The organism is Amycolatopsis sp. TNS106 (assembly GCF_019330265.1).
In the GTDB taxonomy this organism is placed as follows: domain Bacteria; phylum Actinomycetota; class Actinomycetes; order Mycobacteriales; family Pseudonocardiaceae; genus Amycolatopsis; species Amycolatopsis lurida.
In genome coordinates this window covers 7,127,854-7,241,011 of sequence record NZ_CP024972.1, presented here as the reverse complement: position 1 = coordinate 7,241,011, position 113,158 = coordinate 7,127,854, and the positions used below count along the sequence as shown (strand labels likewise).

107 protein-coding genes, 1 pseudogene and 2 riboswitches (2 of these 110 running past the window's edge) are annotated in these 113,158 nt (G+C 69.4%); of the genes and pseudogenes, 46 read left to right on the top strand and 62 right to left on the bottom strand.

Annotated features, from left to right (window positions below):
- Positions 1-1,505 carry the 5' portion of an AMP-binding protein gene (locus CVV72_RS33390; protein WP_219147922.1) on the bottom strand. 154 nt of this gene lie to the left of the window's left edge, so only the first 1,505 of its 1,659 coding nucleotides appear in the window; it begins with the start codon at positions 1,503-1,505; its stop codon lies beyond the left edge, outside the window.
- A 213-nt stretch (positions 1,506-1,718) separates the two neighbouring features.
- Between CVV72_RS33390 and CVV72_RS33385 the strand changes: the two genes are divergently transcribed.
- From CVV72_RS33385 to CVV72_RS33365, 5 genes are all read left to right on the top strand, one after another.
- Positions 1,719-3,179, top strand: coding sequence for a DUF4331 domain-containing protein (locus tag CVV72_RS33385; RefSeq protein ID WP_219147920.1), 1,461 nt, complete (start codon positions 1,719-1,721; stop codon positions 3,177-3,179).
- Positions 3,180-3,246: 67 nt separating this feature from the next.
- The gene (locus CVV72_RS33380; RefSeq protein WP_219147918.1) at positions 3,247-4,599 is read left to right on the top strand and encodes a lipopolysaccharide assembly protein LapB; all 1,353 of its coding nucleotides are present in this window, start codon (positions 3,247-3,249) and stop codon (positions 4,597-4,599) included.
- Entirely contained in the window at positions 4,596-4,970 is a 375-nt protein-coding gene (locus CVV72_RS33375) for a hypothetical protein (RefSeq protein ID WP_255632346.1), read from the top strand. Before CVV72_RS33380 ends, CVV72_RS33375 begins: the two co-directional genes overlap by 4 nt.
- A gap of 67 nt (positions 4,971-5,037) precedes the next feature.
- A complete protein-coding gene (locus CVV72_RS33370) occupies positions 5,038-5,817 on the top strand; it encodes a PhzF family phenazine biosynthesis protein (protein WP_219147917.1) in 780 nt (259 codons plus the stop codon).
- Entirely contained in the window at positions 5,817-6,191 is a 375-nt protein-coding gene (locus CVV72_RS33365) for a YccF domain-containing protein (RefSeq protein ID WP_101610884.1), read from the top strand. Before CVV72_RS33370 ends, CVV72_RS33365 begins: the two co-directional genes overlap by 1 nt.
- 3 nt (positions 6,192-6,194) lie before the next feature.
- On the opposite strand, the gene CVV72_RS33360 is transcribed toward CVV72_RS33365, so the two are convergent.
- The 7 genes from CVV72_RS33360 to CVV72_RS33330 are packed head-to-tail and all read right to left on the bottom strand — an operon-like array spanning position 6,195 to position 11,369.
- Entirely contained in the window at positions 6,195-7,010 is an 816-nt protein-coding gene (locus tag CVV72_RS33360) for a metallophosphoesterase (RefSeq protein ID WP_219147915.1), read from the bottom strand.
- Between the two features lie 37 nt (positions 7,011-7,047).
- Positions 7,048-7,842: an HAD-IIA family hydrolase gene (locus CVV72_RS33355; protein WP_034308369.1), complete on the bottom strand. Its 795-nt coding sequence runs from the start codon at positions 7,840-7,842 to the stop codon at positions 7,048-7,050.
- Between the two features lie 9 nt (positions 7,843-7,851).
- The gene (locus tag CVV72_RS33350; RefSeq protein WP_219147913.1) at positions 7,852-8,916 is read right to left on the bottom strand and encodes a sulfate/molybdate ABC transporter ATP-binding protein; all 1,065 of its coding nucleotides are present in this window, start codon (positions 8,914-8,916) and stop codon (positions 7,852-7,854) included.
- Positions 8,913-9,680: an ABC transporter permease gene (locus CVV72_RS33345; protein WP_034308689.1), complete on the bottom strand. Its 768-nt coding sequence runs from the start codon at positions 9,678-9,680 to the stop codon at positions 8,913-8,915. The genes CVV72_RS33350 and CVV72_RS33345 overlap by 4 nt, the downstream gene beginning before the upstream one ends.
- Before the next feature lie 37 nt (positions 9,681-9,717).
- Positions 9,718-10,470, bottom strand: coding sequence for a molybdate ABC transporter substrate-binding protein (gene modA, locus CVV72_RS33340; RefSeq protein ID WP_219147911.1), 753 nt, complete (start codon positions 10,468-10,470; stop codon positions 9,718-9,720).
- On the bottom strand, positions 10,467-10,871 hold the full coding sequence (locus CVV72_RS33335) for a molybdopterin-binding protein (protein WP_192743799.1): 405 nt from the start codon (positions 10,869-10,871) through the stop codon (positions 10,467-10,469). The genes modA and CVV72_RS33335 overlap by 4 nt, the downstream gene beginning before the upstream one ends.
- 33 nt (positions 10,872-10,904) lie before the next feature.
- Entirely contained in the window at positions 10,905-11,369 is a 465-nt protein-coding gene (locus CVV72_RS33330) for a MarR family transcriptional regulator (RefSeq protein ID WP_219147909.1), read from the bottom strand.
- A 78-nt stretch (positions 11,370-11,447) separates the two neighbouring features.
- Between CVV72_RS33330 and moaA the strand changes: the two genes are divergently transcribed.
- From moaA to CVV72_RS33310, 4 genes are all read left to right on the top strand, one after another.
- On the top strand, positions 11,448-12,512 hold the full coding sequence (moaA, locus tag CVV72_RS33325; RefSeq protein ID WP_219147907.1) for a GTP 3',8-cyclase MoaA: 1,065 nt from the start codon (positions 11,448-11,450) through the stop codon (positions 12,510-12,512).
- 1 nt (position 12,513) lies between these two features.
- Positions 12,514-12,768, top strand: coding sequence for a MoaD/ThiS family protein (locus tag CVV72_RS33320; protein ID WP_219147905.1), 255 nt, complete (start codon positions 12,514-12,516; stop codon positions 12,766-12,768).
- A gap of 194 nt (positions 12,769-12,962) precedes the next feature.
- Positions 12,963-13,814, top strand: coding sequence for a phosphatidylinositol-specific phospholipase C/glycerophosphodiester phosphodiesterase family protein (locus CVV72_RS33315; protein WP_219147903.1), 852 nt, complete (start codon positions 12,963-12,965; stop codon positions 13,812-13,814).
- A 457-nt stretch (positions 13,815-14,271) separates the two neighbouring features.
- Positions 14,272-14,913 carry a transglycosylase family protein gene (locus CVV72_RS33310; protein WP_219147901.1) on the top strand — a complete coding sequence of 214 codons (642 nt, stop codon included), beginning with the start codon at positions 14,272-14,274 and terminating at the stop codon, positions 14,911-14,913.
- 209 nt (positions 14,914-15,122) lie between these two features.
- Here the strand turns inward: CVV72_RS33310 and CVV72_RS41885 are convergent.
- The 5 genes and pseudogenes from CVV72_RS41885 to CVV72_RS33280 form a co-directional block, all read right to left on the bottom strand.
- Positions 15,123-16,039, bottom strand: a pseudogene (locus tag CVV72_RS41885) (molybdenum cofactor biosynthesis protein MoaE).
- Entirely contained in the window at positions 16,036-16,506 is a 471-nt protein-coding gene (moaC, locus tag CVV72_RS33295) for a cyclic pyranopterin monophosphate synthase MoaC (protein WP_219147897.1), read from the bottom strand. The pseudogene CVV72_RS41885 and the gene moaC overlap by 4 nt, the downstream one beginning before the upstream one ends.
- Before the next feature lie 17 nt (positions 16,507-16,523).
- The gene (locus tag CVV72_RS33290; protein ID WP_219147895.1) at positions 16,524-18,071 is read right to left on the bottom strand and encodes an alpha/beta hydrolase; all 1,548 of its coding nucleotides are present in this window, start codon (positions 18,069-18,071) and stop codon (positions 16,524-16,526) included.
- Positions 18,072-18,231: 160 nt separating this feature from the next.
- A complete protein-coding gene (locus CVV72_RS33285; protein WP_219147893.1) occupies positions 18,232-19,629 on the bottom strand; it encodes an NAD-dependent malic enzyme in 1,398 nt (465 codons plus the stop codon).
- A 101-nt stretch (positions 19,630-19,730) separates the two neighbouring features.
- The gene (locus CVV72_RS33280) at positions 19,731-19,913 is read right to left on the bottom strand and encodes a hypothetical protein (RefSeq protein WP_007033389.1); all 183 of its coding nucleotides are present in this window, start codon (positions 19,911-19,913) and stop codon (positions 19,731-19,733) included.
- Positions 19,914-20,006: 93 nt separating this feature from the next.
- Between CVV72_RS33280 and CVV72_RS33275 the strand changes: the two genes are divergently transcribed.
- A complete protein-coding gene (locus CVV72_RS33275) occupies positions 20,007-22,250 on the top strand; it encodes a helicase-associated domain-containing protein (RefSeq protein WP_219147891.1) in 2,244 nt (747 codons plus the stop codon).
- 165 nt (positions 22,251-22,415) lie between these two features.
- Here the strand turns inward: CVV72_RS33275 and CVV72_RS33270 are convergent, their stop codons facing one another.
- The 6 genes from CVV72_RS33270 to CVV72_RS33245 all read right to left on the bottom strand — a co-directional run bounded on the left by CVV72_RS33270 (position 22,416) and on the right by CVV72_RS33245 (position 28,817).
- A complete protein-coding gene (locus CVV72_RS33270; RefSeq protein WP_219147889.1) occupies positions 22,416-22,982 on the bottom strand; it encodes a DUF742 domain-containing protein in 567 nt (188 codons plus the stop codon).
- A gap of 3 nt (positions 22,983-22,985) precedes the next feature.
- Positions 22,986-23,405 carry a roadblock/LC7 domain-containing protein gene (locus CVV72_RS33265; protein WP_005156190.1) on the bottom strand — a complete coding sequence of 140 codons (420 nt, stop codon included), beginning with the start codon at positions 23,403-23,405 and terminating at the stop codon, positions 22,986-22,988.
- Between the two features lie 428 nt (positions 23,406-23,833).
- A complete protein-coding gene (locus CVV72_RS33260; RefSeq protein WP_007033392.1) occupies positions 23,834-24,442 on the bottom strand; it encodes an ATP/GTP-binding protein in 609 nt (202 codons plus the stop codon).
- On the bottom strand, positions 24,423-25,205 hold the full coding sequence (locus CVV72_RS33255; protein ID WP_034308333.1) for a DUF742 domain-containing protein: 783 nt from the start codon (positions 25,203-25,205) through the stop codon (positions 24,423-24,425). The genes CVV72_RS33260 and CVV72_RS33255 overlap by 20 nt, the downstream gene beginning before the upstream one ends.
- A 25-nt stretch (positions 25,206-25,230) precedes the next feature.
- On the bottom strand, positions 25,231-25,689 hold the full coding sequence (locus CVV72_RS33250) for a roadblock/LC7 domain-containing protein (protein WP_085939650.1): 459 nt from the start codon (positions 25,687-25,689) through the stop codon (positions 25,231-25,233).
- Between the two features lie 20 nt (positions 25,690-25,709).
- Positions 25,710-28,817: a nitrate- and nitrite sensing domain-containing protein gene (locus CVV72_RS33245; RefSeq protein WP_219154289.1), complete on the bottom strand. Its 3,108-nt coding sequence runs from the start codon at positions 28,815-28,817 to the stop codon at positions 25,710-25,712.
- A 737-nt stretch (positions 28,818-29,554) separates the two neighbouring features.
- Here CVV72_RS33245 and CVV72_RS33240 point away from each other — a divergent pair.
- From CVV72_RS33240 to CVV72_RS33220, 5 genes are all read left to right on the top strand, one after another.
- A complete protein-coding gene (locus CVV72_RS33240; protein WP_219154287.1) occupies positions 29,555-30,511 on the top strand; it encodes an ABC transporter substrate-binding protein in 957 nt (318 codons plus the stop codon).
- 248 nt (positions 30,512-30,759) lie between these two features.
- Entirely contained in the window at positions 30,760-31,764 is a 1,005-nt protein-coding gene (locus CVV72_RS33235) for an ABC transporter substrate-binding protein (protein ID WP_370641836.1), read from the top strand.
- An 8-nt stretch (positions 31,765-31,772) separates the two neighbouring features.
- Positions 31,773-32,543, top strand: coding sequence for an ABC transporter permease (locus CVV72_RS33230; protein ID WP_034308326.1), 771 nt, complete (start codon positions 31,773-31,775; stop codon positions 32,541-32,543).
- The gene (locus tag CVV72_RS33225) at positions 32,540-33,373 is read left to right on the top strand and encodes an ABC transporter permease (protein ID WP_219147887.1); all 834 of its coding nucleotides are present in this window, start codon (positions 32,540-32,542) and stop codon (positions 33,371-33,373) included. Before CVV72_RS33230 ends, CVV72_RS33225 begins: the two co-directional genes overlap by 4 nt.
- A 19-nt stretch (positions 33,374-33,392) precedes the next feature.
- The gene (locus tag CVV72_RS33220; RefSeq protein ID WP_219147885.1) at positions 33,393-34,256 is read left to right on the top strand and encodes an ABC transporter ATP-binding protein; all 864 of its coding nucleotides are present in this window, start codon (positions 33,393-33,395) and stop codon (positions 34,254-34,256) included.
- 80 nt (positions 34,257-34,336) lie between these two features.
- Here the strand turns inward: CVV72_RS33220 and mdlC are convergent, their stop codons facing one another.
- The 3 genes from mdlC to CVV72_RS33205 all read right to left on the bottom strand — a co-directional run bounded on the left by mdlC (position 34,337) and on the right by CVV72_RS33205 (position 39,620).
- Positions 34,337-35,920, bottom strand: coding sequence for a benzoylformate decarboxylase (gene mdlC, locus CVV72_RS33215; RefSeq protein WP_219147883.1), 1,584 nt, complete (start codon positions 35,918-35,920; stop codon positions 34,337-34,339).
- A gap of 327 nt (positions 35,921-36,247) precedes the next feature.
- Entirely contained in the window at positions 36,248-36,934 is a 687-nt protein-coding gene (locus CVV72_RS33210; RefSeq protein WP_219147881.1) for a copper homeostasis protein CutC, read from the bottom strand.
- 16 nt (positions 36,935-36,950) lie between these two features.
- Positions 36,951-39,620 (bottom strand): nitrate- and nitrite sensing domain-containing protein, encoded by a 2,670-nt coding sequence (locus CVV72_RS33205; RefSeq protein WP_219147879.1) that lies wholly within the window; start codon positions 39,618-39,620, stop codon positions 36,951-36,953.
- Between the two features lie 191 nt (positions 39,621-39,811).
- On the opposite strand from CVV72_RS33205, the gene CVV72_RS33200 reads away from it, so the two are divergent.
- Positions 39,812-40,771 carry an ABC transporter substrate-binding protein gene (locus tag CVV72_RS33200; RefSeq protein WP_219147877.1) on the top strand — a complete coding sequence of 320 codons (960 nt, stop codon included), beginning with the start codon at positions 39,812-39,814 and terminating at the stop codon, positions 40,769-40,771.
- On the opposite strand, the gene CVV72_RS33195 is transcribed toward CVV72_RS33200, so the two are convergent.
- Positions 40,768-41,400 carry a hypothetical protein gene (locus tag CVV72_RS33195; RefSeq protein WP_219147875.1) on the bottom strand — a complete coding sequence of 211 codons (633 nt, stop codon included), beginning with the start codon at positions 41,398-41,400 and terminating at the stop codon, positions 40,768-40,770. The genes CVV72_RS33200 and CVV72_RS33195 overlap by 4 nt on opposite strands.
- Positions 41,401-41,485: 85 nt before the next feature.
- Between CVV72_RS33195 and CVV72_RS33190 the strand changes: the two genes are divergently transcribed.
- From CVV72_RS33190 to CVV72_RS33180, 3 genes are all read left to right on the top strand, one after another.
- Positions 41,486-43,132 carry a DNA repair helicase XPB gene (locus CVV72_RS33190; RefSeq protein WP_219147873.1) on the top strand — a complete coding sequence of 549 codons (1,647 nt, stop codon included), beginning with the start codon at positions 41,486-41,488 and terminating at the stop codon, positions 43,130-43,132.
- A gap of 220 nt (positions 43,133-43,352) precedes the next feature.
- On the top strand, positions 43,353-44,108 hold the full coding sequence (locus CVV72_RS33185) for a DUF4253 domain-containing protein (protein WP_219147871.1): 756 nt from the start codon (positions 43,353-43,355) through the stop codon (positions 44,106-44,108).
- A 52-nt stretch (positions 44,109-44,160) separates the two neighbouring features.
- The gene (locus CVV72_RS33180; protein WP_219147870.1) at positions 44,161-44,976 is read left to right on the top strand and encodes a DUF72 domain-containing protein; all 816 of its coding nucleotides are present in this window, start codon (positions 44,161-44,163) and stop codon (positions 44,974-44,976) included.
- 115 nt (positions 44,977-45,091) lie between these two features.
- Here the strand turns inward: CVV72_RS33180 and CVV72_RS33175 are convergent, their stop codons facing one another.
- The gene (locus tag CVV72_RS33175; RefSeq protein WP_219147867.1) at positions 45,092-47,914 is read right to left on the bottom strand and encodes a BTAD domain-containing putative transcriptional regulator; all 2,823 of its coding nucleotides are present in this window, start codon (positions 47,912-47,914) and stop codon (positions 45,092-45,094) included.
- Between the two features lie 57 nt (positions 47,915-47,971).
- Between CVV72_RS33175 and CVV72_RS33170 the strand changes: the two genes are divergently transcribed.
- Positions 47,972-48,916 (top strand): o-succinylbenzoate synthase, encoded by a 945-nt coding sequence (locus CVV72_RS33170; RefSeq protein WP_219147865.1) that lies wholly within the window; start codon positions 47,972-47,974, stop codon positions 48,914-48,916.
- A gap of 59 nt (positions 48,917-48,975) precedes the next feature.
- On the opposite strand, the gene CVV72_RS33165 is transcribed toward CVV72_RS33170, so the two are convergent.
- From CVV72_RS33165 to CVV72_RS33155, 3 genes are all read right to left on the bottom strand, one after another.
- On the bottom strand, positions 48,976-49,884 hold the full coding sequence (locus tag CVV72_RS33165; protein ID WP_255632345.1) for a M23 family metallopeptidase: 909 nt from the start codon (positions 49,882-49,884) through the stop codon (positions 48,976-48,978).
- A gap of 156 nt (positions 49,885-50,040) precedes the next feature.
- Positions 50,041-50,622 carry a septal ring lytic transglycosylase RlpA family protein gene (locus CVV72_RS33160; RefSeq protein WP_219147863.1) on the bottom strand — a complete coding sequence of 194 codons (582 nt, stop codon included), beginning with the start codon at positions 50,620-50,622 and terminating at the stop codon, positions 50,041-50,043.
- A gap of 77 nt (positions 50,623-50,699) precedes the next feature.
- A complete protein-coding gene (locus CVV72_RS33155; RefSeq protein WP_219147861.1) occupies positions 50,700-51,494 on the bottom strand; it encodes a transporter substrate-binding domain-containing protein in 795 nt (264 codons plus the stop codon).
- A gap of 96 nt (positions 51,495-51,590) precedes the next feature.
- On the opposite strand from CVV72_RS33155, the gene CVV72_RS33150 reads away from it, so the two are divergent.
- The gene (locus CVV72_RS33150; protein WP_007033414.1) at positions 51,591-51,815 is read left to right on the top strand and encodes a PspC domain-containing protein; all 225 of its coding nucleotides are present in this window, start codon (positions 51,591-51,593) and stop codon (positions 51,813-51,815) included.
- Positions 51,816-52,108: 293 nt separating this feature from the next.
- Here CVV72_RS33150 and groL read toward each other — a convergent pair whose 3' ends face one another.
- From groL to CVV72_RS33125, 5 genes are all read right to left on the bottom strand, one after another.
- Positions 52,109-53,737, bottom strand: a complete 1,629-nt coding sequence (gene groL, locus CVV72_RS33145) for a chaperonin GroEL (protein WP_005164277.1) — start codon at positions 53,735-53,737, stop codon at positions 52,109-52,111.
- 248 nt (positions 53,738-53,985) lie between these two features.
- Positions 53,986-55,425, bottom strand: coding sequence for a serine/threonine-protein kinase (locus CVV72_RS33140; RefSeq protein WP_219147859.1), 1,440 nt, complete (start codon positions 55,423-55,425; stop codon positions 53,986-53,988).
- A gap of 56 nt (positions 55,426-55,481) precedes the next feature.
- The gene (locus CVV72_RS33135; protein ID WP_005164266.1) at positions 55,482-55,688 is read right to left on the bottom strand and encodes a cold-shock protein; all 207 of its coding nucleotides are present in this window, start codon (positions 55,686-55,688) and stop codon (positions 55,482-55,484) included.
- A 114-nt stretch (positions 55,689-55,802) separates the two neighbouring features.
- The gene (locus CVV72_RS33130) at positions 55,803-56,426 is read right to left on the bottom strand and encodes an AIM24 family protein (RefSeq protein ID WP_219147857.1); all 624 of its coding nucleotides are present in this window, start codon (positions 56,424-56,426) and stop codon (positions 55,803-55,805) included.
- A 4-nt stretch (positions 56,427-56,430) separates the two neighbouring features.
- Positions 56,431-57,108, bottom strand: a complete 678-nt coding sequence (locus CVV72_RS33125) for a TIGR00266 family protein (RefSeq protein ID WP_034308282.1) — start codon at positions 57,106-57,108, stop codon at positions 56,431-56,433.
- A 73-nt stretch (positions 57,109-57,181) separates the two neighbouring features.
- Between CVV72_RS33125 and glp the strand changes: the two genes are divergently transcribed.
- Positions 57,182-58,375, top strand: coding sequence for a gephyrin-like molybdotransferase Glp (gene glp, locus CVV72_RS33120; RefSeq protein WP_219147855.1), 1,194 nt, complete (start codon positions 57,182-57,184; stop codon positions 58,373-58,375).
- 80 nt (positions 58,376-58,455) lie between these two features.
- Here glp and CVV72_RS33115 read toward each other — a convergent pair whose 3' ends face one another.
- A complete protein-coding gene (locus tag CVV72_RS33115; RefSeq protein ID WP_219147853.1) occupies positions 58,456-59,703 on the bottom strand; it encodes an MFS transporter in 1,248 nt (415 codons plus the stop codon).
- Positions 59,700-60,263 (bottom strand): helix-turn-helix transcriptional regulator, encoded by a 564-nt coding sequence (locus CVV72_RS33110; RefSeq protein ID WP_219147850.1) that lies wholly within the window; start codon positions 60,261-60,263, stop codon positions 59,700-59,702. Before CVV72_RS33110 ends, CVV72_RS33115 begins: the two co-directional genes overlap by 4 nt.
- Before the next feature lie 129 nt (positions 60,264-60,392).
- Between CVV72_RS33110 and CVV72_RS33105 the strand changes: the two genes are divergently transcribed.
- From CVV72_RS33105 to CVV72_RS33090, 4 genes are all read left to right on the top strand, one after another.
- Positions 60,393-60,674: a GlsB/YeaQ/YmgE family stress response membrane protein gene (locus CVV72_RS33105; protein WP_038507811.1), complete on the top strand. Its 282-nt coding sequence runs from the start codon at positions 60,393-60,395 to the stop codon at positions 60,672-60,674.
- Between the two features lie 477 nt (positions 60,675-61,151).
- A complete protein-coding gene (locus CVV72_RS33100; RefSeq protein WP_219147848.1) occupies positions 61,152-61,880 on the top strand; it encodes a phosphatidylserine decarboxylase in 729 nt (242 codons plus the stop codon).
- 3 nt (positions 61,881-61,883) lie between these two features.
- Positions 61,884-62,855 carry a CDP-diacylglycerol--serine O-phosphatidyltransferase gene (gene pssA, locus CVV72_RS33095; RefSeq protein WP_219147846.1) on the top strand — a complete coding sequence of 324 codons (972 nt, stop codon included), beginning with the start codon at positions 61,884-61,886 and terminating at the stop codon, positions 62,853-62,855.
- 331 nt (positions 62,856-63,186) lie between these two features.
- Positions 63,187-65,466: an AAA family ATPase gene (locus tag CVV72_RS33090; RefSeq protein ID WP_219147844.1), complete on the top strand. Its 2,280-nt coding sequence runs from the start codon at positions 63,187-63,189 to the stop codon at positions 65,464-65,466.
- A 54-nt stretch (positions 65,467-65,520) separates the two neighbouring features.
- Here the strand turns inward: CVV72_RS33090 and CVV72_RS33085 are convergent, their stop codons facing one another.
- Together CVV72_RS33085 and CVV72_RS33080 are read right to left on the bottom strand one after the other, a co-directional pair.
- Positions 65,521-66,165, bottom strand: coding sequence for a LytR C-terminal domain-containing protein (locus CVV72_RS33085; protein ID WP_219147842.1), 645 nt, complete (start codon positions 66,163-66,165; stop codon positions 65,521-65,523).
- Complete coding sequence (locus CVV72_RS33080; protein ID WP_005160574.1) at positions 66,162-66,473, bottom strand: DUF3263 domain-containing protein; 312 nt, start codon at positions 66,471-66,473, stop codon at positions 66,162-66,164. Before CVV72_RS33080 ends, CVV72_RS33085 begins: the two co-directional genes overlap by 4 nt.
- Before the next feature lie 158 nt (positions 66,474-66,631).
- Between CVV72_RS33080 and CVV72_RS33075 the strand changes: the two genes are divergently transcribed.
- Positions 66,632-67,198, top strand: a complete 567-nt coding sequence (locus CVV72_RS33075) for a peptide deformylase (RefSeq protein ID WP_219147840.1) — start codon at positions 66,632-66,634, stop codon at positions 67,196-67,198.
- A 56-nt stretch (positions 67,199-67,254) separates the two neighbouring features.
- Here the strand turns inward: CVV72_RS33075 and CVV72_RS33070 are convergent, their stop codons facing one another.
- On the bottom strand, positions 67,255-69,423 hold the full coding sequence (locus CVV72_RS33070) for a glycoside hydrolase family 15 protein (RefSeq protein ID WP_219154281.1): 2,169 nt from the start codon (positions 69,421-69,423) through the stop codon (positions 67,255-67,257).
- A 157-nt stretch (positions 69,424-69,580) separates the two neighbouring features.
- On the opposite strand from CVV72_RS33070, the gene CVV72_RS33065 reads away from it, so the two are divergent.
- From CVV72_RS33065 to thiD (CVV72_RS33055), 3 genes are all read left to right on the top strand, one after another.
- The gene (locus CVV72_RS33065) at positions 69,581-70,174 is read left to right on the top strand and encodes a LysE family translocator (RefSeq protein WP_219147838.1); all 594 of its coding nucleotides are present in this window, start codon (positions 69,581-69,583) and stop codon (positions 70,172-70,174) included.
- 36 nt (positions 70,175-70,210) lie between these two features.
- Positions 70,211-70,341, top strand: a riboswitch (TPP riboswitch).
- On the top strand, positions 70,335-71,978 hold the full coding sequence (gene thiC, locus CVV72_RS33060) for a phosphomethylpyrimidine synthase ThiC (RefSeq protein WP_219147836.1): 1,644 nt from the start codon (positions 70,335-70,337) through the stop codon (positions 71,976-71,978). (Overlaps the previous riboswitch by 7 nt.)
- Before the next feature lie 34 nt (positions 71,979-72,012).
- Entirely contained in the window at positions 72,013-72,828 is an 816-nt protein-coding gene (gene thiD / locus CVV72_RS33055) for a bifunctional hydroxymethylpyrimidine kinase/phosphomethylpyrimidine kinase (protein ID WP_219147834.1), read from the top strand.
- 137 nt (positions 72,829-72,965) lie between these two features.
- On the opposite strand, the gene CVV72_RS33050 is transcribed toward thiD (CVV72_RS33055), so the two are convergent.
- Both CVV72_RS33050 and CVV72_RS33045 read right to left on the bottom strand, forming a co-directional pair.
- Entirely contained in the window at positions 72,966-74,483 is a 1,518-nt protein-coding gene (locus tag CVV72_RS33050) for an alkaline phosphatase family protein (RefSeq protein WP_219147833.1), read from the bottom strand.
- A gap of 95 nt (positions 74,484-74,578) precedes the next feature.
- Positions 74,579-74,977 (bottom strand): helix-turn-helix domain-containing protein, encoded by a 399-nt coding sequence (locus CVV72_RS33045; RefSeq protein WP_016337623.1) that lies wholly within the window; start codon positions 74,975-74,977, stop codon positions 74,579-74,581.
- A gap of 88 nt (positions 74,978-75,065) precedes the next feature.
- Between CVV72_RS33045 and CVV72_RS33040 the strand changes: the two genes are divergently transcribed.
- The 3 genes from CVV72_RS33040 to CVV72_RS33030 are packed head-to-tail and all read left to right on the top strand — an operon-like array spanning position 75,066 to position 77,667.
- Positions 75,066-75,989 carry an NADP-dependent oxidoreductase gene (locus CVV72_RS33040; RefSeq protein WP_219147831.1) on the top strand — a complete coding sequence of 308 codons (924 nt, stop codon included), beginning with the start codon at positions 75,066-75,068 and terminating at the stop codon, positions 75,987-75,989.
- A 23-nt stretch (positions 75,990-76,012) separates the two neighbouring features.
- Positions 76,013-76,843: a bifunctional hydroxymethylpyrimidine kinase/phosphomethylpyrimidine kinase gene (gene thiD, locus CVV72_RS33035; protein ID WP_034308254.1), complete on the top strand. Its 831-nt coding sequence runs from the start codon at positions 76,013-76,015 to the stop codon at positions 76,841-76,843.
- A 26-nt stretch (positions 76,844-76,869) separates the two neighbouring features.
- Positions 76,870-77,667, top strand: a complete 798-nt coding sequence (locus tag CVV72_RS33030) for an ion transporter (RefSeq protein WP_219147829.1) — start codon at positions 76,870-76,872, stop codon at positions 77,665-77,667.
- Here the strand turns inward: CVV72_RS33030 and CVV72_RS33025 are convergent.
- From CVV72_RS33025 to thiO, 4 genes are all read right to left on the bottom strand, one after another.
- Positions 77,645-78,079, bottom strand: a complete 435-nt coding sequence (locus CVV72_RS33025; RefSeq protein ID WP_219147827.1) for a MarR family winged helix-turn-helix transcriptional regulator — start codon at positions 78,077-78,079, stop codon at positions 77,645-77,647. The two genes, CVV72_RS33030 and CVV72_RS33025, sit on opposite strands and share 23 nt — an antisense overlap.
- Positions 78,080-78,189: 110 nt before the next feature.
- A complete protein-coding gene (locus CVV72_RS33020) occupies positions 78,190-78,948 on the bottom strand; it encodes a thiazole synthase (protein ID WP_219147825.1) in 759 nt (252 codons plus the stop codon).
- Between the two features lies 1 nt (position 78,949).
- Positions 78,950-79,150: a sulfur carrier protein ThiS gene (thiS, locus tag CVV72_RS33015; protein ID WP_007033436.1), complete on the bottom strand. Its 201-nt coding sequence runs from the start codon at positions 79,148-79,150 to the stop codon at positions 78,950-78,952.
- Complete coding sequence (thiO, locus tag CVV72_RS33010; protein ID WP_219147824.1) at positions 79,150-80,220, bottom strand: glycine oxidase ThiO; 1,071 nt, start codon at positions 80,218-80,220, stop codon at positions 79,150-79,152. Before thiO ends, thiS begins: the two co-directional genes overlap by 1 nt.
- Positions 80,214-80,321, bottom strand: a riboswitch (TPP riboswitch). Its footprint overlaps the gene before it by 7 nt.
- 30 nt (positions 80,322-80,351) lie before the next feature.
- Between thiO and thiE the strand changes: the two genes are divergently transcribed.
- Positions 80,352-81,017: a thiamine phosphate synthase gene (gene thiE / locus CVV72_RS33005; protein WP_219147823.1), complete on the top strand. Its 666-nt coding sequence runs from the start codon at positions 80,352-80,354 to the stop codon at positions 81,015-81,017.
- Between the two features lie 83 nt (positions 81,018-81,100).
- Here thiE and CVV72_RS33000 read toward each other — a convergent pair whose 3' ends face one another.
- Positions 81,101-81,814: a hypothetical protein gene (locus CVV72_RS33000; protein ID WP_219147822.1), complete on the bottom strand. Its 714-nt coding sequence runs from the start codon at positions 81,812-81,814 to the stop codon at positions 81,101-81,103.
- Between the two features lie 148 nt (positions 81,815-81,962).
- On the opposite strand from CVV72_RS33000, the gene CVV72_RS32995 reads away from it, so the two are divergent.
- Complete coding sequence (locus tag CVV72_RS32995) at positions 81,963-82,901, top strand: threonine/serine dehydratase (protein WP_219147821.1); 939 nt, start codon at positions 81,963-81,965, stop codon at positions 82,899-82,901.
- 79 nt (positions 82,902-82,980) lie between these two features.
- On the opposite strand, the gene CVV72_RS32990 is transcribed toward CVV72_RS32995, so the two are convergent.
- Complete coding sequence (locus tag CVV72_RS32990; protein WP_219147820.1) at positions 82,981-84,492, bottom strand: MFS transporter; 1,512 nt, start codon at positions 84,490-84,492, stop codon at positions 82,981-82,983.
- Positions 84,493-84,583: 91 nt separating this feature from the next.
- Entirely contained in the window at positions 84,584-85,339 is a 756-nt protein-coding gene (locus CVV72_RS32985) for a GntR family transcriptional regulator (protein ID WP_005160527.1), read from the bottom strand.
- A 140-nt stretch (positions 85,340-85,479) separates the two neighbouring features.
- Between CVV72_RS32985 and CVV72_RS32980 the strand changes: the two genes are divergently transcribed.
- Together CVV72_RS32980 and CVV72_RS32975 are read left to right on the top strand one after the other, a co-directional pair.
- A complete protein-coding gene (locus CVV72_RS32980) occupies positions 85,480-86,523 on the top strand; it encodes an SIS domain-containing protein (protein WP_219147819.1) in 1,044 nt (347 codons plus the stop codon).
- The gene (locus CVV72_RS32975) at positions 86,520-87,494 is read left to right on the top strand and encodes an N-acetylglucosamine kinase (RefSeq protein WP_219147817.1); all 975 of its coding nucleotides are present in this window, start codon (positions 86,520-86,522) and stop codon (positions 87,492-87,494) included. Before CVV72_RS32980 ends, CVV72_RS32975 begins: the two co-directional genes overlap by 4 nt.
- 84 nt (positions 87,495-87,578) lie before the next feature.
- Here CVV72_RS32975 and CVV72_RS32970 read toward each other — a convergent pair whose 3' ends face one another.
- Positions 87,579-88,262: a DUF3159 domain-containing protein gene (locus tag CVV72_RS32970; protein WP_219147815.1), complete on the bottom strand. Its 684-nt coding sequence runs from the start codon at positions 88,260-88,262 to the stop codon at positions 87,579-87,581.
- Between the two features lie 273 nt (positions 88,263-88,535).
- Here CVV72_RS32970 and CVV72_RS32965 point away from each other — a divergent pair, with 273 nt between their 5' ends.
- The 6 genes from CVV72_RS32965 (at position 88,536) to CVV72_RS32940 (ending at position 93,060) form a co-directional block, all read left to right on the top strand.
- Positions 88,536-89,375 carry an SGNH/GDSL hydrolase family protein gene (locus CVV72_RS32965; protein WP_219147814.1) on the top strand — a complete coding sequence of 280 codons (840 nt, stop codon included), beginning with the start codon at positions 88,536-88,538 and terminating at the stop codon, positions 89,373-89,375.
- Between the two features lie 271 nt (positions 89,376-89,646).
- Positions 89,647-90,363, top strand: a complete 717-nt coding sequence (locus CVV72_RS32960; RefSeq protein ID WP_255632342.1) for a cell envelope biogenesis protein OmpA — start codon at positions 89,647-89,649, stop codon at positions 90,361-90,363.
- A 7-nt stretch (positions 90,364-90,370) separates the two neighbouring features.
- On the top strand, positions 90,371-90,799 hold the full coding sequence (locus CVV72_RS32955; RefSeq protein WP_219147813.1) for a hypothetical protein: 429 nt from the start codon (positions 90,371-90,373) through the stop codon (positions 90,797-90,799).
- 91 nt (positions 90,800-90,890) lie between these two features.
- The gene (locus CVV72_RS32950) at positions 90,891-91,367 is read left to right on the top strand and encodes a hypothetical protein (RefSeq protein ID WP_037335500.1); all 477 of its coding nucleotides are present in this window, start codon (positions 90,891-90,893) and stop codon (positions 91,365-91,367) included.
- Positions 91,364-92,248, top strand: coding sequence for a hypothetical protein (locus tag CVV72_RS32945; protein ID WP_034308221.1), 885 nt, complete (start codon positions 91,364-91,366; stop codon positions 92,246-92,248). The genes CVV72_RS32950 and CVV72_RS32945 overlap by 4 nt, the downstream gene beginning before the upstream one ends.
- Before the next feature lie 161 nt (positions 92,249-92,409).
- Positions 92,410-93,060 (top strand): DUF4190 domain-containing protein, encoded by a 651-nt coding sequence (locus tag CVV72_RS32940; protein ID WP_219147812.1) that lies wholly within the window; start codon positions 92,410-92,412, stop codon positions 93,058-93,060.
- A gap of 220 nt (positions 93,061-93,280) precedes the next feature.
- Here CVV72_RS32940 and CVV72_RS32935 read toward each other — a convergent pair whose 3' ends face one another.
- The 8 genes from CVV72_RS32935 to CVV72_RS32900 all read right to left on the bottom strand — a co-directional run bounded on the left by CVV72_RS32935 (position 93,281) and on the right by CVV72_RS32900 (position 105,106).
- A complete protein-coding gene (locus tag CVV72_RS32935; protein WP_219147811.1) occupies positions 93,281-96,070 on the bottom strand; it encodes a BTAD domain-containing putative transcriptional regulator in 2,790 nt (929 codons plus the stop codon).
- A 553-nt stretch (positions 96,071-96,623) separates the two neighbouring features.
- Positions 96,624-97,523, bottom strand: coding sequence for an ectoine hydroxylase (gene thpD, locus CVV72_RS32930; protein ID WP_219147810.1), 900 nt, complete (start codon positions 97,521-97,523; stop codon positions 96,624-96,626).
- A gap of 24 nt (positions 97,524-97,547) precedes the next feature.
- Positions 97,548-97,937, bottom strand: a complete 390-nt coding sequence (locus CVV72_RS32925) for an ectoine synthase (protein ID WP_007033454.1) — start codon at positions 97,935-97,937, stop codon at positions 97,548-97,550.
- Between the two features lie 31 nt (positions 97,938-97,968).
- Positions 97,969-99,219 (bottom strand): diaminobutyrate--2-oxoglutarate transaminase, encoded by a 1,251-nt coding sequence (gene ectB, locus CVV72_RS32920; protein ID WP_219147809.1) that lies wholly within the window; start codon positions 99,217-99,219, stop codon positions 97,969-97,971.
- Between the two features lie 38 nt (positions 99,220-99,257).
- Complete coding sequence (ectA, locus tag CVV72_RS32915; protein WP_219147807.1) at positions 99,258-99,749, bottom strand: diaminobutyrate acetyltransferase; 492 nt, start codon at positions 99,747-99,749, stop codon at positions 99,258-99,260.
- 223 nt (positions 99,750-99,972) lie between these two features.
- Positions 99,973-102,945 carry a patatin-like protein gene (locus CVV72_RS32910; protein ID WP_219147805.1) on the bottom strand — a complete coding sequence of 991 codons (2,973 nt, stop codon included), beginning with the start codon at positions 102,943-102,945 and terminating at the stop codon, positions 99,973-99,975.
- Between the two features lie 126 nt (positions 102,946-103,071).
- Complete coding sequence (locus CVV72_RS32905; RefSeq protein ID WP_219147803.1) at positions 103,072-104,316, bottom strand: DUF445 domain-containing protein; 1,245 nt, start codon at positions 104,314-104,316, stop codon at positions 103,072-103,074.
- 7 nt (positions 104,317-104,323) lie between these two features.
- The gene (locus CVV72_RS32900) at positions 104,324-105,106 is read right to left on the bottom strand and encodes an Abi-alpha family protein (protein WP_219147801.1); all 783 of its coding nucleotides are present in this window, start codon (positions 105,104-105,106) and stop codon (positions 104,324-104,326) included.
- A gap of 80 nt (positions 105,107-105,186) precedes the next feature.
- Here CVV72_RS32900 and CVV72_RS32895 point away from each other — a divergent pair, with 80 nt between their 5' ends.
- Positions 105,187-106,038: a maleylpyruvate isomerase family mycothiol-dependent enzyme gene (locus CVV72_RS32895; protein ID WP_219154277.1), complete on the top strand. Its 852-nt coding sequence runs from the start codon at positions 105,187-105,189 to the stop codon at positions 106,036-106,038.
- Here the strand turns inward: CVV72_RS32895 and CVV72_RS32890 are convergent.
- On the bottom strand, positions 106,019-106,417 hold the full coding sequence (locus tag CVV72_RS32890; protein WP_219147799.1) for a pyridoxamine 5'-phosphate oxidase family protein: 399 nt from the start codon (positions 106,415-106,417) through the stop codon (positions 106,019-106,021). The two genes, CVV72_RS32895 and CVV72_RS32890, sit on opposite strands and share 20 nt — an antisense overlap.
- 174 nt (positions 106,418-106,591) lie before the next feature.
- Here CVV72_RS32890 and CVV72_RS32885 point away from each other — a divergent pair, with 174 nt between their 5' ends.
- Positions 106,592-107,521: an AraC family transcriptional regulator gene (locus tag CVV72_RS32885; protein WP_219147797.1), complete on the top strand. Its 930-nt coding sequence runs from the start codon at positions 106,592-106,594 to the stop codon at positions 107,519-107,521.
- On the opposite strand, the gene CVV72_RS32880 is transcribed toward CVV72_RS32885, so the two are convergent.
- From CVV72_RS32880 to CVV72_RS32865, 4 genes are read right to left on the bottom strand one after another with little or no spacing between them, the layout of a single operon-like run.
- The gene (locus CVV72_RS32880) at positions 107,509-107,865 is read right to left on the bottom strand and encodes a lipopolysaccharide assembly LapA domain-containing protein (RefSeq protein WP_219147795.1); all 357 of its coding nucleotides are present in this window, start codon (positions 107,863-107,865) and stop codon (positions 107,509-107,511) included. The two genes, CVV72_RS32885 and CVV72_RS32880, sit on opposite strands and share 13 nt — an antisense overlap.
- Positions 107,866-107,903: 38 nt before the next feature.
- On the bottom strand, positions 107,904-109,052 hold the full coding sequence (locus CVV72_RS32875) for a dipeptidase (protein WP_219147793.1): 1,149 nt from the start codon (positions 109,050-109,052) through the stop codon (positions 107,904-107,906).
- Between the two features lie 9 nt (positions 109,053-109,061).
- Positions 109,062-109,694 (bottom strand): alpha/beta hydrolase, encoded by a 633-nt coding sequence (locus tag CVV72_RS32870; RefSeq protein WP_219147792.1) that lies wholly within the window; start codon positions 109,692-109,694, stop codon positions 109,062-109,064.
- The gene (locus CVV72_RS32865) at positions 109,691-110,650 is read right to left on the bottom strand and encodes a ring-cleaving dioxygenase (RefSeq protein ID WP_219147791.1); all 960 of its coding nucleotides are present in this window, start codon (positions 110,648-110,650) and stop codon (positions 109,691-109,693) included. The genes CVV72_RS32870 and CVV72_RS32865 overlap by 4 nt, the downstream gene beginning before the upstream one ends.
- Before the next feature lie 98 nt (positions 110,651-110,748).
- On the opposite strand from CVV72_RS32865, the gene CVV72_RS32860 reads away from it, so the two are divergent.
- On the top strand, positions 110,749-111,210 hold the full coding sequence (locus CVV72_RS32860; protein WP_219147789.1) for a MarR family winged helix-turn-helix transcriptional regulator: 462 nt from the start codon (positions 110,749-110,751) through the stop codon (positions 111,208-111,210).
- 112 nt (positions 111,211-111,322) lie between these two features.
- On the opposite strand, the gene CVV72_RS32855 is transcribed toward CVV72_RS32860, so the two are convergent.
- Together CVV72_RS32855 and boxB are read right to left on the bottom strand one after the other, a co-directional pair.
- Positions 111,323-112,930, bottom strand: a complete 1,608-nt coding sequence (locus CVV72_RS32855; RefSeq protein WP_219147788.1) for a benzoate-CoA ligase family protein — start codon at positions 112,928-112,930, stop codon at positions 111,323-111,325.
- A 19-nt stretch (positions 112,931-112,949) separates the two neighbouring features.
- A protein-coding gene (gene boxB, locus CVV72_RS32850; RefSeq protein ID WP_219147787.1) for a benzoyl-CoA 2,3-epoxidase subunit BoxB crosses the window boundary here: on the bottom strand, positions 112,950-113,158 show its 3' portion. 1,213 nt of this gene lie beyond the right edge of the window; only the last 209 of its 1,422 coding nucleotides appear in the window; its start codon lies beyond the right edge, outside the window; the stop codon is at positions 112,950-112,952.

Genomic DNA, 113,158 nt, shown 5'->3' with positions numbered 1-113,158 from the left:
TCGCAGAACTCCCGCACGGCTTCGGCCGTCAGCGGCTCCGCGCCCTCGCGCATGCGGACCCACGCCATCAGTTCCTCGCCGTACTTCTCGTCGGGGACGCCGATGACCTGAGCGTCGAGGATGTCCGGATGGGTGTAGAGGAACTCCTCGATCTCGCGCGGGTACAGGTTTTCACCGCCGCGGATGACCATGTCCTTGATCCGGCCGGTGATGTTGACGTACCCGTCGGCGTCCATGATCGCGAGGTCGCCGGTGTGCATCCACCGCGCCGCGTCGATCGCCTCGGCCGTCTTGTCGGCCTGCTCCCAGTAACCGAGCATCACCGAGTACCCGCGGGTGCAGAGTTCGCCGGGGTCGCCGCGCGGCACGGTCAGCCCGGTCTCCGGATCGACGACCTTGACCTCCAGATGCGGCCCGACCCGCCCCACCGTCGACACCCGTCGCTCGACCGAATCGTCCGCGCGGGTCTGCGTGGACACCGGCGACGTCTCGGTCATGCCGTAGCAGATCGACACCTCCGCCATGCCCATCCGGTCGATGACCTGCTTCATCACCTCGACCGGGCACGGCGAGCCTGCCATGATCCCGGTGCGCAGCGAAGACAGGTCGTGGGAGGCGAAGTCCGGGTCGGCCAGTTCGGCGATGAACATCGTCGGCACGCCGTACAGCGACGTGCATTTCTCGGCGGCGACGGCTTCGAGCGTGGCCTTCGGCTCGAACGCGGGCGCCGGGATGACCATGCACGCGCCGTGGGAGGTCGCCGCGAGATTGCCCATCACCATGCCGAAGCAGTGGTAGAAGGGCACGGGGATGCAGATCTTGTCGGCTTCGGTGTAGTTGCAGAGTTCGCCGACGAAGTAGCCGTTGTTGAGGATGTTGTGGTGGCTCAGCGTGGCGCCCTTGGGGAAACCCGTGGTGCCGGACGTGTACTGGATGTTGATCGGGTCGTCCGCGGACAGCTCGCCCTGGCGCTCGGCGAGCCGCGCCGGATCCGCGCCGCGTCCGTTCTCCAGCAGCGACGTCCACTCCGCGCTTTCGAGCAGCACGACATGGTCCAGCGCCGGGCATTTCGGTCCCGCTTCGGCGATCATGCCCGCGTAGTCCGAGGTCTTGAACGACGCCGCGGCCACGATGAGCTTGATCCCGGCCTGGTTCAGCACGTACTCGAGTTCGTGCGAGCGGTACGCCGGGTTGATGTTGACCAGGATCGCGCCGATCTTCGCGGTGGCGTACTGGACGCAGGTCCACTCCCACCGGTTCGGCGACCAGATGCCGACGCGGTCGCCCTTGGCGATCCCGAGGCCGAGCAGGCCCAGCGCGAGCGCGTCCACCTCGGCGGCGAGTTCGGTGTAGGTCCAGCGTTTCCCGGCGGCGCGGTCGACGAGCGCGTCCCGGTCGCCGAAGGCGGCGACGGCGCGGTCGAAGTTGTCCCCGATGGTGTCCCCCAGCAGCGGGGTGTCCGAGATTCCCGATGCGTAACTCGGCAAGGCGGGGGCGTCGGGCATGGAGACTCCTGCGTTCGGCGGCATCGACGCGTCGAGTCTAGGAACGCGGCGTGACAGCGGCCACCTGCAAGTGGAGAGGTCCCTCCGCCCGGCTCGGCGCAACACTTCCACAACATTCCCACTGACGCCGGCGCGCACCATCGGGCTCCGACGTCCGGCTGAGGACAGCGTGCCTGTCCCTTTCCGCGACGCGTTTCGAGAAAGGGAATGGAAATGGCTGCACCCCATCCTGCTCGCCGTCGTGCCGTTTCGCGGCGAAGAGCGGCCGCCTCGGCCGTCACGGTCGTGGCCACGGTTCTGGCGAGTGCCCTCGCCGGGCTTTCGGCCGGTCCGGCGTTCGCGTCGAGCCACCGGGAAGCCCCGCTGATCTCGGGCGACCCACCGGTGGACAACACCGACGTGTACGCGTTCGTCAGTCCGGACAGACCGGACACCGTGACCCTGATCGCGAACTGGTATCCGTTCGAGGAGCCGAACGGTGGACCGAACTTCTACCCGTGGGCGACGGACGCCCACTACGACATCAACATCGACAACAACGGTGACGCGAAGGCGGACCTGACCTACCGGTGGAACTTCCGCACCGACGACCGGCGAGGGAACAACACCTTCCTCTACAACGACGATCCGGTCACTTCGCTGGACGACGAGGACCTGTTGTTCCGGCAGTCCTACACGCTGTCGGTGATCGACAGGGGTACCGGACGGGTCACGAACCTGGTCACCAACGGGAAGGTCGCGCCGTCGAACGTCGGCCCGGCCTCGATGCCGAACTATCGCGCCCTCCGGGACCAGGCGATCACCGCGGTCCCCGGCGGGAAGACGTTCGCCGGGCAGGCGGACGACCCGTTCTTCCTCGACCTGCGGATCTTCGATCTGCTCTACGGCAAGGACCTGTCCGAGGTCGGGCAGGACACGGTGGCAGGCTTCAACGTGAACACCGTGGCGCTCCAGGTGCCCAAGAGCACGCTCACGCTCGGCGGCAACCCCGCCCGCAACCCCGTGATCGGGGTCTGGAGCGACACCGAACGCGGTTCGATCACGTTGCGCACCCCCGGTGCGGAGCGCTCGCTGGGCGCCGACGTCCAGATCTCGCGTCTGGGCAACCCGCTGGTGAACGAGGTCGTCGTGCCCGCCGGGTTGAAGGACCGGTTCAACTCGCTCCTGCCGGAGCAGGACCGGACGGTGCCCGCGCTGGTGAACAAGGTGAGCAATCCGGAGGTACCGGACCTCGTCCAGCGGTTCTACGGCATCCCCGCGCCCGCCAAGCCGCGCGACGATCTGACGGAGATCTATCTGACCGGGATCACCAGGAAGTCCGGTGACCGGATCGATCTGACGCTCAACTCGCAGCTCGACAACGCCGACGTCGACCCGGCGCGGTTCGCGCCGTCTGAGCAGCTTCGGCTGAACACGGCGATCCCGGTCACCGCGCGGCCCAACCGGCTCGGCGTGCTCGGCGGTGACCTCCAAGGGTTCCCGAACGGCCGGAGGCTGGCCGACGACGCGCTCGACATCAGCGTCCAGGCGCTGGAAGGCGCCGCGATCAGCGGCATCGTCAAGGCGCTCGCCGCGGGAGACCGGGTGGACCGGAACGACGTTCCCTTCGAGGCGGCGTTCCCGTACGTCGCCCTGCCCAACAACAAGGCGGTGAACTCGTCGTCCGGCGGCTGATCCCCCTCCCCCCGGTGGCCGCCGCGACGGCGGCGGCCACCACACCCACTTCCGAAAGGCGGACCCGATGTCCCGCGAGATCTCCGAACGCACGACGACTCCCCAGAGTCCCCGATTCGGGAAACGCTCTCGCCGGGCCGTTCTCCCGATCGTTTTCGGCGCGAGCCTGCTCATCCTCGGTATCGCCGCGCTCGTCCCGTCCGATCCGCCCCCGGCCGTCACGGAAAGAGCGCGGGGTGGGGCGAGCACCCTCGACCGCGCGATCCGGACAGCGGAAGCCAAGCTGGCGAGGGGCACGCGGGATCCGCAAACCTTGGCCGAACTCGGCGCCGCCTATGTCGAGCTGGCGCGGGCCGAGGCGGACCCGGCGCTCTTCCCGAAAGCCGAGGAGGCGTTGCGGAAGTCCTTGGCGCAGCGACCCGACGGCAACGGGATCGCGTTGGCGGGCATGGGAGCGCTCGCCAACGCGCGGCACGACTTCGCCGCCGCTCGCGACTGGGGTGAGAAAGCGAAGGCCGTGCTTCCGGACAACGCCGAGGTCCACGGCGTGCTCAACGACGCCTACACCCAGCTCGGGGACACCACCGCGGCCACCGCCGCGTTGCAGCGGATGCTCGACCTCAAACCGGGCGTCCCCTCGTTCACCCGCGCCGCCTACGAGTTCGAAATCCACGGCCACGTCGACGACGCGCGGCGCGCGCTCGAGCGTGCGCTCGCGGACGCCATCGATCCGGGGGACGTCGCGTTCTGCCGCGGCCTCCTCGGCGAACTCGCCTTCGACAACGGAGACTTCGACACCGCGGAGCGCCATTTCGAGACGGGCCTGCGTGCGGCGCCGGAGGACACCTCCCTGCGGCAAGGAAGGGCCAAGATCGCGACGGCTCGCGGCCGGATCGGCCAGGCCATCGCGGACTATCAGGATCTCGTGACCCGCCAGCCGAACGTCGGAAACCTGCGCGAGTACGCCCTGCTGCTGACGTCGGCGGGCATGCCGGACTCCGCCGAACGCCACTATCGGCTCTTCGAGGAAGAGCGTCGCCTCGAAGAGTCCTCCGGCTCGAACGTCGACCTCGAAGCGTCGCTGGTCGCCGCCGACCGCGGCGACGCCGGGCAAGCGCTCAAGTACGCGCAGGCGGAATGGGGACGCCGGCAACCTGTGTTCGTCGCGGACGCCCTCGCCTGGGCGCTGCACCTCAACGGGCGGGACGCCGAGGCCCTGACCTACGCCGACCGCGCGGCGAGCACCGGCTGGCGCAGCGCTTCGTTCTCCTACCACCGCGGCATGATCCTCGCGCGGCTCGGCCGGACCGCCGAGGCCGCCGAGGCACTCGCCGAAGCCCTGCGCATCAACCCGCACTTCTCCGTGGCCGACGCGCGGACGGCAAGGGACATGCTGGCGAAACTGGGCGGTGCCCGATGACCGGGCACGCGACCACCGAACGGGCTCCGCGCCGATTCCGCGGAACGGTCCTGGGCGCACTGCTCCTCTACGCCGTCGTCACGGCGTGTTCCGGTGCGGCTCCCGATCCCGACCCCCGGTTCGACGACGAAACCACCGGCGGCGTCGCGACCGAGCTGACCTGCATGAAGCACCAGCCGCGGGCACCCGGCCCCCGCTACACCGACGAAAAGCTCCGGCGCACCGACGAGACACTCGCCCTGCTCCGCTACTACACCGCCAACGGGGCCAAGCCCTACTGCGACGGCAGCGGCCCCACCGACATCGACCGGCAGTGGGTCGACCTCTACGTCGGGCTGGGCGCGGACGCGGGAAATGTCGAGCGCCGGTGACCGCGGCCACGCCACCTCAGGGGAAACCCGGAGGCCGGGTCCGGCCATGGCCGATATCGTCGAGACCATGCGCCTCTACATCGTCGACGCCTTCACCTCCGAGGCCTTCGCCGGTAACTCCGCCGGCGTCGTGCTGCTGGACTCGCCGGGTGACGCGGGCTGGATGCAGTCCGTCGCCGCCGAGCTGAAGCACGCCGAGACGGCCTTCGTCGAGGTCGACAGTGTCGACAGTGTCGACAGTGAAGGCCCCAAGTCGCTTCGCTGGTTCACGCCGGAGACCGAAGTCGACCTGTGCGGGCACGCGACGCTGGCGACCACGCACGTCCTCGGCGGCGAGCAGACCTTCACGACGAAAAGCGGCGAGTTGCGCTGCCGCGCCGAAGACGGCTGGGTGTCGATGGACTTCCCGTCGGATCCGCCCCGCGAATCGGACGACGATCTGTCGTCGATCCTGCCGGGCGTCTCCTTCGAGTACGTCGGGCGCAGCAAGCACAACCTGTTCGCGGTCGTGGACGACGCGTCCGTGGTGCGCTCGCTCGCCCCGGACCTCGCCGCGCTGCGCGCGCACTGGAACGGACGGCTGATGGTCACCGCACCGGGTGACGTGGACGGGATCGACTTCGTCACCCGGTTCTTCGCGCCGGGCGTCGGTATCGACGAGGACCCGGTCACCGGCTCGGCGCACTGTGTCCTCGCGCCGTACTGGGCCGCCCGCCTCGGCCGGGACAAGCTCGTCGGCGAACAGGCTTCGGCCCGCGGCGGCATCGTCCGGATGAACCTCGAAGGCGACCGAGTCCTGCTGTCAGGGCAAGCGGTCACCGTGGCCAGCGGGGAGTTGCACGTCTGATGCGCCTGATCCTGAACGTCATCTGGCTCGTGCTGTGCGGCCTGTGGATGGCGCTCGGCTACGTCGTCGCCGGCGTCATCTGCTGCATCCTGATCGTCACCATCCCGTTCGGGCTGGCGTCGTTCCGGATCGCGGCCTACGCGCTCTGGCCGTTCGGCCGCACCGTGGTGGACCGGCGCGACGCCGGGGCGGCGTCGACGATCGGCAACGTCATCTGGTTCCTCTTCGCCGGGCTGTGGCTCGCGATCGGGCACGTGCTGACCGGCGTCGCGCTGTGCATCACGATCATCGGGATCCCGCTGGGCGTGGCGAACTTCAAGATGATCCCGGTCTCGCTGATGCCGCTGGGCAAGGAGATCGTGGAGCTTCCCTGACGATCAGTCTTCGGGTTCCCAAGGCAGCGACACGATGAGGCAGGGACCGCCGACGAACAACCCGCCGTCGATCCCCAGCGCCTTCCCGCCCGCGTAGAGGTACGGTCCCTCGATCTGCGCGGGATGGATTCCGAGCTGATCGGCGATGACGCTGTGCCCGTGCACGATCCGCACGCCACCGAGCCGGTCCATGACCTGCTGCGCGACGTCCGCGCCGTCCGGGCCGCGGAAGGCGTAGCGCGTGGTCATCCGCCGCCAGACGTCCCACCAGGCCTGGATGTCGCTGCCTTCGAGGATTTCGCGGCCGCGCGCGTTGATACCGTCGATGTCCTCGCCCCAGTCGAGGTATTCGAGCGTGTCCGAATGCATCAGCAGGTGGTCCGCGGCCAGCGTCAGCATCGGGCGGGAAGTCAGCCATTCGATATGCTGGGGAGTGAGCCGGTCCTGGTCTTCGAGCAGCCCGCCGTTGATCTCCCAGCTGCGGGCGAAGCTGCGCGGACCGAAGTCGGACGGCACCTCGGTGTCGCCGAAGTGGTACATCCCGAGCAGCAGGATCTCGTGGTTGCCCAGCAGCGTCCCGCAGTGCCCGCCCGCCTTCGCGGCCTGCCGCTCCAGCCGCATCACCAGGTCGATGACGCCGACGCCGTCCGGCCCGCGGTCGACGAAGTCCCCCAGGAACCAGAGGGTCGCTTCCCCGCCGGACCAGTCGTCGTCGGAGTCGATCAGCCCCTTCTCCCGGAGCGCTTCGGCCAGCTCGTCCCGGTGTCCGTGCACGTCACCGACCACATAGGTCGGGGACGCGGGCTGATCGTCGTGCATCGTCTGACGATAAGCCCTCCGCATGCGACCGTGCCGCTCAGCCTTCACCGAACGGGTCGCCGGTGCGCCCGACCAGATCGGCGATGGAGTCGATGATCTTGGTCGGCCGGTACGGGTAGTGCTCGGCACTCTCCCGCGTGGAGATGCCGGTGAGCACCAGGATCGTCTGCAATCCGGCCTCGATTCCCGAGTGGACGTCGGTGTCCATCCGGTCGCCGATCATCAGCGTCGACTCCGAATGCGCGCCGAGCCGCCGCAGCGCGGAGCGCATCATCAGCGGGTTCGGCTTGCCGACGTAGTACGGCGAGCGGCCGGTCGCCTTCTCGATCAGCGCCGCGACCGAACCGGTGGCGGGCATCGAGCCCTCCATGCTCGGGCCGGTGGCGTCGGGGTTGGTGGCGATGAACTTGGCGCCGCCCTCGATGAGCCTGATCGCGCGGGTTATCGCGCTGAAGCTGTACGTCCGGGTCTCGCCGAGGACCACGTAGTCCGGGTCGCGTTCGGTCAGCACGTAGCCGACCTCGTGCAGGGCCGTGGTGAGCCCGGCTTCGCCGATCACGAACGCCGAGCCGTTCGGCCGCTGCGACGCGAGGAACTTCGCGGTCGCCAGCGCGGAGGTCCAGATGGCCTCCTCGGGGATGTCGAGTCCGGTCCGCTCGAGCCTCGCCCGCAGGTCGCGCGGGGTGTAGATCGAGTTGTTGGTCAGCACCAGGAAGCCGATGTCGTTGGCGCGCAGTTCCTTGAGGAACTCGTCCGCGCCGGGTACGAGGTGCTCCTCCTGGACCAGCACGCCATCCATGTCGCTGAGGTATGTCCAACGGCGCTCGTTCATGCCCCCACCCTAATGATCCGAGACGGCGTGGACAGCCACGGACGCCGCCTTGACCGAAAGATCGACCGGTGTCCCGGGTTCGAGCGCCAGTTCGGCGACCGCGGCCGGGGTGAGGTCGGCGGCGAGACCCGCCGCCCAGCCGTCGCCGCGGGCCCGGACGCGGATCACCGGTCCGTGGGGTTCGAGCGCGTCGACGATTCCCTCGACGGTGTTGCGCGGGCTGCCCCGGTGCGCACCGTCCCGCGGGTACACCGCGACGGCACTGGGTGCGAAGACGGCGACGGCCGCCTCACCCAGGACGACGTCCTCGGCCGGGATTCCGGCCAGCTGCCCGCCTGACGTCCGCAAACCGCCCTCGGCGGCGATGCCGGGCACCAGGTTCAGCCCGGCGATCCGCGCGGTGAACGCCGTGCGCGGCGCGGAGAGGACCTTGCGCGTCTCGCCGCGTTCGACGATCCGGCCGCCGTCGAGAACGGCGACGTGGTCGGCCAGCGCCAGCGCGTCGAGCGGGTCGTGGGTGACGAGCACGGTCGGCGGTCCGGAACGCAGGACCCGCCGGAGCAGTCCCCGGATGGCGGGCGCCGCGTCGACGTCCAGAGCGGCGAAGGGCTCGTCGAGCAGCAAGAGTCCCGGCTCGGCCGCCAGCGCCCGCGCGATCGCGACGCGCTGCGCCTGCCCGCCGGAGAGCTGGGCGGGCCGCCGTCCGGCCAGTTCGAGCGCGTCCACTTCGGTCAGCCACTCCCGCGCACGCTTCTTCGCCTCGGCGCGGCCGGCACCGGTCGAACGCGGAGCGAAGGCGACGTTGTCCACTGCGGACAGATGCGGGAAGAGCAGCGCGTCCTGGGAGAGCAGGCCGATGCCGCGCGCGTGCGGCGGCAGGCCGGCCAGGTCACGGCCGTCGAGGGTGATCCGCGCCCGGCCGGGCGCGAGCAGCCCGGCGAGACAGCCGAGGACACTGGACTTACCCGACCCGTTCGGGCCGAGCAGCGCGAGCACACCACCGTCGGGGACTTCGAAGCCGACGTCCAAGGTGAACTCGCCGCGCCGGAGGGCAAGCTCGGCCGAAAGGGTCACGACCGGACTCCTTCGAGCGCGCGCGGCCGGGCGAGCGCGATCACCGCGACGGCGACCAGGATGAGCAGCAACGCGAGCGCCACCGCGCTGTCGACGTCGACCTCGGCCTGGGTGTAGACCTCCAGCGGCAAGGTCCGGGTCACCCCTTCCAGGCTGCCCGCGAAGGTGATCGTCGCGCCGAACTCGCCCAGCGCCCGCGCGAAGCTCAGCACGATGCCCGAACCGAGCGCTGGCAGCAGCAGCGGCAGCGTGACCCGGCGGAACACCGTCCACGGTTTGGCCCCCAGGGTCGAAGCGACCCGTTCGTACCGGTCGCCGGCGCCGCGGAGGGCTCCTTCGAGGCTGACCACCAGGAACGGCATCGCGACGAACGTCTGCGCGATGACGACCGCTGCCGTGGTGAACGGCACCTGCTCACCGGTCAAAGTGGTCACCAGGATTCCGAGGAAACCCTTGCGGCCCAACAGGTACAGCAGTGCCAGGCCGCCGACCACCGGTGGCAGCACGAGCGGCAGCAGCACCACCGCGCGCAGCACGCGGACCCCGCGGGCCCCCGAGCGCGCGAGCACCACGGCGAGCGGGACACCGAGCAGCACACAGGCCACAGTGGACAACCCGGCCGTGATCAGCGAAAGCTTGAGCGCGTTCAGCGAAGACGTCGAGGTGATGAGGCTCGGAAAGCGGGTCAGATCCGAACGCACCAGAAGGCCGACGACCGGCAGTACCACCAGCGCCAGGGCGCAGATCGCCGGCGGCCACAGCACCCACGGTACCCCCGCGTTCCGTCCTCCGAACGCGGGGTCAGGGCGAGCCAAAACCGACCTTCGCGAGTTCGGTCTTGCCCTCGGCGCCGAGGACGAAGTCCCTGAACAGCCCGGCGAGCTGAGCCTGTGGAGCGTCCTTCACCACCGCGATCGGGTAGTCGTTGATCGCGCCCGCCGCCTCGGGGAAGTCCACCTTGTCCACCTTCGCGGCCGCCGATGTCGCATCGGTGACGTAGACGAGTCCCGCGTCGGCGTCGCCCGTCTGCACCTTCGCGAGCACCGACTTGACGTCCTGCTCCTCGCTCGCCGGCTTGAGCGCGACCCCGGACGTCTGCTGGACCTTCTTCGCCGCCGACCCGCACGGCACCTGCGGCGCGCAGACGACGACGGTCAGCCCGTCCTTCGCGAGATCGGCCAGCCCCTTGATGCCCTTGGGGTTGCCCTTGCCGACCGCGATGGCGAGCCGGTTGGTGGCGAACACCGACGGTTGCCCGTCGATCAGCTCGGCCTTGGCGGCCTTGTCCATATTGGCCTTGTCGGCGGAAGCGAAGACGTCCGCCTTCGCGCCTTGGGTCAGCTTCTGGACCAGCGCCGAGGAGCCCTCGAAGCTGAACTTCACGGACACCCCGGAGTTCTGCGCCTCGAACCGCTTGCCCAGCGCTCCGAACGACTCGGTCAGCGACGCGGCCGCGAACACGGTGAGCGTCTTGGCCTCCGCGGCCGGCTCCCCGGACCCACAGGCCGTCGCGGCCAGCACCAGCGCGGCCAGGACGGGCGCGAGCTTCCTCATCGGCTTCCTTCCGGGGTCTCGATCACGACGGTGGTCGCCTTGACGACGGCGACCGCGAGCACCCCCGGCCGCAGTCCGAGTTCGCGGACGGCCTCGGCGCTCATCAGGGAGACCACGCGATGCGGGCCGCACTGCAGCTCGACCTGTGCCATCACCTTGTCCGTGATCACCTCGGTGACGAGCCCGACGAACCGGTTCCGCGCGGAGCGGCCGACGCTCGACGGGTCCTCCGGCTGTTCGGCCTGAGCCTTGGCGAACGCGGCGAGCTCGGCGCCGTCGACGACCTTGCGGCCCGCCGAGTCGTCGAACGCGGTCAGCTGGCCGGCGCGCACCCAGCGGCGGACGGTGTCGTCGCTGACGCCGAGCAGACGAGCGGCCTCGGATAACCGGAATTGCGGCATGGTCGGAAGGTTACTTCCGCAGATGCGGAAAAGCTATGCGTCGCCGGTGAGTTCGTCGCGGAGGCCGTCGAGCACCGCGCTCTGGAATCGCTCCAGCACTTTCCGTTCTTCTGGCGAGAATTGTTCGAGCACCGTCTTCATGGTCGTGTACGCGGATTCGAAGAGCGGCGCGTGCCGCTCCATGGCGCCGGGGACGACCTCGATCAGGACCTTCCGGCGGTCGGCGGTGTCGCGGACGCGGCGGGCGAGGCCGGTCTTTTCGAGCCTGTCCATGACGCCGGTCACAGCGCCCGTCGACAGCCCGGTCAGTTCGGCGATCCTGCCCGCTGTCAACGGTCCCGGCGCCTGGCCCGCCAGTTCGAGCACCTTGTGGTCGGTGGCCGACAGGCCCATCCGCTCGGCGATCCTGGCGTGCCGGAGAACGGTCAGCGTGCTGCTCTCCCTGCCGAGATGGGCGAACCTGGCCAATTCCTCCGCCGAGAGCGGATATTTCGCCATCCGGAAATCCTTCAGATCGGGTGCGTGCGGAATTCTAGACAGTCGGTTTTCGCCCGCTTCGGGGTTAGTCTGGTGTCAATGACAGCAGTCGATCTCGGGTTTCCCCGTGTCCCCGGCACACGAGGGCGTTCCAGCGTGCCCAGGCCGGACAACCCCGCCCTGATCGACACCTTCGGCCGCGTGGCGACCGATCTGCGGGTGTCGCTCACCGACAAGTGCAATCTGCGCTGCACCTACTGCATGCCCGCCGAAGGGCTCGAATGGATGCCGAGCGCGGACGTGCTGACCGACGACGAGCTCGTGCTCCTGCTGCGGATCGCCGTCGAGCGGCTCGGGATCACCGACATCCGGCTCACCGGCGGCGAACCGCTGCTGCGCCAGGGCCTGGAGAAGATCGTCGAGCGGGTCGCGGCGCTCGAACCGCGGCCGCGGCTTTCCATGACCACCAACGGGATCGGGCTCGCGAAGCGCGCGAAGTCGCTGGCCGACGCGGGGCTGGACCGGATCAACGTCTCGCTGGACACCGTGGACCGCGCGCTGTTCGAGACGATCACGCGCCGCGACCGGCTTTCGCACGTGCTCGTCGGTATGGCCGCGGCGCGTGAGGCCGGGCTGGACCCGGTCAAGGTCAACGCGGTGCTGATGCGCGGGTTGAACGAGGACCAGGCCGTGCCGCTGCTGAAGTTCTGCCTCGCGGAGGGCTACCACCTGCGCTTCATCGAGCAGATGCCGCTGGACGCGCAGCACGGCTGGAACCGCGCCGACATGATCACCGCCGAGGAGATCCTCGGCATGCTCGGCGAGGAGTTCACGCTGTCGCCGTTCCCCGCCGCACGGGGCGGGGCCCCCGCCGAACGCTGGCTGGTCGACGGCGGACCGGGTGACGTCGGCGTGATCGCGTCGGTGACCCGCCCCTTCTGCGGCGCCTGCGAGCGCACCCGGCTGACCGCGGACGGCGCGGTGCGTTCATGCCTCTTCAGCAACGACGAGACCGACCTCCGCGCCCTCGTGCGCGCGGGCGCGCGCGAAGAAGAGGTGGCGGACGCCTGGCGGGCGACCATGTGGGGCAAGCTCGCCGGGCACGAGATCAACGAGGCCGGGTTCGCGCAGCCGATCCGGCCGATGAGCGCGATCGGCGGCTGACATGGTGACCATCGTGGTGCGGTACTTCGCCTCGGCCCGCGCGGCCGCCGGGCTCGACGAGGAGAAGGTGACGCTGCCGGACGGCGCCCGTGTCGCCGACGCCGTCGCCCGTCTGCGGGAACTCCACCCGGAGAAGCTGGCGAAGCTGCTCGACGCGGTCTCCTACCTGCTGGACGGCGTCGCGGTGCGGGATCTCACGCGGCCGCTGACCGAGGGCGCCGAACTGGACGTCCTGCCCCCGTTCGCCGGCGGCTGACCCGCTGTCGCCCGCCAGAGCGTGTCGCGAAAGCCACTTTCGGGACACCTGACGTCTCGAAAGTGGCTTTCGCGACACACTGGCGGCCCGCCGACCGCCGCTGACCTGCGCGAACGGCGAAAGTGGTAGCAAAGGTCCCTTGCTCGCCGTCTCGAGTTCACCGTCCGGTCGCCGAAGCAGCCGAGGATGCGCCAGTGATCACTCCCCGCCGTATTCTCGCCGCACTGCTCGCTGCGGTCGCCGCCACGAGCCTCGCGACCGCTCCGGCGTCCGCCCACGAACGCGGCGTCCGGCCGCTGCCGCAGGCGCACAGCCACAACGACTACGAGCACACCCGGCCGCTGCACGACGCGCTCGAACAGGGCTTCACCAGTGTCGAGGCCGACATCTTCCTGGTCGACGGGCAGCTCCTGGTCGCCCACGACTTCGCGGACACCCGCCCGGACCGCACCCTGGAGTCGCTCTACCTGGAGCCGCTGCGCAAGCGCGTCCTGGCCAATCACGGGGTCGGCGTGTACCGGCAGCGCGCGGAGTTCCAGCTGCTGATCGACGTCAAGGGAGACGCGAACAGCACCTACGCGGCACTCGAGAAGCGCCTGTACGACCCGCGCTACTCCTTCCTCTTCTCTCTGTACGCGTTCGGTCACGTGAAGAAGCGGGCCGTCACCGCGGTGATCTCCGGCGGGCGCCCCAAGGAGGTGATGCTCGGGCAGAAGTTCCGGCTCGCCTTCTACGACGGCCGGATCAGGGACGAGAACGACCTCGGCATCGGGTCCGACCCGCGGGTCACGCCGCTCGTCTCGGACTCCTGGAGCGGCCTGTTCACCTGGACCGGCGAGGGTCCCTTCCCCGCCGGCGAGCGGGCGAAACTCCACGATCTGGTCAAGCGGGCCCACGCGGCGGGCCAGCGGGTGCGCTTCTGGGCCACGCCGGACGCCGCCGGCCCCGGCCGCGACGCGTTGTGGAAAGAGCTGGTCGCCGCCGGGGTCGACCACCTGAATACGGATGACCTGCCAGGACTGGCGAACTTCTTGAGGGCTCGCTAAAGTGCGCGGCCCATTCGCGCGCGAAGGCGCACGAATGGGCCAGTCATCCCTTAATCCACGTGATGCAAGCCTCACGATCCGTGAATTATCTCGGTCAGGAAACGGCCAGATAACGGCGCCCTGAACTGCACAAACAGCCGAATCGTTATGAGTTGCGTGCTGTTACTGTGATGTAGGTCACAGCTCGAATAATTTCCGATCAGGCCGTTCGTTACGTACCGTCGCTTTTCGGTTGGCCCCGACCGACCACGCAACACCGGGAACCCGTAGCGCCGAGCCCTGTCCAACGGATTCCCGGACCCAACCCCGAGCGAAAGCATTTCCGGACAGGGACGAGGGGACCGAGCCGACGCGTCGTGCGTCAGGCGAAGTCAGCCGGCCTGAGACGGCCGGCCAGGACCCACGGGTCTTTTCCCTCAGCACAGGCTCGTAGGCGCAGGGAGCGAGATTTACTCACATGTCTTACCGAGGCAAGCACCGCAAGATGTCCGCCGCCACCCGTCACATCGCCCGCGTCGCCATTGCGGGTGTCGCGGTCGGCGCTCCCCTCGCCATCGCCGCGACCCCCGCGTCGGCGACCAACTGGGACGCCATCGCGCAGTGCGAGAGCAGCGGCAACTGGAGCACCAACACCGGTAACGGCTACTACGGTGGTCTGCAGTTCTCGCAGAGCACCTGGCGTGCCTACGGTGGCACCGGCAGCGCGCACAACGCGTCGCGTGAGCAGCAGATCGCCGTCGCCGAGCGCGTCCTCCAGGGCCAGGGCATCGGCGCGTGGCCGCACTGTGGCAAAAAGGGCGGCTCCGCCAGCCCCGCCAAGGCGAAGTCGACCGCCCCGAAGGCCACCAAGAAGGTGACCCCGAAGAAGTCGACCGCTCCGGTCACCAAGCAGCAGGCCCCGGCTCCGGCCCCGGCCGCCGCCAATGTCGCGAACTCGAACCCGGCGGGTGACTACACCGTCGTGGCCGGCGACACGCTGTCGAAGATCGCTTCCAAGTTCAACGTCCAGGGTGGCTTCCAGAAGCTGCAGGAGCTGAACAAGGAATACGTGCCGAACGCCGACTTCATCGTCGTCGGCCAGAAGCTCGCCACCAAGTGAGCTCTTGAGCACCGGTAAGTCGTGATGCCCGCGGGATTCCCCGCGCGGCCACGTCACGACTGACAAGGCCCCACCGCGCCATTCCCCCGGCGGTGGGGCTTTGTCGTGTCCGGGGTGCGGCGCGCCTCAGGCCCGCCCCGTGCAATGAAGGGGCCTTTCATCGCGAAATTTGCGATGAAAGGCCCCTTCATTGCGGCTCGATCACCTCGCTACGGCGAGTTGACCCACTCGTCGCTGCCGTCGCTGAAGTGCTGGTGTTTCCACACCGGCAGCCGCGCCTTGACCTCGTCGACCAGCTCCGAACAGGCGGCGAAGGCCTGGCCACGGTGCTCGGCCGCCACGGCGCACGCCAGCGCGACGTCACCGATGGCCAGTGCGCCCAGCCGATGGCTGACGGCGACCGCCCGCACGCCCTCCCACTTGCCCGAGAGGTCGGCGACGACCTCCGCGAGGACGTCGGCGGCGCTGGGGTGTCCCTCGTAGGCGAGCCGGTCCACCGACCGGCCGCCGTCGTGGTCCCGCACGACCCCGCCGAAGGTGACGACGGCACCCGCGGCCGCGTCGTCCACCAGGCGGGCGTGCTCTTCGACCGAAAGCGGCTCGTCGACCACCGCGATCCGTGCGACCCGAACGCTCACTGCTGTGCCTCCCGTGGGTGGTCGCCGCCCGCCAGCTGGTCGACGGCGTGGTCGAGGATCCCGTCCAGTACGCCAAGGCCGTCCTTCACCCCGCCACGCGAGCCGGGGAGGTTCACCACCAGGGTCCGGCCCGCGACGCCTGCGACGCCGCGCGAGAGCACGGCTGTGGGCACCTTGGGCAGTCCGGCGGCGCGGATCGCGTCCGCGACGCCGGGGAGCTCGTAATCGAGGACGGCGCGCGTGACGTCCGGGGTGCGGTCCGTCGGCGAGATGCCGGTGCCGCCGGTCGTCACGATCACCTGCACCCCGGCCGCGACGGCGTCCCGCAGGGCTTCGCCGACGGGTTCCCCGTCCTCGACGACCACGGGCTCCGGCACGTCCCAGCCCCGTGCGGTCAACCACTCCGTGATGACCGGGCCCGTGGTGTCCTCGTAGACGCCCTTCGCGGCACGGTTCGACGCCACGATCACCCTCGCGACCCGGTTCACGGCCGCTCCCAGGTCCCGGTCTTGCCGCCGTCCTTGCGGAGCAGGCGGACGTCGTCGAGGGTCGCCGCCGGATCGACGGCCTTGATCATGTCGTGCAGGGTCAGCCCGGCGACGGCGACGGCGGTCAGCGCCTCCATCTCGACGCCGGTCCGGTCGTTCGTCTTCGCGGTCGCGGTGATGTGCACGGCGGTCTCGTCGAGGACGAACTCGACCTTCACGCCGGACAACGCGATCTGGTGGCAGAGCGGGATCAGCTCGGGCACCTTCTTCGCGCCCATGATGCCCGCGATCCGGGCGGTCGCGAGGGCGTCGCCCTTGGGTAGCCCGTCCGTCGCCAGCAGGCCGAGCACCTCGGCCGTGGTGTGCACGGTGCCGCCCGCCAGCGCGGTGCGGGCGGTGGGCGTCTTGCCGGAAACGTCGACCATACGGGCGGCGCCCGTATGGTCGACGTGGCTGAGTTCACTCACGCCCAGCAGGCTAGTCCTCAGAACATCCGCTGCTTCGAGCGAACCTCGTCGAGGGCCTTCTCGCGTTCCTGCCGCTGTTCCGGCGTCATCGACGCGAAGAGCCCGCCCTTGTCCGCGGCGCAGGCCGTGTCGCGCGCGGGGCGCTTGCCTTCCACGAAGAACCGGTTGACGGCGTTGTTGCCGCAAGCGTTCTCGTCGCTCAGCCAGACCCCGTGCCCGCCTTCGTCCACGGTCACGATCCGAGCCCGGTCACCGAGGGCGCGGCGCATCTCCTTGGCTCCGCTCAGCGGCGTCGCCGGGTCACGCAGGTTCTGCACCATCAGGATGTTCGACGGCCCCCGGTCGCCGATCCGCACCGGCGGCTCGATCGGCTCGGACGGCCAGTACGCGCAGGCCCAGATGTTCGCCCCGGCGGCACCGAACATCGGGTACTTCACCCGGTCCTTCGCGACGTTGCGCTGGTAGGTCGCGACGTCCTCAGGCCAGTCCGCGTCGTTGCAGACCACGTGCAACTGCCCGGCCAGCAACTGCGCCGGATCGATCTGCTGGGCCTGCGCGGTCTGCTTCACGGTGCCTTCGGTGTCGAGCGCCTGCCACTGCTGTGCCAGCGCCGGGAAGGACTTGGTCGCGTAGAGCGCGCCGAAGGTGCCCATGCGGAACGCCGCGCCGTCGACACCGGGGACGGCCCCGCCGTCGAGTTTGGCGACGAGGTCGTAGAACTTCGCCGTCACCTGCTGCGGGGTGCGGCCCAGCCCGTAGCTCGCGTGCCGTGCCGCCGCCCATTTCGCGAAGTCCGGGAAGCGGTCCTCGAACCCCTCCGCCAGGCGTCGCGAGGTGACCGGATCGAGCCCGCCGGGACCGGTCACGCTGTCGATCACGACGCGATCGGTCTGCCGCGGGAACAGCGTCGAATACACGGCGCCCAGGTAGCTGCCGTACGAAACGCCGTAGTACGAGAGCTTCTCCTCGCCGAGGGCTTCCCGGACGCGGTCCATGTCGCGGGCGGTGTTGGCCGTGGTCATGTACGGCAGGTTCGCGGCGGTCTTCGAGGCCCCGCACTGCTTCGCGACGCCCTCCACGTCCTTCGCGCGCTCCGCCACCGCCGCCGCGTCACGCGCGTACGGCGGGACGTTGCTGACCTGCTGTTCGGGCTTGAGGTCGCAGGTGACCGGCGTGCTGCGCCCGATCCCGCGGGGATCGAAGCCGATGATGTCGTAGGCGTCGAGCACGCTCGACGGCATGCCCGCCGCGCGCAACCCGGCGGGCATGGTCAGCCCCGGCCCGCCGGGGCCGCCCGGGTTGGTCAGCATGATGCCGCGCCGCTTCGCCGGCTTGGTGCTGGCGAGTTTCGAAACGGCGATGTCGATGGTCTTCCCGCCCGGATCCCGGTAGTCGAGCGGAACCTTCAAGGTGGCGCACTGCACGCCGGGCGCGGCCACGTCCTCCGGACACGGCCCCCAGCGCACGGACGAAACCGCGGCGGACGCCGTGGCCGGTACGAGTACCGCCATCGTCACCGCCGCGGCCGTGAGTGTCCCGATCCTGCTCAGGACAGAGCGATTCATCCCCAACCCCCGTCATGATCGACTTCTTGGTCGGAGCCGAGCCTAGGAGCGGGGCAGCGGTGGAGTCGTCACCCTGAAGTCGGCCGCGAGGTCGGCCTCAGTGATGACGACACCCCCGAACGGAGCAAGGGACTGTGTTGATCTGTCGCGTACGCGCTGGCTACTCGCTCTGCTTGGCCGCCTTTGCGGCCCTCTTGACGGCCTCGGCGACCGCGGGGGCGACGGCGCTGTCGAACACGCTCGGCACGATGAACGAAGCGTTCAGCTTGCCGTTGTCCACGACGTCCGCGATGGCGTCGGCGGCCGCGAGGAGCATCGAGTCGTCGATGTGGTGCGCCTGCGCGTCGAGCAGCCCGCGGAAGACGCCGGGGAACGCGAGCACGTTGTTGATCTGGTTCGGGAAGTCGCTGCGGCCGGTGGCGACCACGGCGGCGTGCTTCTGCGCCTCCAGCGGGTCGATCTCCGGGTCCGGGTTGGCCAGCGCGAACACGACGGCGTCGGATTTCATGGTCGCGACCTGCTCGGCGCCGAAGAGGTTCGGCGCGGAGACCCCGATGAACACGTCGGCGCCGACGAGCGCCTCGTGCAGCGTGCCCGCCTGCTGCTCCTTGTTCGTGTGCTCGGCGATCCAGGTCAGGTTCTCGTCGAGGTTGCCGCGCGCGGAGTGCACGATGCCGTCGATGTCGGCGGCCACGATGTCGCCGGGGTTCTTGCCCAGCAGCAGGCGGATGATCGCCGAACCCGCCGCGCCGACGCCGCTGACGACGATCTTGCAGTCTTCGATGTTCTTCCCGACCACGCGCAAGGCGTTGCGCAGCGCGGCGACCACGACGATCGCGGTGCCGTGCTGGTCGTCGTGGAACACCGGGATGTCGAGCTGCTCGCGCAGGCGCTTCTCGATCTCGAAGCAGCGCGGCGCGGCGATGTCCTCGAGGTTGATGCCCGCGTAGACCGGCGCGAGCGCCTTCGCGATCATGATGATCTCTTCGGTGTCCTGGGTGTCCAGGCAGACCGGCCACGCGTCGACGTCGGCGAACTTCTTGAACAGCGCCGCCTTGCCCTCCATCACCGGCAGCGCGGCGGCCGGGCCGATGTTGCCCAGCCCCAGCACCGCGGAGCCGTCGGTGAGCACCGCGACGGTGTTGCGCTTGATGGTCAGGCGGCGCGCGTCCTCGGGGTTCGCGGCGATCGCCTGGCAGACGCGGGCGACACCCGGTGTGTACGCGCGGGAGAGGTCGTCACGGTTGCGGAGCGCGACCTTGGGGGTGACCTCGATCTTGCCGCCGAGGTGGATCAGGAACGTCCGGTCGGAGACCTTGCGCACGCGGACGCCCGGCATCGAGTCCAGGGTCTGCGTGATGTCCTGAGCGTGGTTCTCCGACAGGGCGTTGGCGCTGATGTCGACGACGATCGAGTCGGGATGCGACTCGACGACGTCGAACGCGGTCAGCACGCCGCCGACCCGGCCGACGGCGGTCGTCAGATCACCCGCCGCGGTGGATGACGCGGGGGCCTCCACCCGGACGGTGATCGAATATCCGGGACCGGGAACCGGCATGGCACTACCCCCGCTGAGGAACGCTCGAATAGGTCGATCGAAAACCTACTCCCGTGACGACCGCCACGAACCCTCGCAGGGGGTAACCGGCCAGTAGCTTTCTACCGGTTGATCTCGGTCTCGGGGTGCACGTAAGGCACGCTCTCGAGGGGGAAGGTCACGTCGCCGAACGGGGACAGTGCGCCCTGCCGGTCGGACGCGAGCTCGGTGACGGGGTGCTCCCCGTCTTCACCGGGCCACGTGGGGTCGATGCCCGCGCGCTTCTTGTTATCGCCCTTCGCCACAACGTCCTCCAGAGCATGGTCAAGCCGTTCTCAGGGGACAGTCTGCCCGAACGCGGCTGCCGGGCCACCACCCGCCCGGTATCCTGGTCCTCTATGCCCGCGCCCTCCCTGGCGGACTGGCTGCGCCAGGAGTCCGACGACGCTCTCGCGGCACTGCTGCGCACTCGTCGCGACCTGTCCACGCCGCCCCCGTCCGACACCATCGTGCTCGCCACCCGGGCAGGCACGCCGGGCTCCGTCGCGCGCGCCTGCGAGGACCTCGACACCTTCACGCTCGCCGTCCTCGACGCTCTGCTGCTGGCGGGTGCGGACACCGAGCCGGTCGCCTCGGCGGAGGTCACGCGGCTCGTGGGCAAGAAGATCGGCGAGCCGCTGGCGCTGTTGCGCAAGCGGGCCCTGGTCTGGGGTGAGGACGACGCGCTGCGCGTCCCGCCGTCGGCACGCGACGCGCTCGGCCCCTTCCCCGCCGGGCTCGGATCGTCGTTACCCTCGCTCGCCGGAACGGATATCGAGGCCGCGCTCGCGGAGGTCGGCGAGGACGAACGCGCCGTCCTGACGACCCTGGCGGCCGGTCCGCCGATCGGGCGGACCCGGGACGCGGCGGCGGACGTCCCGCTGGAGCGGGCGCAGAACCCGGTCCAGCGGCTGCTCGCGCGCGGCCTGCTGCTGCGCCGCGACGACCAGACCGTCGAGCTGCCGCGGGAGATCGGGATCGCGCTGCGCGGTGGCTCGGTGTTCGACCCGGCGTCGCTGCGCGAACCGGAACTCCCCACGCATCCGCATCAGCCGTCCACAGTGGACACAACGGCGGCGGGCGAGGCGATGGAGTTCTTGCGCCAGACCGAAAGCATGCTTCGCGCATGGTCGGAGACGCCGCCGCCGGTGCTGAAATCCGGCGGTCTCGGGGTCCGCGAACTCAAGAAGCTCGCCAAGGATCTCGACGTCGACGAGACGCGGGTGACCCTGCTCGCGGAGATCGCGGTCGGCGCCGGGCTGGTGGCCGACAGCGAAGCGACCGCGCCGGAATGGGTACCGACGACCCTCACGGATTCGTGGCTCGCGTCGCCGACCGCGCAGCGCTGGATGACCCTCGCACAGGCCTGGCTCGAACTGCCCCGGCTGCCCGGCCTCGCCGGCGGGCGGGACGTGAAGGACAAGCCGATCGCGCCGCTTTCGGAAGACCTGCGCCGTCCGCTGGCACCCACGTCGCGACGGCGGATCCTCCTGGCCTTGGCCGCGCTTCCCGAGGGCGCGGGCGTGAAGAGCACCGACGAACTGGTCGCCGCGCTCGCCTGGCGCGCGCCGAGGCGGGGCGGGCGGCTGCGGGACGAAACCGTGCGCTGGACGATGGCCGAGGGAGCGGCGCTCGGCCTGATCGGGCTCGGCGGGCTCACCACGGCGACGCGGGCGCTGCTGGCCGAGGACCGGCCGGGAGCGGTCGAGGCGATGATCGACGCGCTGCCGCGTCCGGTGGACCACGTCCTCGTCCAGGCCGACCTCACCGTGGTCGCGCCCGGGCCGCTGGAGGCCGGCCTCGCGGCCGAGATGACCGCCGTCGCCGACATCGAATCCTCCGGGCACGCGACCGTCTACCGGATCACCGAGACCTCCGTGCGGCGCGCGCTCGACACCGGGCGGACCGCGGGCGAACTGCACCAGCTGTTCTCGACGCGGTCGGCGACGCCGGTGCCCCAGTCGCTGAGCTACCTGATCGACGACGTCGCCCGGCGCCACGGGCGACTGCGCGGCGGGGCCGCCGAATCGTTCCTGCGCTGCGACGACGCGTCGCTGCTCGCCGAGGTCATGGGCAGCCCTGTCGCGACCGAGTACGGCTTGCGGATGATCGCGCCGACAGTGCTCATCAGCGCGTACCCGCTCGCCGAAGTCCTCGACGCGCTCCGCGCCGCAGGGTTCGCTCCGGCCGCCGAAGGGCCCGACGGACGCGTCATGGACATCAGGCCTTCTGGACGTCGTCTTCCCGCGAAGGCACGTTCCGCGCGTCGCGCGCCTGGCGAGCCCGCCGGGCTGACCGACGACCAGGTCGGCAAGATCGTCGCGCACGTCCGGGCCGGTGACGCCGCTTCGGCGCGCCGCCGGGGTGAGACGGTGCGCGCACCGCAGGGTGGTGGCTCCGGGGACACGTCCGCGACCCTTGCGCTGCTGTCCCAGGCGACCATCGAACGCCGTGAGGTGTGGATCGGGTTCGTCGACTCACGCGGGACGGCGAGCCAGCGGGTGGTGCGGCCGCTGCGCGTCGGCGGCGGGGTCCTCGAAGGGACCGACAACGAGCGCTACCCGCTGCACCGGATCACGTCGGCCGCCCTCGTCGAAGACTGACCGACGCCGCATTCAGTCGCCTACTTGCGGCCTTGAACGCGCGGCCGCCCGGCGAGGCTGAGTGTTCCCAATGTCGCATCAGGGACGCTCAGCGTCTCAAATGCGACATTGGGAACCCTGGCCGAGAGCCACCGGAACGCATTTAGAGGACTGAATGCGGGAGGGTCAGAGGGCGCGCAGGCCCTGAAGCACCCGCTCCATGAAAGCGCGCGAAGAGGTATCTCCGAGGATCAGCTCGGTCTGGTGGACCAGCACCAGACCGGCGTCCGCCATGTCGCCCACGATCACCTTCACCACACCCAGCGGCAGCCGCAGATGCGCGGCGATCTCCGCGATCGATCGGGTGTCCAGGCAGAGGTCGCAGATCTGGCGGTGCTCGGGTGTCCGCACGCCGCGGTACCGGCGACCGTCGTCGGTGGTCGACACCAGCGCCTCCAGCGCCAGGTCATGCGCGGTGCGGGTGCGCCCGCCGGTGCGGGTGTAGGGCCGGACCCGCGAGCCCGAAGTCGGCAGGTAGACCGAAGCGGGTGCGACGTCAGCGGGCGCGGGACGCGGCGGCGACTGACGGATCGGCGAGGGTGCCGAAGGCGGCTCGGCCGGGCGTCGCGGCATGACCGTGCTGATCGAGCTCAGCTCGAAGCGGCTCGGCGAGTCGAAGGCTTCGCGTTCGGTGCCCTGATAGAGAGAGTCCCAGCCGGACGGTTCCGGTTCGGTGAATCCGGTGATCTTCATCGGTCACCCACGTACGCCGCCCTGGAGCTGCGCGCGCAGCTCTGGCGTGATCTGCTGGCCGACCCGCTCGACGAGCAGCGTCATCTCGTAGGCCACGGTGCCGATGTCACAGGTCGGCGCGGCCAGCACGGCGAGTGACGAGCCGTCGGCGACCGACATGAGGAAGAGGTAGCCGCGTTCCATCTCGACGACGGTCTGGTTGACCCCGCCCGCGTCGAAGCAGCGCGCCGCGCCGGCGGTGAGGCTGATCAGCCCGGAGGCGACCGCGGACAGCTGTTCGGCCCGTTCCTGCGGCAGTCCGTCCGACGGCGCGAGGAGAAGCCCGTCCGCGGAGACCAGCACGGCGTGCGCGGCGCCGGGAACGCGGCGCGCGAAATCCGTGATGAGCCAGCCGAACGAGCTTTGCTGCCCGGATGCCGTCACAAGTCCCTCCTCGCTGCTCAAGACCACCTGGGCGGCGTGGTCCGGGCGTCTCGCGCCGACCTGCACCGATCGCGGTGCCGTCGAGCCGAAAGACGCCTCCACCCAGCGTATTCGTCCCGTCGATCGTGTCGAGCCCGCCACCCGGCCGTCAGCGTTAACCGAACGTAAACGTCCAGCCGCTCACCGCGTCGACCCATCGCGAACCACGCATTCGTGGGTCACCCCGTGGTGGCCGGGTGCGACCAGGTGTGAACCGGTGTCCGCGCAGGTCATCGGCGTCACGGTCGCCCGATCGGGTGGCGCCGGGGCCGGATCGCGTGAAAGGGGTCACCCCGCGGTCGATCCGGCTGGTGACGCCACTCCCCGAAGCGGGTGAAGCCTGCCGAGTTCACTCCAACGGCCGCATCCGCTCCGGGCTTTCGTCCCTTTTACCCGGCGCGCAACGCCGAATCGTGCGCGATGGCGTGCTGCACGACCGAGATCAACACCTGCTTGGCGGACTCACGTTCCCGGGCGTCACAGGCCATGATCGGCACGGACGGCGAGATCGTCAGCGCGTGCCGGACGTCCTCGATCTGGTGGTGCAGCAGCCGGTCGAAGCAGTTGATCGCCACGACGTACGGCAGCTTCCGGTTCTCGAAGAAGTCGATCGACGGGAACGCGTCGGCGAGCCGCCGCGTGTCGACCAGCACGACGGCACCGATGGCGCCGACCGCGAGGTCGTCCCACATGAACCAGAACCGGTGCTGGCCCGGCGTACCGAACACGTACAGCACCAGGTCCGAGTCCAGCGAAATCCGGCCGAAGTCCATGGCCACGGTCGTCGTCGACTTGTTCGGGGTGGCCGAATTGTCGTCGACGCCGGTACTGGCCTCGGTCATCATGGCCTCGGTGGTCAGCGGATCGATCTCCGAAACCGCTCCGACCAGCGTGGTCTTCCCCGAACCGAATCCGCCAGCGACCACGATCTTGGCCGACGAAGTCGGTCCGGTCACCTGCGGCGCATTCGCGTCGGAGTCAAATTCTCCGAAGCCCACTGAGCACCCTCTCCATGAACTCGATACTCGGCCGGTCACCCACGTTCTGGCTGGCGGTGTGCACCAGGACCAGACCGAGGCCGGCCACGTCTCCGATCAGCACCCGGACCACGCCGAGCGGCAGGCGCAACAGCGCCGCGACTTCGGCGACGGACCGGGTGTCCAGGCAAAGGTCGCAGATCGACCGGTGTTCGGGGACGCGTACCCGGTCGAGCACGCGTCCCTGTTCGCTGGTCGAGATCAGCGCCTCGATGGCAAGGTCGTACGTCGGCTTGGTCCGTCCCCGCGTGCGGAAGTACGGCCGGACCAGGCCGGAGGATTCGACGTCGGTGGTGTACTGCTCGTCGACGTACTCGTTCTGCGCCTGCTGCGGCAGTGCCGCGGCGAGCGGGTCGGCGGCGGCCGCCGCCCGGCGCTCCTCCTCCTTGTCGAAGGAGAATTTGGCGAACTCGCCGGAATCGTAGAGCGGACCGCTGCCACCACCGAACAGTTCCGCCCCGGGGCCGCCGAGGAGGCGTTCCCGGTAGTCCGAAACGCTGAAATCGGCAGGTCCCTGCCCCGCGTTCGAATCGGTCAGCCAGCGGGAGGCCTCGTCCGGGGACACGGGGTCGTTGTCCGACCCCTGTGCCCGCCGCGATCGCCATTCGCGGTCGACCCGGTCCCGGAAGGACGTCCAGTCCTCCCGGCCGTCGTCACGTTCCGACCACCCGCCGGAGAAGTCGTCACCGAGCCGGCCATCGCCCCTCAAGCGCCCGTCGTCCACGGCATTCTCCTCGGTTCCCGGTCGCTCAGCGGCGGACCGACGCGCCCTGCAGCTGCGCGCGCATCTCCGGTGTCAGCTGTTGCCCCACCCGTTCCACCAGCAGGGTCATCTCGTAGACGACCAGGCCGATGTCGCTCTCCGGCGAGCCGAGGACCGCCAGGCAGGACCCGTCGGACACCGACATCAGGAAGAGGAAGCCGTTGGCCATCTCGACCACCGTCTGGGCGACCGTGCCACCTTCGAACACCTTCGCCGCGCCGCGGGCGAGGCTCGTGAGCCCCGACGCGACGGCGGCCAGCTGATCGGCCCTGTCCTTGGGAAGTCCCTTCGACGAGGCCAGCAGCAAACCGTCCGCCGACACCACCACAGCATGCGCCGCGCCCGGGACCCGGTGCACGAAATCCGTGATCAGCCAGGCAAAGCTGCTCGTGTGTCCTTTACCCTGCGCCTGGCCGCCAGGCTGCGCCGGACCACCCGGCTGCATCGCACCCGCCCGTGTCACTGTCACTCCTTACTGCTGTCATCGGCAGGGGAACCCGCATCCCCGCCAGTCACCGGAACGCCGTTGTCATCCAGCGCGTCGATCGGACGTTCCTTCAACGCGTGCCGTCCCGACTTGTAGCCCTGCTGGAAGCTTGCCATCCGACTCCGCGCCGCCGTCGCCGAGCGGGCGATCGCACCCGTTCCCGGCATTCCGGAGGTCTTGTCGGCGAACGAGTCTTCCTTCTTCGGCTCGTTCCCGCCGATCGAGCCGGGGACGAGGTACTGGTTCGGCACCCGTTTGGGCAGGCCCGCCGGGGTGATCTCGTCGTTCCGGTCTTCGTACAGGACCTGCGCCGCCTGCCAGCCGTCGTCCGACGCGCTGCGCCAGCCATTGTCCTGGAGCACCGTCTCCGGCGGAACACTCCGCGGCGTCCGAGTGGGCAATGCCTCCCCGGAAGTGTCCTCCGCGGCCGGTTCCTCCGCTTCGGCACCACCGTTGCGGGTCTGCGTGGACGCGTCGGATTCGACCGGCTCGGTGTACGTGGTCGGGCTGTCGCCCCCGGCCTCGTCGCCTTCGCTGAACCAGCGCGAGAGCACCGACTGGTAGATCGGCAGCCGCCGGGTGGGCACGTCGTCGTCGAGCGCCGACTTTCCGGCGTCCGAGTGCTCCTCGGGCTGGCTCTGCGGCTCGACCGGGGTGTACTTCGGCTCCCGCTTCGGCAGCACCAGCGACGCGAACTGCGTCTCGGTGCCGCTGGAGGCACCGTCGCCGTTGGTGGGCGAGATGTCTTCGGCCGTCGGCCACGCCGGGGTCTCCTCGGCGGGCTTCGCGGGGCTGAGGAACGGCCCGGCCGCGTTCTTGCCCGCGACCAGGTCGTCGAGGCTGATCGGCTGGTCGAGCGGGACGAGCCCGCCCTGCTGCGCGACCGGTTGCGAAGCCGGGGGCTTCGACGGCGGCGGTGGCGTCATCTCCAGGCCGCGGTCGGAAGCCGGGATGTTCGGCAGCGAGGTCGACATCTCGGACACCGACGGCATCGAGGGCATCGACGTTTCCGAGCGGTTCGCCGGCGGCGGGGTGTTGCGCACACCGGGCCGCATCTGCGTGAGCAGTTCGGCGGGCACGACGACCCGCGCGATCACGCCGCCCTCGATGTCCTCGTTCTCCCGGAGCCGGACCTCGATGCCGTGGCGGCGCGCCAGGCGCGCGACCACGTACAGGCCCATCCGCCGGGTCACCGAGACGTCCAGGTCCGGCGGGTCGGCGAGCCGCTGGTTGACCTCGGCGAGGCGCTCCTCGGTCATGCCGACACCGTGGTCGGTGACCTGGATGGCGAGCGCCTTCTTGCGGGTGATCACCGCGCGGACGGTCACCTTCGTCTCCGGCTCGGAGAAGTAGGTGGCGTTGTCCAGCAGTTCCGCGAGCACGTGCACGAGGTCGTGGATCGTCAGGCCCTGGACGGCGACCTCGGGGACGATCCCGATCTCGATCCGGGCGTACTGCTCGATCTCCGAGACCGCGGCGCCGATGACGTCGGCGGCGGGCACCGGCTTGGGCACCGACTTCGCGAGACCGGCGCCCGAGAGCACCAGGAGGCTTTCACCGTTGCGGCGCAGCCGCGTGGCGAGGTGGTCGAGTTCGAACAGGCTGGCCAAGTGGTCCGGGTCCTGCTCGTCGGCCTCGAGCCGGTCGATGACGCCGAGCTGGCGTTCCACCAGCCGCTGCGACCGGCGGGACAGGTTCACGAAGATGCCGTTGACGTTCTCGCGCAGGAGAGCCTGCTCGGCGGCCATCTTGACGGCCTGTTCGTGGACGACGTCGAACGACCGCGCCACTTCACCGATCTCGTCACGCGAAGTGACGGGCACCGGCTCGACCGACCGCTTCGAGGCGTTGACCGGGTCCGGGTCGTCGAGGATGGCTTGCACGGTTTCCGGCAGTCGTGTGTACGCGACGTCGAGCGCCGTCTTCCGCAGCACCCGCAGCGGGCGGAGCATCAAGCGGGCGATGACGAGCATCAGGAACAGCGCCGCGAGCAGGGCCAGCAGCACGATCGCGCCGCCGATCCAGGCCGAGTTGATCGCGTCGGTGGCCAGGCCGTCGGCCTGTGCCCGCAGCTGGCCGAGGAGGTTCGTCTCGACCGCGCGCAGCTTGTCCAGCGCTACCCGGCTGTCGTTGCCGAGCGCGACGTTGTCGATCGACGGCGGCTCGTTCTGCTGGTGCAGCGAGAACGCCATCGTGGTGATCCGGCGGCGGTCGTCGACCTCGGGGCCGGAGAAGGTGTCCGAGTAGAGCTGCCGCTGCTCGGGGCTGGCGTTGGCGACGAAGGCCGCCGTCGAGGCGTCGCCGCTCGCGACCGCGGAGCGGGCCTGGTCGAACAGGTCGCCGGGGAAGCCGGAGCGGAAGGAGGCGATCAGCAGCGCCGCGTCACCGCGGGCGATGAACTCCTTGCTCTCACTGATGGCCTGCACGGTGACACCGAGCCGGAGCACGTCGCGGTTGGCCACCGCGGTGGTCACCTCGCGGCCGAGCTGGACCAGCGAGTCGAGGATGCCGGAGTAGGCGATGAGGACCGGCGTGTCGCCCAGGAGCGAGGTGTTCATCGCGCCGCGCAGCGGGCGCAAGGCGTCGAGCCGCTGCAGACCACGCGAGTAGCGGTCCCTGGTGTCCTGATCGTCCGGGTTGATCTGGTTCGCCGAGGCCCGCAGATCGTCGATGGCGCGGTCGACCTTGGCGATCTGTGCGTCGAGACCGTTCTGGCGCGACGGGTCACCCGAGGCGATCTTGGCGACGGCGAGCGCGCGTTCGCTCTGCAGCTCGTGCACCACGAGCGTGATCTTGTCGGCGAACGCGACCTGGTCGGCGGTGTCCTGGAACCTCGCCGCCTCGCTGCTGTCGTCGATCACGCGCAGCGTGCCGAGCGCGAGCGCCGTCAGCGTCGGAATGATCAGGATGGCCGCGAGCTTCGATCGCAGACGCCAGTTACGCAGGCCCAGGAACGACCCGGCCTTCCCACCAGGACCGTCTCCGGTATCCCGCGCAGGGGCCCCTCCCACCCCCGCGGTGTCTTCGTTCGGCACCGCCGCACCACCATCATCTTCATTCGGGCCGGGAAAGCCCATTTTGGACATGCCGTTCTCGAGCTGGCCGTACTGCTGCTGTCTGGGTCGGTTGTCGGAGACCACTACCCGCACGCTCCCCTCATTCGGGAGGGATGCGCACGGCGTGAGTATCCACTCATCCGAATGAGGAAGTCTTCTTCGACGTGATCTCTCAAGTGCACTTGACCGAAACCCTGCTCGGTGCCATTGGTCTGTTCGGCCTAACCCGCCAGTGCGCGGGCGCGCACCAGTGAAGCACGGACGTGTTCACCGTGTTTGACGTGTGCGACACAGAGTGCCTTGCACCTCGGGAAAGGTCCAGAGCGTTCGGCCATCCAAGGCACTCTCTTTCACTACATCAGTGGTCCACACCTCACTACCGGTGCATGAGGGTAGCGAACGGGCGCGCCAGATGTAACCCTTCGGTCAAGACCTCCGAGAAAGCCCCGGACGGGTCTTGACCCGTGGGCGCTCAGTTGTCAACAAGTCCCCGGCGCGAACACGCCCAGTTGTGTTCACTTCTGACAAACAACCTGTTCGGGTGATCGTTACCACTTGGGATCATGGGATGACCACCCATTGTGAGCACAGTGTGTGTTCTCTACAGTGGGCCCTGACTTGAGACAAAGAGTCACTTCCGAATTCCACATCAGGCCACGTCATCACGTGTCCCTCCCTTGATCAGGAGCATCCCTTTGCTTGGCTCTGCAAGCTCGAAGAAGGCCTTGAGCGTCAGCCTGGGTCGGCGTGGAGCCCTCGCCTTCGCGATGGCGGCCGTCGTTTCGGTATCGGTCAGCGGCTGCGGCCTCCTCGGCGGCGACGATTCGTCCTCCTCCGGCGGCTCGGGCAACCTCGAGAAGTCGAAGATCAAGGTCGCCGTGATGTCGACCATCGACCTGGCCCCGCTGCGTCTCGCCCAGGACGGCGGCTACTTCAAGAACGAAGGCCTCGATGTCGAAGCCATCGAAGCCGCGACCGGTCAGGTCTCGCTGACCAAGCTGATCGGCGGCGAGGTCGACATCGCGTACGCGAGCTACACGCCGTTCTTCATCGCGATGAGCAAGAACACCGCCGACATCAAGCTGGTCGCGGACGCCTCCTCCGCGGGCCCCAAGAGCACGATGCTGGTCACCCTGCCGACGTCTTCGGTGAAGAGCGTCAGCGATCTGGCAGGCAAGAAGATCGGCATCACCGCGCCGAACACCGTGTCGGACACGCTGTCCAAATCGGTCATGAAGGACCACGGCGTCGACGCCAGCAAGGTCCAGTGGGTGCCGATCCCGCTGCCGAACGTCGGAACCGCGCTCAAGAACGGTGACATCGACGCCGGCTTCCTGACCGAGCCGTTCATCACCCAGACCGCCAAGCAGGCGGGCACCGTCCCGGTCGTGGACACCGCCACCGGCGCCACCCAGGACTTCCCCACCGCGGGCTACGGCTCGCTCGGCAAGTTCGTCTCGGAGAACCCGAAGACCGTGGCCGCCTTCCAGCGCGCCATGCAGAAGGCCACCCGCGACGCGGCGGACCGCTCCAAGATCGAGCCGCTGCTGGTCAAGTACGCCAAGATCGACCAGGACACCGCCGCGCTGACCACGCTGCTGACGTTCCAGTCCACCCTGGACCCCCGCCGCATCCAGCGGGTCCCGGACCTGCTCCTGCAGATGGGCGCGATCCCGACCAAGATCGACGTCGGCCCGATGATCGCGGCGCAGAGCACGAGTTGATGACTCGCGGTTACTCCGAATTGCCCATCCACGCGGAATTCAGTCACTGAAAGTAATGATGTCCAAGCGGGTGATCAAGTGATCGGGCGAATGGCCTAAAATGATCACCCGCTCACGACACCCATTGTGAGCAGGTGGGCAAATCTCTAAGGTGACCGCGTGCCTGGCGGAATGAAGCCACGACACGGATGAAAAAACCCCAACGGTGATTCATTGTTTCCGAGGAGCTGGCTTTGTTTCGAAACGCCATGAGCAGGAACGGTGCACGGAGAGGACGGGGTGCCCTCAGCGTCGCCCTGAGCGCGCTCATGCTGGCCACGTTGGGCGCCTGCGGCGCACTCGGCGGCGAGGACACGTCGAAGGCATCGGGTGGCGAAGGCGGGCTGGAGAAGCCGAAGATCAAGGTGGCCCTGCTGCCCGTCGTCGACCTCGCGCCGCTGCGGCTGGCGCAGGAAGGCGGCTACTTCAAGGCCGAAGGTCTCGAGGTCGAAGCGGTCGACGCCCCCAGTGGTCAGCAGGCGATGACCAAGATGATCGGTGGCGAGGTCGACATCGCCTTCTCCACCTACATGCCGTTCTTCGTCGCGAAGAGCAAGGGCGCGGCCGACATCCGGCTCGTCGCCGACTCCGTTTCGGCCAGCCCCAAGAGCAACGCCGTCGTCACCGTGCCGACCTCCTCGGTCAAGACGATCAACGACCTCGCGGGCAAGAAGATCGCGATCACCGACAAGAACACCGCCTCCCACCTGCTCACCGTCTCGGTGATGAAGGACCACGGCGTGGACACCAGCAAGGTCCAGTGGGTGCCCATGCAGTTGCCGAACATCGCCGCGGCGCTTTCCTCGGGCCAGGTCGACGCGGGCTACCTGCCCGAGCCGTTCCTGACACAGGCCTCGAAGGTCGTCGGCGCGACCCCGATCGTCGACATCTCGACCGGTGCCACCCAGGACTTCCCCCTGGCGGGCTTCGGCGCGCTCGGCTCCTTCGTGGACAAGAACCCCAAGACGCTGGCCGCGTTCCAGCGTGCACTGGCCAAGGCCGTGCGCGATTCGGCCGACCGTTCCAAGATCGAACCGATGATCGTCAAGTACGCCAGGGTCGACGCCGAAACCGCTTCACTGCTCACGCTGCCGACGTTCGGGTCCACATTGGACGCCCGTCGCCTGCAGCGAGTGCCGGACCTGCTGCTGCAGACCGGTGTGATCACGGCCAAGCTCGACGCCGCTCCGATGCTCGCCCCTCAAGCTGGATAAAGGTCAAGGTGCCACGACTTCTCCGTGCCCTGGCCGGTCTGGCCGGTTTCTTCCTCGTCTGGGAAGTGATCGTCCAGGCCGGCCTGGTCCGTAAAGAGTTCCTCCCCCCGCCGTCCGTCGTCCTCGTGACGATCTTCGAACAGTTCGGCGAGACCCAGTTCATCCGGGACCTGGTCGCCACGTTCCTCGCGTGGGCGATCGCCCTGCTGATCGCGGTCGCCATCGCCGTGCCGGCCGGCCTGCTGCTGGGCAGCATCCCCGGCCTGCGCACCGCGACCGCGGTGGTCATCGAGTTCCTGCGGCCGATCCCCGCCGTCGCGCTGATCCCGCTGGTGCTGCTGCTGATCGGCGGCGGGCCCGAAGCGAAGATCACGCTGGCCGTGTACGCGTCGTTGTGGCCCATCATGTTCAACACGATCTACGCGCTCGGCGAGATCGACCCCGTGCTGCAGGAAACCGCGAAAGCGTGCGGTACCAGCAAGTTCCGGACGTTGACGTCGGTGGCGCTGCCGCACACCGCGCCGTTCGTGTTCACCGGGGTGCGGCTGTCCGCCAACATCGCGCTGATCGCGGTGGTCAGTACCGAGTTCCTCGCCGGCGCCAAACTCGGCATCGGCAACTTCATCATGCAGGCCAGCACCGGTTCCACCAGGTTCGACCTCGTGCTCGCCGGCACCGTGGTGGTCGGCGCGCTCGGCTTCCTCATCAACGGCGGGCTCGAGATGATCGGCAGGCGGGCGTTCCGCTGGAGCACGGTCGACCGGGAGGCGGTCTCGTGACGACCCTCACGCTGACCAGCCGCGTCGGCAGGCGCGTGGGCCGGGGTATCGGCATCCTGGTCCGCAACTGGCTGCTGTTCTTCGCCCTGATCGGGATCTGGGAGCTCGCGACCCGGCTCGCGGAAAGCCCGTTCTTCCCGCCACCGACCGAGATCCTGTCCGCCTCGGGGAAACTGTGGTTCACCGGCCCGGCCTCGCAGCTGTTCCTGACCGACACCGTGTTCGACAACGTCCTGCCGAGCCTCGGCCGGACGCTCGGCGGCTGGCTGCTGGCCGGCGCCCTCGGTGTCGCGCTGGGTGTCCTGTTCGGCCGGTCCAGGACCGGGATGGACTACGTCGGGCCGCTGTTCGCGTTCTTCCGCTCGGTGCCGCCGCCCGCGCTGATCCCGGTGTTCATCGTCCTTTTCGGACTCGGGCCGGGAATGCAGACCGGGTCGATCATCTTCGGCGCGATCTGGCCGGTGCTGCTCAACACCGTGGACGGCGTCCGGTCGGTGGACCAGGTGAAGATCGACACCGCCAAGTCGTTCCGGACTCCCCGGTCGTACTGGGTGCGCTCGATCGTCCTGCCCGCCGCCGGGCCGAAGATCTTCGCGGGCCTGCGGCTGAGCCTGTCCATCTCCTTGCTGCTGATGGTGATCTCGGAACTGGTCGGCTCCTACAACGGCATCGGCCGGTCCCTGATGGACGCCCAGCAGGCGTTCGACTTCCCGCTCATGTGGTCGTGGCTGGTCCTGCTCGGGCTCCTCGGCTTCGGGTTCAACGCGGCCTTCCTCGCGGTGGAGCAGAGAGTGCTTCGCTGGCAGCCCACCCGCAACGGCCGTCTCTAGTTTTCGAAGGGTCAGCAAGATGTCAACCATGCTCGAAGTCTCCGGGCTGAACCACCGGTACGGCGCGGGAGAAAAAGCGCACGTCGCGGTCAACGACCTGTCGTTCACCGTCGAAGCGGGACAGCTCGCGAGCATCGTCGGCCCGTCGGGCTGCGGCAAGTCGACGCTCCTGCGCTGCATCGCCGGGCTGATCAAGCCGACGTCCGGCCGCGTCAGCCTGCACGGCGACGACGTCTCCGGCGTGCCGGAGGATCTGGCCGTCGTGTTCCAGGATTACAGCCGTTCGCTGTTCCCCTGGCTGTCGGTCGCGAAGAACGTCGAGTTCCCCTTGCGGTGGCGCAACTTGAGCCGCTCGGAGCGGCGCACGCGGGCGCAGGAGGCGCTGGAGTCGGTCGGCCTGTCCGGGGTCGGCTCGAAGTTCCCGTGGCAGCTCTCGGGCGGTATGCAGCAGCGCGTGTCGATCGCGCGGGCGCTGGCCAGCAGGCCCGCCCTGCTGCTGATGGACGAGCCGTTCGCGTCGGTCGACGCGCAGACGCGGTTCGAGCTCGAAGACCTGACGCGGCGCGTGCAGCGCGAGAACGGGAGCACGGTCCTCGTCGTCACGCACGACATCGACGAGAGCGTCTACCTGTCGGACCGGGTGCTGGTGCTGTCGAAGTCGCCGGCGAAGATCGTCGCGGACCTGCCGGTCGGGCTGCCCGCGGAACGGGACCAGATCACCACGCGCGAGTCGGCGGAGTTCGTGACACTGCGCGGTGAGGTGGCGCGGCTGCTGCACGGCGGTGCCCCCGAAGCCGTCACCGCGGCTTCCGACGCGGCCGAGTACGAACTGGCGCAGCAGGAGGCCGCCGCCACCGATGCCGAGGCGCGCGCGAAGAGCTGAAAGTACGTGAAGGCCCCCTTCACTGCGCTAGGCGCAGTGAAGGGGGCCTTCACGTACTTCTCGGCGGGCGAGCTGCCCGGTCAGTACAGCGTGCGCGGGTTCGCGTCGATGCGGACGTGCACCAGATGCGGCCGTTCGTCCGGCAGCGCGGCCTCCAGCGTCGGCTTGAGGTCCTCGGCCTTCTCGACGACCGACGTCCGCAGCCCCAGGCTCTTCGCCAGCGCGGGGAAATCGATGCCGCCGAGGTCGACGCCCGGCACCTTCTCGCCGCCCGCCGCCTCGCCGAGGATGCGCACGGCGGCGTACTGCGAGTTGTCGAAGATCACGAACGTCACCGGCAGGTTGTGCTGCGCCGCCGTCCACAGTGCCTGGACGCAGTACATGCTCGACCCGTCGCCGAGGATCGCGACGACCTTGCGGTCCGGACGGGCCAGCGCGGCACCGACGGCGGCCGGGAGGCCGTAGCCGAGGGTGCCGCTGGCGACCGTGAGGAAACCGGTGTCGGTGGACTTGATCGGCAGGTGGTCGTGCAGTTCGTTGCGGTGGCTCGGGGTCTCTTCGACGACGATCGCGTCGGCGGGCAGGACTTCCGAGATCACGGCGTAGGCGTAGGCCGGGCTGATCGGCGTGACCGCGGCGGGCTTTTCCAGCCGGGTACGGGGTTTCGGCGCTTCCCGCGGCGCGGCGCGGTCCAGCAGCGCGCGGATCGCGAGCTTCGGCGTCGCGCGGACGCCGGTGCCTTCCGCGGCCCTGGCGAGGATCTGTTCGTCGTCGCTGACCAGGAACAGCGGCGGCAGCGCGGTTTCCGACTCGCCCCGGTACACGTGGTAGGTGAACGCCGGGGCGCCGATGACGACCACGAGATCGTGCTCGGTCAGCGCGCTCGCGAGCGCTTTCCGTTCCGGCTGCAGGAATCCGAAGAACTGCGGGTGATCCTCGGGGAACGAGCAGCGCGCGCCCATCGGCGGCGCCCAGACTCCGGCGCCCACCTTTTCGGCCAGTTCGACGACGTCCGGCACGGCGCCTTCCCCGTCGATACCGGGGCCGACCACGATCGCCGGGTGCTCGGCGGCGTCCAAGGCGGACACCAGTTCGTCCAAAGCGGACGGATCGGGCGCGAAACCGGGGATCCGCGGCCGGGAGACGATCGGCTTCGTGGTCTCGACGTCCCAGTCGTCCACGGGCACCGAGACGAACACCGGGCCCATGGGCGCCTGCGTCGCGATGTGGTACGCCCGCGCCAGCGCCGCCGGGACGTCCTCGGCCCTGGCGGGCTCGCAGCTCCACTTCACGTACGGCTTGGGGAAGTTCGCCGCCTCGACGGCGCCGAGGAACGGATCGTCCGGCAGCAGCGACCTGGTCTGCTGGCCCGCCAGGATGATCAGCGGGGCGTTGTTGCGGTACGCGGTGAAGATATGCCCGAGCGCGTGGCCGACCCCGCCGGCGGAGTGCAGGTTCACCAGCGCCGCCTGCCTGCTCGCGCGGGCGTACCCGTCGGCCATCGCGACGACGGACGCCTCGTGGAGCGCGAGCACGTAGGTGAAGTCGTCGGGCCACTCTGTGAGGAAGGCGATCTCGGTCGTTCCGGGATTGCCGAAAACGGTGGTCAGGCCCAGATCGCGCAGCAGTTCCCTGGTCGCGTCACGTACGGTGCGGGTAGCCATGGCCACACGCTATCTCGTCCACACCCGATAGTTGAAGATGCAACCTCGTATCACCGTATGTGGTCTGGACCTGACCCCGTGTTCACGGCTCCGGTACGGGAGTCCCGAGTGGAGCGAAGGCCTCCGCGACTGCCACCGGCCAGGTGAGCCGAGAGTGGCGTGCAGGTTCTCGACTGTCCATAAGGAACACCGGCCGGGATAGGAGTGGCCGGTTCGAGCGCTTTGCACGGCTTTGCGGCCGGGTCGTGCGCTGTCGGTCACTCCTCGGACCAGATCGCCATGAGCGCCGCGCCCTCCCGACCTGCTGCCCGAGCCGGCGCTGAAGGCCTACTCCTTGACCAGCGCCGCCCACTCACGAACGGCGGCGACGTCCACAGTGTCCATGCCGGACTCCCAGCCGCCCGGGCGGACCGCACCGCCGACGTGGAACGCGCCGACCCCGCCCGCTCGCAGCAGATGCACCTGCTGTGCCCGCAGACCGCCGCCGACCAGCAGCCGGGGCCCGTCCTCACGCCGGGCGAGCCGCTGCAGCACCGAAAGCCCGTGCGCGACGCCGTGCGGATGCCCGGCCGCGAGCACCGTGTCGCAGCCGAGGGCGGCCAGCTGGTCGTAGGCGCGCAACGGGTCCCGCGCGCGGTCGATGGCACGGTGGAAGGTCCACGGCAGCCCGTCGAGTTCCTTGACCAGGGTCTCGCAGGCTTCGACGTCGATTTCGCTTTCCAGGTCCAGGAAGCCGAAGACGAACTCCCGCGCGCCCGCGTCGATCAGCCGCGCGGTGTCCGCACGCAGCCCGTCGAGGTCACCGGCGGCGAAGGACATGTTGTCGCGCAGCATGACCCGCACCGGGAGATCGGTGGCTCCCAGCACGTCGCGCAGCGTCTCGACCGACGGCGTGAGCCCGTCGCTGGCCATGTCGCTGACCAGTTCGAGGCGATCGGCCCCGCCCTCCTGCGCGCGCTCCGCGTCCACCGCGGTCAGCGCGATCACTTCCAGCAGGCCGGTTTTCGGGGTCATGGACCTTCCAATTCGCTCAATCCGAGGGGTTGTCGTCACCCCTGGCGTGGCGACCGCGCCGGAATCCGCCTTGCAGGCTGGTCATCCGTTCGCGGACCGCTTCGGGGGAAAGTGAGAGTATCGGCCTCTCCCCTCGCGGCTTCTCCGGCCTGTCGTCCTGCGACCGGGCCTCGGGGACGACGGCGGGCAGCACCGGCCAGGTCTCCTCCGCCCCGTCCTCCTGTTCCAGTTCGGCGGGCGTCGGCCAGGCGGGTTCCGGTTCCTTTTCCTTCGGCTCCACCGGTTTCAGCGTCGGTTCGGTCGGTTCGTCCGGGTCCTGCGCGGGCTCCTCGGGTACGGCGTGCTTCACCGGCTCGAACGAAGGCAAGGAGGGCGGGCCGGGTTCCGCGGGCGAAGGCCCTTCGCGCGGGCCTCCGTGGTCGAACCACTGCGAAAGCACGCTCTGGTACTTGGGCATCCGCTCGGTCGGCGAATCCAACTCGAGATGGTCGACGGCGTCGTCGTCCGAAGACGGCCATTCCGGCGGGTTCTCGCGCTCGACGACGGGGGCGCGCCGCAGCGGACCGGGGTCCAGGACGGGCGCGAACCGCGACTCCTCGGCGCTCTCCTCCGGCTCGGGCAGCGGCGGGACCTCCAGCGGCGGCTCGGGTTCCGGCTCCGGGACGACGACGGTGACGGGCACGTGTTCCGGAACCGGGGCGGACCGGGGCGCTTCGACGATGAGTCCGGCGGGCACGACGACCACCGCGGTGATCCCGCCGCCGTCGGCGGACCGGAGGCGGACGTCGATCTGGTGCCGGATCGCCAGCGTCGCGACCACGAACAGGCCCATCCGCCGGGAGACCTCGACGTCGACGTCCGGCGGGTTCGCCAGCCGCGCGTTGGTCCGGTCGATCTCCGCCTGCGGCATCCCGGCGCCGTGGTCGGTGATCTCGATCTGCCATTCCCCGCGGTCGGTCTCGTGCCCCTCGACCTGCACCATCGTGCTCTGATCCGAATAGCGGGTCGCGTTCTCCAGCAACTCGGAGACCACGTGCACGAGATCGTTGACGGCCTCGCCGCGCACCGCGATCCGCGGTTCCGGGCCGAGTTCGATCCTCTGGTAGTGCTCGACCTCCGAGAGCGCGGCGCCGATGATCTCGTCGGCGACGACGGCGCCACCGTCCTCACGGACGACGTCGGTTCCGGACAGCACCAGCAGGTTCTCGCTGTTGCGGCGCATCCGGGTCGCGAGATGGTCGAGTTCGAAGAGCCCGGCGAGCGTGTCGGGATCCTGTTCGTCGGCCTCCATACGGTCCAGCACGGACAGCTGCCGTTCGACGAGATCCTGGCTTCGCTGCGACAGGTTCACGAACATCGCGTTGATGTTCTCCCGCAGCATGGCCTGTTCCCCGGCGAGCCGGACGGCCTCGCCGTGCACCGCGTCGAACGCGCGCGCCACCTGGCCGAGTTCCTCGCGGCTGAACACCGGGACCGGGGCGACGGCCAAGCGCCGCCGCAGGTTTTCCGGCTGCGGTTCGGGGTCGCTGAGCAGTCCTTCGACGGCCGCCGGCAGCTGGTGCTCGGCGACGTGGAGCGCGCTGCGACGCAGGATCCGCAGCGGCCGCAGCAGCGATCGCGCGATGATCACCGAGAGCACCCCGGCGACGACCAGCACGGCGAGCACGATGCCGCCGTCCCAGATCGCGGACGTCCTCGCCCGTGCCGCGAGGGCGTCGGTGCGTTCCTGGAGCTGGACGAGCAGCGCCTGCTGCACCTGGTGGGCGAGATTGACCGTGTAGGTGGCCGAGGTGTCCCACTGGTCAGGGTCCAGCCCGCCGAGCCCCTGGTCGTTCTCCGCGCGGATGAGCGCCGATTCGACCATGTCGTTGCCGATGTCGACGATCAGGCCGATGACCGTGTCGTCGTACATCCGCTGCTGCTCGGGGGTAGCGAAGGTGCGGTAGTCGTTGCGGGCGGCGGCGAGTTCCGCCTCCGCGCCGAGCAGCGCGCGGGTCCGGTCCCGGTTGAGGCCGCCCTGCGCGAGCGCGGCCGCCATGATCGCGCGTTTGACCGACATCTGGTCCTTGACCCGCGCGAGGGCGTTGCCCGCGAGGCGGAGCTTCCCCAGATCCGGATCGGAGACGTCGGCGGCGGTGGAATCGCTGATGTCGAGCAGGCCGGAGATCAGGTCGCTGTAGGAGCGCAGCACCGCGTCGGCGGGAAAGGCGGAGTGTTCCGCGGAAAAACGGAGGCCGGTCAGCACGCGCAGCCGGTCGCTGGTCTGCTGCAGGCTGGTCGCGGTCTTGCCGCCGAGCCTGCTCTTGCTCTCGCCGAGCGTGCGATCGAACGTGCCGATGGCCTCGTCGACACGCTTGCGCTGCTCGGTCAGTTCGGAAAGGTCGCCTTTGCGATCGCCCGCGACGAACCGGACGGTGAGATCTCGTTCGCGCTGGAGCTGGTGCACGGCCTCGGCGACGGTGCTGTCGACGCGGCCGCGGGTGGCGAACTCGGCCAGCTGCCTCGCGTCCCGCAGATCGGAGTTGACCCGGAGCCCGACGAGGGCGACCACCGCGAGGGCGGGAATCAGGAGTACCACGAAGAGTTTGGTACGCAGGTGCCAGTTCCGCAGCCGCCAGCGTCCGCCGACACGAGGATGCCGTTCCGCCGCGTCGCCCCCACGGGGACGCTTGTCGCGACGGGCCACCTGGTTTCCTTTTCCCACCACGGGACCCTTTCCCATGGCTGACATCGGGGACGAGAGCCCGAACCTACTGTAGAGTAACAAGGTTCGAGAACGATCGAAAGCCGCGCCATCGGGCGCCTCCCGCAGGCGATCGTATGGGGCCCGGACCATACGATCCAGAAGGAGGAGCACATTCTCTCGGTAGGTGAGCGGTGACGAAGATGCGCGTCTTGGCGATTCCGCTGGTAGCGGCGCTGCTGGCGACGGCCGGTTGCGGAGTGTTTTCCAGTGGTGACGCAAGCACCGACGCGCCACTCGAACGGACGGAACTGCGTATCGGCGTCGGCAGCCCCATCGACACGGCGCCATTGCGGGTCGCCGTCGCCGACGGGAAGTTCACCGCGGCCGGTCTTTCGGTGACCCTCGTCGAAGTCCCCGCCGACCAGGCGATCGGCAAACTCTCCGCGGGCGAGATCGATCTGGCGTTCGCGAGCGACGTGTCGATCTTCCGTGCTTCCGCGGCCGGGACGGCGCTCCAGTTGCAGGGCGAGGCGTACACCGCCGGCCGCAACACCATGGCGCTCGTCACACTCCCCGGCTCCGACTACACCGAGCCGACCCTCAAGAAGTCACCGAAGATCGCGGTGAACATGCTCGACGACGTCGGCGTGCTGGCGGCCCGCTCGGTACTGGGGACCGCGGGCGTCGACGTGAACCGGATCCAGTTCAAGCAGCACCCGTTCGACCGGATGCCCCAGGCGTTGCAGGCGGGCGAGGTCGATGCCGCGTGGATGGTCGAGCCGTACATCACCAGGGCCGAAAAGGAACTCGGGGCGAGCATCCTCGCCGACGGCGCCCGCGGCGCGACACTGGACTTCCCGATGTCGTCCTACGTTTCGACGGGTGCCTTCGGGCAGGGCAACGCCCGCGCGCTCGCGGTCTTCCGCAAGGTGCTCGGCGAAGCGCAGGTGCGGGCGGCCGATCCCGCCGTAGTCCGCGACGCGCTGCCGTCGTTCTCAGACATCGACCGGACCACGGCGTCGCTGATCTCGCTCGGGACGTATCCGGTGTCCCTCAACGGCATCCGGCTGCAACGCGTCGCCGACCTGATGCACAACTCCGGCCTGCTCGGCGCGCGGCTCGACGTGCAGTCGATGGTGGCGCGCCCCTAGATGTTCTCCCCGGTCGGCCTGAGGCACACGGTGCGCACGGGCGGCCCGGTGTAGCGCAGTTCGGTGTCCTCCGGCATGCAGACGGCCGCCGATCCCCGCATCACGGTCGCGCGCGCCTCCGCGCTGATGTCGCTGCAGCGGACCTTCGCGATCCGCGTCTCGTGCACGACGTCGCGCAGGCAGTCCCCGCTCTCGACGTTCAGCGCAAGGCAGAGCGTCTTGTCCGCCCTGGTGCTCGACGAACCCCCGTACAGCTCGAACTGGATGTAATCGGCGCTGCGGCAGTCCGACGAGCCCGACCGCACCTCGTCGACGCGGAAGGTCGCGCGATCCGACGAGCAACTGGCCGTCGTGTAGCTCTGTTTGCCGCCCGCCTCGTCGGTCAGGTACAGGCACTTGCCCGCCTCGACCTTGGTGAACCGGCTCGACTGCGAGAGCCCGAAAGCGGCCAGGCTCCCCAGGCCCAGCGCGGCGACGACACCCAGCACGATCGAGACCTTGGCCAGCACGCTCAGCGGCGGCGGCTTGGGGAACGGCGTCGGCGGTACCGCCTCGGGCATCGAGGGCAGCGGCGCGGGCGCGTTGAACGGGTCGTACTCGGGTGTCCCGCCGGTCGGTGTAGTCGTCAAGGTCCCCTCCAGTCACCTGCCGCATATCCTTCCACCAGCGGTGCCGCGGCGGGAGCCGGTGTGGCCGGAACGTATAAAGGACGATGTGACCGATGGCCCGCTGATCGTCCAATCCGACAAGACCGTGCTCCTCGAGGTCGACAACAGCCAGGCCGACGACGCGCGGATCGCCATCGCGCCGTTCGCCGAACTGGAACGCGCGCCCGAGCACGTCCACACCTACCGGATCACGCCACTGGCGTTGTGGAACGCCCGCGCGGCGGGCCACGACGCCGAACAGGTCGTCGACGCGCTGACGACGTACTCGCGCTTCCCCGTCCCCCAGCCGCTGCTCATCGACATCGTGGACACGATGGGCCGGTTCGGGCGGCTGCAGATCGCGAACCACCCGGCGCACGGCCTGGTGATGTCGACCATCGACCGCGCGGTGCTGGAGGAGATCCTCCGCCACAAGAAGATCAGCCCGATGCTGGGCGCCCGCATCGACGAGGACACCGTCATCGTGCACCCGTCCGAACGCGGGCGGCTCAAGCAGGCGCTGCTGAAGGTCGGCTGGCCCGCCGAGGACCTCGCCGGTTACGTCGACGGCGAGGCGCACCCGATCGACCTCGCCGAGGTCGACTGGGAGCTGCGCGACTACCAGCGCAAGGCCGCCGAGGCGTTCTGGGCGGGCGGCTCCGGCGTCGTCGTGCTGCCGTGCGGCGCGGGCAAGACGCTGGTCGGCGCCGCGGCCATGGCGCACGCGAAGGCGACCACGCTGATCCTGGTGACGAACACCGTCGCCGGACGGCAGTGGAAACGGGAGCTGGTCGCGCGGACCTCGCTCACCGAGGAGGAGATCGGCGAATACTCCGGGGAGAAGAAGGAGATCCGGCCGGTCACCATCGCGACCTACCAGGTGGTCACGCGCAAGACCAAGGGTGAATACAAGCATCTGGACCTGTTCGATTCGCGGGATTGGGGCCTGGTCGTCTACGACGAGGTCCACCTTCTGCCCGCGCCGGTGTTCCGGATGACCGCGGACCTGCAGTCGCGGCGCCGGCTCGGGCTGACCGCGACCCTGGTGCGCGAGGACGGGCGCGAGGGCGACGTGTTCTCCCTGATCGGCCCGAAGCGGTACGACGTCCCGTGGCGCGACATCGAGGCGCAGGGTTGGATCGCGCCGGCGGAATGCACCGAGGTCCGGGTGACGCTGACGGACGCCGAAAGGCTCGCGTACGCGACCGCCGAGGCCGAGGAACGGTACAAACTGGCGGCGACCGCGGACACCAAGACCAAGGTGATCAAATCGCTGGTCGACCGGCATCCCGGCGAGCCGACCCTGGTCATCGGGGCCTATCTCGACCAGCTGGAGATGATCGGCGACGAACTCGACGCGCCGGTGATCCAGGGCGCGACACGGAACAAGGAACGCGAAGAACTGTTCGACGCGTTCCGTCGCGGAGAGATCAGGACCCTGGTCGTTTCGAAGGTCGCGAACTTCTCGATCGACCTGCCGGAGGCGTCGGTCGCCATCCAGATCTCCGGGACGTTCGGCTCGCGGCAGGAAGAGGCACAGCGGCTGGGACGGCTGCTCCGGCCCAAGGGCGACGGGCGGCAGGCACATTTCTACTCGGTCGTCTCGCGGGACACCGTGGACACGGAGTACGCGGCGCACCGGCAGCGGTTCCTGGCGGAACAGGGGTACGCGTACCGGATCGTGGACGCGGACGACCTGCTGCGCCCCATGTAGGGACAGCCCTCGGTCCGGGTGTACTGGGGAAGGTGCGAAGGCCCCCTTCCCTCGGCTGAGCCGAGGGAAGGGGGCCTTCACGCGCGGCTGGTGCTTATGTGACAGCAGGGGCACCTGAGGCGCCCGTCCTTGGATCCCGCAAACGGGGTATCGAAAACTGTCGGTGCTTCGAACTAGTGTTCGGGTAGTGTTGACCGAACACCAGTTCGAGGGGAAGCCGATGACGATCGCACCGTTCCGTCCGGGTACGCCGCCCGTCCAGACCCTGCCGCCCGGCCGGTGGCACGGCCGGATCTGGGTTTCGGATCTGCCGTTGGCCAGGCCGGAGCGCTACACCGGCTGCGTCGCCGAGTTCGACCGCTCCGGTCTGTGGCCGGTGCTGATCCCGCACGACCAGCGCTTCGCCGCCAACGGCGAGGACTGGATCGACGACCGCGGCAGGCTCGCCCCCGCCGACCACCGGATCGCCTCGGTGGATCCGGCCGAGGTGCTGGCCCGCTGGTGGGACACCTCGTGCTGCGACGGCGCCTGCCTGCGCCCGTTCGGCGCGAAGTTCCCGGGGCTCGCCCGTCGTCCGGCGCGCCGGGCGGATCCGCTGGCCGAAGCGGGCAACACCGGGTCGATCCTGGCCGCGCGCGGGCCGCATCGGCTGGCGCTGGTGCAGACGGAGCGGCCCGCCGACATCCCGGCGATCCTCGGCTGGACGGGCATGATCAAGGCGACCGACCAGGTCCACGAGCTGTCCGCGGTCCTGCGCAGCTGGGAAGACCGTTTCGGCGCGACGCTCACGGTGCTGGGCTTCGACTCGATGGAGCTGTCGGTGGCCGCGCCACCGCGCACCCAGGGCCGCGCGCTCACCGTCGCCGCCGAGCACCGGGCGTTCTGCCTGTCCTCGTTCGCCGGTCAGCCGGGCAATCTCCGCGAATTCGCCTCCAGCCTGGTCCAGACCCGCCGCTGGCGGTTCTCGTGGGCGTGAGCGGGCGTTTGCGCCGGCCGGAGAGGGGGAATCAGGGCGACGCGGAAAGGCGGTGATCGACGTCGCGGAGCTGAGGATCGGCACTTCGGGCTGGCGCTACCCACCGTGGCGCGGGGACTTCTATCCCCGCGGCCTGGTGCAGCGGCGCGAGCTGGAATACCTGTCGTCCCGGATGAACTCGGCGGAGATCAACGGCTCGTTCTACTCGTTGCAGCGTCCCGAGCGATACCGGTCGTGGGCCGAAGAGACACCGGACGACTTCGTCTTCGCCGTCAAAGGCGGCCGCTTCATCACGCATATGAAGCAACTGCGGGACGTCGAGACGCCGCTGGCGAACTTCTTCGCGTCCGGGGTGCTGGCGCTCGGCCGGAAACTGGGGCCGTTCCTCTGGCAGCTGCCGCCCCGGCTGGCGTTCGACGCCGAGCGTGTCGAGGCGTTCTTCAAGCTCTTGCCGCGCACCAGCCACGCCGCCGCCAAGCTCGCGGGCAAGCACGACGACAAGCTGAAGGCCGAGCCGCACACCGATCCGAAACCGCGCCGGAAGCTGCGGCACGCCGTCGAAGTACGGCATCCGAGCTTCGCCGAGCCCGAAAGCCTCGAACTCTTCCGCGAACACGGTATCGCGCTCGTGGTCGCCGACACCGCGGGCAAGTTCCCGTTCATCGACGAGATGACGAGCGACGAATTCGCGTACGTCCGCCTGCACGGCGACGAGGAACTGTACGTCAGCGGGTACAGCGACAAGGCCTTGGAGAAATGGGCCCGGAAGATCAAGGGCTGGGACCGCGACACGTACGTCTACTTCGACAACGACGTCAAGGTGGAGGCCCCGAAGAACGCGATCGCCCTCGCGAAACTGCTGGCTTGACCCGCGCACGCTGCACAGTCAGCGCGCAGTGAGCGGTGTCCTGTTAGGTGACATGTGCGGGCACGGGCGTACTCGCGTGCTGCGACTGGGGGTCGGCACGCCGGGCGCCCGTGCCTCACTCGGCCTTGGCCGTTTCGCCGACGAGCGAGGCCAGCTTCGTCCGGACGTCCTCGGCGTCGGGATGCGCGAGCTCGGTCAGCACCCGGACCGAACGCAGCCAGCACTCCCGCGCCGACGAGGGATCACCGAACCGAAGATGGATTCCGCCGAGCTGGGCCAGCACGTCGGCCGCCTCGTAGAGCTCACCGTGGGCGAAGAACATCTCGACGGCGCGCCGCATGCAGGTGATGCCCTCCTCGCCGCGGCCGAGCCCGACCAGCGCGGTGCCCTTGGTGTGCAAGGTGAAGCGGGCTTCGTCGGGGAGCGCGTGCGCTTCCAGCGCCAAGGCTTGATCGGCGAAGTCGAGTGCCTGCTCGAAGCGGCCCGCCTTGGTGCAGATGTCGCCGAGAGCCTGCAGCGCGCTGGCCTCCATGCCGGCGCCGACGTTGCTCTCCCGGATGAGCCGCAACGCGCGCGTCCCGTATTCCCATCCGGTGTCGGGGTCCTGGCTGGCCAACGTGAGGTTGTAGAGGGCCCGCGCCTCACCTTGCCGGTCCCCGACCTGCCGTTGCAGTTCGACGACCTGCTTCAGGTAGCCGACGCAGTCGTCGTACTGGCGGGCGACGCCGCAGGCCACACCGAGTCCGCTGAGGATGGCGGCCTCGCCGGAGCGGTCTCCCAGGTCGCGGGCGGCGCGGAGCGCCACGCCGAACACCGAACGCCAGTCCTCCAGCCGCGCCCGCACGATGAAGTACGACTGCAGCAGCCACGCCAGCTGCCAGCACTCCCGGTACCGCCGCTCCCGGTACGCGACGTTCACCGCGGCGATGAGGTTCCCCGCCTCCTCGTCGAACCAGTCGAGCGCCTGCTCGTAGTGCCCGAACCTCAACCCGCCACCGTCGAACCGCTCCGGTTCCACGAGCCGGTAATGCCGTTCCGGACGCAGGAGCCTCGACGCGTTCAACGCCGAAGCGAGCGACGCGTGGAGCAGCCTGTCCAGCACGGCCGTCCGCGCTTCGGGCCCATCGATCTTCGCCGAAAGCTCGGCGGCGTAGGCCCGGATCAGGTCGTGGAACTGGTACCGGCCGGGCCTGGACCGCGCGATCAGGTGCGCGGACGCGAGTTTCGCCAGATCCTCGTGCGCTTCGGCGATGTCGACCCCGGCCACCGCCGCGGCCGCGGGCACGCTGAAGTCGACGCCGGTGGGCAGGCCGAGCAGCCGCAGCAGCCGCGCGGCCCGTTCGTCGAGCGCGCGGTACGAGTACGAGAAGACGGCCCGGATGTTCGTCTCGTCGCCGTCGGCGAGGTCGAACGAGCCCAGACGGTCCTGTTCGGCTTCCAGCAGCCGGACGAACTCGCCCAATCCGAGGTCCGGGAATTGCGCGGCCCGCACCGCGAGGATCCGGATGGCCAGTGGCAGCCCGCCGCAGTACCGGACGAAGCGTTCGGTGGCCTCGGGATCTTCGGCGACGCGATCCAGCCCGATCGTCGACGCGAGAAGGGCGATCGCGTCCTCGTCCGGCAGTTCCTCCAGCGCGACGCGCCGCGCGCCGTGGGTCGCCACGAGCGCCTGCAACTGCCAGCGGCTGGTCACCAGCACCAGGCAGCCGGGGCCGGGCAGCAACGGCCTGATCTGCTCGGTGCTCCCCGCGTTGTCGAGCAGGATCAGCATCCGGCGGCCGGCGCTGTAGGTGCGCCAGGTGGCCGCGCGCCCGTCGACGTCGGCGGGGATCCGGTCGGCGGGGACACCGACGGAGACGAGCATGGTTTCGAGCGCGGCGGCGGCTTCGACCGGTTCGCCGGGTCCGTAGCCGCGCAGGTTGAGGTACACCTGCCCGCCGGGGAAACGGTCTCCGACCTCGTGCGCGAAATGGACGGCGAGCGTCGTCTTTCCGATCCCGCCCATCCCTTCGATCGACGCGATCGACGTCGAGCGCTCGGTGTCCAGCGCCTCCGGGACGAGTCCGTGCAGCGCCTTGAGGTCGCGCTGGCGGCCGGAGAACACCCGGAGATCGGCGGGGAGCTGCCGCGGGATCAACGGCTCGGCGCCGAGCCGGTACCGCGTCAGTCCGGAGTCCAATGTGGTCTCGGCGGACTCTTCGCCGGTCAGGATGGCCTGATGCGCCCGCTGCAGCGACGCGCCGGGGTCGAGGCCGAGTTCTTCGGCCAGCACCGCGCCGATCCGGCGGTAGACGTTCAGCGCCTCGGCCTGCCTGCCGGAGCGGTAGAGCGCGATCATCAGCTGCTCGTGCAGCCGCTCCCGCAGCGGGTTCTCACGGCACAACCTCGTCAGCTCGGGAACGACGGTGGCGTGATCGCCGAGGGCGATGAGCGCGTCGGCCCACTGCTCACGCACGCGCAACCGCTCTTCCCCCAGTTGGTCGGCTTCGTCCCGAAGCAGCGCTTCGGAGTGGACGTTCTGCAATGCCGGGCCACGCCACTCGGACAGCGCGGCGGCGAACCGGTCCGCGGCCCCGCGCAGGTCACCGTCCCGCGCGGCCTCCGTCCCGGCCGTGGCGAGTGACCGGAACCGGGCGAGGTCGAGCAGCTTCTCGTCGAGTTCGAGCAGGTAGCCGCCGCGTTCCGTGCGGATCGTGACCTCGTCACCGAGCGCGCGGCGGACCCGCAGGATGTAGGTCTGCAGGGCCCCTTTGGAGCGCCGCCGGTCGTCCGGCCACAGCCAGCGGCCCAGCTCCTCGACCGGCACCACCGTGTTCGCGCGCAGCAACAGACCCGCCAGCACGATGAGCGGCCTGCTGCCGCCCAAGGGCACCGGCAGCCCGTCCGCCGTGACCTCCGTGGGCCCCAGCACGCGAAAGTCGAGTGCCACGTCGCTCATTCTGTCCGGAACCGAGACAAACGGCACGTGATTCCCACAGTGGCATGATCGGTGCCGATGGATGTCTACGCTATCCCCCTGCGCACGCGGTTCCGCGGCATCACCGTCCGTGAAGGACTGCTGATCCGCGGTGAAGCGGGCTGGGGCGAATTCTGCCCGTTCTCCGACTACTCCGACGCGGAGAGCGCGCCGTGGCTGGCGTCCGCGCTGGAGGCGAGCGAACGCGGCTGGCCGTCGCCGGTGCGGGAGAGCGTCGAGGTGAACGCGACCGTCCCGGTGGTGTCCCCGGACAAGGCGTACGAACTCGTGTCCGCGTCGGGTTGCCGCACGGCGAAGGTGAAGGTCGCCGACCCGCGGGTGAGCCTCGCCGAGGACTGCGCCCGGGTGGAGGCGGTGCGGTCCGCGCTGGGACCGCGGGGCGCGGTCCGTGTCGACGCGAACATGGCCTGGGACGTGGACACCGCGGTCAAGGCCATCGGTGAACTGGACCGCGCGGCGGGCGGGCTCGAATACGTCGAGCAGCCGTGCCCGTCGATCGAGGAGCTCGCCGACGTCCGGCGCCGGGTCGGCGTGCGGATCGCCGCGGACGAATCGATCCGCCGGGCCGAGGATCCGCTCAAGGTGGCCGTGGCGGGAGCGGCCGACATCGCCGTGCTGAAGGTCGCGCCGCTGAGCGGGGTCCGGCGAGCGCTGGAGGTCGCCGAAGCGTGCGGGCTGCCGTGCGTGGTGTCGTCCGCCGTCGAGACGAGCGTCGGTCTCGCCGCCGGGCTGGCGCTCGCGGGCGCACTGCCCACTTTGGACTTCGCCTGCGGCCTGGGCACGATGTCCTTGCTGACCGGGGACGTCTGCGGCGCCTCACTGTCCCCTGTGGACGGTCGACTGCCGGTGCCGCTCCAGGCTCCCGCTCCCGACCTGTTCGCGGCTCACGCCGCCGCCCCGGACGTCCGGGACGCCTGGGAAGCCCGCCTCACCCGCGTCCGCGCCCACCTCCGGATGCCATGAACGGTCCGTTCCTTGCGAAATTTGCAAGGAACGGACCGTTCATGGCGTTCGGGTGACGATCAGGTGCAGTGCTCGAAAGGCGATTCGTAGCTGTTGGAACCCGCCGAGCCGCCCCACCGGACGCACTTCGCGCCGGCGGCCGCGCTCACCGGGCCCGCGTAGTACTCGAAGCTGCCGGAGTCGGTCTTCCTCGACGAACCTTGGACTTCGAGGAAGGCGGAAACCGCGCTGCCCGTGCCGACCGAGGTCGACTTGATGGTGGTGACGCAGTTGTTCTTGGTCGTGCCGTTGTACAGCAGGTACGCGGTCGCGGCGCTGCCGAGCGCCTGTGAGTCGATCACCTTGTAGCCGTCGCCGCACACCTCGACGGCGTCGTACGGGTTGGGATTCCCGCTGCCGCTGCAGGTGTTCTTCGAAGTCACGTTGGCGTTGGGGTAGCCGAACTTCACGCCGTTGAAGTACGCGGGCTTGATGTTGCTCGGCCACGACGAGTCGTTGGTGCGGACCTCGTAGTGCAGGTGCGGGCTGATGTTGTTGCCCGGCTTGGAGGTGTTGCCGACCTCGCCGATCTTCTGCCCCTGCGCGACCTGCGCGTTGAGCGCGACCGAGCGGACCTTCAGGTGCGCGTAGTAGGTCGACCATCCCCCACCGTGGTCGATCTTCACCAGGTTGCCGAACCCGTTCTCCGACCCCTGGTGCGCCGAGATGACGACCTTGCCCGCCGCCGCCGCGACCACGGTGTCGCCAAGGTCCGCGTCCGCGGAGCCGCCGCGGTTGAAGTCGATCTCGTAGGCCCGGTGCGCGCTGCTGTTGTCGTTGTCGCCGTTCCACACCTGGTTGCAGGGGAACGGGAGCTGGAAGTTGGGACGCGGCCCGACGGCGGCCTCGGCCGACGTCGCGGTGATCGCCAGCCCGGCCATGCCCAGCAAGGCGGTGGCGGCCGCCGTGACCACTCGTCTGAATCTCATCGGAAGTCCTTTCTCGGCGTTTCGTGAGAAGCGTCCCGAAAGGGCGTACAAGCGAGATACAAACGACCACGAGCCCTCCTGGCCGAGGGGACCAGGAGGACTCGTGCCGCCTCCGCACCGGACCGTCCGCGTCTTCCCCGTCCCGGTGCGGGTGTCTCAGCCGACCCGCTCGATGGTGGCCCGGCGGATCAGGAACTTCCCGGGTTCGCGGACCTGCTCGAAGGCCGCGTCGTTCAGCAGCGCGCAACTGCCGGAAACGCCGGTGACCTCGACGGTCGTGGACTTGTCGTTGTCCAGGTTCGTCACCTTCAGCTGGGTGCCCACCGGGAACTCGCTGCTCGACGCCGCGGGTGCGCCGCCCTCGCCGGACAGCGTCACCGTGGAGCCCTGGCAAACGACTTCGCCTTCCCCAGCCGCCTGCTCGACGGCCTCGCCCGCCACGGCGTCGGCCTGGACGTCCTCGGTGCATCCCGCGGCTTCGCGGCGCTGCTGGATGAGGTCGACGACGGCCTGCCGGTTCGCGATCCGCGCCGCGGACTGCGCGTCCGGATCCGCCCGCTGGCCCGCGATGAAGCCGAGATTGTTCCGGAGGGCGGTGTCCAGTCCCTGGCAGCTTTCCGCGGCCTGCCCGTCCGGAGTGCTGATCGCGAACATCGCCGCGGCGATGGCGGCCACCCCGAGAACGGACGCGATGCCGATCGTCGCACGCTTGCGGTGTTTCCCGGCACTGTTCATCATCGGTGCTTCCTCCGGTCTGGTTCCTCCTCACCCACATCCAGGGATACGGCCGGGTAACGGAAATGGTTCAACCGATTTCAGCCGAGCCAGGGTTTCGCGATCCGCGCGTAGGTGCCGTCGTTCAGCGCGAGATGCAGCCACTGGTCGGCCCACTCCTTGAACACGGCGTCGCGCGGCATCAGGTACGCCTTCTCCGAAAAGGTGAACGGCTCGTCGGGGTGCACCGCGCACAGACGCGGATTCCGCTTTGCCTGCCAACGGGTTTCGGTCGCGTCGGTGATCATCAGATCGGCCCGGCCCGCGAGAATCTCGGCGAAGATGGTGTTGTTGTCCGGATGCCGCACGATGGTCGCGCGCTTGAGATTGGCGTCGGCGAACTGTTCGTTGGTACCGCCCGGGTTCACGATCGCCCGGACGCCCGGCTGGTCGATCTGCTCCAGCGTCTGGAACCGCTTTTCGTTCTCGCACAAGGTGATCGGCGTCTTGCCGTCACGGAGATAGGGAACGGTGTAGAACCCCTTCTTCGCGCGGTCCAACGTCACCGACACCCCGCCCATCGCCAGATCGCATTTCCGCCCGACGTCGTCGGCGATCGCCTTCCACGTGGTCTGGACCAGTTGGAGCCGGACACCGAGCCGCCGCGCGAGATCGCCCGCGAGGTCGATGTCGATCCCGCTCCACGCGCCCGCCGCGTCGCGATAGGTGAACGGCCGATAGTCGCCCGTCGAGCACACGCGGATCTCGCCGCGGGCCTGAACGACGTCGAGCCTGCTCTGCGCGCCATGACCTTCGGGCGCGGCGCCGGCCGTACCGATTCCCAGCACGGTCAGCACCGCGACCCCGAACGTGAGTACCTTCGCCTTGATCGTCATCAAGGCATTCTCCCCGCCCCTCAGGGTCGGATTCCAGGGTCGGGTCGGGGCCGTTCCCCGATGTGCCGGGGGTCGTCCCGGGGCGAACATGGAGCCATGACCAACAGCGTGTACACCCCCCAGGCCACCAAGAAGCTCTACCGCAGCCGCACCGACAAGATGCTCGCGGGCGTCGCCGGCGGCTGGGCCGCCTACCTCGGCGTCGACGCCGCGATCCTGCGCATCGCCCTCGTGGCGGGCGTCTTCTTCACCGCCGGCTTCGCGATCCCGCTCTACGCCGCCGCGTGGCTCCTGACTCCGGAACAGCCGGGCGAATCCTGACGGGGCGGGCGTCGCGCGCAGGGGGCGCGGCGCCCGTTGGGGCAGGGGGACAAGGGAAAGGCCCGGGCATGGGGATGCCCGGGCCTTTCCTTTCGCCGTAACTCGCGTGACTGAGGCCGTGACTCGCGTGTCCAGAGGCGTAACTCGCGTGATTGGAGCCGTATCACGCCCGGTTGGCGAGTTACGGCTTCAATCACGCGAGTTACGTCCCCAAACACGCGAGTTACGGGCAAAGGAAAAGCCCGGACGCGCGAGGCGCGTCCGGGCTTTCCGGTGGTGCTACAGGCTCGAACTCAGAAGTCCATGCCGCCCATGCCACCGGACGGGTCGGCGGGAGCGGCCGAGGCCTTCTCCGGCTTGTCCGCCACGACGGCTTCGGTGGTCAGGAACAGCGCCGCGATGGAAGCGGCGTTCTGCAGCGCGGAGCGGGTGACCTTCGTGGGGTCCGGCACGCCGGCGGCGAGCAGGTCCTCGTAGACACCGGTGGCGGCGTTGAGGCCGTGGCCCTGCGGGAGGGACTTGACCTTCTCCGCCACGACGCCGCCTTCGAGGCCGGCGTTGATCGCGATCTGCTTGAGCGGCGCCTCGACGGCGACCTTGACGATGTTGGCACCAGTGGCCTCGTCGCCCTCGAGCTTCAGACCGGCGAAGGCGGCCTCGGCGGCCTGGATGAGAGCGACGCCACCACCGGCGACGATGCCCTCCTCGACGGCGGCCTTGGCGTTGCGCACCGCGTCCTCGATGCGGTGCTTGCGCTCCTTCAGCTCGACCTCGGTGGCGGCACCGGCCTTGATGACGGCCACGCCGCCGGCCAGCTTCGCCAGCCGCTCCTGGAGCTTCTCGCGGTCGTAGTCCGAGTCCGAGTTGTCGATCTCGGCGCGGATCTGGTTGACGCGACCCTGGATCTGGTCGGCGTCGCCCGCACCCTCGACGATGGTGGTCTCGTCCTTGGTGATGACGGCCTTGCGCGCCTTGCCCAGCAGGGAAAGGTCCGCGTTCTCCAGCTTGAGGCCGACGTCCTCGGAGATGACCTGGCCACCGGTCAGGATCGCGATGTCCTGCAGGATCGCCTTGCGGCGGTCACCGAAGCCCGGGGCCTTGACGGCGACGGACTTGAAGGTGCCACGCATCTTGTTGACGATGAGGGTGGCCAGGGCCTCGCCCTCGACGTCCTCGGCGATGATCAGCAGCGGCTTGCCGGACTGGATGACCTTCTCCAGCAGCGGCAGGACGTCCTTGACGGTGGAGATCTTGGAGCCGAAGAGGAGGACGTACGGGTCCTCGAGCTCGGCTTCCTGACGCTCCGGGTCGGTCACGAAGTAACCGGAGATGTAGCCCTTGTCGAAGCGCATACCCTCGGTGAGCTCGAGCTCGAGCCCGAAGGTGTTGCTCTCCTCGACGGTGACGACGCCTTCCTTGCCGACCTTGTCCAGCGCCTCGGCGATGAGCTCACCGATGGTGCGGTCCGCGGCGGAGATCGACGCGGTGGCGGCGATCTGCTCCTTGGTCTCGATCTGGACGGCGGCCTTGTGCAGCTGCTCGGTGATGGCCTCGACGGCCGCCTCGATGCCGCGCTTCAGGCTGATGGGGTCGGCCCCGGCGGCGACGTTGCGCAGACCCTCGCGGACGAGAGCCTGGGCGAGCACGGTGGCGGTGGTGGTGCCGTCACCCGCGACGTCGTCGGTCTTCTTGGCAACTTCCTTGACGAGCTCGGCCCCGATCTTCTCCCACGGGTCCTCGAGCTCGATCTCCTTGGCGATGGAGACACCGTCGTTGGTGATCGTCGGCGCGCCCCACTTCTTTTCGAGCACGACGTTCCGGCCCCGCGGGCCGAGGGTCACCTTGACGGCTTCGGCGAGGGTGTTCAAGCCGCGCTCAAGACCGCGGCGGGCGTCCTCGTCGAACGCGATCAGTTTGGCCATTGCGGTGTGGTCCTCCGGTATTGGGCGCCGCCGCACGCCTACTACAGCGCGGCGGCAGGACTCTTCCTCGGCCAGGCTCGGTGCCCGCGACGGACGACCCACCCGATCAAGGGTGCGGCCTCACCGTCCCGACCTTCAGGCGAGCGATCGGTGACCGCTCTGCCTGGCACTCGACGGCGTCGAGTGCCAATGTCGTGTTTAGCACTCTCCAGGGGAGAGTGCAAGAACCGCAGGTCAGCGCGGTGGTATCAGGTGCTCGGCTTGATGGAGATCGACGACGGCGGCGGCTTCAGCGACGATCCGGGGGCCTGCGACTGCGAGCCGCCGGGACCGACCGGGATGTTCGGCGCGGTGGTCTGCGGGCCGTTGCCGCTGCTCGAATCACCGAAGACGAAGATGGCGGCGACGATCGCGCCCGCGACCACGAGGGCTCCGACGATGATCCAGATCCACTTGGCGCCGCCGCCCTTCTTGGGCTGCTGCTGGAAACCGCCCTGCTGCTGCGGCGGGCCGTAGCCAGGAGGTGGCCCCTGCTGGAAGCCACCCTGCTGGAAACCGCCTTGCTGCGGCGGCGGGCCGTAACCCGGAGGCGGCCCCTGCTGGAAACCGCCCTGCTGGAAGCCACCTTGCTGCGGCGGCGGGCCATAGCCGGGCGGCGGGCCTTGCGGCGGCGGACCCTGCGGTCCCGGTCCCTGCTGGCCGTAGCCGGGCTGCTGTCCTCCGTACGGGTGCACGGGGCCCCCCTCTCCCTGTGGCGGCGTGTTCTGCCGTGGCGCCTGCTGCGGCGCGGTCTGCTGGACCGGCGCCGCGGCCCCGGGCGGGCCGGGGGGCTCGTTCGAAGTCGCGAGCGGACCGAGCGCGCGCCTGGCGGCCGCGATCATCTCAACACAGTTGGGGTAGCGATCGGCGGGATTCTTCGCCATTCCCCTGCGGACGACCTCGTCGATCCCGGCGGGCAGGCCGACGATCCGCGAGATCGCCGGGGGCTCGCCGTTCAGGTGGCCCTTGATGACCGTCTGCACGTCGCCCTTGAAGGGCGGGCTGCCGGTCAAGCAGGCGTAGAGGACGCAGGTGAGCGCGTACTGGTCGGTGCGGCCGTCGAGCGGCTCGCCGCGCAGGTGCTCGGGCGCCGCATACGTGGGCGAGCCGAGGAAATCGCCGCCGCGGGTCCGGTGCCCGGTGGCGCCGCGGCGGGTCAGGCCGAAGTCGGCGACGTAGACGTGCTCGCGCGAGGTCTCCTTGCTGGTGACCAGGACGTTCGCCGGTTTGACGTCGAGGTGCACGAGACCCCGGTTGTGCAGGGTGTCGAGCGCGTCGGCGACCTGGTCGAGCATGTTCAGCGCGCGGGCGGGCGCGATCGGGCCGCCGGAGATCAGACCGGCGAGGTCGCCGCCGTCGACCATCCGCATGGCGATGTAGAGCATGCCTTCGAGCTCGCCGAAGTCGTACAAGGGCACGACGTTGGCATGGTCGATCGCGGACGTGTTCCGCGCCTCGTCGACGAAGCGTTCCCGGAACTCGGCGTCGGCCCCGAGGTGATCACCGATGACTTTCAGTGCCACCTTGCGTCCGAGCCGCACGTCCGTGGCCTTGTAGGTCACGCTCATGCCGCCCTTGCCGAGCACTCCGTCGATGCGGTAGTTGCCCAGCCGGCGACCGGTCAGGTCCCCCGACTCATCGCCTGTCACGCAGCGCAGCCTAACGCGCCAGTTCCGGAGGCCGCCGGGGGTCGGCCGAAGTCTCGTTATGAGACCTTGCGTACGTCCGCTGCCTGACTCCGCCCGTCACGGCCGGACTGGACTTCGAATTCCACGCGGTCACCCTCGTCGAGCGTCCGGAATCCGTCGGCCTGAATGGCCGAGTAGTGGACGAAGACATCGGGCCCTTCGGTGGATTCGATGAATCCGTAGCCCTTTTCCGAGTTGAACCACTTGACGGTGCCGACTGCCACGGCGCACTCCCTCAGCACAGGATCCGTCGGCCTTCTCTGCCCCGGCCGGCGGTTTCGAGTGCAGTTCACGCTACCCGAATTACCGGCGTCGGCAATGCTCAATTCGTCCCAAGGTCATCCGCGGGAAAGCCGCCTATTGCGCGCTTGCACGAGGACGCGTCCTGGTCCCGCGAAGTCCAGTGCGAGCCCTTCGCCGGTGCGGATCGACTGCGGTCCGGACTGGTCGACCGCGCGGAGACGGCACTGCACGGTGTCCGGGTAGGCCAGCAGGAAGTCCGGCCGGACGGTGACCAGTTCGCCCGCGGCGAGCTCGAAGGCGTCGACCGGGCCCTGCGCGGCCAGCACGAGCGGCCCGGTCCCGCTGTAGTGCTCCAGGAAACCGGAGTCGGACCCGAAGAGCGTTTGCAGCGGCGCCCAGCCGGGATCGTGCCGGACGGTCGCCGGCCGGGCGAGGATCGCGTCCCGGCTCACGCACCAGCCACCCGCGCCGGTGAATTCCAGCGGGTAGACGTCGCCCGCGGCCAGTGGCGCGAAGTCGATCCAACCGCCGCCTTCCGGCGCGCTGAACACCGACGGCGCGCCCTTGCCCGCCCGCGAGCCACCTCGGGAGGGAACGGTTTCGGTGATGCCGAAACTGCTGGCCAGCAGGGTGTCCCCGGCGGCCTGGACGGCCTCGCCGGGGGACAACAGCACTCGTGCGACCCCGAAGTTCGGGGTGTGTCTCGTCTGGACCCGCATGGGCTCAGCGGGAGGGGACCTGGGCGATCACCCAGGCGGACAGCGCCGACGGGTTGCGGGTCTGGGTGAGCAGCTGACCAGGACCGGCGAAGTCGAAGACGAGGCCTTCACCGCTCTTCATCGACTGGATGACGCCAGTGGCGACCTTGCGGATCTGGTACTGCAGGGTGTCGGCGAACGCGACGACGTGCCCGGTGTCGATGGTGATCACCTCGCCCTGCTGCAGGGTCACCGTCTCCAGCGCGCCGTAGCAGGCCACGACCAGCGGGCCCTGCCCCGTCGCGTGCGTCAGGAAGCCGCCCTCACCGCCGACGAGGTTCTTGAGACCGCCCCATTTGGTCTCGGTCTGCACGCCGTGCGACGACGCGAGCCACGAGCCGCGGGTGACGCACCAGCCGGTGCGGCCGTCGAGGTTGATGATCTGCATGTCGCCCGGCAGGTTCGCGGCGACGTCGACCCAGCCGCCGTTCTGCGGTGCGGTGTAGGTGGAGATGAAGAACGACTCGCCGGAGAGGAAGGCGCGGCCGAGGCCCTTCATGATGCCGCCCTGCGCCTGGGACTGGACCTGCACGCCATAGCTCGTCGCCATCATCGCGCCCGACTCGACCTGCGCCGGCTCACCCGGGGCGAGCATGAGCCTCGCCACCGCGAACGAGGGCTGGTGACGGATCTGAACCTGCATGTCTTCTTCTCCCCGGTGATGGTTGTGACGCGCAGAGTCTTGCATGCGACCCCCGACCGAGGAGGATGGTCCGGTGATCTCCGTCGACGCCCACCGTGAGACCGTCACCGGCCTGCTCGGAAACGCCCCTGTCATCCGCCTTCCGCTCGCCTCCGCCGCGGGGCTCGTCCTTGCCGAGGACGTGCGCGCGGGGGTCTCGCTGCCGCCGTTCGACAACTCGGCGATGGACGGTTACGCGGTCCGCGCCGAAGACATCGCCGAAGCGCCGGTGACCCTGCCGGTCGCCGAAGACATCCCCGCGGGCCGGGTCGACATCACCAAGCTGGAGCCGGGCACCGCGCACCGGATCATGACCGGCGCCCCGCTGCCGCCCGGCGCCGACGCCGTGGTGATGGTGGAGCACACGGACGGTGGTGTGACAGACGTCCGGATTCTCAGGACGGTCGTCCCGGGCACGCACATCCGGCGCCGGGGCGAAGACGTCGTCGAGGGCACGGTAGCGCTTTCGGCCGGAACCGTGCTCGGCCCGGCGCAGCTGGGGCTCGCGGCGGCCGTCGGGCTCGCCGAAGTGCCCGTGTTCAGGCCGCTGAAGGTGCTCGTCGTGTCCACCGGGACCGAGTTGGTCGACGCGCCGGAACCCTTGCGGCACGGGCAGATCTACGAGTCGAACAGCATCATGCTGGCGTCGGCGATCCGCGCGCTCGGCTGCGAGGCCGAGGTCGTGCGCAGCGTGGTCGACGACGTGGCCGAATTCCGCTCGGTGATCGAGCCGCGGCTGGTGGACGCGGATCTGCTGGTGACCTCGGGCGGGGTCAGCGCGGGCGCGTACGAAGTGGTGAAGGACGCCCTGAGCGGACAGGGCGTGGAGTTCCGGAAGGTCGCGATGCAGCCGGGCGGGCCGCAGGGCTGCGGGCACTGGAACGGCGTGCCGGTGGTGACCCTGCCGGGCAATCCGGTGAGCGTGCTCGTCTCCTTCGAAGCGTTCCTGCGGCCCGCGTTGCTCGCGGCGATGGGGCACGCGGGCGTCGACCGGCAGCAGGTGCGCGCCCGGCTGACCGAGGCGATGACCTCCCCCGCCGGACGGCGCCAGTTCCGGCGGGGCTTCTACACGCATTCCGAAGGCGAGGTCACCGGGGTCGTCGGTCCGCGCGGCGGGCCGGGCTCGCATCTGCTGGCGTCGTTCACGCAGGCGAACTGCCTGATCGTGCTGCCGGAGGACGTGGACTCGGTCGAGCAGGGCGACGAGGTGACCGTCCTGCTGCTCTGATGCCCTCCCGACCACGCAATTAGTCACCTACTTGCGTGGTCGCTTACCTGCGCCGGTGTCGTTGTCGCGCAAGTAGGTGACTAATTGCGTGGTTCCGTGGGGAAGTCGCGGCACCGGCCGATCGGCGTGAACAGCAGGGCGAAGACGGCGACGACCTCCAGCCCGGCCATCAGGCCCAGCGTCTGCCGGACACCGGCGGTCTCGCCGAGGATTCCGCCGAGCAGGCCGCCGAGGGCGATCGCCCCGAAGCTGAGCACGGACATGCTCGCGGTGACCCGGCCGAACATCGCCGAGGGGACGTACCGCTGCTTGAAGGTGGCGTTGAGGACGTTCGAACCGACGACCCCGGCACTGAGCGAAAACCCGGCGGCGACGAAGAAGGCGAGCCCCCAGCCGTCCCGCGCGAGCGGGCCGAGCAGCATCATCAGCGCGCCGAAGGCCTCGCAGAGCACGAAGGCGCGGGCGGTGCCGATCCGCGCGGCGAGTTTGCCGGACAGCGCGGCGCCGAAGACGCCGCCCGCGCCGGCGAGCGCGAGGACGAGGCCGGTGGCGCCCGCTCCCACGCCGAGGTCGCGGACGAGGAAGACGACCTCGATCGACTGGTAGCCCATGAGCGCGACGTTCGAGATCGCGCCGAAGACCGCCAGGACCCGCAGATACGGGTCGTGGACGACGAAAGCGAGGCCGTCGCGGATCTCGTCCCGCAGCCGCGACCGTGTCTTCGCCGGGCGTTCGGGTTCCCGGTGGCGGATGGCACGCAGGCACAGCGCGGAGATCCCGAAGCTGATGGCGTCGGCGAGCACTCCGGCGACCGCGCCGAACCCCTGCGCGAGCAGACCGGCCAGCCCGGGGCCGCCGATCTGCGCGGCGGACTCGCTGCCCTGCAGTTTTTCGTTGGCTTCCTGGAGTCGGTCCTTCTCGACCAGCGAAGGCAAGTACGCGCGGTATGCGACGTTGAAGAACACCTTCGCGACGCCGCCCGCCAAGGCGACGACGATCAGCTGGGTCATCGTGAGCAGGCCGAACCACGCGGCGACCGGGACACTCAGGAACACCAGCAGGGAAATGCCGTTGCACACCAGCATGACCGGGCGTTTCGGCCGTCTGTCGACCCAGGCGCCGGCGGGCAGGCCGATCAGCAGCCACGGCAGCCAGGCGGCCGCGGTCAGCAGCCCGACCGCGAACGTGCTCGCCTGGAGGGTGACCACCGCGACGAGCGGCAGCGCGACGACGGCGATGGAACTGCCGAGCACGCTGGTCGTCTCGCCGGTCCACAAGAGCCGGAAATCCCGGGAGCGCAGCAATCCGCCGCGTTCGCGGGTGGTCACGGGCGGGCCGGGACGGCGCGGGTGGCGATGAAGACGGGGCGGCGTTCCTGGCCGTCGTCCGGGATCTCACGGCCGCTGTAGGACTTGATCAGCTCGTGGACCTTCTGTTCGAGTTCGGCCAGTTCCGCGACCGACATCTTCGCCCAGCTGTCGGTGGCGAAGGCGGCGCGGTGCCACTCCTCCGGATAGGTCTCGCGATCGGCGAACCATTGGCGCGCCATGGAAACCTGGCGTTCGAGGGCGAGGGATTCGGCGGCGGCCGCGACCGGATCGTCGGGGAAGTCCGACGGCGACCAGGAAACCGCGTAGCCGATGCGGCGCCACCAGCGCTCGCGGCGGTCGCGGGCGAGTTCCGGCGCCTCTTCGACCAGATCGCTGGCGGCCAGCACCTTCAGGTGGTGGCTGACGTTGCCGACCGCCTGCCCGGTCCGCTCGGCGAGTACGGACGCCGTGCACGGTCCGTCCAGGCGGAGGACGTCGAGCAGGCGGCGCCGCAGCGGATGCGACATCGCGGCGAGCACCTTCGAATCGTGGACTTCACGGACTTCGCGATCGGTCATGACGCACAACGGTAGTTGCACAATGACTCTTGTACAAGTTCTCTTGCGTTTTTGTCCCGGCGCGGCGCGGGTCACAGGGGGTGACGACGCCACCAGGCGGACTCGCGCCGTCCACGTAATCTCGACGGCATGGGTTTCTTCTCGTGGATCGTGTTCGGCGCCATCGCGGGGTGGCTGGCCAATGTCGTGGTGGGCGGCCCGGACCGGCGGGGCGGCTGCCTGTTCAGCATCCTGGTCGGCGTGCTCGGTGCGGCGCTGGGCGGTTTCATCTACCGTCTCGCGACGGGCACCGAGAGGACCTTCGAGTTCGACTTCCCCAGCTTCGGCGTCGCCATTCTCGGATCGATCGTGCTGCTCGCCCTGCTGCGGCTGGTGCGCGGCTCCGGGCGGAGCGACTCCTATCGCCGATGACCGATGGAGTAACCGTTGGTAACGGTTTTCTCGCGACGGGTGATCACGTGTGTCCGGCGAACTAGAGTGGGAGTTTCGCTCAGTTCCAGTGGCCGCGTCCGGTCGCATGTGCCGTCGGGGGGCATATGCGACCGGACGCGCGTGCCTCGGCGATGACCGAGACGGCGCGGACGGGATCGATGAGCGGAGGCATCGGCGCCGCCGAAATGTCCCTCTTCCAGGCGCGGAACAGCTCGGCGAGTCGCTCGCCTGCGGGGTCCGGGCTGGCGGGCATTCACGGGTCCTCAAGGTCGGCGATCGACATCAACTACCTAGAGTTATCGCGTATTTCCACCTACCGTTACCGGGATGTGGCCCCTCCCACCCGGCCCGGGGAAACCCTTCCGGGGGAGGCCACGGCCTGCCTCCGGACAGGGCGGTAGCGTGGTGACTCTTCCTGTCCCGACCCCCCGACACGAACTGCGGTGAACCCGACCAATGAGCGGCAACCGGCCGGAAGCCACTGGCAACCCCCTCGCGCACGCCGTGAAGCTCGCCCGCGAGACCGTCCCGCCGATGCACCCGGCCGGCAGGCCGTTCGTGTTCGGTGGTCTCGCCGCGACACTGGTGCTGCGGAGGTTCTCCAAGCCCCTCGGCGTCCTCGGCGCGCTCGCGACGGCCGCCACGGCCGCGTTCTTCCGTGAGCCGAAGCGCGTCCCGCCCGCCCAGTCCGGCCTCGCGGTCGCGTCGGCGGACGGTCTGGTCTCGCTGATCGAGGAGGCCGTTCCGCCGCCCGAGCTGGGGCTGCCCGCCGAACCGCGGATGCGGGTGAGCGTGTTCCTGTCGGTGTTCGACGTGCACGTCCAGCGGATCCCGGCGTCGGGTGTGATCGAGCGGGTCGCGTACCGGCCGGGGAAGTTCCTGTCCGCGGACCTGGACAAGGCGAGCGAGGACAACGAGCGCAACTCCGTGCTCATGCGCACCGAAGACGGTCACGAGCTCGTCGTGGTGCAGATCGCCGGGCTGGTGGCCCGCCGCATCCTCTGTGAGATCCGTGAGGGTGACAAGGTCGGCGTCGGCGCGACGTACGGCATCATCCGCTTCGGCTCGCGAGTCGACCTGTACCTGCCGCCGGGCAGCAAGGTCCTCGTCTCGAAGGGCCAGCGCACGATCGGCGGCGAGACGCCGATCGCCGAGCTGCCCACGGCGCCGCACCCGGAAGGCTGATCCATGGTCCGCGTGACCACTCCCGGCGTGCGGCTGCTGCCGAACGCCATCACGGTGCTCGCCCTGTGCGCCGGTCTGTCGTCGGTGCAGTTCGCGCTGATCGGCAACTATCCGATGGCGATCGCGTCGATCGGGATCGCCGCGGTGCTCGACAGTCTCGACGGCCGGATCGCGCGGTTGCTGGACGCGACGTCGAAGATGGGGCAGGAGCTCGACTCGCTGTCCGACGGGATCTCGTTCGGTGTCGCGCCCGCGCTGGTGCTGTACGTCTGGCACGCGGAGGGCGAGCGGATCGGCTGGGTGGCGTCGCTGATCTTCGCGGTCTGCATGATCCTGCGGCTGGCGCGGTTCAACACGCTGATCGAGGACACCGAGCAGCCGCCGTACGCGGGCGAGTTCTTCGTCGGTGTGCCCGCGCCGGCCGGTGGCCTGCTGGCGATGCTGCCGCTGATCCTGGAACTGCAGTTCGGGCAGGGCTGGTGGTCGCACCAGTACGTGGTGTGGGTGTGGACGATCGCCGTCGCCGCGTTGCTGATCAGCCGGATCCCGACGCTGTCGCTGAAGACGGTGAAGGCGCCGCCCAAGGCGATCGCTCCGCTGCTGGTCGGGGTGGGCCTGCTGGCCGCCGCGATCATCCAGTTCCCGCTGGTGGCGCTGGCGATCGCGCTGGTCCTGTACCTGGCGCACATCCCGTACTCGGTGTACCGGCAACGGTGGCTGGCGAACCACCCCGAGGCGTGGATGGCGCCGCCGCGGGAACGGCGCGCGATCCGGCGGCGTTCGAGCCGCCGTCGTCTCGGCCTGCGCCCGCCGCTGCGGCGGGTGGTGGCCGGCGCCGCTCAGCGCGTCCGGCTCCAGCGGGGCGAACAACACGTCGCTCGGACGCCGCGCACCCTCAGCACCGACAAGGACCGGGACAACGGCCGGGGCCCGCGGCGCCGCTCATGGCGCCGCATCGGCCTGCGGAAACGCTGATCCACTCGACTGACCGCCCACTCCCAGCCCCCCGCCCGTCCCTGGGGGACGGCCCCGCGCCCAGCGTACCGAGGGTGTCCGACGGGCCCCGGAGGAAAGAGGGTCGGAGACCGTAGTTGTCCACAAGTGGGTGAGCTTGTGGACAACCTGCGGATCGCTGGGTGCGGAGGGTGTCGCGAAAGCCACTTTCGGGACGCTGGATGTCTCGAAAGTGGCTTTCGCGACATCCGCGCGCCACCCAGCGCGACGTCTCCCCCGGCCGTCCGGCGACCCACCGGGGAGTTCCTGTCCTTCGACCGCTGGGAGCACGCCGCGTGGATAGGGTGACGGGGTGAGCGCACCCCAGATCACGCTGACCGTCCGGCACACCCCGTCCGCACTGGACTCCCGCCGCGGCGTCGTCCGGCTGCACCCCGAAGTCCTCGACGCGCTCGGCCTGATGGCCTGGGACGCCGTCCGCGTCACCGGCGCGCGCGTCAGTTCGGCGCTGGCCGCCCCGTCGGACACGGAGGGGATCCCGGGGGTGATCCTCCTCGACGACGTCACGATGTCGAACCTCGGCGTGACCGAGGGAGCGGAGGTGGTCGTCGCGCCGGCGGAGGTGTCGGCCGCGAAGACGGTCACCGTGTCGGGTTCGAGGATGGCGAGCGTGTCGCTCTCCCCGCACACCCTGCGGCTCGCCCTGATCGGCAAGGTGCTGACCGTCGGCGACGCCGTTTCCCTGCTCCCCCAGGATCTCGCGCCCGCACCGGGCTCCGACGTCTCCGCGGTCCGCGGCCAGTTGTCCCGCGCCATCGGGATGACCTGGACGAACGAGCTGCTCACCGTCACCGCCACCGAGCCGTCGGGACCGGTCGCCGTCGGACCGTCCACTGTGGTCAGCTGGCGTGATGGCGCCCGCACCGGCGAGGCCGCGCCCGCCGCCGCCCCGGCCCGCGCCGGGACGACGCTGGTGCGAAGCACGCCCTCCACGCCACACGAGGATTTCATCGACGCCGAGATCGTCGAGGATGAGCGGATCGACGAGATGACCGAGGAATCCGTGCCGCCGTTGTCGGACCTCGCCGGGTCCGAAGTGGCCGCGCGCAAGCTCGCCGAATGGTTCGACCTGGCCTTCCACCGCCCGGAGCTGCTGGCGAAACTCGGGACGTCGGCGCATCTCGGGGTCCTGCTGTCCGGGCCGGAAGGCGTCGGGAAGGCGACCTTGGTCCGCGCCGTGGCGCAGGCCGAGAAGGTGCGCGTGGTGTCGCTCGCGGCGCCGAACATCGCCGTCCTCGAACCGAACGTCGCCGCCGCGCGCCTGCGTGAGGCGATCGAACAGGCCACCCGCGACGAAGACCCCGCTGTCCTGCTGCTCACCGACATCGACGCGCTGCTGCCCGCGTCCCAGCCGCCGCCGCTCGCGACGGTCGTCCTCGACGACCTGCGCAAAGCCTTGCGCAACAAGGGTTTCGCCGTCGTCGCCACCACCGGGCGGGCCGAGTCCACCGATCCGCGGCTGCGTGCCGCCGACCTGCTCGACCGCGAACTCGGCCTGCCGCTCCCGGACTCGAAGACCCGCACGGAACTGCTGCGCGTACTCCTGCGCGAAGCCCCGCTGGACTCCGGCGTCGACGTCGGCCCGATCGCCGAGCGCACTCCCGGCTTCGTGGCCGCGGACCTCATCGCACTCCGCCGCGACGCCGCCCTCCGCGCCGCGCTGCGGCAACGCGAAGCCGACGAACCCCGGATCTCCCAGCAGGACCTGCTCGACGCGCTGACCACCGTCCGCCCCATTTCGATGTCCACTTCGGACAATCTCGCGACCGGCGGGCTGACGCTGGACGACGTCGGGAACATGACCGACGTCAAGCAGTCGCTCACCGAGGCGGTGCTGTGGCCACTGCGCTACCCGGACTCGTTCGCCCGCCTCGGCGTCGATCCGCCGCGCGGCGTGCTCCTGTACGGGCCGCCCGGCGGCGGCAAGACGTTCCTGGTCCGCGCGCTCGCGGGCACCGGCGCGCTGAACGTCTTCGCGGTCAAGGGCGCCGAGCTGATGGACAAATGGGTAGGCGAGTCCGAACGCGCGGTGCGGGAACTCTTCCGCCGCGCCTCCGAGGCGGCGCCGTCGCTGATCTTCCTCGACGAGATCGACGCGCTCGCCCCGCGCCGCGGCCAGTCCTCGGACTCCGGCGTCTCGGACCGCGTCGTCGCGGCCCTGCTGACCGAATTGGACGGCGTCGAGCCGATGCGCGAGGTAGTCGTCCTCGGCGCGACGAACCGGCCGGAGCTGGTCGACCCGGCACTGCTGCGACCGGGACGACTGGAGCGCCGCGTCTACGTCCCGCCGCCGGACGCGCACGCGCGCGAGGCGATCCTGGCCGCCAGCGCCAAGAACACGCCGCTCGCGTCCGATGTGGACCTGGCCGCCTATGCGGCCACTTTGGACGGTTATTCGGCGGCGGACTGCGCGGCGCTGATCCGGGAGGCCGCGCTGACCGCGATGCGCGAATCACTGGAAGCGAAGGAAGTCACCGCCGAGCACCTGACGAAGGCGGCCCAGGCCGTGCGCCCGTCGCTCGACCCGGCCCAGCTCGCGGCACTGGAGGCGTACGCGCAGACCCAGGTCTGAAGTCCGTGAAAGGGCCCTCTTCCTCGCGAGGAAGAGGGCCCTTTCACGGATCGGCTAGGAGCCGTCCTTGTCGTTGGTCTTGTAGTCCTTGGTGAGAATGACGATCACGCCGGGGCCGATGTTCTCGATCTCCTTGAACCGGGGTTCGGCGCGGAAACCGAACTCCAGCGCCAGCGCCTTCGCGGCCGCTTCCTCGTCGGTGCCCGGCCGGTAGTAGGCCACGGTCTCGGGGAGCCTGCCCGGATAGCCCTTGACCTCGGAGACGTTCCAGCCGGAGGCGCGGAAATCCTTCGCGGCCTGCTCGGCGAGCCCCTGGATCGTGCTGTTGTTGTAGACGCGCACCGTCACCCACTTGTGCGACGCCTGCTGATCACCGCCGGGCTGCCCCGGACCGGGCTGGCCTGGCTGACCCGTCTGCCCCGGCTGGCTCGCCGGCGGCGCGGAACTCGCGGGCGCGCTAGACGGCGGCGCCGACGACGCGGGCGGCGTGCTGGCGGAGGGCGAACCCGGCGCCGGCGACGAAGGCTGCGTCGCGCCGTCCGAGGTCGCGGGCGTGCTGCCCGGCGGCGTCGCGGTGTCCGAATCACCGCCGCCACTGGTCAGGGTGATACCGCCGATCACGGCGGCGATCACGGCGACACCGACCAAGGCCAGTCCGGCGGCCTTCATCGGCCGGGACAGACCCGAAAACAGACTCATGAGAGATCGATCCCCAGTCGCCGGGCCGCGCGATTGCGCTGCCGGGCCGCTCGCGTCTTTCGCAGGCGCTTCACCAGCATCGGATCGGCCTGCATGGCTTCGGTCTTCTCGAGCAGCCGGTTCAGCAACTGGTAGTAGCGCGTCGACGACATAGAGAAGCGTTCGCGGATGGCCTGTTCCTTCGCGCCGGCGTACTTCCACCACTGACGTTCGAACGCGAGCATGTCGAGCTCGCGCTCGCTGAGGCCGTTCACGGTCTCCGACGGGGACGGCTGGTCGGGCTCAGCCATCGACTCCGCGGCGTCCATCCGACTCCTCGCAATCAGGTCAGTGCTCGGCGGGCGTGAAACCACAGGCTTGTCATTCCGCGGCGCCATTAGACCACGGATGCGGCGCCCGGCCTCGGCAACGACGTCGGCGCGTCATGGGTAAGGGTGTACCAGAAGGGTCCGACTAAACTGCGCGCGTGACCGTCCATCCCATCGTGATCGCCGGCGAGCCCGTGCTGCACAACCCGACTCGGGAGATCACCGAGTTCGACGACCAGCTGCGCACGCTCATCGACGACATGTTCGAGACCATGTACGCCGCCGAAGGGGTGGGCCTCGCGGCCAACCAGATCGGCCTCGACCTGCGCGTGTTCGTCTACGACTGCCCCGACGACGAGGGCACGCGCCACAAGGGCGTCGTGGTGAACCCGAAGCTCGAGACGTCGGAGATCCCGGAGACGATGCCGGATCCGGACGACGACTGGGAAGGCTGCCTGTCGGCGCCCGGCGAGTCGTATCCGACCGGCCGCGCTTCGTGGGCGAAGGTGACCGGCTTCGACGTCGACGGTAATCCGATAGAGGTCGAAGGAACCGGTTACTTCGCGCGCTGCCTGCAGCACGAGACCGATCACCTGGACGGCTTCATCTACCTCGACCGGCTGGTCGGGCGCCATGCCCGCGCGGCGAAGAAGATGCTCAAGGCGAACAAATGGGGCGTTCCGGGCAATTCGTGGCTGCCGGAGGCTCAGCCCTCGGACGACTGACCTCGTGAGTGGTAAGGACGGTTAGAACCGTCCTTACCACTCACGAGACGCGAGGGTCAGCAGCCCAGGAAGTGGCACCGCACCACCCGCGGCTGTTCGATCACCTTCCCCGCCTGCACCGACCACGCGAGCCGGAGGTACTGCGCGTGCGTCCACGCCAGCGGCGTCGCGGACGCCGTCGGAGTGCCCGCCGGGAAGCCTGGCTGCCCCGAAGGCGCGTTCTCGTCCCAGACCTGCTCCGGCATCGTGTCCCCGGAGCTGCTGACGCGCCCCAGGTCACGAAGGCGCTTCGCGGCCGTCCCCCGGTCACCGTTGGCGAGGTCGTACTCGCCGCGTTCACCCGCGAGCAGCGGCCACAGTCGCCCGAAAGTGGTCCGGCTTTCCGCCGGGAACGTGTAGTCCCACGGTGATCCGTCGGCCTTCTCGCCGTAGCCGTCTTTCGTGTACCGATGCCAGAACTGACCCGTCGGGGTGGTGAAGGCGATGTCGGCGTCGGTGACCTTGACGCTGTTCCTGATCACCGGATCGTCGGCGCGGTAGATGCCCAGCCTCACCAGTTCGAGGAACCCGGCGTCGGTCACGGCACGCTGGTCCATGGTCACGCTGGAGTTGCCGAGGTTGTACTTCGTGCCGTTGTTCGCGTTGCCGTCCTTGGTCAGTCGGACGAAGTACGGGTCCTTCGACAGCGGGCCGTTCGTGGTCACCGTCCACTGGGCGAGCTTCGCCTTGAACGCGTCGGCGGTGTCGAGGTAGCGCTTCGCGTCGGCGGCGGCGCCGTTCGCCTTGGCGATGTCGGCCGCGCAGACCAGTCCGGCGATCACCGCGGCGATCGTCGAAGGCGAGTAGCCGTCCTGTTCTTCCCAGCGTTCCTGCTGGCTGTACGGCGACGCGTGCCCGTTGTCCGCCTTGTAGGACAACAGGAATTCCGCCGCCTTGCGCACGCCCTGCCAGGTTTTCGCGTCGGTGCGGCCGAGCTGCTGGGCGAGCACGATCGGCAGCGCGGTCTCGTCGAGCTGGATGGACGTCCAGTACGGCGTGCCGTCGACGTGACTGTTCTGCGGCAGATGGCCGTCCGGCAGCTGCTGCGTCCCGAACATGTAGTCGATCGACCGGTCGGCGGCGTCGCGATCGCCGGCGGCGAGCAGGCCGGTCGCGATCTGGTAGAGGTCCCGCGGCCAGACCAGGTGATAGGTGCCCGACGGCGACCATTCCGGGTCGTTGTTCCCGAACCGCCACGGCATGCTCGGCGACGCGATGAGCGCGCCTTGGTGGATCTTGTCCTCGCTCGCCGCGAGCATGAGCACGGACGCCTGGTAGAGGTCCCGTTCCCGCTTGGTCTTGAGCGACGACGGCGCGTCCTTCAGCCGGCGGAGGTACTGCTTCCAGCCCCGGTCGTACGCGCGGGCGGCGTCGGCGAATCCGCGCCGTAGCGAGGCTTTCGCAGTGGCGAGCGCGTCGGAATCCTTCGTGCCCATTCCGAGTGAAAGCGTGAAGTCCCGCGAGCGGACACCGTCGGCGGACGTCTGCCCGGTGATCAGCACGTTGCCCTTGGCCGCGGTCCCGTAATCCTTGAGAGTGAAGGACTTCGTCAGCTGCGTGATGCCGTCGGAGGCGCCCGCGTAACCCACGGACGTACGCGAGAACGCCGGTTCCGCCACCAGCGCGGCCGCGGCCTTCGCGTCGGAAGCGACCGCGTTCACCCCGTCGGTGCGTGCGGAGTCGTCTGATCCTTCGTTCGTGAGATCGGGGTCCGCGACCGCGTACACCTGATACGGACGGCCGGTCAGCGAAACGAAGTCGACGTCGATCAGCACGCTCGCGCGCGCCGGGTCGGTGACGTAGGTCTTGCGGAGCTTCCAGCGGTGCTGGTCGTCGGTGATCGTCTGTTCGTAGGTGAGGCCATCGGTGCGGCGCACCTGCTGTGCCTTCGCCGAGGAATCGACGGTGGCGAAGCTCGCCCCGTCGGTGACGACGAGGTCGAGCGCGCGGACGCTCGGCGTCGACAGATCCGGGTAGTAGACCTCCGACATCCGGCCACCCTGGAGGGTGAACCAGACGTTGCTCGCCCGTTCGCGGGCGGTGCCGAAGCCGGTCTTGTCCGCCGGGAGCCAGCTCGGGTGGGCGCCGGGCGCTCCTGGCGCCTCACCGCCCTGTGCCGCGGCCACCGCCGGGACCAGCCCCGCGATCAGCACTCCTGCCAGTGCCGGGAGCACGAGTTTTCGCATATCCACCCCAGACTTCTGTAACGGTGCAGAACCTCCGGGATTCTGTCGTGAATCCCCGGCGCGCACATGCTCCAAACCGGTGAACCGCTAACGCTGTCGACATGTCGGCCCGGAAATCGCGTTGCTCGCGGCAGCGCTCGTCCCCGACGATCGGGGAATGCCGAACCTGTTGGCGTTCATCCCCGCCGCGTTCCTCATGGCGATGGTCCCCGGCCCGGCCACGGTGATGCTGATCAAGCAGTCGGCGAAGGGCTCACGCCGGAACGCGTTCGCCACCGTCGCGGGGATCGAGGCGGGCGTCGCGTTCTGGGGACTCGCCGCGGTGTTCGGCCTCACCGCGCTCCTCATCGCCTCCCAGGTCGCCTACGACGTCTTGCGCATCGCGGGCGCGGTCTTCCTGATCTATCTCGGCGTCAAAGCGCTCTTCTTCCGCAAGGGCGCCGACGACGTCGCCGAGCCGGCCGGGCGCGGCTTCCGTTCCGGGTTCCTGATCAACGTGAGCAACCCGAAGGCTGGCGTGTTCGCCATCTCGTTCCTCCCCCAGTTCGTCCCCGCCGACGGCGGGCCGTGGTCGCTGCTGCTGTGCGTCGCGGTATGGATCGCCGTCGACATCGTCTGGTATTCGTCGCTCGCCTTGCTGGTCACACGCCTGGGCGAGTGGCTGCGCCGCGACCGCGTCAAGCTGTGGCTGGAGCGCACGTCCGGTGGTGTTCTGGTCGGCTTCGGAGTGACCGTCGCCTTGGAGGGTTGATTGTCCGCGCCCCGGCGTGGCATGGTCGGGGCACAACCAAACAACCGCGGGAGCTCGCGCCATGGCGGGCTGAGAGGGCGGCTGGTGTCTTTCCAGGAGACCCGGCGCCGCCGACCGCATGAACCTGACCGGGTAATGCCGGCGTAGGGAGTGAACGTCGTTGACGACGCTTGAGAATGCCCAGGGCATCACGCCGACCGTGACCACCGGGCCGATCACCGGTTCCCGCAAGGTCTATCACCAGACGGAATCCGGTCTCCGGGTCCCCGCGCGGCGGATCGACCTTTCGAACGGCGAGCATTTCGACGTTTACGACACCTCCGGCCCGTACACCGACGACGACGCGCAGATCGATGTCCACAGTGGACTCCATCGGCTGCGCGCCGGCTGGGCCGACGGTCGTGAGCACAACACCCAGCTCGGCTGGGCGAAACAGGGCGTCATCACCCGCGAGATGGAGTACGTCGCGGCACGCGAGCGCTGCTCGCCGGAATTCGTGCGGGACGAGGTCGCGCGCGGCCGCGCGGTGATCCCCGCCAACCGCAAGCACCCGGAGACCGAGCCGATGATCATCGGTAAGAAGTTCCTGGTGAAGATCAACGCCAACATGGGCAACTCGGCCGTCTGGTCCTCCGTGGAGGAGGAGGTCGACAAGATGGTGTGGGCCACCCGCTGGGGCGCCGACACGATCATGGACCTCTCCACCGGCAAGCGGATCCACGAGACACGCGAATGGATCATCCGCAACTCGCCGGTGCCGGTCGGCACCGTGCCGATCTACCAGGCGCTGGAGAAGGTCAACGGGGAGCCGGAAAAGCTGTCGTGGGAGGTCTACCGCGACACGATCATCGAGCAGTGCGAGCAGGGCGTCGACTATGTCACCGTGCACGCCGGGGTGCTGCTGCGCTACATCCCGCTGACCGCGCGCCGGGTCACCGGCATCGTCTCGCGCGGCGGCTCGATCATGGCGGCGTGGTGCCTCGCGCACCACAAGGAATCGTTCCTGTACACCAATTTCGCCGAACTCTGCGAGATCCTGCGCGAGTACGACGTCACGTTCTCGCTCGGCGACGGCCTGCGTCCCGGCTCGATCGCCGACGCCAACGACCGCGCGCAGTTCGCCGAACTCGAGACGCTGGGCGAGCTCACGCACATCGCCCGCGAGCACGACGTCCAGGTGATGATCGAGGGTCCCGGCCACGTGCCGATGCACAAGATCAAGGAGAACGTCGAGCTCGAGGAGAAGCTGACCGGCGAGGCGCCGTTCTACACCCTCGGCCCGCTCGCGACCGACATCGCGCCGGCGTACGACCACATCACCTCGGCCATCGGCGCGGCGCAGATCGGCTGGTACGGCACGGCGATGCTCTGCTACGTCACGCCGAAGGAGCACCTCGGCCTGCCGAACCGCGACGACGTGAAGACCGGCGTCATCACCTACAAGATCGCCGCGCACGCCGCCGACCTCGCCAAGGGGCACCAGTACGCGCAGGAGTGGGACGACGAGCTTTCCAAGGCCCGCTTCGAATTCCGCTGGAACGACCAGTTCAACCTGTCGCTGGACCCCGACACCGCCCGCGCGTACCACGACGAGACGCTGCCCGCGGAACCGGCGAAGACGGCGCACTTCTGCTCGATGTGCGGGCCGAAGTTCTGCTCGATGCGCATCACCCAGGACGTCCGCAAGTACGCCGAGGAACACGGACTGTCCACTGTGGATGCCATTGAGGCGGGCATGGAGGAGAAGTCGAACGAGTTCGCCGAGCAGGGCAACAAGGTCTACCTGCCGGTGGTCAATCAGTGACACGCGCCGACGTACTCCCTCCCGCGGAGGCGCCGTGAACACAGCGCCCAGGACCGCCCTCACCATCGCCGGATCGGATTCCGGTGGTGGTGCGGGCATCCAGGCCGACCTGCGCACCTTCTTCGCCAACGGGGTGCACGGGATGGTCGCGCTGACCGCGGTCACCGTGCAGAACTCGCTGGGCGTGCAGGGTTTCAGCGAGATCCCGGTCGACGTCGTCACCGGGCAGATCAAGGCCGTCGCCACGGACATGGGCGTCGACGCGGCGAAGACCGGCATGCTCGCGACGGCCGAGATCATCAACGCCGTCGCGAAGACCCTCGACGAAATCCACATCGGACGCTCGTCGGACACGCCGTTCGTCGTGGACCCCGTCGCCGCTTCGATGACCGGGCACGCGTTGCTGCGCGAAGAGGCACTGGAGGCGATCCGCACCGAGCTTTTCCCGCGCGCCACGCTGATCACGCCGAACCTCGACGAGGTGCGGCTGCTGACCGGCGTGGAGGTGACCGGGCCGGCGACTCAGCGCGAGGCGGCGGAGGCGTTGCTGGAGTTCGGTTCGGAGTGGGTGCTGGTGAAGGGCGGGCACCTCGACGCCGCTCAGGACTGCGTGGACCTGTTGTCCGACGGCGAATCCTGGGTCGAGCTGAGCGGCCCGCGCTTCGACACCCGGAACACGCACGGCGGCGGGGACACGATGGCTTCGGCGATCACGTCTTCGCTGGCGAAGGGGGCCGACGTGCCGACGGCCGTCGCCGAGGGGAAGCGGTTCATCGAGCGGTGCGTGGCGGAGTCGTATCCGCTGGGGGCCGGGGTCGGTCCCGTGTCGCCGTTCTGGACGCTGCGGTAGACGCCGAGCTGTCCGTGAAGGCCTCCTTGAGGGACTCTGAGTCCCTCAAGGAGGCCTTCATGTACTGCGAGTCCTGCTGGACGAAGCGCCCCACCGGGAGGTTGCGAAAGTGGCTTTCGCAACGTCGGCCGCGGCCGTTACCGGGCGCTGAGGCGAGGAGCGTCCACCGCCCAGTACCAGTTGTTCCCCGCCGCGTAGAGCCGCCAGGTCAGCTTCACCGACCGAGCCCCGGCGGGCACCTTGACCGAAGCCGACGTCGGCACCGAAAGCACGTCGCCACCCTTGTTCGCCGTCCCGGACTCCGGCCCGTAGGCCAGCACGTTCTGCTCGGGACCACCGTCGAACGACGCCGTCAGCGCACCACGCTGCGTCCCGTCCTGCCGGTAGTGCGAAACGAACGAGACGTCCACAGTGGACTTCCCGGAGACGTCGAGCGAAGGCGACATCAGAGAAGAGTCGAAGGTGCCGCGCGAAGAGGGCGAGCCCTTGTCGTCCCACTCGTCCGGATCCGCGACCGCGAACACGCCACGCGCCCTGGCGTTCGCCTCGCGCTGCTGACCGGGGGCGGTGCGGGTCCAGAAGTCATCGGTGGTGAAGGACCAGCCCTGCCACTCCGTCACACCGGCGGGCATGCCGGACGCGTTGCGCACGCTCCAGCCGCCGGGCGCGTCGTGCGTCCAGCCGAGTACTCCCGCCGGGACACCGGTTTCGTCTTGCCTGGGCTTCAAAACGGCCGTATCGAAGACGTCCGAAGGCGCGGCGCCGAGCGCGTAGCCGTCGTAGACCGCCGGAGCCGCCACCCCGAGGTGCCGCAACACCGTCGGCGCGATGTCGACGATCTTCGACGCCACGGCGGGGGTTCCGGCCGGGACCGCACCACCGGCGGCGATCACGAAGGTCATCCGTTCCTCGGGGGTGTCGCCGCCGTGCCCGCCCGACGGCGTGTGGCCGTGGTCCGAGGAGATCATGATCAGCCAGTCTTCGTTCGCGCGGTCCGCGCGGGCGTCGACGGCGGCGAGCAGACGGCCGATCAGCGCGTCGTCGGTGCGCAGGCTGGCTTCGTACTGCGGGGAATCCGCGCCGTGGTCGTGGCCCGCGATGTCCGTCTGTCCGAAGTAGACGAACGAGGCGTCGGCCTTGTCCTGCTTGAGGTGTTTCTCCGCGTCGACGGCGACCTGCGCGTCGGTCTTCTCATAACCGGCGCTGTCGCCGTTCAGGACGAACTTGCGATCCTGGCCGGTACGCAGGATCCGGTCGCTGATCGGCGTCCAGTCGACGGCCGCGTAGGTGTCGAGCGCCGGGTTCGCGGTTTCGGCACGGGCGAGCCAGCTCGGATGCGAGGCGAGGTCGTTGCCGGTGAAGGAGTTGTCCTTCACCTTGTGCTTGTCCGGCCAGACGCCGGTGAGGATCGTGGACCAGCCGGGACCGCTCACCGTCGGCGCCATCCCGCTGCCGTACAGCGAACTGCGCGAGGCGTACCCGCGCTCCACCAGCGCGTGGACGTTCGGGGTGTCGGCGGCCATCAGCTTGTCGAACCGGGCGCCGTCCAGGCCGATGACCAGCACTTTCGGCGTTTTGGCCGCGGCGGTGGCCACACCGGACGTCAGTCCGGCGACGGCCACCAGTGCCGACAGGAGGGAAAGCGTTCTGCGCACGTAAGCCTCCAGATAACTTGTTCGAACCAATTGTCCGTCAAGTTAGTGCGCAGAACTGTCTTCCCGATGAAGTCCGCGTGCCGCCGCGGCGGACTTCAGCCGACGGGCTCCATCACCCGCGAGTCGTACTCCTTCCGCGACTCGAGGATCCCGTCGAAGTTGGCGACCGACCACTCGCTGACCGCCATGAGCAGCTTGCCCGCGGAGGCGCCGCGTTCGGTCAGCGCGTACTCGACGGTCGGCGGCGTGGTCGGGAAGACCGTGCGCGTGACCAGGCCGTCGCGTTCGAAGGCGCGCAGGTTCTGCGTCAGCATCTTCTGGCTGATCCCGCCGACGGCGCGGCGCAGTTCCCCGAACCGGTGCGGCCGCCGCGACAGCGCGCCGAGCACGAGCGCGGTCCATTTGTTGGCGAGCAGATCGAGGACGTCTCGGCACGGGCAGTTCCGCAGGTAGATGTCCCACGGGGATTCCGGCACTTCACAGGTGGTTTCCATCAGGTACCTAGTTTACCTTCAAGTGCCTTCTAGCGAAAAGAGACCGAGCGGCCGAGCATGGACAGCACCAACAACGAAGGAGCTTTCGATGCGCGTCGTGACCCAGCAGCGGCTTGGTGGCCCGGAAGTGCTGGAGGTGACCGAAACCGATCGGCCGTCCCCCGCCCCGACGGAGGTGCTCGTGCGCGTGCGCGCGGCCGGGATCAACCCGGTCGACTGGAAGACCCGGGCGTACGGCGTCTTCATGGGTGAGCCGCCGTTCGTCCTCGGCTGGGACGTCTCCGGGGTGGTGGAGGAGCTCGGCGTCGGCACCACGCGGTTCGCCGTCGGCGACGAGGTCCTCGGTTTCCCGTGGTTCCCGCGGCAGGCCGGCGGTTACGGCGAATACGTGACGGCGCCCGCCCGCCAGTTCGTGCGCAAACCCGCGAGCCTCACCCACGAGCAGGCCGCGGGGCTGCCGCTCGCCGGGCTCACCGCCTGGCAGGGCCTCGTGGACATCGCCGACGTCCAGCCTGGCCGGCGTGTGCTGATCGACGCGGCTGCGGGCGGTGTCGGGCACCTCGCCGTCCAGGTGGCGAAGGCGCGCGGCGCGTATGTCTTGGGCACGGCGAGCGCCGGGAAGCACGCCTTCCTCCGCGAACTCGGTGTGGACGAGCCGATCGACTACCGCGACGAGACGGCGATCGTGTCCGATGTGGACGTCGTGTTCGGGCTGGTCGGCGAGCAGAGCGACCTCCGCTGGCTGGACGCGGTGAAACCCGGCGGCCTGCTGATCGCGGTCCCCGGCGGGCCGGGTGAGGCAGTCACGGCGAAGGCGGAGCAGCTCGGTGTGCGGACGTCGGGGATGCTCGCCGAACCCGACGAGATCGGTCTCCTGGCACTGACCGGCCTGATCGAGAAGGGTGAACTGCGCGTCCACGTCGACCAGACCTTCCCTCTCGAAGACGTCGCGAAGGCCCACGAAATCGGCGAAGGTGGCAGGGTCACCGGGAAGCTCGTCCTGACCCTCTGAGATCGCGCGTGGAAAATGAACCTATGAGCGAGAACCCGAGCCCGCCGTCGGCGCTGACCATCGCGGGGTCCGACTCCGGCGGCGCCGCCGGCCTCCAGGCGGACCTGCGCACGTTCCTCACCTGTGGCGTGCACGGTCTGGTCGCGGTCACCGCCGTGACCGTCCAGAACACCCTCGGCGTCCACGACCGCACCGACATCCCGGCGAGCATCGTCGCCGGGCAGATCGAGGCCGTCGCGGCCGACATGGGCGTCAACGCGGCGAAGACCGGCATGCTCGCCTCGGCCGAGATCATCCACGCCGTCGCCGCGGCGTGCGACAAGGCCGAGATCGGCCGCGACAGCAAGGTGCCGTTCGTGGTCGACCCGGTCGCGGCGTCGATGCACGGGCATCCGCTGTTCGACGAGGCCGGGCTGGTGGCGCTGCGGGACGAACTCCTGCCGCGCGCGACGGTCCTCACGCCGAACCTCGACGAGGTCCGCCTGCTGACCGGGATGACCGTCACCACCCGCGAACAGATGCATCAGGCGGCCGTCGTCCTGCACCGGCTCGGGCCGAAGTACGTGCTCGTCAAGAGCGGTCACCTCGTCTCCGACCCGGAGTGCGTCGACGTGCTCTTCGACGGCTCCACGTTCGTCGAACTGCCGGGCGAGCGGTTCGCGACACAGCACACGCACGGCGCCGGGGACACGATGGCGTCGGCGCTGACGGCCGGTCTCGCGAAGGGCATGTCCGTCGTGGAGGCCGCCCGCTACGGCAAGTGGTTCGTCTCACACGCGGTCGAAAACGCCTATCCCATGGGTGCGAAGGTCGGTCCGGTTTCGGCGTTCTGGCGGCTTGCGCCGGAGCACTGAGCACCCGTCCGGTTACGATCTGCGCCGTGACGGGACGCGAAACGGTGGCCAGGGTCGTCGAAGACCGCCGCTTCCAGAACTTCATCATCACGGTGATCGTCTTCAACGCCGTCACCCTCGGCCTGGAGACCTCGACGAGAATGCTCGCGGAGTACGGGCCGCTGCTGCACACGGTCGACTACGTCGCGCTCGGGATCTTCGTCCTCGAACTGGGCGCGAAGCTGTACGCCTATCGCGGGAAGTTCTTCCGCGACCCGTGGAACATCTTCGACCTGGTCGTCGTCGGGATCGCGGTGATCCCCACGACCGGCCCGTTCGCGGTGCTGCGGGCGTTGCGGGTCCTGCGTGTACTCCGGCTGATCTCGGTCGTGCCGTCGATGCGGAAGGTCGTCACCGGCCTGCTCGCGGCGATCCCCGGCATGGCGTCGATCGCCGCGCTCCTCGCGCTGATCATCTTCGTCGCGGGGGTGATGGCGACGAAGCTGTTCGGCGCGATCTCGCCGGAGAACTTCGGGGACCTCGGCACTTCGCTGTTCACCCTGTTCCAGGTGATGACCGGCGAGGCTTGGCCGGACATCGCCAAGGAGGTCATGCGGGAAGCACCCATGGCCTGGGTGTTCTTCGTGGTCTACATCCTCGTGTCCAGCTTCGCGGTGCTGAACCTCTTCATCGCCGTAGTGGTCAGCGGGATGGAGGACGAGCTTCGCCAGGACATCCGCGAGGAAGAAGCGAAGCAGGCCGAAACCCAGGCTGTGGCGAACAAGGAGATCCTCGACGAGCTTCGCGCCCTTCGCGCCGAAGTCAGCGCTCTTCGTCGGCAATAAGCGCTTCGAGCGCCGGGAGGGCCGCCGCCAGGGCCGCCTGGTGCTCCGGGCTCAGCCGTTCGAGGCGTTTGCCCAGTTCGTTCACCCGCGTCGACCGGACACCGGAAACCAGCCTCGCGCCCTCTTCGGTGGCCTCCGCGAGCCAGGCACGCCTGTCGATCGGATCCGATTCACGGCTGACGTAGCCCGCTTCGACCAGCGAAGCGACGATCCGCGACATGGTGGCCGCGGCGACGCCTTCCTTCGCCGCGAGGTCACCCAGGCGGAGCTGGCCGTAGTGCACGAGCGTGGCGAGCGCCGAGATCGCGCCGTGGCCGGGCCCGGGTACGCCTGCCTGGCGCAATGACCGGGACAGCCTGCCCACCGCCAGGAACAACCTGCCCGAAACGTCCTGGACCGCTGTCGTGGTCACCACTGGCTCCTCTGGGTACACGGCGGCGAGTGCGCCTCCGGAAAGGTGCCGTCAACCATACGGGCTTCCGGTGCGAACTCGCCGTGAAGGCCGTGAACCGTACAAAAGGGTTACCGGGGCGGGCTCGACGCGTGCGCCCAGAACCGTTGCGGGATCCGCCCCGCACCGGCGGCCAGCCGCCCCGCGGTGACGGCGGCCCGCATCGCCGACGCCATCCGTTCGGGGTCCGCGGCCCTGGTCACGGCGGTGGAGAGCAGGACCGCGTCGCAGCCGAGCTCCATCGCCAGTGTCGCGTCGGAAGCCGTGCCGATCCCGGCGTCGAGGATCACCGGGACCCCCGCGCGCGACACGATCAGCTCGATGTTGTGCGGATTCCGGATGCCGAGACCGGTGCCGATGGGCGCGCCGAGCGGCATCACCGCCGCGCAGCCCGCCTCCTCCAGCCGCAGCGCCAGCACCGGGTCGTCGTTGGTGTACACGAGCACGGTGAAACCGTCCGCGGCGAGCTGTTCGGCCGCTTCGAGGGTCTCGAACGGGTCCGGCAGCAGGGTGCGGTCGTCGGCGTGGACCTCCAGCTTGATGAGGTCGGTTTCGAGCGCTTCGCGGGCGAGCTGCGCGGTGAGGACCGCTTCGGCGGCGGTCCGGCAACCGGCGGTGTTGGGCAGCAGGCGGATACCGAGGCGGCGAAGCAGTTCGAGGACGCCGGAGCCGCCTTCGGCGTCGGCCTTGCGCATCGCGACGGTGGTCAGTTCCGTCCCGGACGCGACCAGCGCGCGCTCCAGCACGGCGAGGTTGCCCGCGCCGCCGGTGCCGATGATCAACCGCGACGAGAGCTTGTGCTCGCCGATGACGAGTTCGTCACCGTTCATGTCAGCCTCCTTGCACAGCGGTGAGGATGTCGACGCTGGCGCCCTTGCGCACCACCGCTTCCGGCCATTCGCCGCGCCGGACGACCACGCCGTCCACCGCGACCGCGACACCCTGTGTCGCCGTGCCCAGCGCCTCCAGCACGCCCTCGACGGTGGTCCCGTCGGGGAATTCGCGCCACTGGCCGTTGACCTGGATCTCCATCACACCCGCTCCTCGCTTCGCCGCGACGGCGTGGCCGCCGCGACCTCGTCCGGCAACGGCACTCCGTCCAGCCAGGCGACCGCGGCGTCCGCGGTGACCGGGGCCATCAGGAGACCGTTGCGATGGTGACCTGTCGCGGCGAAGACACCTTCGCCCAGCTCACCGATGAAGGGCATCGTGTCGACACTCGCCGCGCGAAGCCCGGCGGCGGTCTCGACGAGTTCGTATTCGGTGAGTCCCGGGAAGACGCGCTCCGCGCCTTCGAGCAGTTCACGAACGCCCCGCACGGTGACGGTCTCGTCGAAACCGGCCTCGTACTGGGTCGCGCCGAGCACGAGCTGACCGTCGTCGCGCGGGACGAGGTAGATCGGGCGGCCTTCGACCATCGCGCGGACGGTGCGTTTCGGGGGCGGCAGGCACCCCCGTCGCGGCCGGAGGCGGAGGATCTCGCCCTTGAGCGGGCGCACGGCACCTTCGAGCGCGGGGTGCAGGCGTCCGGTCCAGGCGCCCGCGGCGAGGACGACGTCGCCCAGCCCGTTGAGGTCCGTGATGGTCTGGTGGCGGAATTCGACGCCGTGCGCGCGGCAGGCGTGTTCGAGCGCGTGCAGCAGCCTTCTGTTGTCCACGGCCAGATCCCCGGGCACCAGGAGTCCACTTCGGACGGATCCGGCGAGACCGGGCTCGGCGCGGCGGGCCGCACGGCCGGTCAGCTGCTCGACTTCGCGGCCGAGCTCGGCCAGGTACGCGGCGAGCATTTCGAGGTTGCCCGCGTCGGCGCTGTCCAGCGCGACGACGAGCGTGCCGTGCGGCGAAAGCCCCGGGTCGACGCCCTCTCCGGCCAGGTCACGGGCGAAATCCGGCCAGCGCCGCAAGGACGCTTCGCCGAGGGTGAGGACGTCTTCCTCGCCGGGCCAGGCCTCGGTGACCGGCGCGAGCATGCCGCCCGCGAGCCACGACGCGCCGCGCCCCGGATCGGGGTCGTGCACGGTGACGCGATGGCCGCGCGCGGACGCGCGCCAAGCGACCGAGAGGCCGATGACCCCGCCGCCGACAACCGAAAGTTCTCCCATGAACGCACGCTCCCTGCGCCGGCATGACCCGGATCAGGTTCCACGGTCGGAGCGGTCCCGGCTCCCTCTCAGCCCGTCCTCGGGCTCCCGTGCGGACCACCCCACCGTAGCGCGCGAGTACCGTCGCCGCCATGCCCACCCTGTCTGGTTCGCTGATCCGCGCCCGGCTCGCGGACGCCCGCCTGTACCTCTGCACCGACGCCCGGTCCGGTCGCGGTGATCTCGCCGAATTCGCCGACGCCGCGTTGGCGGGCGGGGTCGACATCATCCAGCTGAGGGACAAGACCGGCGGTGCGCCGATCGAGGCGAAACACGAGATCGCCGCCCTGGAAGTGCTGGCCGAGGCGTGCGACAAGCACGACAAGCTGCTGGCGGTGAACGACCGCGCGGACGTCGCCCTCGCCGTCGGCGCGCACGTGCTCCACCTCGGCCAGGACGACATCCCGGTGTCGCTGGCACGCCGGGTGCTCGGGGACGACGTGGTGGTCGGCCGGTCCACCCATTCGGCCGAACAAGCCACTGCCGCCGCCGAAGAGCCCGGCGTGGACTACTTCTGCACCGGCCCGTGCTGGCCGACGCCGACGAAGCCGGGCCGGTCCGCCCCGGGGCTCGACCTGGTGCGCTCCACCGCGGGCCTGGGAACGACGCGGCCATGGTTCGCGATCGGCGGGATCGACGCCGAGCGGCTGCCCGAGGTGCTGGACGCGGGGGCGTCACGGATCGTCGTCGTCCGTGCGATCACCGAGGCCGAAGACCCCGAGGCGGCCGCTCGCACCCTCCGCTCCGCCCTGCCCTGACTCACGCAATTCGGCACCTGGTTGCGATAGTCCGGAACGCGAACCATCGCAACCAGGTGCCGAATTGCGGGATGGGAAGGGGGTCAGGGCGCGGGGGTGTTCGAGGCAGGCGGGGCCGAGGGGGTCGTCGGCGGCGCCTGGGTGGTCGAAGGCGGCGTTGACGGCGCTGTCGGCGTCGTCGGTGGCGCCTGCGTAGTGGTGGGCGTCGTCGAGGGGGTCGGCGTGGTCGACGGCGTCCTTTCGGGCTGGTTCTCCCGTGTTTCCGAAGGGGTCGTCGCCGGCGGGGTGTCGTGCTTGTCCTGCCGCTCCTGGGCCTGGTCGCCGCCGCCGATGATCTTCCCTATGGTCGTCCCGGTTCCGCCGCCGAAGGTCTTCCCGGTCGCCCCCTCGAAGCCGGTGATCGCGACGAGCGCCACCGCGAACGCCACCACGCTGACGCCGGCGATCACCGCCCAGCGCGGTTTGAACTTCCGCTCGGACGGCTCTTCCTCCTCCGCCGGGGTGATCCGGACGGTCTCCTGCTCCGCCGGGTCGAGCACCTTGCGGCGGGTGGGGACGGTCAGCACCACTCGCGCCTTCAGCGCCGCGTCCTTCGTCCGTTGCAGCGAACGCAGGTACAGCTCGCCGCCGAGCGTCGTGATCACGCTCGCCAGCCCGGCGCCCGCCACCGTTCCGGCCACGCCGAGGGTGGAACCCAGCAGTGCCGCGGTGATCGCGGCCATCGCGGCCGCCGTCACCTGGATGATCCGGCCCTGCTTTTCCGTCTTTTCGGTTTTCTCCGTGCTCTCCTTGGTCATGATCCCGTTCTGCAGCTAGTCGGTCCTCACCGGTCCTAACGAATAAGGCGCATGGGATGCTCCCCGCGTTGTCCGCACGTGAGGAGCGCCACGCTATCTGTCCAAAAAGGACTGTCCATGGCTTACGACTCCTTGACATAATCGGCGTATGAATCTGGTCTCGATCGAGGAAATCCGTGACGCGGCAAGCCGTGTCAAAGGCGTCGCGGTGCGCACCCCGTTGCTGGAACAAGGGTGGGCGCCGTTGTGGCTCAAACCGGAAAGCCTCCAGCCGATCGGTGCTTTCAAGGTGCGCGGCGCCTACAACGCGATCGCCGCATTGGACGAAGATCGGCGCGCCCGCGGCGTCGTCGCGTTTTCCAGTGGCAACCACGCGCAAGCGGTCGCGTACTCGGCGAAGCGATTCGGGATCCCCGCGGTGATCCTCATTCCGGACGTCGCCCCGCGCGCCAAGGTCGAAGCCACCAAGGCGCTCGGCGCCGAAGTCATCGAGGTCCCGATCGACGCGCAGGAGTCCTCCGCGCTCGCCGTCGCCGTCGAACGCGGGCTCACCATGATCCCGCCGTTCGACCACCGTGACGTCATCGCCGGGCAGGGCACCGTCGGCCTGGAGATCGCCGAAGACCTGCCGGACGCCGGTGTCGTGCTCGTGCCACTCAGCGGCGGCGGGCTGGCTTCGGGCGTCGGCACGGCGATCAAGGCACTGGTGCCGGACGCGAAGGTCATCGGTGTAGAGCCGGAGCTGGCGGGCGACACCGCCGAGGGCCTGCGCGCGGGCAGGCGGATCGAGTGGCCGATGGACCTGCGGGCGCGCACCAGTGCCGACGGCCTGCGCGCCCAGCCGTCGGACCTGACCTTCGCCCACCTCCAGTCGGTGCTCGACGACGTCATCACCGTTTCGGAGGAGGAGATCCGGGAGGCCGTCCGGACGCTGGCGCACCGGGCCCGCCTGGTCGCCGAGCCGAGCGGCGCCACCGCGACCGCCGCGTTCCTCTCCCACCGGGAGGCGCTGCCGCCGGGCAAGGTCGTTTCGGTCGTTTCAGGCGGCAACCTGGACCCGGCGACCCTGGCCGGCCTATTGGCGTAACTCGCGTGACTGGCGCCGTATCTCACGTGATTGGAGCCGTAACTCACGAGTTACGGCTCCAATCACGTGAGATACGGCTTCAATCACGCGTGTGCCCGCTGGGGCGGACGTGTGTCGGGGGCGAGTCGACCCCGCAATGGAGGCATTCGCCGGGGTGCGGTGACTCCTCGGCGCTGTCGCCGGAGGACGTGTCGAGGACGCCGTTGTGGATGCCGAGCGCGATCAGCCCGCCGCCGATCGCCAGCGCCGCGCACACCAGCAACGCCGTCCGCCAGCCCGCGGTCAGCGCCACCGGATCGGTGTAGGCGGCACCGGACAGCCCGGCGACGGCGGGCAGGACGGCGATCGCGAGCAGGCCACCCGACCGGGCGATGGCGTTGTTGACCCCGGAGGCGACGCCGGCGTATCGGTCCGGCGCGGCGGCCAGCACCGTCGCGGTCACCGGCGCGACGACCGTCGCCAGCCCGGCGCCGAAAACGACGACGGCGGGCAGCACCGACCCCAGGTACGACGACCCCGGCCCGACCCGCATCAGCAGGAGCATGCCGACGCCGACCAGGATCGGGCCTGCGACGAATTGCGCACGCGGCCCGATCTTCTGCGCGAGCGCGCCGGACCGGCCGGAGAACAGCAGCATGATGACGGTGATCGGCAGCCCGGCGAGCCCGGCCGCGGTCGGCGAGTAGCCCAGCGACACCTGCAGCTGCATGACCATCAGCATCATCACGCCGCCGAGCGCCGCGTAGACGACGAAGGTCAGCGCGTTGGCGAGGCTGAACGTCCGGTCGCGGAACAGTTTCGGCGGCACCAGCGGGTCGGCCGAGCGGTGCTGGATCACCAGGAACGAGCCGAGCCCCGCGACGCCGAGCACGATGGCGACCAGGACGACGACGTCGCCGATACCGCGTCCGGGTGCTTCGACCAGCGCACCGGTCAGCCCGGCGAGCCCGATCGCGCCGACGGCGGCCGCGAGGAAGTCGGGATGCCCGGTCGCCTCCTCGTCGCGGGACTCGGGCACGTAGCGCCGGGCGAGCAGGACGCAGACCGCGGCGAGCGGCAGGTTGATCAGGAACGCCAGCCGCCACGACCACACCTGCACGAGGACGCCGCCGAGCAGCGGGCCGATGGCCGCCGCGATACCGCCGAGCCCGGACCAGGCACCGATCGCGCGGGCCCGGTCTTCGTGGGCGAAGGACGCTTGGAGGATCGCGAGCGAGCCGGGCGTGAGCAAAGCTCCCCCGATCCCCTGGAGGATCCGGGTCGCGACGAGCAGCTCGGTGGTCGTCGCGGCGGCGCACAGCCCGGAGGCGACGCCGAACCAGACGACGCCGACGATGAACATGCGGCGGCGGCCGTAGCGGTCCCCGAGGGATCCGGCGACGAGGATCAGGGCGGCGAGCGCGAGCAGATAGCCGTCGAGGATCCATTGAAGGCCCGCGACGGAAGCATCGAGTTCGTCGCCGATCCTCGGGAGCGCGACGTTGATGATCGTCCCGTCGAGCATCGCCATGCCCGAGCCCACGATCGTCGTGGCGAGCACGCCGCGCGCCACCGGCGTCCCCCACCGAATTCCCGCCGCCGTGTCAGTCATGGAACGACTGAATCACGACGACCGGGACCGGGCCACCGCGAAATCGGCGGTGATTCCGGGAAAGCGATCTTTCCCGGAATTACCTGACTCGTCAGGGAAGCAGCGTGGTGACGAATTTGTAACGGTCGCCCCGGTAGATCGCGCGCGCGAACTCGACCGGTTTTCCGTCGGTGGCGAAGGAATGCCTCGAAAGGAGCAACATCGGCATTCCGACGTCGGCGCCGAGCATCTCCGCCTCGTGCGGTCCGGCGAGGGCGGTCTCGATCGTTTCCTCGGCCCTTTCGAGCTCGACGCCGTAGTGCTCCCTCAGTACGGCGTACAGCGATCCACCTGCGGAAACGTGTTTGCGCAAACCGCGGAAGCGGCCGAGCGGGAGATGCGTGGTCTCCAGCGCCATCGGCTGCGAATCGGCCAGCCGGAGACGGCGAAGGCGAAGGATCTTCGCGCCGACGCGGATTCCCAGCAGCTTCGCCAGATCGGCTTCGACGGGCAGTTCGTCGATCTCCAGCAGCTTGGACGACGGCTTGAGGCCCTGCTTGCGCATGTCCTCGGTGTAGGACGACAACTGCAGGCGCTGCGCGAGTTTCGGCTCGGCGGCGAAGGTGCCCTTGCCCTGCACGCGGTGGAGCCTGCCCTCGGCGGTGAGGTCGGCGAGCGCCTGCCGGACGGTGGTGCGCGAAACGGTGAATTCCCCCGCCAGCGCCCGTTCGGTCGGAATCGGCGAGCCGGGCGGCAACGCGTCGAGCAGATCGAGCAGATGCTGTTTCAGCGCCCAGTACTTGGGTTCGCGCTGTCCGCGCATCCCTGCCGTAGCGCCCGCCTCACTCGCGGTGGTTGTCTCCAACATGACCGACTCCCTAAGCCTTCCCACTCAAACGCGCACCGTCCCCGCTAGGAAACGTACCCTTCACCACAAACGTCCATTCGGGCTAGCATTGGTCTAGACCTACTCGGGGGACGAAGTACGTCCCGGTGGAAGGGAACGAGATGACCGAACAGCGCCCCGGCGAGCACATGGCCGCGGAGATCTCCCAGCAACCCGCCATTCTGGCAGGAATCGTGGAGCGACAGGCCGAAATCGCCGAGGTGGCCGAAGCCATCTCCAAGCGCCCGCCCAGGTTCGCACTCCTCGCCGCCCGGGGCTCCAGCGACCACGCCGCCCTGTATGCGAAGTACCTGATCGAAGTACTCCTCGGTCTCCCCTGCGGTCTCGTGTCACCCTCCACCGCGACTCTGTACGGCGCCCGTCCCGATCTGCGGGACGTTCTCTTCATCACAGTAAGCCAAAGCGGTGGATCCCCGGATCTCATCGAGGTCACCGAAACCGCGCGTCGCCAGGGAGCGCTGACCGTCTCGGTCACCAACACCCCGGAGTCGCCGCTTCGCGCCGCCGCCGAACTCGGTGTCGACATCGGCGCGGGACTGGAAAAGGCGGTGGCCGCCACCAAGACCTACTCGGCCACCTTGCTTTCGCTTTACCTTCTGATCGACGCGGTCCGCGGCGGCAAGGGCGCGGACGCGGAGAAGCTGGGCGAGCTCGCACAGCAGACCCTCGACGGCTCCGAAGAAGGCGTGCGGCGCGCGGTGGACCGCTACCGGTTCGTCGACCGGGTGCTCACCACGGGCCGTGGTTACTCCTACGCCACGGCACTGGAAGGTTCCTTGAAGCTGGCCGAAACCAGCTACCTCGCGGCCCGCGCGTACAGCGGCGCGGACCTGTTGCACGGTCCGGTCGCCGCGGTCGACGGCGAGACCGCCGTGCTCGCCGTGACGAGCCAGGGGCACGGGGTGGGCGCGATGCAGGAGGTCCTCGAAGCCGTCGGCAAACGCGGCGCGGACGTGCTCGCGGTCGGCTCCGCTTCGGCCGACGTGCCCGCGGCGCTGCGGATCGGTGTCGCGCCGTCCGCCGAAGAGGTCGCCCCGATCCTGGAGATCCTGCCCATCCAGCGGATCGCGCTCGGCCTTTCGCTGGCGCGCGGCGGTGACCCGGACAGCCCGCGCGGGCTGCTCAAGGTGACCAAGACCCGGTGAGTCACGTCGTAGGTGTGGACGCCGGAGGCACGTCGACGCGAGCGATCGCCGTCGACGCCTCCGGCGCCGTCCTCGGCATCGGGCGCGCGGGCGGGGCCAATCCCAATTCCCATCCGCCGTCGGAAGCCGCGGCGCGGATCGCGAGCGCGATCACCGGCGCGCTCGGCGGGCTCGATCCGGCCGCGACCGCGGCGTGCGTCGTCGGCATGGCGGGCGTCAGCAAGCTGAGCGATCCGGCGATCGCCGAGATCTTCGAAGCGGCGTGGAAGAACACGGGGATCAGTCCGGTGCGGACGGTCCCCGACCCCGAGGTCGCCTACGCGTCCGCGACTTCCGCGCCGGACGGTTCGGTGCTCGTGGCGGGCACCGGGTCGATCGCCGGCCGGATCCGCGGCAGGCGAATGGTGTCCACCGTCGGCGGCTACGGCTGGTTGCTCGGTGACGAAGGTTCCGCGTACTGGCTAGGCCGTGAAGCCGTTCGCTCCACTTTGGATGTTCTGGGCCGCGGCGGCGAACCCGGTCCGCTCGCGCGCGCCGTGCTCACCGAAGCGCTCGGACCGTCCGCTGTGGACCCGGCGGGCGACCGGGCGCCGCTCTGGCGCGCGCTCATCACGAGCGCCAACGCCGAAGCGCCGATCCGGCTCGCCAGGTTCGCCCCGTTGGTCAGCGAGGCCTACCGCGAAGGCGATGCGGCGGCGGACGAGATCACCACCCGCGCGGCCACCTTGTTGGTGACGAACGTCATGGCGGCCCGGGATCCCGGGGAGGACACGCCGGTCGTCCTGGTGGGCGGCGTGTTGTCGCCGGAGGGACCCGTGGGGGCGAAGGTCCGTGCCGCACTCGACGGCATCGAGGTTCTGACCAGCACCGACGGCGTGCTCGGAGCCGCTTGGCTGGCCGCCGTCGACGCCTATGGAGAAGGGGCACCGCGGCCGGTCCCACCCTGGAAAAACACCAAAAACGAGCCCTGAAAGACCAAACCATCGACTCCGGGGCCGAACTCCGGGTACCGTAGGACCCGGCCCCCGGACCCTCCCCCCTCGCCGGGGGCCGCCTTATGTCCTGGGCAGCCCGCCGGGCGCGGAATCCGAGGGATCCCCGTTCTCCTCTACCACCCGCAGGCCGGGATGTTCCGGAGGCAGCGTGCGGTACAGCACCCAGCCGCTCACGGCGACCGTCACCGCGACCAGCGGCCAGGAGAGCACCGTCCGCGCGATGCCGAGCGCGACCACCTGCCCGCTCCACCACAGCGAGCCGTACACGACGACCCGCAGCGTGTACTGGAGGAAGACCCACACCCAGCTCGCCCGCGAATACGCGCGCAGCAACGCGGGATCACGGCGCCATCGGGTCTTCTGCCCGATGACCAGCCCCACCACGACGCCGAGCAACGGCCACCGGACCACGATGCTGGCCGCCCACAGCAGCGCGCTGGCCACATTGGACAGCAGCTGGATGAGGAAGAAGTCTTCGGCGCGGCCGGTGTGCAGGGCGATCAGCGCGGCGGCGATCACCGCCGCGAGGCTCACCACGACCGCGCGGGCCTTGTCACCGCGCGCGACCCGGTACCCGCCGAGCAGCACCGCCACCCCGATGGCCACCCCTGCGCCCCAGGCGATCGACTGGCCGGCGATCAGCCAGCCGAGGACGAAGGCCGCGGGCGGGATGCTCGCGTCGATGGCGCCTCGCCGCCCGCCGAGGATCTGGGCGAGCGACTCGCGCGAGGGTCGTGAGGTCACCCTCACAGCCTGCCGGATCTATGAGCCCGAACACCCGGGCGGGGAGATGTTCGCCACACACCCTGTCCGGTTTACCCCCACTTGAGGGGAATCCACGCAGCCCAGGAGTGTACATCCCCGTAATGGAGATGCATGGACGTCCGACAAAATAAGAGACTGTGTCAACGGGCTGAACCAAGGGTTTCGGTCAGGTGGGATTGCAGGGGCGCTCTCAGCTGTTAGTTGTGGTGTACAAGTACCAACCGGGGGCACACGGACGGAAGGGGACCCAACGTGTACGGATTCGACAGCTACGTGGCGATCGGTGACAGCTTCACCGAAGGACTCAACGACGGCTTGCCCGACGGCACCTTCAGGGGCTGGGCGGACAGGCTGGCGGAGATCCTCGCCGAAGGCAGGCCCGACTTCCAGTACGCGAACCTCGCCCTCCGCGGGAAGATGCTCGACGAGATCCTCGAAGAGCAGCTCCCGATCGCCCTCGCGGTGAAGCCCGACCTGGTCACCCTGTGCGCGGGCGGCAACGACATCATCGTGCCCGGCGCGGACGTGGACGCCGTCGCCGCACGGCTGGAGGCGGGGGTCGCCAAGCTGCGCGAGGCCGGGATCCCGGTGCTCATCTTCAACGGGCCGGACACCAAGTACCTGTCCGTGATGCACGTCCTGCGGGGGAAGGTCGGCATCTACAACGCGCATCTGTGGGCGATCGCCGACCGGCACGGCGCCAAGATGGTCGACATGTGGGCGATGGCCCCGCTGCACGACCGCCGCGCCTGGAGCGACGACCGGCTGCACTTCACCCCCGAGGCACACCGGCGGATCGCGCTGCGCGCGGCCGAGGTCCTCGGCGTCCCGGTCGCCGACGACTGGCGTGAGCCGTGGCCGGCGTCCGAGGAGCCGAGCACCTGGATCACTTCGCGCCGCTCGGACCTCGAATGGACGAAGGCGCACCTGCTGCCGTGGATCCGCCGTCAGCTCAAGGGCGAGTCCATGGGCGACGGCCTGTCCCCGAAGCGCCCCGAGCTCGCGCCGCTGCTCCCGCTGGAGCAGATCGAGCCGACGGGCGTCACCCTGCCCGCCACGGATCTGCGGGAGATCCACCACCACGCGAGCTGAAGCCTCGGCAAGTCCGTGAAGGCCTCCTTGAGGGACTCTGTATCCCTTAAGGAGGCCTTCACGGACTTCCCGATCGCGGATCGGTGTCACCCAGAAGGGTCATGTACTGACCGCCCGGTACACCGGCGCGGCATCCGGGGCCCGCGAGGGAACGCGGCCGACGTCGCAGGCCAGACCGGGTGCGCGGCACCTCGCGAAGAGCGCGGGACGTGGGACCGGACGTGCCGAAAGCCGGTTCGCCAACCGGTCGGGCGCGGCTTACAGTCCCTTCATGCCCGGTACACGCTGGAGCCGCTTGCTGCCTACAGCGCTGCTGGTCACGCTCGCCTTGACGGCGATCACCGTCTGGTCGACCTCGGACGACATCGAGGCCGAGCTGACCGCGCGCGCGAAGGACGCGCTCGCCGACGTCGGTGTCTCCGGTGGCCAGGTGAGCTTCTCCGGCCGCGACGCGAACCTCACCGGCTTCCCGCCGGACAAGGCCGCGCAGGCGATGGACGCCATCCAGCGGGTCGACGGGGTCCGGACGGTCGAGATCTCCGGCGACACCGCCCCGCCCGCGGGACCGGTGACGACCAGCGGCGAGCCGCCGAGCCGGCCGCCACCGAGCCCACCTCCCAGCCCTGCGCCGACGTCGGCCAAGCCGGTGGACAAGGCGGGTTTCCAGACCGAGATCGACCGCCTGCTGGCGGCCACGCCGATCACGTTCGAACCGGACACCACCGAACTCACCGCCGACGGCGAACGCGGCGCGCTGGAGATCGCGAAGCTGCTCACGGACGCGCCCCGCGAACTGCGGTTCCGGATCACCGGGTCGGTCGCGACCGGTTCGGACCGGAAGCTCGCGCTGAACCGGGCGCTGACGGTCGAGCGGCTGCTTGAACGCAACGGGGTCAAACGCGACCAGGCGTACTCCACCCAGCGCAGGAACTCCGACGGCGCGAGCGGCGAGGGCCGCCGCGTCGACATCACGGCAGAACAGAGGTGATGGCCTGATGCTCTGGCTCTTCGGGCAGATCTGGCTCTGGCTGCTCATCTCGTTCGCTCTCGGCTGCGGCGTCACCTGGCTGCTGATGCGCGGCGAACGACGTGAGCGACCGGCCGCGGAACCGGTGGCCCGCGAGCCGGAGCGGCCGGCACCGGTCCCGGCCGAGCCGGAGCCCGAACCCGTGCCCGAGCTGCTCTCCACCGAACGGACGCAGTTCCTCCCGCCCGCGCGGATCCAGGACGACGACGAGCCGTACGACCAGGAGGCGGAAGGCCACCGCGAGGGCCAGCTGACGCCGGAACCGGTGCGGGCCTACCACCCGGAGCCGCCGGGACCGGCCGCCCGGAACGGCGAGGGCGGCCACGAACCCGAACCCGTCTGGCCGAGCGACGAGGACTGGCCGCCCGCCGGGCACCGGCCGGGGCAGGGCGGCTGACACTCGCCTGGTAAATTCGGCTACGCACTGTGAGCGGGACGCCGGGTACGTTTCTTCGATCGGGAGCTCCGGCACACGAAGGAGGCTCCGATTGGCGCTCCCCTATTGGACGCCGCACAACCTGCTGCCTCCTGGCCGCCATCCCGCCGATCTGGCCGACGTCTACGAGCGGCTGGTCTTCGACGCGCCACACCAGAACGACCGTGAAATCCTGTTCAGCGCGCTGAACAGCTACCTCGGTGTGGCCCGGCGGATCATGCCGACCGGCCGCGCGTGGATCGGCGGCGATCTGACCGCCAGGACCCCGCACGCGCCGCTCGGGCTCGACGTGGTGCTGATCCCGGACGAATGGGGCGCGCTCAAACGGCTCGACGACGCGGGCCGCTCGGCGCTGTACGGGTTGCTGACCTTGCGCGGGGTCATCGTCGGCCAGCCCGCCATGTACCTGGACCAGGTCCAGCCCGTCGGCGGCATGCTCGACGGCTTCCTCTGCCGCCCCGGCGACGAGGAGATCTGGGAAGAAGTGTGGGCATCGGGTGGCAGGGGAATTCCGGAAGTGATCTGGTGAGGAACGAATTCCGGCGTATCGCCGACGAGATCCCCGGCGGCACCTGGCTCGACGACCTCGCGCGCGCGTCGGCGATGGCCGCGTACGCCAAGTTCGAGCGCACATCACGGTCGCCGCTGCTTCGCGTGTCCGTGCTCGGCGAGTCGCATCTGGACGCGTACACGTTCTCCGACATCAGCCGCGCTTTGCAGGACGCGACGGCGAAGATCGGGCACATCATCCGGAACCCGTCGGGCGAGGTGACCTTCGTCCAGCCCGCGGACCGCGAGAAGGCCCCGCTGATCCAGCGTGGACAGGCGGGCAACGCGATCTTCTTCGGTTTCCCGGAACCGGCGCTCGACGACGCGCTCATCCACGACGGGATCGAGTCGCTGTCCGAACGCGCGGTCAAGGAACTGTGCGACTTCCTGCCCGCCAACGGCTCCGACGACGGCGCGCTGGACGCGGTGCTGCTGCAGCGCGACACCGTCCGCAACGCGGTCAGCGACATCGTCAACGCGGTCAGCAAGCACGCCGGGATCGGCATGGCGCTGACCCCGACCGCGGGCGACGAGCTGACCCGCAGCATGACCACCGAGCAGGCTCGGATCCTGTCCGGAAGCCTGCGCGAGTCCCGCGAGGCCGTCGGTTACGAGACGGTCAGCGGCAGGCTGGACGGCGTCCGCACGCGGCGCCGGATCTTCTATCTCGAACGCGAATCGGGCGGCACGATCCAGGGCGCGGTCGCGCCGGATCTGCTCGACGAGATCAAGGAGAATCTGGACCGGCCGGTGACCGCGCGGCTGCGCGTCGTGCGCACCACGACCATCGACGGCCGCCGCGGCCGCCCGGTGCACGAACTGCTGGAGATCACCCCGGAAGTCAACCTGTTCGATCAGTGATCGGGTTTCCGACATTCGGCGATACCGCAATTCTCGTCAGAAAATATCGGCGACCGCTTGATCATCGTTGAATGATGACTTTTTCCGGCAGGTAACAATTTCGGCCATTGCCCCGAACGATGGGTTAACGTCTTCGGACGGAAGCCTCCGAAAGGGCATGTATGCCGACCGATCCACCTCTCCCGCACCCGCCTGCCACCCGCTACGGCCCGGGGTTCGCCGCGCACGGAACACGCCACCGCAAACCCAAGAACGGCCTGGTCATCGCGGGTTTCCTGGTCGGACTGGCGGCACTCGGGGTCGCCTTCGTCCCGGTCGCCGGCGTCGCCGCATGGCCGCTCGCCGTGACCGGTTTGATTCTTTCCGTGATCGGTTTGACCAAAATCAAGAAGGGTGAAGCGGACAAGAAGGGAATGGGGATCGCGGGGCTCGCGCTTTCGATCGCCGGACTGCTGGCCGCGGGCGGGTTACTGGTCTACACCAGTTTCTTCGCCACCGGTGAGTCGGGACTGCACGTCCCGGCGGTCGCCGGGGACAAGAACACCGTCGAGTTCGTCGTCAGCGCCTCCGGCGGCGCGACCATCCGGTACGGCTCGCTCAACGACCAGCGGACCGAGACGACCCCGGCCAGCACCGACGAATGGCGCGGCACGGCGTCCTTCAACTCGGGCGACTACCTGCTCACCGTCACCGCGGACACCCGGAACTCGACGGTCAGCAACCAGATCGCCTGCACGATCCTGGTCAACGGCAAGAAGGTGGCGGAGAACAAGGGCCAGACCATCGCCCTGTGCACCGCCGGCACCGGCTGACCCTCCGCGTTTCGCGCCGCCTGGCGGCCGGCCGGTATCGCCCCCACCTCCACCGGCCGGACCGCCACGAGCCGCTCCTGGCGGCTCTTCAGACGGACCCGGAACGAGCCCGCCCGAGCGCCGATCACTACGGCGTGCCCCTCCCCTAGGGCTCGATCGACACTGAATCGGACCCTACGCGCGTGCGCGGCGAGGCCACTAAGAATCCGCTAAGGATCACTCACGGACTTTCGTCGAGGTCGGTGAGTTCCGCACGGACCAGGGTGGCGAGCTTGGGGTTGACGTCCGAGAGGATCTTCAGCGCGAGCGCGAATTGCTCGCGGGCACCGTCCACATCCGACCCGGCCCGCAGCACCCGGCCCAGCGTCAGCCGCAGGACACCCTCCTGGAGGACGAACCGCCTGCTGATCGTCAGGTCCACGGCTTCCCACACGTACCGCTCGGCCGCCGCGAGTTCGCCGATCCGCATGCTCAATTCGGCGAGATTGTTCAGCGAGACGACGACGTAGCTTTCGTCGCCGAGCGTCCGGTCGATCTCCAGGGAGGCGACCTGATGCCCGATCGCCTCGATGAACCGGCCTGCCCGCTTTTCGGCCTCGGCGCAGTTGTTGAGCGCCTGCCCGCGCAATTCGAGATCGCCGGTCCGCTCGGTCTCCTCCACCGCGCGCCGCAGCGTCCTGATCGCCTCGTCGTGCCGTCCCAGCAGGGTCAGCGCGGAGCCGAGATGGATGTTCGCCGAGACGATCAGCCGGTCGTCGCCGATCGCGGCCGCGAGTTCCAGCGCGCGTTCGGCGTCGGCGAGGCAGCCCTGCGGCAGCTCGAAGGTGAGCGCGATGGCGCACCGGGAGATCAGCATCCAGCAGCGGCCGAGGACGTCGCCGGACCGCTCGGCGGCCTCCAGGCCGATCTCGACCAGCCGCGTCCATTCGTCCAGCAGCGGATAGACCGCGCGATAGGTGTGCGCGACCCTGGCCAGCCGCCAGACGTCGTCGTGCCGTCCGGCGGCGCGGGCGGCTTCGAGGACCTCGATCAGGTTCTCCCACTCCGCGGTGAACCAGTCCTGCGCCTCGTCGAAGGAACCGATCGGCGGCGTCTGCGCGTCGGTCAGCGCCCCGGTGAAGTCGAGCGGGTCGACGATCCGCAGCATCTTGCGCCGGGCCCGGTCGGCGACGGCCTGATAGAACCGCACCGAGCGCGACAGGACGTCGTCCCGGTCGGCCTCGTCGAGTTCGTTCTCCGCCAGTTCGCGGAGGAACAGGCGGACGAGGTCGTGCGGGACGAAGGAGTCGCGGCCGGTTTCGGCGAGCAGGTTGTGCGCGGTGAGCACCCGCAGATGCCGCCGCGCCTCGGCGACGGTGATCCCGCCGATCGCCGCCGTCAGATGCGAACCGGCCGAGACGCACTGGACCACGCCGAGCCGCAGGAACGTGTTCGCGACCTCCGGCGGCAGCCCCCGGAACGAGACGTCGAACGCCGCGCGGACGCCGTCGTCCGGGCCTTCGACGTCGAGTGCGGCCAGCCTGGTCCGTTCGTTGCCGAGTTCGTCGACCAGATCCTGCGCGGACCACTGCGCGCTGGCGGCGAGCCGGGCACCGGCGATCCGCAGCGCCAGCGGGAGATAGCCGCAGAGCCGGGCGAGCGCGTGGTTGAGGTCGAACCCGGCGGGCCCGGCGAGTTCCTCGATCAGCCGGACGGCGTCGCCGGGAGCGAGGGTGCCGAGCACCCGCAGTTTGGCGGCGTTGGACACGGCGAGCCCGTCGAGCCGGGAGCGGCTGGTCACCAGCGTCATCGACCGCGAACCGGGCGGCAGCAACGGCCGGACCTGCTCGGCGCTCCGGGCGTTGTCGAGGATGACCAGCATCCGGCGTCCGGCGATCATCGAGCGGTAGAGGGCGACGCGTTCGTGGACCTGTTCCGGGACGCCTTCGGCCGGGACGCCGAGCCCGAGCAGGAACTGGGTGAGCAGGTCGGCGGGCTCCAGCGGCGGATGGTGCGGGTCGAAACCCCGCAGCGAGGCGAAAAGGATGCCGTCGGGGAAGCGGCGGCCCGCACGATGCGCCCACCACACCACCAGGCTGCTCTTGCCGATCCCGGCCGTCCCGGTGACCACGCCGACCGCGGTCTCACCCGCTTCGGCGCGCTCGGCGAGTTCGTCGAGCCAGGCCAGCTCGGCCTCGCGTCCGGCGAGGTTCGGCACCGCGGGCGGCAACTGCTGGACGGGCGCCGCCTCGGCCTTCGGTTCCGCCGCGACCTTGACCGGCAGATCGTCGTTGAGGACGCGTTCGTGCAGCCAGCGCAGATCCGCGCCGGGTTCGACGCCGAGCGTGCGCAGGGTCGCCCTGGACACCGTGCGATAGAGCTCGAGCGCGTCGCCGCGGCGGCCGGCGTGGTAGAGCGCGCGCATCAGCTGACCGGCCGTGCGCTCGGCGAGCGGGTTCGCCCGGACGAGCGGACTGAGCTCGACGATCAGTTCCGCGTGCCTGCCCAGTTCGAGGTCCGCGTCGACCCTGGCGCCGTGGACGGCGAGCCGCAGGTCCTCCAGTTCGGGAGCGCGGACCGACCCCGGCACACCGGCGAGCGCGGGCCCCTGCCAGAGCGCGAGGGCCTCGGTGAGCAGTTCGGCCGCCTTCTCCGGCTCTTCCGCGGAAGCCCGCTCCAGCAGGGCCCGGGCGCGGTGGACGTCGATCCGCTCGGGTTCGACGGTGAGCTGGTAGCCGGGCGGCGCGGTGAGGATCCGGGCGCCGTGCGGATGATCGCCCTGGATGCCCCGGAGCACGCGCCGCAGATGCGAGACGTTGCCGTGGACGATCGTGCGGGCCGTGGCCGGCGGGTCGTGCCCCCAGAGCGCGTCGATGATCTCGTCGAGCGCGACGACCTTGTTGACCTTCAGCGCCAGCAACGCGAGGAGCCCGCGGACGCCGGGACCGCCGACGGGGACCGGCCGTTCGCCGTCGAGGAGCCGGACGGGACCGAGGAGTTGGAAGCGGGCAGGGGAACCGCTTTCGCCCATGACAAGCCCCCTCCTCCGATCTCTCCCCTTACCGGAGTAGCCAACCTACCGCGCGAAGAGGCCGCCAACCAGGACGCGCGAGGTCGTGAAGGCCCCCTTCCCTACTTTCAGGGTAAGGAAGGGGGCCTTCACGACCTCGCGATACGGACAAATGCCCCACGGGACTCTCTGTCCACTATGGACTTACGTTCCGGAGCACTCCTCATGACCTGAAGTCCGTGAAGGCCTCCTTGAGGGACCCAGAGTCCCTCAAGGAGGCCTTCACGGACCGAGCCTGGACACGAGGAAAAAGAAGAGGCTCCGTGCCATCAGTCCCGATCTGATGGCACGGAGCCGGGAGATGTCCGATTTGGGCCGCCTGGGGGCGCGACCCACACCGGACATCGGCGTCCACGTCCGTCCGGGTGGGCTCACCCCGAGCGAAGAACCCGTTCGGTCGTCGACAACACCTACGTGAGCGAGCCCACTGGCCCGCACGCGTGGCGACAACGTAACAGGGCGCACACCGACGGCTACAAGCGCCCCGCCATGGCCTTCGCGACCTGCGGTTTCGTCAGCGCGACAGCGGGGTCGAGTCGCGGCCGGCGATGAACGCCGGACGCGGTTCGATCGCGGCGAACGGCTCCCGCAGCGCGTTTTCGACGCTGTTGAACACGACGAAGATGTTCGACCTCGGGTACGGCGTGATGTTGTTCGACGAACCGTGCATCACATTCGAATCGAACCAGAGCGCGGAACCGGCCTGCCCGGTGAATTGGTCGATTCCGTATTCGGCGGCGAGCGCGGTGATGTCTTCCTCGCTCGGGACGCCGACCCGCTGCTCTTTCAGCGAACTCTTGTAGTTGTTCTCGGGGGTTTCCCCGGCGCACTGCACGAAGGTCCGCTGCGAACCCGGCATCACCATCAGCCCGCCGTTGAACGGATAGTTGTCGGTGAGCGCGATGGAGCAGCTGACCGCGCGGGGCGCGGGCATGCCGTCCTCGGCGTGCCAGGTCTCGAAGTCCGAGTGCCAGTAGAACCCGGTGCCCTTGAAACCGGGCATGTAGTTCACGCGGCTCTGGTGGATGTAGACCTCGGAGCCGAGGATCTGCCGGGCCCGGTCGAGCACGCGCGGGTCCCGGACGAGTTCCGCGATCAGCTCGCTGGTCTCGTGGACGTCGAAGATGGAGCGGACCTCACCGGTCTTGGCCTCGGTGATGACGCGCTCGTCGCCGCTGTGGTCCCCGGAGGACATCCTGACGAGTTCCTGCCAGTAGGCCTGGACCTCGCCGGGCGACAGCAACTGGTCGACGACGGTGTAACCACGCGTTTCGTGGTTGGCGAGCGTGGCCGCGTCCATGGGACCGTCGGCCTCGGCGCCCCAGACGGTGGGGTGCGTCCTGGGCAGGTGTTCGGGCTTACCCGTGATGCGGGTCGGGTAACTGTCGTCGACTCGGGTGTCGGTCAGCGTCAATGCGGTCGCCTCCTCGAGCGATTTCTAGGGTTCGGTGACGAGCGGGTACACGCCGTTTTCGTCGTGGACCTCGCGGCCGGTGATGGGCGGGTTGAACACGCAGACGCACTTGATCTCGGTCTTGGGCCGGACCTGGTGCTTGTCGTGGTCGTTGAGCAGGTACAACGTGCCCGGCTTCAGCTGGAAGACCTCGCCGGTCGCGGTGTTTTCGAGCTCGCCCTCACCAGAGGTGATGAACACCGCTTCGATGTGGTTCGCGTACCAGAAGTCGTTGACCGTCCCGGCGTACAGCGTGGTCTCGTGCACCGAGAAACCGACGCCCTCCTTGGCCAGCACGATGCGCTTGCTGCGCCAGTTCGGGGTCTTGATGTCGGCGTCGGTGTCGGTGACCTCGTCGAGTGTTCTGACAAGCAACGGAAAACTCCCTCTCGTTCCTGGTGGTGGGTCAGTTCAGGACAGTGGCGACGGCCTCGTCGATGATCGACAGGCCCTTCGTGAGCTCGTCGTCCGTCAGCGTGAGCGGCGGGAGGACCTTCATGACCTCGCCGTCGGGGCCGGAGGTCTCCATCAGCAGCCCGCGTTCGAACGCGGCGGCGCAGACCTTGCCCGCGAGGTCGCCATTGGCGAACTCGATGCCCCGGGCGAGGCCGCGGCCCTTCGCGAACAGGTTCGCGTCCGGGTACGCCTCGACGATGCCCTGGAAGGCGGCGCCGATGCGCTCGCCCTTGGCCTTGGTCGACTTCTCCAGCTCGTCGTCGCTCCAGTAGACGCGCAGCGCCTCGGTCGCGGTGACGAACGCCGGGCTGATGCCGCGGAAGGTGCCGTTGTGCTCACCCGGCTCCCAGACGTCGAGGTCCGGGCGGATCAGCGTCAGCGCCATCGGGATGCCGTAGCCGCCGATGGACTTCGACAGGCAGACGATGTCGGGCTTGATGCCCGCGTCCTCGAAGCTGAAGAACGGGCCGGTGCGGCCGCAGCCCATCTGGACGTCGTCGAGGATCAGCAGGATGCCGTGCTTCTTGCACAGGTCGTCCAGGGCCTTGAGCCACTCGACGCGCGCGGCGTTGATACCGCCCTCGCCCTGCACGCCCTCGACGATCACGGCGGCGGGCTCGTTCAGGCCGCTGCCGGAGTCTTCGAGCAGCTTCTCGAAGTAGAGGAAGTCCGGGATGGAGCCGTCGAAGTAGTTGTCGTACGGCATGGGGGTGGCGTGCACCAGCGGGACACCCGCGCCGCCGCGCTTCATCGAGTTACCGGTCACCGACAGGGCGCCCAGCGTCATCCCGTGGAAGGCGTTGGTGAAGTTGATGACCGATTCCTTGCCGGTCACCTTGCGGGCGAGCTTCAGCGCGGCCTCGACCGCGTTCGCGCCGCCGGGGCCGGGGAAGACGACCTTGTAGTCGAGCTCGCGCGGCTTGAGGATCTTCTCCTGGAACGTCTGGAGGAAGTCCCGCTTGGCCACCGTGAACATGTCGAGCGCGTGCGTCACGCCGTCACGGGCGATGTAGTCGATCAGCGCCCGCTTCAGCGCGGGGTTGTTGTGCCCGTAGTTGAGCGCGCCGGCCCCGGCGAAGAAGTCGAGATACGCCTTGCCGTCCTCGTCGTACAGGTAGCTCCCCTGCGCCCGGTCGAACACGACGGGCCAGCCGCGGCTGTAACTGCGTACCTCGGATTCGAGTTCCTCGAAAATGCTCATCACGTTTTCTTTCTCCCTGGGATCCCCGGATTTACGTTCTATTGACTGCTGAGCGGACCGATTCGATACAGGTCCTCCTGCTCATGCGTTCCTTCCTCGGCCGGGAAATCCGTCGCGGAGAACAGATCCTGGCGTTCCACGGTGGCGTCCCACCGCTTGGCGAACGAGGCGAACAACCGGATCGAAGCCTCGTTGTCCGGGGTGATCGTCGTTTCGAGGTACCGGACGCCCTGGGCGGTCAACCGGCCGAACAGCTCGTCGAGCAGAGCTCCGGCCAGGCCTTTTCCTCGCTGGGACGCGTCGACGGCGACCTGCCAGACGAAGCCGGTGTCCTGCTTGCGGTATCCGATCACGAAGCCGACCGGGGTCCCGTCGACTTTCGCGACGACCGAGGTGTCGGCGAAATCGTGGCACCACAGCAAATAGGCGTAAGGCGTATTGAGATCCAGCTTCTTCGAATCGCGGGCGATTCTCCAGAGCGCGGCACCGTCTGCCTTGGTCGGATTTTCGATCAAGTGCTTTCCGGACATGTCCAAGAAACGTACCGGAGGATTCGGGCGCGGTCAGATCAGCGCGGCGGCGGCAACGCGGCTACCTGCAACAACCCCGAAACACACGTGACAAAGGTAACGGTAACGTTTGAAGCGCAGCACTTGTGGGTAAGGCCGCTTCGTCGCGGTCTCACTGCATGTGACGATACCAACCGTTACCGCTTCGTCGCAGGGTCAGGGCGCTATTCGACGCCCGGTTCCGCTATTCACGCCGTCGCTTGCGACCCCCGAGCGAGCCGAGCGGCGTCCAGATGGCGGGTAGCACGAGCAACAGGCAGACCACCAGCCACCAGACCGGCGCCTCGCCGCGCCGCCAGCCCGCGACGACGTCGCCGAGCCAGCCGAACAGCGGGTCGCGCACCGGTGGCAGGAACGCGGCGAACAGCAAGGCCGCCACCACGAGCACACCGAGCACCGTCAGCACCATCCGCCACGTCTTGCGCAGCGTCATCAGGCTCACCACCAGGAACACGATGGCGCCCGCGGCCACCGGCACGCCGACCCACTGCAGGACGGGGCCGCCCTGTCCACCGAGGACGAAACCGGCCAGCACGGTGATGAGTGCGGCGAGCACGTTCCACGGCGACGGCAGGGTGGCCGCGCCGCGGGTGATCCACCACGCGCTGCGCCCGGCGGCCTTGGCGAAGGTCGCGGCCGGCTGGACGGACTTCGGTACCCGCGTCGCCCCGGCGGCCGCGTTGAGCCCGGCGGCGCCGGCTTTGACCAGCGTCTTGGTGAGAAGCATCGTCCCGCGTTCGTGTTCGAACCGTTCGCCGGAGACCTGGCACGCCTGGAACGCGCGCTGGGTCTGCTCGTCGGTTTCGGGCTCGTTCTCGACGAGTTTCCTGAACCGTTCCGACGGTTTCCCGTTGCCCTTGGCCGTTTCCGCGTCGTGCCCGCAGTGGAGGCCGACACACGGCAGCTCTTCGCGGGCGATCTCCAGTTGCCGCACCCTGGCGAGCACCATCGCCGTCACCGGCATGCTGATCGGCAGGGCGGCTTCGGTTTCCACGTCGGCGAGTTCGCCGTCGAGACCGAGGAAAGCCAGCTCACCGGCCAATTGCGCGCGCAGGGCCTCCGCTTCCTCTTGCGACAGCCCGTCTTCCGTACCCGGCTGCCGCCAGCCGATCGCCTTGAAGGTGTCCCGCACCCGCGTCCGGAACGCCTCCCGTCCAACGACGTCGCGCAGCAGGCGCAGGCGTTTCGGGTCCAGCAGGCACTGCACCAGCCAGCCCGCGCCGTCGACCCGGCCCCACATCCAGTCGTTCGCGCGCCACGACGCCTTGTAGAACGCGCCGAAGTAGTCGGCCTGCATCCCGGTGAGCTTGTCCCAGGAACGACGCCGTTTCATGTCCATCAGCGTCCGCGAATCCGCGCTCACCTGGACGAGGTCGACCCGCTGATCGACCGACGGCGCCTGCGCGAGCAGCCCCCGGGTCGCGATGTGCAGGCGCACGAGCCGCGAGGTGACGACGGGATCACCGGCGCTCTTGTCGTCCGCAGTGAGGCCCGTCCAGGCCAGGAGCGTGCTGACCGTGTCGGCGGCCTCGGTGCCGGGTTTCGCCCGCGCCAGCGGCAAAAGGATCGGCGTGGCCTGCCGGAGGGCGGCGACGACCAGCGGCCACGCCTCCTTCAGGGTTTCCGAGCGGCCGAGCGCGGCCCAGTCCTTGGCGAGGCCTTCGATCCAGGCCGCCAGCGTGACGTCGGAGGCAGGCGGCTCCTGTTCGGTGATCCAGCCCGCGAGCCGCTGCCCCCGCGCGGCCTTGTGCCGCGCTTCGTGCAGCAGCACCCGGCAACGGTTGAGCTGCACGGCCTGCTCCGGCGACGGGTCGAGCCGGAAGCCCGCGTTCACCAGTTGCAGCCCGGTGGCGACCGAATCGTCGAGCGCGGTGGTGCGGAAGGCGACCAGATCCGCGAGTTCGCAGGTGTCCTTCGGCGGCTCGACCGGCAGGCCGTCCCGCAGCCCGGCCGCCGCGGCCGCGCGCAGCTGCGCCGCCGTGCCGGACGCCCACTGACGGCCCTGATCCTCCACATCGGACAGGGAGAGCCTGCGGGTCGCCTCACGGACGAGCGCGGTGGCGTCCTCCTGCACCCGCCGGTCGCGGTAGTCGTTCATCAGCCGCTGGTCGACCAGAGAGTCCGGGCCGCCGCGAACCCCCATCGCGGCAAGGGAAACGCGAGTCCCCCTGGTCCGGACGACGGCGTCGTTGTGCCTGGTCAGATCCTCCAGCTCGGCGCTGATCGTCTGGCTCAGCACGGTGCCGACGACCTTGCTGAGCGCGCTGCCCAGCAGCGGTGGCCGCTCCGGATCGACCGTGACCCGCTCGGCCTCGCGTTCCGCCGTCGGCACCACGTACAGCAGCAGGCGCCGGACGTCCGAATGCGACTGCCGCTCGAAGATCTCCCGCAGCGCCGGGCGCAACGGTTTGTTCAGCAGCACCCCGCCGTCGGTGAGCCAATGCGACCGCGTGACGTCGGTGTACTTCGTCATGTCCGGATGCAGCGGTCCGGTCTTCTCGCCGATCGGCATCCGGGAAAGTTCGAAGGCGCCCGGGAACGACGCGGTGGACCTCGCGGCGAGCGCGAGCGGCCCGACCACATCATCCGTCCACAAAGGACCATCGAAGCGGAACAGGAGCCGGTGTTCGGTGTCCCGCACCAGGTTGCCGAGCGCGTCGTCGAACCTGGTCGTCTCGCCGTCGATCATCGTGCCGGTGAGCAGCACCGTGATGTCGGGACAGTCGGGTTTCACGGTCGCCTTGTCGGTGATCCGGTGCAACGCGTCCTTGAGATCGCCGAGCAGCACCTTGTCGCCGTCGAGCAGCGACCGCGGTTCCTTCTCGCCGGGGTCGCGGATCAGATTGTCGAGCGATCCCGTGCTGATCCACGTGTCCCGCAGCACCTGCGGGCTCGACCGGAACGCCTCGGCCAGCCCGAGGCACGCCGCGTTGATACCGCCCGCGCTGGTGCCGGTGAGCACGTCGAGCGAGACGGTGGCGTTGAGCAGATCGAGCAGTGCCCGGTACGGGCTTTTCGATTCCGGCGTTCTCGACGCCTGAAGCAGATGCGAGGTCTCGGTGGCGACCCCGCCCATCCAGACCGCGAGGCTCGCCCCGCCCACCATGGTCATCGCCAGCCGGATCTCCTGCGGCCACGGGCTCCCCGCGTCGGCCATGTGCGCCCTCCCCCAGGCTTTGTGCAGAGGGCACTCTAGACCGGACGGGCCAGCCGGTGTACCGCCGATGAGGCAGCCATCCGCGCAATTCGTCACCTGCTTGCGATGGCCGGGAACGCCGGGATGTCAGGCGGCGAAGTGCTCCAGCAGGAGGACCTGGGCCTCACCGACGGCGAAACCCAGGACGGCACCGGTCGCGATCAGGATCCATTCGTCCTGCTGGAACGCGGGCCGCAGGAGACCCTCGAACTCGCGCGGCGACAACTCCTTCATCTTCGTCACCAGCACGTTCCGGATGTCCATCGCGTCGGTCGCGTAGTCCTCGATGTACCGCATGGTCTCCGGCAGCTTGTCCATGATCTTCTCGGCGATGTTCAGCTTCATGTCCTGATACCGCTTGCTGCCCACGGCGAACACCACCAGCGGTTTGCCGACGCCGACGCGACGGCCGAGCTGTTCGTCGAGCTGGCGCTGGATCAGCCCGAGCACCCGGTCCGACAGCGGGCCGTACAGCACCGCCTCGATCACGTTGTGCGGGGTGATGATCTCCTTCGCGATCAGCGCGCCGTACGCCTCCGCGACCTCGCCGCGCCGTTTCAGGAACAGGCCCTGCCAGCGCACACCGAAATACCGGCGTTCCTCGATCGGGTAGAAGATCATCCGCAGCGCGAGCCAGTCGGTGAACCAGCCGGTGAAGAGCCCGAACAGCGGCATGATCAGCGGGAACTTGAACAGCACCCACGCGACCATCTGGATCACGCCGATGAGCCCGCCGAAGAAGATGCCGGAGCGGGCGATGAACTTGAACTCCTTGTCGCCCGCCTCCTGGAAGATCCGGTTCAGCAGCCGTTTGTCCTTGACCAGCGCGGTGACCACCATGCCCTTGAGGTCGAACACACTGTCCACATCGGACTTGATCAGCTCCAGCACGGCCGCGACCATCCGCGGCGTCTCGGCCTGCACGCGCTGGATCACCAGCCGCTGCATGCCCACCGGCAGCGATTCCCACAGCCCCGGCTGGTAGTGGGCGGCGACGTCGCGCACGATGTCCTCGACGGCCGCCTGGAGCGGTTTTTCGATCTCCTTGGCGATTCTCTGCGGATCGAGCCTGGCGACGATCTCGGCCGGTTTGATCAGCTGCTCGGTCATCGTGTCGCAGGCGATGCTCGCCATCCGCGCGGCGCGTTTGGGCACGATGCCCTGCCAGCCGAGGAAGGGTTTGATGCCGACGAACTCGACCGGCTGGAACATCATCCGGATCGCGACGAGTTTGGTGGTGTAGCCGATCAGGGCGGCGACGATCGGGATGGAGACGTAAAGCGGCCAGTGCGCGCCGAAATCGGCGAGGATCCCGTCGAGGAACGCACCCATGCCGAGGTCAGCCGGCGCTCGGGTCGCAGGCCTGCCAGAACTGGGCGCCGAGCCGGGAAATATGGACCGTGCGCTTCACGAACTTGACCCGTTTCACCGACTTCTCCGCCTCGCGGACGGTCTCGTCGGTCAGCAGGATCTCGTACTGCGTCTCCAGCGCGGGCACCTCCTCGTCCAACTCGACCAGGCCGAGCCCGATCAGCCTGGTGAGGTAGCCGGGCACCTGGTCCGGCAGCGACACCCCGGCGGCCTTGCCGACGGTGGAGGCGTTGCGGAGCACGAACCGCCCGGCCGCGCCGAGGCTGGTCCGCTCGGCGACGTCGACCGAGGGGAACGGCGAGCCGTCGGAAAGCGCGGAAAGGATGCGGGCCTCGTCCGGCGTGAGCTGCCGCAGGATGATCGCGTAGAGGTATTCGCGGGCCCGCTCGCGCCCGAAGCCGATCGAGTGGTTGAGCAGTTCGGCCATCGCCGCGCGGAGCGGTTCGAGCTGGGCGCGGGTGTGCACGAGGGTGATCGTCGCCTCGACCGGCCGCGAACCGTTGGTGTCGGGCCGGTTCATCGCGGACGCGGCGGTGAGCGCGGCGTGGTACGGGTCGTCGACCTCGTCGAGACGGCGGCGCAGCTCCGAAAGCAGCTGCCGCTCGCCCTGTTTGACGATCTGTTCGGCGATCTCGACGCCGGGGAGTTTGCGGGTGAACTCGAAGCCCGTGCGGGCGGCCCAGCCCGCCAGCTGTCCCGCGCGTTTGGCGAAAGCGGCCAGGTCTTCACCGGCGGGTCGGTCGTCGCTCACGGGCACTCCCCTCACGTTCGCGCTGATGCTACCTGCGAGTAGGCCGAATGGCCGAAAATGTGACGGACGTGAGTGTTTGGATGGTCGCCATGAGCTTCACGCGCTGGGGTCCGCCGATCGACGTCCTCCCGCTCTTCGCGCGAGAGGAGCAAGCCCTCCTCGACGTACTGTCCGGACTCGACGCGGACCAGTGGGCCGCGCCGACGGTGTGCACGGGCTGGACGGTGCACGATCTCGCCGCCCACATCCTCGGCGACAAACTCGGCAGGCTGTCCCGCGACCGTGACGACTACCGGACCACCGCGCCGCGCGAGGGCGAGCGCTTCGGGGACTTCATCGACCGGATCAACGACGAATGGGTGGTCGCGTGCCGCCGGCTGTCCCCCGAAGTGCTGTTCGCGATGCTGGTGGACAGCACCTCGCAGATCGCCGAGCTGTGGGGCCGCGCCGATCTCGACGCCATCGGCGAGCCGGTGAGCTGGGCCGGGGACGAACCCGCGCCGGTCTGGCTCGACGTCGCCCGCGAGTACACCGAGTTCTGGGTGCACCAGCAGCAGATCCGCGAGGCCGTCGGTGCGCGAACGCTGGGCGAGACCGAGTTCCGCGGACCGGTGGTCGACACCTTCATGCGGGCGATGCCGCACACCCTGCGTGACATCGACGCGCGCGTCGGCAGGCAGGTCGCCTACACCGTCACCGGTCAGGGCGGCGGGAAGTGGACGGCCCGGCGGACCGCCGACGGCTGGGAACTCGACCGGGTCGCGCCGACGTCACGCTCGTCGCTGGCCTCGGTGACGACGGACGCGGACACCTTCTGGCGGCTGTGCACCCGGAACCCGGCGGACCGCGGCCGGGTCACCGCCGAGGGCGACGAAAACGTTTGCGCCGCCCTGCTCGGGATGACGTCGATCATCACATCGAGTAACGGCTGACCTTCTCCGGCCGGATGACGAGCCGCACGAGATCGAGGGTCTGGATCCCGGCGAGTTCGCCGGCGTGGGCGGGGTCGTCGAGGTCCCAGTAACGCGCGCCGAGCCGGGCGGCCAGTTCGTGCGCCCCGTCGGGCTCCACCGTGGCGCCGCCGGTGACCGAGACCCAGCGCTCGCGTTCGCCCACCGGCGCGGCCACGATGATCGAGGCGCGGGGGTCGTCCTTCAGGCGCCGCACCTTGGGTGACTCGCGGGGCGTGAAGAGCTGAATCGTGCCGTCGTCGGCGGCCTCGAACCAGACCGGCCGGACCGGGCCGCCCGCCACGGTCAGGAACCCGTGCAGAGGGCGGCGGAGGAATTCGAGGTCGTCAGTGGTCAGCATGAGCTCGATCCAACCCGGCGGACTTGGACGTGCCCATAGGTGAAAGCCCGGATCGCCTGTGTATTCGTCCAACCCGGCGGCCGGCCGTCTGCGGTGACCGCGTCGCCGTGGGCCTTCCACCGGTCAGCCCAGCCTCTCACCGAGGTTGGCGTCCCCTTCTCTACCCTCGCCGGGGTGGACGTGTTCAGTGACCTGATCCGCGGGATGCGCTCCCACGGCTCCTTGTTCGGCAGTTCGACCCTGTCCCCGCCGTGGAACCTGCGCTTCGTGGACGGCGCGCCCCTCACCCTGTGCGCCGTGCTCACCGGCGCGGGCTGGATCGTGCCGGAGGACGGCCCGCCAGAGCCGCTTCGCGCGGGCGAGTCGGTCATCGTGCGCGGCCCCGCGACGTTCGCCTTCGTCGACGAGATCGGTACCGCGGCCGAACCGATCGCGTGCGGCGAGCACTGCGCGACGCCCGAACTGGGCGGGACCCGGCACCGGCTCGGCTGGATCGGCGACCCGGGCGGCGAGACGACCTTGATCGTCGGCGCGTACCCGGTGCGCGGCGAGATCGGCCGTCCGCTGCTGGACGCGCTGCCCGTCGTGCTGCGGGTGGACGCCGGCGGCCCGGGCGACCCCGTGCTGGAACACGTCGCCGCCGAGGTCGCCATCGACGCGCCAGGACAGCAGGTGGTCCTCGACCGGCTGCTCGACTGGTTGCTGGTGTGCTCACTGCGCGAATGGTTCGACCGGCCGGGCGGACGGCCCCCGGCGTGGTGGGCCGCGCAGCGGGATCCCGTGGTCGGCGACGCCCTGCGCCTGCTGCACACGGAACCGGCGGCACCGTGGACCGTCGGCACGCTGGCCGGGCGGATCGGGGTATCGCGGTCGACGCTGGCCAAACGGTTCGCCGACCTGGTCGGCGAACCGCCGCTGACCTATCTCACCCGCTGGCGGATGACCCTCGCGGCGGATCTCCTCACCGGCCCGGAGCCCGCGACCCTCTCCGAGATCGCCCGCACCGTCGGCTATTCCGACGCGTTCGGGTTCAGCGCGGCGTTCAAACGCGTGCGAGGCGTCAACCCGAGCGAGTTCCGGCGAGGGGTCCTTCAGCGCAGCTGATGTCGCGACTTCTTGGCCTGCTTGCGCAACTGCAGGATCCGCGCGCCGCCGACGAGCGCGACCAGCACGCCACCGGCGATCACGGAGAACAGCATCGCGACCGCCAGCGGCATGCTCCCGGACATGCCCAGGAAGTGCACGGTGGCCGTGTCCTGGTTCTGCAGGATGAACACGAGCAGGAACACCAGCACGATCAGCGCCACGATGACGGCGATCCAGGTGCCGCTCACCCGCGTCCGTTTGAGCTTCGGGGCGGCTTCGAATTTACCGCTGTGGCGTGCGCCGCCCGCGGTGTCGGACGGCTTGACGGGAACCTCGGCGGCGCCCTCCTGCGGCTGCGTCATGCAGGACAGTGTCCGCCGAAGCGGGCTTGATCGCGCTCTCAAGCGTCCGAACGGGTGACCTCGTCGGCCGCGCGCAGCACGCGCAAGGTGTTCTTCCCGGCCAATTTCGCACAGTCCTCTTCGCTCCAGCCGCGTTCCAGCAGCGCGGCGAACAGCACCGGGTACTTCGAAACGTCTTCGAGGCCTTCGGGCAACGTCGCGACTCCGTCGTAGTCGCCGCCGAGTCCGATGTGGTCGACGCCCGCCACTTCGCGCGCGTGCTCGATGTGCGCGACGACGTCGTCGATTCCCGCCTTCGGCTTCTCCGGGCCGCCTCGTTCGGCGGTGAACTTCGTGCGCTGGTCGATGTTCCGGTAGTCCTTGCCCGCGGCTTCCATGTCCTGCCGCAACCGGTCGTCCCACTCCGCGACCTTCGGCGAGATGAAGCCCGGCACGAACGTCACCATGGCGACGCCGTCCTTGGCGGCCAGGGTTTCCAGCACGTCGTCGGGGATGTTGCGGGGATGGTCGTTGACCGCGGTGCAGGAGGAGTGGCTGAAGATCACCGGCGCGGAACTGACCTCCAGCGCGGCGCGCATCGTGCTCGGCGCGACGTGCGAGAGGTCGACCAGCATGCCGATCTTGTTCATCTCGCGGACGACGTCCCGGCCGAAGTCGGTGAGACCGCCGTGCGCGGGTTCGTCGGTGCCGGAGTCGGCCCAGGTGGTGTTGTAGTTGTGCGTGAGCGTCATGTAGCGGACCCCGAGACGGCGGAGGATCCTCAGCACACCAAGGGATTCGGCGATGCTGTGACCGCCCTCGGCGCCGAGCAGTGACGCGATCTTGCCGTCACGGAAAGCGCTTTCGGCCTCGTCGGCGGTGTCCACGAGGGCCAGGCGATCGGGGTAGCGCTCGGCCATCTGGTGCACGATCTCGATCTGTTCGAGCACCGCCGTCACCGCGCTGTGGCCCTCGAACTGGCAAGGCACGTAGACGGACCAGAACTGCATCCCGAGCCTGCCCTCGGCGAGCTTCGGGAAGTCGGTGTGCAGATGCGGCTGACGGACCGTGAGATCCGTGCCGGCCACGGCCTCGACCGGATCCGGCCCGGTCGTGACCCGCAGCTCCCATGGCAGATCGTTGTGCCCGTCCGCGAGGAGGACCCTGTCGAGCAGGGCCTGGGCGCGGACGAGGTCCCCGTTAGTCATCGGCCGATGTTACGTTCGCGTGCTTTGCTCTCCCCGCCATGGGTTGAGCCACCCCGCGGCCGCTACCAAACCGTTGCCGGTCACCTGGTGCCCGCCGGGATGCCGGTGGGCGACGACGTCCGCGCCGCGCTCGCGCAGGTCACGGACGAGCGTCTCCGCCGAAGCCAGCGGCGCCATCGGATCGTGGTCGCCGTTCGACAGGAAGACCCTGGTTCCGGACAGGTCGTTCCGGGGCGGGGAAGGCACCGGGGACATCGCCGCGAACAGCGCGGCCTCCCGGACGGCGTCCGGGCGGAGCAGGGACACCGCGGCGGCGATGTTGGCGCCGTTGGAGAACCCGATGGCGACCAGCCGCCGGTCACCGAGGGCGTATTCCTCACGCGAGGCGAGCACGAAATCCGCCAGCTGGTTCGCGCGGTAGACGACGTCCTCGTGGTCGAAAACGCCTTCCGCCAGCCTGCGGAACCACCGGGCCGCACCGTGTTCCGACACCGGCCCGGCGGGCGCGAGCAGCGCCGACGCCGGGCTCAGCTGCCGGGCGAGCGGCACGAGATCGTCCGGGCCACCGCCGGTGCCGTGCAGGAGCAGCAGCACCGGCTCGTCGGGCGCCCCTTCGACGTACTTGTGCTCCAAGGTGCTCATCGCGGGTTGTTCTCGCTCGGCAGGTCCAGCTTCGGCAGCATGGCTTCGATGTCCTCGCGCTTGGGCTCCAGCCACGGCGGCAGTTTCAGCGCGCGGCCGAGTTCCAGCAGCGGCTCGTCGATCGCGAATCCGGGTTCGTCGGTCGCGACCTCCAGTAGCGTTCCACCCGGCTCACGGAAGTAGATCGAGCGGAAGTACTGACGGTCCAAAATGGACGTCACGTTCACGCCGTCGTCGATCAGCTCGTCGCGCCAGGCGGCCTGGGTGTCCTCGTCCGGCGCGCGCCAGGCGACGTGGTGCACGGTGCCCGCCGCCACCAGCCCGCGCGGAGCGTCGGGCGTGACGAGGACGTCGACGAGCGCGCCGGGGCCGCCTTCACCAGCGGAGAACCGCAGGCGGTTGTCCTCCTGGTGGACGAAGGCAAGGCCGAGGCCGTCGGTCAGCATCCCGGCGGTCGCGTCCTCTTGGGACACCGACAGCGTGACGGAGTGCAGCCCGCGGATGGCGTGCTCGGCGGGGACCAGCTTCGTGTCCCACGGGTCACGCGGGTCGCCCTGCGGATGCGCGACGAGCGCGAGTTCGAGGCCGTCCGGGTCGAGGAAGGTGAGCGTCTCCTCACCGTCGGCGTTGCGGACCTGGCCGGTCTCCACGCGGTTCTCGGCGAGGTGCGCCTTCCACCAGCCGAGAGAGGTCTCCGGCACGGAGAAGGACGTCCTGGTCGCCTGGCCGGTGCCGTGACGGCCCTTCGGCGCGTCCCGCCACGGGAAGAACGTCATCAGCGAGCCGGGCTTGCCGGACTCGTCGCCGTAGTAGAGGTGGTACGTGCCGGGGTCGTCGAAGTTCACGGTGGTCTTCACCAGCCGCAGGCCGAGTGCCCGGGTGTAGAAGTCCGCGTTGCGCTGGGGGTCGCCACCGATGGCGGTGACGTGGTGCAGGCCCGAAGTCTTGATCGACATGGTGCCCCTCCTCTGGAGCCGGTGAACTCAAGCTAACCCGATAACCTCTCGCGCGCAAGATATATTCCAGGAAGAGTTCTTGGTGTACCCTCGCTCGCGTGGCAGTGGTGAAATCGGAGGAACCGAACGACGACGAAGTGGTCACGTGGTGGGGCTTGGTGATCGAGGGCTACCTGGCCACCCAGAACAAGCTGATGGGCGAGATCGCCGAACGGTTCGGCCTGGCGCCGGCGTCGTTCGACATCCTGCTACGGCTCGTGCGCTCACCCGAGCACCGGATGCCGATGACGCGGCTGGCCGTCGAGGCGGCGCTGTCGAGCGGCGGGTTCACCAAGGTCGCGGACCGGCTGGTCGCCGCGGACCTGATCTGCCGCGTGCCGAGCCCCGACGATCGCCGCGTCACGTTCGCGGCGCTCACCGACCACGGTCTCGACGTCGCCGAGAAGGCGAGAGAAGCGTGTGCCGAAATCCTGCGGCGCATCGTCCTGACCCCGCTCGGTGACGGCGCGCACGATTTGGCCGAGGCCATGCGGACCCTGCGCACCGTCAACGGAGCTTGATCCGCCCCGGTCACGCGAGTTACGCCTTCGATCACGCGAGTTACGGGTCTGAGCACGCGAGATCCGTCTCTGCCCACGTGAGCTTGGCGTGCGGAGTCGGCGAACAGGCGGATCAGCCGGGCAGGGGCGACGTGGGATCCGGCTGATACGTCCGGACCTCGTACATGTCCCGCACCAGTTCCCGGATGACGTTGCGCCGGATCTTCCCGGTCGCCGTCTTCGGCAGTTCGCCCAGCTCGACGATGCCCCGCGGCCGCTTGAACGACGCCAGGCCCGCCCGGCAGAACTCGATCAGCTCGTCCGCGTCGAGCCTGCCGCCCGGTACGCCGACCACGCACGCGACCGGTTTCTCGATACCGTCGGCGTCGAAGGCGGCCACCACCGCGACCTCGGCGACCGCCGGATGCTGCCGCAGCCTGTCCTCGACCTCGGCGGGCGACACCCAGATCCCGCCGGGTTTCAGCATGTCGTTGAAGCGCCCGAGGCAGGTGTAGCTCCCGTCGGCGTTGCGCACGAAGCTGTCGCCCGTCCGCAGCCACTCGCCCTGGAAGACTTGCTTCGTCGTTTCGTACCGCGCCCAGTAGCCGGTCGCGATCGACGGCCCGGCGACGAACAGTTCACCGGGCTGCCCGTCCGGCACCGGCTCTCCCTGTTCGTCGCGCAGCGCGATCTCGTAGCCCGGAACCGGCACCCCGGTGCTGCCGGGGTGGACCTGGCGGGGCCGGTTGGACAGGAAGATGTGCAACGCCTCGGTCGAGCCGATCCCGTCCAGGATCTCGACGCCGAAGCGGTCGCGGAACCGTTCGTACAGCACCGCGGGTAGCGGCTCCCCCGCCGAAACGGCTTGGCGCACCGAGGAAAATGTGTCGTCGGGAATGTCACTGGCGAGCAGCGCCGCGTAGAACGTCGGGACGGCGAAGAACAACGTCGGCAGCTCCGCACGGACCCTGGCGGCGATCAGCCCCGGGGTCGGCCTCGCCGGTTCGAGCAGGGTCGTCCCGCCGGCGGCGAGCGGGAAGAAGGCCGAATTTCCCAGGCCGTAAGCGAAGAAAAGCTTCGGGACGGACAGGAACCGGTCGTTCGGCCCGATGTCCAGCACGCCGCGCGCGTACGTCTCGCAGACCGCGCGGATACTCGCGTGCCGATGCATCGCGCCCTTCGGCTTGCCCGTCGTTCCCGACGTGTACAGCCAGAGCGCGGGCGAATCCTCCCAGGTCGGCGCCGTTTCGAAGCCGTCCTCGTCCACAGTGGACAGATCGCCCCATTCGTGCGCGCGGACCCCGGACGGCAGTTCGGCCACCTTGGCGCGATCCAGCACGACGTCCGTGACCTCCGGCGCCAGCCCCAGCGCGACCGTCGCCTGCGCGGCGAACTCGCCCGAAACACACAGGACCCTGGCCCGCGAATCGGCGAGCAGCTTGCCGAGGTCCAGCCCGGTGACCATGGTGGACACCGGTACCGCGACCGCTCCGGCCAGCATCGCGCCGAGGATCCCGGTGAGCAGTTCGACGTCGTCGACCATGCAGAAAAGGACCCGCTCCTCCGGGCGGACGCCGATCGCCTTCAGCCCCGCCGCGACCCTGCGGCTTTCGGCCGCCAGCCCCGCGTACGTGAGGCTCCGCCTCGGGGAAACGACCGCGTCCTTCGCCCCGCGTCCTTCCGCCAGATGCCGGTCGAGCAGGTAGCTCGCTGCGTTGAAACCGGTGGCAGCAGCGGACACAGGCACACCTTCTATCGGCTCAGCTCAGGTAAACGTATTCATAGTCGAACGGTTTCCCATTGATGCCCTGACGTGGCGGTGCCACCCAGCTCGCGATCTTTCCTCGCTCGTACACCGGGTGCATCAGCGATCGGACGAAGGTCAGGTCTTCGGGAGTGGGCAGCCACTTGCGTTTGCCGGCCAGCCAGGTCCGCTCGTCGACAACGGTGCCGTCGGGCGTCACATGGT

Excerpts from the sequence above, each read along its gene's own strand:
- CVV72_RS33045 (WP_016337623.1), bottom strand. The coding sequence starts at position 74,977 with ATGGAAACCACCTGTGAAGTGCCGGAATCCCCGTGGGACATCTACCTG.
- thiE (WP_219147823.1), top strand. The coding sequence starts at position 80,352 with ATGCCCACCCTGTCTGGTTCGCTGATCCGCGCCCGGCTCGCGGACGCC.
- CVV72_RS32880 (WP_219147795.1), bottom strand. The coding sequence starts at position 107,865 with ATGACGCAGCCGCAGGAGGGCGCCGCCGAGGTTCCCGTCAAGCCGTCC.
- CVV72_RS33040 (WP_219147831.1), top strand. The coding sequence starts at position 75,066 with ATGCGCGTCGTGACCCAGCAGCGGCTTGGTGGCCCGGAAGTGCTGGAG.
- CVV72_RS33245 (WP_219154289.1), bottom strand. The coding sequence starts at position 28,817 with ATGTCCAAAATGGGCTTTCCCGGCCCGAATGAAGATGATGGTGGTGCG.
- CVV72_RS33155 (WP_219147861.1), bottom strand. The coding sequence starts at position 51,494 with ATGACGATCAAGGCGAAGGTACTCACGTTCGGGGTCGCGGTGCTGACC.
- thiS (WP_007033436.1), bottom strand. The coding sequence starts at position 79,150 with ATGGAGATCCAGGTCAACGGCCAGTGGCGCGAATTCCCCGACGGGACC.
- CVV72_RS33355 (WP_034308369.1), bottom strand. The coding sequence starts at position 7,842 with ATGAACGAGCGCCGTTGGACATACCTCAGCGACATGGATGGCGTGCTG.
- CVV72_RS33210 (WP_219147881.1), bottom strand. The coding sequence starts at position 36,934 with ATGACCCCGAAAACCGGCCTGCTGGAAGTGATCGCGCTGACCGCGGTG.
- CVV72_RS33080 (WP_005160574.1), bottom strand. The coding sequence starts at position 66,473 with ATGGACGCCGCGGAGTCGATGGCTGAGCCCGACCAGCCGTCCCCGTCG.
- CVV72_RS33150 (WP_007033414.1), top strand. The coding sequence starts at position 51,591 with ATGACCAACAGCGTGTACACCCCCCAGGCCACCAAGAAGCTCTACCGC.
- groL (WP_005164277.1), bottom strand. The coding sequence starts at position 53,737 with ATGGCCAAACTGATCGCGTTCGACGAGGACGCCCGCCGCGGTCTTGAG.
- CVV72_RS32960 (WP_255632342.1), top strand. The coding sequence starts at position 89,647 with ATGCCCGGTACACGCTGGAGCCGCTTGCTGCCTACAGCGCTGCTGGTC.
- CVV72_RS32980 (WP_219147819.1), top strand. The coding sequence starts at position 85,480 with ATGACCGAACAGCGCCCCGGCGAGCACATGGCCGCGGAGATCTCCCAG.
- CVV72_RS33335 (WP_192743799.1), bottom strand. The coding sequence starts at position 10,871 with ATGCCGCAATTCCGGTTATCCGAGGCCGCTCGTCTGCTCGGCGTCAGC.
- CVV72_RS33290 (WP_219147895.1), bottom strand. The coding sequence starts at position 18,071 with ATGAATCGCTCTGTCCTGAGCAGGATCGGGACACTCACGGCCGCGGCG.
- CVV72_RS32905 (WP_219147803.1), bottom strand. The coding sequence starts at position 104,316 with ATGGGTGCGTTCCTCGACGGGATCCTCGCCGATTTCGGCGCGCACTGG.
- moaA (WP_219147907.1), top strand. The coding sequence starts at position 11,448 with ATGACAGCAGTCGATCTCGGGTTTCCCCGTGTCCCCGGCACACGAGGG.
- CVV72_RS33275 (WP_219147891.1), top strand. The coding sequence starts at position 20,007 with ATGCCCGCGCCCTCCCTGGCGGACTGGCTGCGCCAGGAGTCCGACGAC.
- CVV72_RS33375 (WP_255632346.1), top strand. The coding sequence starts at position 4,596 with ATGACCGGGCACGCGACCACCGAACGGGCTCCGCGCCGATTCCGCGGA.
- CVV72_RS33310 (WP_219147901.1), top strand. The coding sequence starts at position 14,272 with ATGTCTTACCGAGGCAAGCACCGCAAGATGTCCGCCGCCACCCGTCAC.
- CVV72_RS32870 (WP_219147792.1), bottom strand. The coding sequence starts at position 109,694 with ATGAGCACCTTGGAGCACAAGTACGTCGAAGGGGCGCCCGACGAGCCG.
- CVV72_RS33285 (WP_219147893.1), bottom strand. The coding sequence starts at position 19,629 with ATGCCGGTTCCCGGTCCCGGATATTCGATCACCGTCCGGGTGGAGGCC.
- CVV72_RS32990 (WP_219147820.1), bottom strand. The coding sequence starts at position 84,492 with ATGACTGACACGGCGGCGGGAATTCGGTGGGGGACGCCGGTGGCGCGC.
- mdlC (WP_219147883.1), bottom strand. The coding sequence starts at position 35,920 with ATGGCTACCCGCACCGTACGTGACGCGACCAGGGAACTGCTGCGCGAT.
- CVV72_RS33130 (WP_219147857.1), bottom strand. The coding sequence starts at position 56,426 with ATGCGGGTCCAGACGAGACACACCCCGAACTTCGGGGTCGCACGAGTG.
- CVV72_RS33165 (WP_255632345.1), bottom strand. The coding sequence starts at position 49,884 with ATGAGATTCAGACGAGTGGTCACGGCGGCCGCCACCGCCTTGCTGGGC.
- CVV72_RS32895 (WP_219154277.1), top strand. The coding sequence starts at position 105,187 with ATGGTCGCCATGAGCTTCACGCGCTGGGGTCCGCCGATCGACGTCCTC.
- CVV72_RS32995 (WP_219147821.1), top strand. The coding sequence starts at position 81,963 with ATGAATCTGGTCTCGATCGAGGAAATCCGTGACGCGGCAAGCCGTGTC.
- CVV72_RS33185 (WP_219147871.1), top strand. The coding sequence starts at position 43,353 with ATGACGATCGCACCGTTCCGTCCGGGTACGCCGCCCGTCCAGACCCTG.
- CVV72_RS32910 (WP_219147805.1), bottom strand. The coding sequence starts at position 102,945 with ATGGCCGACGCGGGGAGCCCGTGGCCGCAGGAGATCCGGCTGGCGATG.
- CVV72_RS33240 (WP_219154287.1), top strand. The coding sequence starts at position 29,555 with ATGGCGGCCGTCGTTTCGGTATCGGTCAGCGGCTGCGGCCTCCTCGGC.
- CVV72_RS32935 (WP_219147811.1), bottom strand. The coding sequence starts at position 96,070 with ATGGGCGAAAGCGGTTCCCCTGCCCGCTTCCAACTCCTCGGTCCCGTC.
- CVV72_RS32875 (WP_219147793.1), bottom strand. The coding sequence starts at position 109,052 with ATGACTAACGGGGACCTCGTCCGCGCCCAGGCCCTGCTCGACAGGGTC.
- CVV72_RS32955 (WP_219147813.1), top strand. The coding sequence starts at position 90,371 with ATGCTCTGGCTCTTCGGGCAGATCTGGCTCTGGCTGCTCATCTCGTTC.
- CVV72_RS33105 (WP_038507811.1), top strand. The coding sequence starts at position 60,393 with ATGGGTTTCTTCTCGTGGATCGTGTTCGGCGCCATCGCGGGGTGGCTG.
- pssA (WP_219147846.1), top strand. The coding sequence starts at position 61,884 with ATGGTCCGCGTGACCACTCCCGGCGTGCGGCTGCTGCCGAACGCCATC.
- CVV72_RS33125 (WP_034308282.1), bottom strand. The coding sequence starts at position 57,108 with ATGCAGGTTCAGATCCGTCACCAGCCCTCGTTCGCGGTGGCGAGGCTC.
- CVV72_RS33065 (WP_219147838.1), top strand. The coding sequence starts at position 69,581 with ATGCCGAACCTGTTGGCGTTCATCCCCGCCGCGTTCCTCATGGCGATG.
- CVV72_RS33235 (WP_370641836.1), top strand. The coding sequence starts at position 30,760 with ATGAGCAGGAACGGTGCACGGAGAGGACGGGGTGCCCTCAGCGTCGCC.
- CVV72_RS33330 (WP_219147909.1), bottom strand. The coding sequence starts at position 11,369 with ATGGCGAAATATCCGCTCTCGGCGGAGGAATTGGCCAGGTTCGCCCAT.
- CVV72_RS33085 (WP_219147842.1), bottom strand. The coding sequence starts at position 66,165 with ATGAGTCTGTTTTCGGGTCTGTCCCGGCCGATGAAGGCCGCCGGACTG.
- CVV72_RS32940 (WP_219147812.1), top strand. The coding sequence starts at position 92,410 with ATGCCGACCGATCCACCTCTCCCGCACCCGCCTGCCACCCGCTACGGC.
- CVV72_RS33160 (WP_219147863.1), bottom strand. The coding sequence starts at position 50,622 with ATGATGAACAGTGCCGGGAAACACCGCAAGCGTGCGACGATCGGCATC.
- CVV72_RS32985 (WP_005160527.1), bottom strand. The coding sequence starts at position 85,339 with ATGTTGGAGACAACCACCGCGAGTGAGGCGGGCGCTACGGCAGGGATG.
- CVV72_RS33360 (WP_219147915.1), bottom strand. The coding sequence starts at position 7,010 with ATGCACGACGATCAGCCCGCGTCCCCGACCTATGTGGTCGGTGACGTG.
- CVV72_RS33380 (WP_219147918.1), top strand. The coding sequence starts at position 3,247 with ATGTCCCGCGAGATCTCCGAACGCACGACGACTCCCCAGAGTCCCCGA.
- modA (WP_219147911.1), bottom strand. The coding sequence starts at position 10,470 with ATGAGGAAGCTCGCGCCCGTCCTGGCCGCGCTGGTGCTGGCCGCGACG.
- thiD (WP_034308254.1), top strand. The coding sequence starts at position 76,013 with ATGAGCGAGAACCCGAGCCCGCCGTCGGCGCTGACCATCGCGGGGTCC.
- CVV72_RS33270 (WP_219147889.1), bottom strand. The coding sequence starts at position 22,982 with ATGAAGATCACCGGATTCACCGAACCGGAACCGTCCGGCTGGGACTCT.
- CVV72_RS32865 (WP_219147791.1), bottom strand. The coding sequence starts at position 110,650 with ATGTCGATCAAGACTTCGGGCCTGCACCACGTCACCGCCATCGGTGGC.
- CVV72_RS33020 (WP_219147825.1), bottom strand. The coding sequence starts at position 78,948 with ATGAACGGTGACGAACTCGTCATCGGCGAGCACAAGCTCTCGTCGCGG.
- CVV72_RS33070 (WP_219154281.1), bottom strand. The coding sequence starts at position 69,423 with ATGCGAAAACTCGTGCTCCCGGCACTGGCAGGAGTGCTGATCGCGGGG.
- CVV72_RS33110 (WP_219147850.1), bottom strand. The coding sequence starts at position 60,263 with ATGACCGATCGCGAAGTCCGTGAAGTCCACGATTCGAAGGTGCTCGCC.
- CVV72_RS33100 (WP_219147848.1), top strand. The coding sequence starts at position 61,152 with ATGAGCGGCAACCGGCCGGAAGCCACTGGCAACCCCCTCGCGCACGCC.
- ectB (WP_219147809.1), bottom strand. The coding sequence starts at position 99,219 with ATGAGCATTTTCGAGGAACTCGAATCCGAGGTACGCAGTTACAGCCGC.
- CVV72_RS33250 (WP_085939650.1), bottom strand. The coding sequence starts at position 25,689 with ATGCAGCCGGGTGGTCCGGCGCAGCCTGGCGGCCAGGCGCAGGGTAAA.
- CVV72_RS33175 (WP_219147867.1), bottom strand. The coding sequence starts at position 47,914 with ATGAGCGACGTGGCACTCGACTTTCGCGTGCTGGGGCCCACGGAGGTC.
- CVV72_RS33370 (WP_219147917.1), top strand. The coding sequence starts at position 5,038 with ATGCGCCTCTACATCGTCGACGCCTTCACCTCCGAGGCCTTCGCCGGT.
- thiO (WP_219147824.1), bottom strand. The coding sequence starts at position 80,220 with ATGGGAGAACTTTCGGTTGTCGGCGGCGGGGTCATCGGCCTCTCGGTC.
- CVV72_RS33365 (WP_101610884.1), top strand. The coding sequence starts at position 5,817 with ATGCGCCTGATCCTGAACGTCATCTGGCTCGTGCTGTGCGGCCTGTGG.
- CVV72_RS33170 (WP_219147865.1), top strand. The coding sequence starts at position 47,972 with ATGGATGTCTACGCTATCCCCCTGCGCACGCGGTTCCGCGGCATCACC.
- CVV72_RS33220 (WP_219147885.1), top strand. The coding sequence starts at position 33,393 with ATGTCAACCATGCTCGAAGTCTCCGGGCTGAACCACCGGTACGGCGCG.
- CVV72_RS33385 (WP_219147920.1), top strand. The coding sequence starts at position 1,719 with ATGGCTGCACCCCATCCTGCTCGCCGTCGTGCCGTTTCGCGGCGAAGA.
- ectA (WP_219147807.1), bottom strand. The coding sequence starts at position 99,749 with ATGTCCGGAAAGCACTTGATCGAAAATCCGACCAAGGCAGACGGTGCC.
- CVV72_RS33320 (WP_219147905.1), top strand. The coding sequence starts at position 12,514 with ATGGTGACCATCGTGGTGCGGTACTTCGCCTCGGCCCGCGCGGCCGCC.
- CVV72_RS33000 (WP_219147822.1), bottom strand. The coding sequence starts at position 81,814 with ATGACCAAGGAGAGCACGGAGAAAACCGAAAAGACGGAAAAGCAGGGC.
- CVV72_RS32890 (WP_219147799.1), bottom strand. The coding sequence starts at position 106,417 with ATGCTGACCACTGACGACCTCGAATTCCTCCGCCGCCCTCTGCACGGG.